Raw genomic sequence first — 115343 nt, 5'->3', positions numbered from 1 at the left:
CCGACGACCGCCAGCTTGCCCGCCCGCACGATCTGCTCGCGCGAGCGGTGCAGCGCCTCGATCATCTCCACGTAGGCGTGATGCAGCTCGCCGACTTCGGAGATCGTGCTCGGTGGCACCGCCGGCAGCGTGCTCTCGCCCTGGCGGAAGCGGCGTGCGAAATCGGTCAGCGCGACAATCGGCTGCGCGATGCGACCGGCCAGCCGCGAGGAGATCCACACGCCGGCCCCCAGGGTCAGCAACAGCACCGCCAGCATCGCCCACAGCAGGCGCCATATCGGACCGAACGAGACCGACGTGGGCTCGACCATCACGATGCGCCAGCCCAGTCCCGGGAACTGCTGGTAACCGCTGGAAGCGGCGACGCCGACCAGCAGCGTGCGATAGCCCAGCGCAGCGCCGCCGTGGATGTACGAGGTCGCGCCGGCATGCGGCAACACCCAGTCTCCCAGGCGCAGGTGCGGCAGGTCGAGCCGGCTGCGCAGGTTGCGCGAGGCGGCGATCGCATGGCCGTCGCGATCCAGCAGCAACAGGCCGCGTGGCCCGTCGCCGACGGCCTGGTCAAGCAGGCTCTGCACGGCGTTCCAGTCGAGCAGCACGTAGAGGTAGCCGATGTCGCCACTGCCGAAGGCGTTCGTGATCGGCGTGCGCAGCATGGCGACGCCGTCCTGCCGACCGTAGATCGGAGCGATCGCCACGTTGCCCAGCGTGGCACCGGGGATGGATCGCCAGACCGAAGCGGTCGGCGCCATGCGACCGATCAATGCGGGGTCGCTGGCGGCGACGATGCGACCGCCGTTGTCGGTACACAGCAGCGTCCGGTAAACCACCCCCTGCCCCACGTGCAGGTCGGACAGGGAATGCGAAAGGCGCTTGTCGACATCGTTGACGCGGATGTCCTGCATCACTTCGAGCCCGCGCCAGACGCGCATGTTCTCCACGTGCGAGAACATGAAGGTGTCGATGCGCTGCATCACCGTGCTGGCGCCGAACTGCAGGTTCGCCGCGATTTCCGACTGCAGCGCGCGCCGGAATTCAAAGAACGACAGCGCGCCGACCACCACCGTGGTGCCGAGCAGCATCCAGAACAGCAGGCGCGACAAGGCAGACCGGATGGTCACTGCACGGATCCATCGCCGGTGGCGGGTAGGTGCTTGGTCATGGAAGGCTCGCGGGCGGCCGCCCTTTCGACGCGCGAGTGTGGTCGAACCGGCACGCCGACGGCAAGCGCGGTTTTGCGCGAGGGCGGCGTCCTGACGCAGAATCCGCCGTGCTGTCGCGACGCATCCGCCCCCGGGCCGCGCCGGCACGACGCCGCATCACCCGCTGCGGCGGCCTTTCTTCACCTGTCCGGCCCGAGGCACTCTGATGAGTTGGCCCATCCCCTTCCCCCTTCCACGTTGCCGTGCGCTCGCGCTGCTGGCCGTCCTGCTCTGCCTGGCGGGAATCCCGCGTCCCGGCGCCGCGCAGGACCTCGGCTGGCAGCCGGTGCCGTACACGCTGGGCGAGGGCCTGTACTTCCCGCAACAGGGACTGCGTGTGGGCGGCTACGCCGACCTTCACTTCTACGACATCGAGAACCGGCGCCCCACCTACAGCTTCCGGGACATCAGCCTGTTCCTGACCAAGGACCTCGGCCCGCGCTGGCAGGCATTCGCCGAGCTGGACCTCGGCAACGCACTGGACATATCGGGGAGGCATGCCAGTTCCAGCAACTCCGAAGTCGACATCGAGCGCCTGTACCTGGATTACCACCTCGACCAGACGATCAACTTCCGCTTCGGCAAGTTCCTCACGCCGGTCGGGGAGTGGAACCTGGTGCACGCCGACCCGCTGACCTGGACCGTGTCGCGGCCGCTGACGACGTCGGCCGCGTTCGCCCGCCACGCCGCGGGCGCGATGATGTACGGCACCACGTCGTTGCACGGCGACGATCTCGATTACTGGCTGTATGTCGACGACAGCGCGCATCTGAATATCGGCCAGGACGAGGACAACGCCTACAATGCCTATGGCGCAGACAGAAGCCTCCGCAACGGTTTTCGTCAGGCCGTGGGTGCCAGGGTCTTCTACCACCTTCTCGGCGACCGCCTGGGCATCGGCCTGTCGCTGCTTGACTACCAATTGCAGCAACCCAGGCAGCAATACCGACTTGCGGGCGTCGACTTCAGCTGGTCGGGCCGTTACCTCGAGATGACCGGCGAGCTCATCCGCCGCCGCGGCGGCCCGCCCGGCCAGGCGGACGAACAAGGCGGCTTCATGGAGGTCGAGGTGCCGCTGTGGCAGCGCCTGTACGCGGTCGGCCGTTTCGAGCGCTACCGCAGCGCGGTGCCGGCGCAGGTCACCACGCTGCGCACGCTGGGTTTCAACTACCGGCCGGTTGCAGGCGTGGTGCTCAAGCTGGAACGCCGCGAAGGCAATCACAACCTGCAGCTCGCCCCCGCCGGCTGGCTGGCTTCGGTTGCGGTGCTGTTTTGAGAGCCTGTTCATGACCTCCACATGGCCCGCGTTGCTTTGCCGTGCCCGCCAGGTGGTGGCGCGTGGCGCAGCGCCTGCCTGGCTGGCAGGTCAAGCCGCGCGCTGCCGCATGGCGGCCACGGCAAGGCAACCCGAAGGGCCGGGTCTGTTTGCCCACATGCCTGCGTTATTACTCAGTCGTGGACGGACGTCCACTCGTCGCTCCTCCACGCGGAAAGAGCACATGGATGTGCTTGGCTTTAGGGAGCGAGGAAGGCCGAGTCCATCCATGGACTCTCCCCGCGTGCCTTCGTTCTTCCTTGGCCTGCGCGCAAACAGCTCCCGGCGCGGGTCATGCGGAGATCATCAACAGGCTCTTACATGACGGGGGTGCGCCGACGCCTGCTGCTCGTGCTGGCCGGGCTGATCGCTGCCGGCCACGGGGCCGCCGCGACGCCGCCGCGCATCGCGGTCATCACCGGCGGGTCCGCTCCTCGGCTTGAGCTGAGCCGGGAAACCTTGCGCAACATCTACCTAAAGAAGATCTTCGTCGACGGCGAAGGCCGCCGGCTGATCCCGGTCAACCTGCCGCCCGATTCGCCATTGCGCGAGGCGTTCACGCGCAGCTTGATCCGGATGCCGGACAGCCGGCTGCAGGACTACTGGAACCGCCAGTACTTCCAGGGTGTGAGCCCGCCCTACGTGCTGGCCTCGCAGCAGGCGGTGGTGCGCTTCGTGGCAACCACGCCGGGGGCGATCGGCTACGTCTCGACCTGCTTCCTCACCCCTGAAGTGCATGTCGCCTTGTGGCTGCCGTGGCCGCCCGGAAGCAATCCGCCGACAGACGCCTGCCCCGAATCGCCTGGGCACTGATACCGGCGAGGCCACGGATTCCTACCATTCGTGCAGACGATTCTTGCGCACTGCAAGGATCGAAGGCCTCCGATGTCGTTGCGGCAATGCTCTTTTTCTTTTGAAATCAGTGATTTTTATCATTGGCACGAATGTCGCTTAGGGAGGCTTGGTTACCAGCCGAGCCATGCGATGTCGTCCCGCTTCCCTGCCGCCGATGCCTCTCCCTGCATCCTCGAAGGTGTGCAGCCGCTGCTGGCCGAGTTGCGCGCGGAGATCCGCGCGCAGGATGCGACCGAGGTCCACCCCGGCTTTCCTGACAACTTGCTTGTGCGGACCATTGCGGCACTGCCTGGCGTGGTGGACCGCTCGCTGCACAAGGTGCTTGCGGAACACGCCCGCCACGCGGGAGACCCGGCATGAGTGCCGGGCCTGTCGACGCCCTGCTCGCGTCGCACGCGCCTGGCTGGCTGCTGGTCGGCGTGATCGGCCAGGTCGTGTTCACCTCGCGCTTCGTGCTGCAGTGGGTGTACAGCGAACGGCGCGGGTACAGCGCGATCCCGCTGGTGTTCTGGTACGCCAGCCTTGTCGGCGCGGCCCTGCTGCTCGGCTACGCGATCCACCTGCGCGACCCGGTGTTCATCGCCGGCCAGGGCGGCGGCCTGCTGATCTATCTGCGCAACCTGCAGTTGCGCCGGCGTGAGGCGCGCGCCGCCGGAGCAAGCCCGTGCTGACCCCGGCCGAAAGCCAGGCCTGCTGGATCGGCGCGGGCTTCCTCGCCCAGGGGCTGTTCGGTGCCCGCTTCCTGGTGCAGTGGCTGTACAGCGAGGCGCACGGACGCAGCCTGGTGCCGACGGTGTTCTGGTACCTCAGCGCGCTCGGCGGGACGATCCTGCTGAGCTACGCCATCCATCGCGGCGAGCCGGTCTTCATCGCCGGCGAAGCGACCACCCTGCTGATCTTCCTGCGCAACCTGCAACTGCTGTCCCGTCGCGGCAGTCGCCGCTGAACATACGGATGCCAAGCATGCCCGACAACAGCCAGCATCCCACGCAAGCCATCCGCCACGGCGTGCGGATCGTGGCGCGACGGTCATTGCTCGCGATCCTGGTGCTCGGCTTGCTGCTGGGTTTCGCCTTCCAGGGGACGCGCGGATTGTGGAGCCCGGACGAGGGCCGCTACGTCGGCGGCGCCGTGCAGATGCTCGACTCGGGCAATTGGCTGGCCCCGGCCTACAGCGCCGACCGGCTGAACTTCTCCAAGCCGCCGCTGACCTACTGGACGATCGCCGCCTCGCTCAAGGCCTTCGGCAGCAACGCCTGGGCCGCACGCGCGCCCTACGCGCTGGCTTTCGCCGCAACCTTGCTGCTGCTGTATGGCATGGGCCTCGTGCTGGTGCCGGAGCGGCCATGGCTGCCCGCGCTGATCTACGCCTGTGCGCCCTTCCCGTTCTTCACCGCGAACATCGTCAGTACCGACGTGTTCCTGGGCCTGTTCGAAGCGCTGGCCATGCTCGGCTTCCTGCGCGCGGCCTTCGGCAGCGGTCCCGCCTACGGGCGTCGCTGGATCCTGCTGATGTGGCTGGGCTTCGGCCTTGCCTTCCTGACCAAGGGACCGCCCGGCCTGATCCCGTTGCTGGCGATTCTGCCGTTCGTGCTGCGCCGTGACGGCTGGCGCGGGCTGGGCCGCCTGTTCCATCCGGCCGGGTTGATCGTCTTCCTGCTCGTCGGCAGCACCTGGTACGTGTTGGCGATGCAGCGCTATCCGTGGCTGCTGCATTACTTCCTGCACCGCGAGGTGTACGACCGCATGTTCACCGCGGTGCAACGGCGGCACCCGGGCCCCTTCGGCTGGTTCGTGGTCTATGCGCCGACACTGTTGCTGGGCTCGCTGCCATGGTGGCCGATGCTGCTGGGCCGCAAGGTGCGCACGGTGCTGGCCGCGGACTGGCGCGAGGCCCGTAACCGGCCTTACGGACCCGAACTTTTCCTGTTGCTGTGGTTGTTGTTGCCCTTGCTGGTGTTCTGCCTGGTGCAGTCGCGGCTGCCCTTGTACGTATTGCCGCTGTTCCAGCCGTTGTCCCTGCTGCTGGCCCTGGCCTTGCGCCGGCACGTCGCCTTGGATAGCACCGGCCAGCGGCTGGCCCTGGGCCTGTGGATCGTCGCTCTGCTGGCGATCAAGGCCGGCGCAGGATGGGTCGCGCATCCCGCCGCGGACAATCGCCTCGCTGCGCGTCAGCTCGCCGCCCAGGCGCAGGGCCGTGCCTACAGCTCAGTCGTGTTTGTCGAGAACACCGCCCTGGACTACGACATCGAGGAAAAGACGCCCTGGGGCCTGCGCCTCTACCTGGACAGGCCCATCTACGGCATGGCATGGAACCGGCCGCAGGCCGCCAGCGCATTGTGCGGCGTGCTGCGCCAGAACAGCCCCGCGCTGCTGGCGCTGGACCCGGCGATACCGCCCGCAGCGATCGAGACCGCGCTCAACCGGTGCGGGCTGCACGGTTCTGCGCGCATGGGCACGTGGCGCCGCGGCGCGCTGATCCTGGCCAGCGGCTGAGCCGCGTCACCGTAACCAAGGAGCACGCCTCATCATGTGTGGGATCTGCGGCATCGTGACCCGGAATGCAGACCAGCCGGCACCCGTGCTGGAAGGGCCGGTTCGCCGCATGCTCCAGCAGATGGCGCATCGTGGCCCGGACGGCAGCGCGCTGGCGACGCGCAACGGCATGGCGATGGCGGCGAACCGGCTGGCGATCCGCGGCGTGGACGAAGCGCAGCCGCCGCTGATCGAATACCCGGACGGCATCGTGGTCGCCTGCAACGGCGAGATCGACAACCATCGCGAATTGCGCCATTTCCTGGTCCAGTGCGGCCACGAGGTGCCGTTCAGCACCGACGTCGCGGTCATCGCGCCGCTGTATCAGGAAAAGGGCCTGGCCTTCGTGGAACACCTGCAGGGCGTGTTCGCGCTGGCGCTGTGGGATGCGCGCCGGCAACGGCTGATCCTGGCCCGTGACCGTGCCGGCGAACGCCACCTGTACTACACCGTGGCCGACCGCGCGGTGCTGTTCGCCTCGGAGCTGGCCGCGCTGGCGCAGGCCGCGGGCGCCGACGCGCAGCTCGACCGCACGGCGCTCGCCCACTTCCTGCAGTCTGGCTACTGCCCCGCGCCGCAGTGCCTGCTGGGCGGCTACCGCAAGCTGCAGCCGGGCGAAATGATCGTGTTCGAACAGGGCGAGACGCGCCACCGACGCTACTGGCGGTTCCCGCAGCGGGCCGCCACGGCCGCAGTGCCCACGCCGCCTTCCTTCGACCACGTGCTGCGCGAGGCGGTGCACCGGCAGAGCGAGATCGAGGTGCCCTTCGGCGTGCTGCTCAGCGGCGGACTGGATTCCGCGCTGATCGCCGCGGTGGCGCGCAGCCTGCGCCCGGCGCGGGAACTGCCGGCGTACTGCATCCGTTTCGCCGAGGCGTCCTTCGACGAAGGGCGCGACGCCGAACGCATCGCCGCCCGACTGGGCTGTCCCTTCGTGCCGGTGACGGTCACCGCGGACGACATCCCGCCGACGCTGCGCGAGCTGGTGGCGACGACCGGCGAACCGCTGGCCGACCCGGCCTGGCTGCCGCTGGCGCAAGTGACGCGCCGCGCCGCCAGGGACGTGCGCGTGCTGCTCGCCGGCGAGGGCGCGGACGAACTGTTCGGTGGTTATCCCACCTACCTCGGTACGCAGTTCGCCGGGCGCTACGCGCGACTGCCCGCGGGCCTGCGCGGCGTGCTGCGCCGCGCGATCGAACGCCTGCCCCCCAGCGACCGCAAGATCACGCTGTCCTATCTGCTCAAGCGCTTTGTCCGTGGCGAGGAACTGGACGGCCTGGCGCGGCACCGCTTGTGGATGTCGCACATCACGCCGGAATGGCTGCACCGGCTGGGCGTCGAGCCGCCGGCATGGGAGGCGGGGGCTGCCGCTGCCTTGCCGCTGCTCGACGCCGTGCAGCAGCACGATTTCGCCCAGGCCCTGCCGGAGGCGCTGCTGGCCAAGGCCGATCGCGGCGGCATGCTGCATGGCGTCGAGATCCGTGCCCCCTACCTGGATTCCACGGTGATCGAATTCGCTGCCGCGCTGCCCGAACAGGCTCGCGTGCACGGGCTGACGACCAAGGTCTTCCTCAAGGAATACGCGCGACTCTACCTGCCGCGCGCAGTGACGCACCGGCGCAAGCGCGGGCTTTCGGTGCCGCTGTCGGCCTGGCTGCGGGGGCCCCTGCACGATTGGGCGCAGTCGTGCCTCGCCGGCGGCGCACTGGCCGAAGCGGGCTTGAGCCAACGCGCGGCGCTGGAGTTGCTGGCCGAGCACCGTGCGCGCAAGGCCGATCACGCCCGCGCGGTATGGCTGCTGCTCGTGCTCAGCGAATGGCTGGAGTGGCGCGCTGCGAAAAACGGCGAATGGATGTCGCAAACCCCGCCGCAACAAGCCGTCGTCGCAGCAGCGGCGGATCGACGGGCGTCCGAAGCGAAAGTGAACCGCAGTGCCTGAAGTCTCTGCGCAGACAGGCAGGCAGCACGCACGAACCTCGTACTCAAGTTACTCACCGGGCATCGCCTCAATGCACCCAATCGCTCTGCCGCAAGCATCCACCCCGGCCCCCGCGCGACGCCGGGACCGGTTGCGCCGTCGCCTGGTGGCGGCCTGCTTCCGTCGACTGCTCGACCTCACCGACCGGCAGCTGTGCAAGCCCGGCCAGTTGCCGGTTCGCGGCATCCACCGCGTGCTGGTATGCCGCCCCAACCACCGCCTCGGCAATACCGTGCTGATCAGCCCGTTGCTGGCGGAGATCGAGGCGCTCTACCCGGGCGCGGAAATCGACGTAGTCAGCGGTGGCGACGTCGGCGAGCAGCTATTCGCCGAGCGCTTCCACGTGCGCCGGGTCTACGGCCTGCCCCGGAAAATCGCCCGCCATCTCTGGACGACGGTGAAACTGCTGCGGCAGCTGCGGCGCGACAGCTACGACCTGGCCATCGATGCCTGCGTCGATTCCCAGTCGGGGCGCTTGCTGCTGGCCATCGCGAAGGCTCGTTTCAAGCTGGGCTATCCGGATGAATCGGGGCCCATGGCCTCCGCATGGCAGGACTTTCCCCGTCCGGAACATCTGGCGGAGCGCAGCGTGTTCCTGCTTCGCACCGCCTACGCGGGGCAAGTGTCGCGGCCATACCCGCTGCTCAATCTGCGACTGCAGAAGGAGGAGAGGGAGCAGGGCCGCGAGGTGCTCGAAGCCGTACTCGGCGACGCCGGGCAGGCGCCCTGCCGACGCATCGTGGTCGGCGTATTCGCCAACGCCACGGGGGCGAAGCGCTATTGCGCCGACTGGTGGGGGCAATTCATCGAAGGTCTGAGGGCACGTCAGCCGGACGTGCGCATTGTCAATCTGCTGGCCGAGCACGGCGAGAGCCAGCTCGACGAGTGCCTTGCCTCGTACTACACGCGCGACCCGCGCCGCCTCGCGGCGATGATCGCCAACCTGGACGCCTTCATCAGCGCCGACTGTGGCGTGATGCACCTGGCCGCGGCCACCGGTACGCCGACCCTGGGGCTGTTTTCGACCTCCAGCTCGGCGAAGTATGGCCCGTACGGGGGGAGCAACGCGGCGATCGATACCCGCGACATGGGTGCGGCGGATGTTGCCGCCATGGCGGCCGACTGGCTGAAGCTGGCGACTGCGGCCGCCTTCCACGGCAACGAAGCCTGCCCGGAAGCTTGATGCCAGGATTTGCCGCAATCACCCGATCGGTTGCCACCGGGTGGGCGTCGTGGCTGGTCGGCCTGGTGCTGTTGCTGCCACCGGTGTTCTTGCTGCATCCGCTTGCTGTCGACGAGACCCGCTATCTCGCGGCGGCCTGGAACATGCATGTCAGCGGGCAATGGCTGGTGCCGCGACTGGACGGGCTGCCGTATCCGGAAAAGGCGCCGTTGCTGTTCTGGCTGATCAACCTGGCGTGGTCGCTTGCCGGAGTGCATGCCTGGGTCGCGCGCCTGCTCGAACTGCTGATTGCGGCGGCCACCCTGCCACTGCTCGCCTCGCTTGGGCGACGGCTCGGACTGGACCGCAGCAGCCTGCAGGCGGCCGCGTGGCTCTGGCTGGGTTGCGCAGCTGTGGCCCTTTACGCCGACGCCGTGATGTTCGACATGCTGCTGGCGTTGTGCACCCTGGCAGCATGGCGGTTCACTGCGATGCTCGCAGGCCGGAACCGGCTGGCCGGCGGCGTGCTGCTGGCCTTGGCGCTAGGCGCCGGCATCCTCGTCAAGGGCCCGGTCGCCCTGCTGGTGGGCGGCCTGCCTGCCCTGCTCGCGCCGCTCTGGGTGCCGGAAGCGCGCACACGGATGCCGGCGTTCTACCTGTACCTGTCCGGCGCGTTCATCCTGGCCATCGCGATGGCGCTTGCATGGGCCATACCCGCCGCACGCGCGGGGGGTCCGGCCTATGCGGACGCCATCTTCCTGCGCCAGACGATGGGACGCGTGGTGCACAGCTTTGCCCACCCTCATCCCTGGTGGTGGTACCTGCCGATCCTGCCGGCGATGCTGCTGCCCTGGTCGCTGGCCATCACGCGGGACGCGAATACGGCATGTGCGACGGCGGCCGACGCCGCCACCATGCGTTTCGCGGCAGTGGCGTTCATCCCCAGCTTCATCGTCCTCAGCCTGGTCAGCGGCAAGCAACCGCATTACCTGCTGCCGATCCTGCCGCCGCTGGCGCTAATCGCGGGGTCCCGGTTCGGTGCAGGACGCTGGCGGGTGGCGGGTTGGCGGCTCGGGCTCGTGCTGATCGCGACGGGCACGACCATGGCTATCGGCATGGACAGACTGGCCCCGGCCACCGGCCTGGAGACCGGCCTGCTTGGAGCGGTGATGGCGATCCTTGGAATGCTGTATCTCCGGCGCCACGGGCAGGCGCCTCCGGTCAGCCTCGCCACCATGGGCGTTCTCGCCACGCTGACCCTGTGCAAGCTGGCTTTCGCGATCAGCCTGGCGCCCAGGTACGACATGCGTACCGTGGCGGCACGCATTGCCACGGCGCAACATGCCGGCATTCCGCTGTTGTACGCCGGCACGCAGTACGGCCTGTTCACCTTTGCCGGCAGGTTGACGCAACCGATCGACCAGACCAGCGATGACGCCGCCGTTGTCGCCTGGGCGCACGTGCACCCCGCGGGATGGATCATCAGCGGTGATGCGAACCACCAGTACCGCGTCGCTCCCCTCTACCGGCAGGCCTACCTTGGCCGCAAGCTCGGCATCTGGCTCGCCGCCGACATCGCGCGCAGTACGCCTGTCGCGTTTGCCCCACGCGGCGAGGACAAGAGATAGCAGCCTGACCGGCCGGTGCAGGCAGGCCATCCGGCGACTCACCGACCGGAATGGAGTACGCCATGGCTTCCCGTCGCGTTGTCCGCATCGCCTTGCCACGCCGGACCACGAACCAGACCGCGGCCGCCCTTGGCGGGCTGCTCGCCCTGCTTGGCCGGCTTGCCTTCCTCCGCCTCGGCCTGCAGTACACCTGTTGAACCTGCCACACCCGCTTCAGCGGCTTGGCCCCCAACGTGGATGGTGCCGGGCGACGGACGTCCGACAACGACCTGCGCTACCTGTACGTGTGGCTCGCTCTGTGGGAATCCGATGCGGATGGGCGGTGCGCGTGCCGCCCCACCCTCTGTACCTGGCACGCCGATGGCCGTTCGGCGGGAGCCCGCTGCCGACCCGCACACGCCCCGGCACCTCTTGCCTGCATGTAGGCCGGGGGCTGGACCGGCGCCGCGGAGCGGATTCTCGTGATGCTGGCCGCGATCACGGAGAGCACGGCACACCCGGGGCTGCCGCAAGAAAATACAGCGTTGCCGATGGCAATGTTATAACGTACTTTTGCCCGTCATGTCGCGCCGAGTACCCGCTGTCGGGACAGCGCGCAGCAACGAGTACGGGCTCCGCATGGTTTCCATTCCGTCTGTCCAGACATCCGCGTCGCGCGCCCTGCGATGGGCCATGCCCATGGTGGCCGCGACACTGCTCGCCGCCTGCGCGGTGGGGCCGGATTTCAAGGCGCCCGCCCCGCCTGCGACCGGCGGCTACACGCCGCATCCGGTTTCGGCCACGGCCGCCACGCCCGAGGTGGCGGCGGGCGCGGCCCAGCACCTCGCATCAGGCGCGGACACGCCCGGCGACTGGTGGACACTGTTCCATTCCGCGCCGCTGAATGCGCTGATCGCGCAGGCGCTGGCGCACAACCACGACCTCAAGGCGGCGCAGGCGGCGTTGCGCGTGGCGCACGAAAACATGCTGGCGCAGCGCGGCGCATTCCTGCCCAGCGTGTCGGCGAGCTTCTCGGCCAGCCACCAGCGCCAGTCGACCATGCTCGCTCCGACGCCGAATTATCCGGCGGTGCCGAGCGAGTTCCAGTACAACCTGTACACGCCGCAGCTCTCGATCTCCTACGCGCCCGACGTATTCGGCGGCAACCGGCGCGCGTCCGAATCGCTCAAGGCACAAGAGCAGGCGGCACGCTTCCAGATGATCGCGACCTGGAACACGCTGGCCTCGAACGTGGCGGTGGCGGCGATCGAACTCGCCGCGCTGCGGGCGCAGGTCGATGCCACCCGGCAGTCCATCGCCGCGGGCACGAAGATGCTCGATATCCTGCGCTACCAGTACGCCAGGGGCTACGCGAGCCGGGTCGACCTTGCCGCGCAGGAATCGCAGTTGGCGCAAACCCGTGCCGCGTTGCCGCCATTGGAGAAACAGCTGGCGCAGCAGCGCGACCAGCTTGCGGTGCTGACCGGGCGTTTCCCGGCGCAGGCGACCGACGGCGGAATCACGCTGGCCGGCCTGCACTTGCCCGGGGAGCTGCCGCTCTCGCTGCCCACCGCACTGGTGGAGCAGCGGCCGGACGTGCGCCAGGCGCAGGCCAACCTGCATGCCGCCAGCGCGGAGATCGGCGTGGCCACGGCGGCGCGGTTGCCGAACATCACGCTCACGGCCGACACTGGCAGCACTGCACTCGAACTTTCCAAGCTGTTTACCGGCGGCACCGGCTTCTGGGACGTGGCGGCGGGCGTCACTGCGCCGATCTTCGACGGCGGCACCCTGCTGCATCAGCAGCGCGCGGCGAAGGCGGCTTACGTCGAAGCTTACGAGCAGTACCGCAGCACCGTGCTCACGGCATTCCAGAACGTCGCCGACACGCTGGTGGCGCTGCAGCAGGATGCGGATGCGCTGCAGGAAGCGGCGAAGGCCGAGCAGGCCGCGAAGCTGACCCTGGATCTCACCGAACGGCAGCTCAGGGACGGCTACGCCGGCAACCTGCAATGGCTGACCGCCGAACAGACCTGGCAGCAGGCACGGATCGCGCTCGTGCAGGCCCAGGCCAACCGCTATGCCGACACCGTCGCGCTGTACCAGGCGCTGGGTGGCGGCTGGTGGCACCACTCCGATCTCTGAGCACGCGGTGACGATGAACAAGCCTGCCCTGCCCCTCCCCGCCCCCTGGCGCCATGGCGTCGCGCTTGCGGCCCTGCTCGCGACCATCGGGCTTTCTGCCTGCTCCTCCGGTACCGGTGCACCGGAAGCCGCGACCACCACGCCGCACAACGTGACGCTGACCGCGGAACAGCAAAAGAGCATCAGGCTCTACACGGTGCAAGCCACGCCGTATCGGGCGGCAGTCGACACCACCGGCGTGGTGGACTACGACCAGGACCGCTCCACCGCGGTGCTCGCGCCGTTTTCCGGCCCGGTGACGAAGGTGCTGGTGAGCCTGGGCGAAACGGTGAAACAGGGCCAGCCGATGGCGGTGGTCGCCTCGCCCGATTTCGCCGCGGCGATGGACGGCTACCGCAAGGCGCTGGCCGCCGCGCGCGCCGCGGCGCAGGTGGCCGCCAACGACAGGGATCTCTACGCGCACCACGCGATCTCGCAGCGCGAGAATGCGCAGGCCCAGTCCGACGCGGTCGGCACCCAGTCCGACAGCGACGCCGCGCGACAGACGCTGCTGGCCCTGCACGTCGATCCGGCGCTGGTGAAGGACATCGAGCAGGGTCGCCCGGTGGCCGACCTGCCCGGCGTGATCCGCGCGCCGGTCGCGGGCACCGTGGTGCAGCGTTCGATCACGCCCGGCCAGCTGCTGCAGACAGGCAGCACGGCCTGCTTCACCGTGGCGGATCTTTCGAAGGTGTGGGTAATGGCGCAGGTGTTCGACAGCGATCTCGGCACGATACGGCCCGGCGACGATGCCGAAGTGGAAACCGGCGCGAATACACTGCCCGGCAAGGTCGCCAACGTGTCGCCGGAAGTCGACCCCGATACCCGCTCGGTGGCGGCGCGGGTGGTGGTGGACAACCGTGGCGGGCTGCTGAAGAAGCAGATGTACGTGCGCGTGCGGATCCGGTCGGCCGACAGGGCACGCGGCCTGCTGTTGCCGGTCGGTGCGGTGCTTCGCGACGACGAGAACCTGCCCTTTGTCTACGTGCAGGAGGCGGACGGCAGCTACGCGCGCCGCCCGGTGACGCTGGGCATGCGCACCGGCAACCGCTACCTGATCGCCGATGGCCTCAAGGCCGGCGACAAGGTGGTGACCGCGGGCGGCATCTTCGTGCGTTTCATCCAGACCCAATGAGCGAGCTGACGCCGCCCCCCGGAGCGCGTCCGGCCTCGCTCATCAACCGCATCGTGGCGTTCGCGCTGGAGCAGCGCCTGATGATCGTGCTGCTCACCGCCCTGGTGGTCGGCGCCGGCATCTGGGCGCTGAAGCGCCTGCCGATGGATGCCTACCCCGATCTCTCGCCGCCGATGGTGGAGATCATCACGCAATGGCCGGGCCATTCCGCCGAGGAGGTGGAGCGGCTGATCACGGTGCCGGTCGAGCTGGGCATGAACGGCATCCCGAAACTCTCGGTGAAGCGCTCGATCTCGCTGTACGGCCTATCCGACGTCACCCTCACCTTCAACGACGGCACCGACAGCTACTGGGCGCGCCAGCGCGTGTTCAACCGGCTGGGCGGCATCACCCTGCCCACCGGCGTCGCGCCCTCGGTGTCGCCGCTGTCCTCTCCGTCGGGGTTGATCTACCGCTACGTGCTGGAGAGCACCGACCGCTCGCCGATGGAGCTGAAGACGTTGGAGGACTGGGTGATCGCGCCGCAGTACCGTTCGGTGCCCGGCGTGGCCGACGACTCCGCGTTCGGCGGCGGCAACATGCAGTACCAGGTGCAGCTCGACCCCACCAAGATCGCCGCGCAAGGGCTGTCGGTGAGCCAGGTGGAGGCGGCGATCGCCGCCAACAACGGCAACGCCGGCGGCGGCTTCTATACCGAGGGCGGCCAGTTCATCTACGTGCGCGGGTTGGGGCTCATCAAGACGACGGAGGACATCGGCAACATCGTGCTGGCCGTGCATAACGGCACGCCGGTGCTGGTGAAGGACGTGGGCAAGGTGGAGATCGGCATTGCGCCGCGCCTGGGCGAGTTCGGCTACATGGGCCAGGACGACGCGGTGGAGGGCGTGATCCTGATGCTCACCGGGCAGAAGACCCAGGACGTGTTGCGGCGCGTCGAGGCCAAGACGCGCGAGCTCAACCAGCACGTGCTGCCGCCGGACGTGAAGATCCACCCGTTCTACGACCTCAGCGACCTGATCGCCGAGACCACCCATGTCGTGCAGCGCAACCTGTTGCTCGGCATGCTGCTGGTGGTGGCGGTGCTGATCTTCTTCCTCTACGACGTCCGCGCAGGCCTGATCGTGGCGGTGACGATACCGCTGGCGCTGCTGTTCGCCTTCGTCTGCATCCAGCTGCAGGGCGCCTCGGCCAACCTGCTCTCCATCGGCGCGGTGGATTTCGGCATCCTGGTGGATGGCGCGATCTTCATGGTGGAGAACATCTTCCGCGAATTGGCCCGGCGCCATGGCACCGGGTATGACATCCGCGAAGTGATCCGCTCCGCGGCGTCGGAAGTGGATCGCCCGCTGGTGTATGCGATGGCGGTGATCGTGGCGAGCTTCCTGCCGATCTACGTGCTCACCGGGCCGTCCGGCACGCTGTTCAAGCCGATGGCCGACACCATGATCTTCGCCCTGGTGGGTTCGCTGCTGGTCACGCTCACCCTGTTGCCGGTGCTGTGCGCGCTGTTCATGCGCAATGGGGTGCGCGAACGGCGCAATGCGATCTTCGAGAAGGTGCAGGCGAGCTACACCCGCTGGCTGGACCGCTGCATGGCCCGTCGCTGGCGCAGCGTGGCCGCGCCGGCCATCCTGCTGGCGCTGTCGATACTGCTGGTGCCGCGCATCGGTGCCGAGTTCATGCCGCATCTGGACGAGGGCGCGCTGTGGGTGCGCGCCACCATGCCCTACACCATCTCGTTCAAGGAATCGGCCGAGATCACGCCGAAGATCCGCGCCATCCTGCGCTCCTTCCCGGTGGTCACCACGGTGACCTCAGAGCTGGGTCGCCCCGACGACGGCACCGACTCCACCGGCTTCTTCAACGTGGAATTCTTCGTCGGCCTCAAGCCGTACTCCGAGTGGGGCGGCAAGTACAAGGACAAGGAGGCGCTGATCGCCGCGATCAACAAGAAGCTGGCGGTGTTCCCGGGCATCGATTTCAATTACACCCAGCCGGCCGAGGACGCGGTGGACGAGGCCGAGACCGGCCTCAAGAGTTCGCTGGCGGTGAAGGTCTACGGCTCCGACCTCAAGACGCTGCAGGACAAGGGCAAGGCCATCAAGGAGGCCATGCAGCAGGTGCCGGGCATCACGGATGTCACCCTGGTGCACGAGCTGGGCCAGCCCAACCTCGCGATCACCATCGACCGCGTCGCCATCGCGCGCTACGGCCTCAACGTGGCCGACGTCAACAACGTGATCGAGGCGGCGATTGGCGGCGACGTGGCTACCCAGGTCGTACAGGGCGAGAAACAGTTCGACCTGGTGGTGCGGCTGCAGCAGCCGTACCGCGACAACCCGCAGGCGATCGGCGACATCCCGGTGCTGACGCCGGGCGGCCAGCAGGTGCCGCTGAAGGAACTGGCCCGGATCAGGGTCGAGAACGGCGCCTCCTTCATCTACCGCGAGGACAACTCGCGCTACATCGGCGTGCAGTTCTCGGTGTCCGGCCGCGATCTTGCCAGTACCGTCGGCGAGGCGATCCGACAGGTGGCGCACAAGGTGAAGCTGCCGCAGGGCTACCGGCTGGACTGGGGCGGCGAGTACAAGGAATACACCGCCTCGCGCGCGCAGATGGGTGTGATCCTTCCGCTCACCGTGCTGGTGATCTTCGGCCTGCTGTTCGTGCTGTACGGAAACTTCAAGTTCCCGTTCATCACCGTGCTGGGCGTGGTGCTGACCTCGCCGGTCGGCGCCATCCTCGCGCTATGGCTCACCGGCATCCCGTTTTCAGTGTCCTCCGGCATCGGCTTCATCGTGCTGTTCGGCGTCTCGGTGCTGACCTCGGTGGTCTACATCTCCTGCGTCAACGAGTTGCGCCTGGGCGGCATGGCGCTGGAGAAGGCCATCCGCGAAGCGGCGATCCTGCGCCTGCGGCCGATCACGATGACCGCGCTGGTCGCCGCGATCGGCCTGCTGCCCGCGGCACTGGCCACCGGCGTGGGCACCGATTCGCAACGACCGTTCGCACTGGTGATCGTCGCAGGCATGGTTTCGCGACTGGTGATCGGCGTGTTCCTGATGCCCGTGCTCTACAGCCTGGTGGCGCGCGGGGACGATCGGTTGCAGGTGTAAGCCTCAGCGGCGTTTTCACGGCAGCAAGCCGGCGATGCCGGCATACAGGCCGAGTCCGGCGGTCAACGCGATCGTGGCGCCGACCAGCACGGCGTAGGCGCCCTTGAGGCGGTACGGCTCGGGCAGCACGCGCCGCGCCAGCAAGAACAGGAAACCCAGCACGATCGGCAGCAGCAGTGCGTTCATCACCTGCACGCCCACGCTCAATTCCACCAGGTCGGCACCCGAGGCAACCAGCACGCCGCCCAGCGCCAGGATCAGCGCGCAGGCGCCATAGAACCATGGCGCCTCCTGCGGCCGGTGGCGCAGCGAGTGTTCGAAGCCCATCACCTCACCCAGCGCGCGCGCCGCGGTCAGCGTCACCACGATGGTGGCCACCAGCGCGGCGCCGACCATGCCCAGCGCGAACATCAGCGTGCCCGCCCAGCGGCCGAGGAAGGGCGTCAGTGCCTCCACGATCCGCTGCACGCTGTCCAGCGGCTTGCCCGGCTCCGCGCGCCCGATGGTGGCCGCCACGGCGATCAGCACCGCGGCCATCACCGCCTGGGTCAGCACCGAGCCGATCGCGGTATCCCAGCGCGCGGTGCGCAGGTCGGCGGCGGTCAATCCTTTCTCGGCCACTGCCGACTGCTGGTAAAACACCATCCATGGCATGATCACCGCGCCGATGTTGGCAGCCACAAGATAGAGATGGCGATGGTCGGCCAGCGGCACCTGCAGGGTTTGCGCCCACGCCACCGACAGATCCGGCTTCGCCCGCCACGCCACGACAAGGAACACGCATTCGAACAGGCCGATGGCCAGCGCGATGCGCTCTAACGTGAGATAGGAGCCGCTGCACACCATCACGGTGAGCGCGCCCACCACGATGAGCATGCTGAGCCAGACCGGAATGCCCAGTAGCGCGCCGGCGCCGGCGATGCCGCTCAGTTCGGTGACCAGTGCGCCCACGCAGGCAAGCAACAAGGTAGCTACCGACACCCAGGCCCAGAAACGGCCGAAGTGCCGGCGGATCGCATGCCCGTGCCCCTGGCCCGTGAAGATGCCCAGGCGCACCGTGAGCTCCTGCACGACGAACAGGATCGGCACCATCGCCGCCTGCAGGAGCAGCAGGCGATAGCCCGATTCCGCGCCGCTCTGCGCTGCCGTGATGAGACTGCCCGCGTCGGTGTCCGCTAGCATCACCACCATGCCGGGGCCGGCCACCGCGAGGAGACGCAGCCAACGCGACCGCCCTCCGCCAGCGACGGCTTCCGAACGCGGCAACACTTCAACGGCTTGTGCATGGGACGGCATGGCTGGCACATTAGCGAGAATGATTCTCGTTTGTACCATGCAGCTGCCGGGATCGCCCTGACGCAGATCAGGGTGGCGCCGCGCGCCGCGTCGCGCTCAACGCCGTGCGCGGAAAAACTCGCGCAGCATGGCGGCCGATTCCCCGGCCAGCAGGCCGCCCTGCACCTGCAGGCGATGGTTGTGGCGGGGATCGACCAGGGTGTCGAATACGCTGCCCGCTGCGCCGGTCTTGGGATCCGTGGCCGCGTACACCACGCGACCTATGCGCGCGTGGATCAGCGCCATCGCGCACATCACGCAAGGCTCCAGGGTCACGTACAAGGTGGCACCCACCACCCGGTGATTGGTGAGTTTTTCTCCCGCGGCACGCAGCGCCATCACCTCGGCATGCGCCGTGGGGTCATGCAAGGTGATGTTGCGGTTCCAGCCCAGCCCGACGATCTCGCCGCGCAGTACCAGCACCGCACCCACCGGCACCTCGTTCTCGGCGTCGCGGGCATGCGCGGCCAGCTGCAGCGCGCGGCGCATGTTGGCCTCGTCTTCGGCGGTGAACGGCTGGCTGGTTTGTTCGGTCATGTCGGCAAACGGTAAACCATCACGAGAAAGCCGGCGCGATGCCGGCTTTCGTTGGCGAGTCGCAGAGTGCCAACCGGATCATTCCCACTCGATGGTCGCCGGCGGCTTGCCGCTGATGTCGTAGACCACGCGGGAGACGCCGCGCAGCTCGTTGATGATGCGGTTGGAGACCTTGCCGAGAAATTCGTACGGCAAGTGCGCCCAGTGCGCCGTCATGAAGTCGATGGTCTCCACCGCGCGCAGCGCGATCACCCACTCGTAGGCGCGCGCGTCGCCGACCACGCCGACCGACTTCACTGGCAGGAACACGGCGAAGGCCTGGCTGGTCTTGTCGTACAGGTCGGCCTTGCGCAGTTCCTCGATGAAGATGGCGTCGGCGCGGGCCAGCAGCTCGGCGTATTCCGGCTTCACTTCGCCCAGGATGCGCACGCCCAGGCCCGGGCCGGGGAATGGATGGCGGTAGACCATTTCACGCGGCAGGCCGAGTTCCACGCCAATGCGGCGCACCTCGTCCTTGAAGAGCTCGCGCAGCGGCTCGACCAGCTTGAGCTTCATGTGCTCCGGCAGACCGCCCACGTTGTGGTGGCTCTTGATCACGTGGGCCTTGCCGGTCTTGCTGCCGGCCGACTCGATCACGTCGGGGTAGATGGTGCCCTGGGCCAGCCACTTCACCTTGCCGCCCGCGGCGATCAGGTTCTCCGACTCTTCGTCGAAGATCTCCACGAACAGGCGGCCGATGATCTTGCGCTTGGCTTCCGGGTCGGCCACGCCTTCCAGCGCCTTGAAGTAGCGCCCGGCGGCATTTACCCGGATCACCTTGACGCCCATGTGCTCGGCCATCGTGGCCATGACCTGGTCGCCTTCCTGCCAGCGCAACAGGCCGGTGTCCACGAACACGCAGGTAAGCCGGTCACCGATGGCCTTGTGCAGCAGCGCGGCCACCACGGAGGAATCCACGCCGCCGGAGAGGCCCAGCAGCACGTGGTCGTCGCCGACCTGGGCACGCACGCGGGCGATCTGGTCCTCGATGATGTTGGCTGCGGTCCACAACGTGGCGCAGCCGCAGATCCCGGTGACGAAACGCTTGAGCAGCGCGCTGCCCTGCCGGGTGTGCGTCACCTCGGGATGGAACTGCACGCCGTACCAGCGCTTGTCCTCGTTCTCCATCACCGCGACCGGGATGCGGTCGGTGGTGCCGGTGACCACGAAGCCCGGGGGCGCCTTGGCGACGTGGTCGCCGTGGCTCATCCACACGTCGAGCCTGTGCGCGCCCGGATGGTCGCTGAAGCCGTCGAACAGGCGGCTGTTCGCCACGATGTCTACCGTGGCGTGGCCAAACTCGCGCGCATCGGCCGCCTCGGTGGCGCCGCCCAACTGCGCAGCCAGCGTCTGCATGCCGTAGCAGATGCCTAGGATGGGCAGGCCCGAATCGAACACCTGCTGCGGCGCCCTGGGTGCACCGGGCAGTGTGGTGGATTCCGGGCCGCCGGAGAGGATGATGCCCTTGGCGCCATACGCCGCGATCTCGGCCGGGTCGTGGTCCCAGGCCCAGATCTCGCAATAGACGCCCAGCTCGCGCACGCGACGCGCGATCAACTGCGTGTACTGCGCGCCGAAGTCGAGGATGAGGATCTTGTCGGAATGGATGTTCTGCATCGGACTCGGGCTTTTCGGAGTGGGTCCGCAATGGATCGTGTCGTTCGCGCCAGCTGCGCGAACAGCGGCACGCAAGGATCATGGGCTGGGCGGGGAGCTCCCCGTCCGGCCCGCTTCAGGAATTCAGCCGGTAGTTCGGCGCTTCCTTGGTGATCTGGATGTCGTGCGGGTGCGCTTCGGTGACGCCGGCGCTGGTCACCTTCACGAACTGCGCCTTGTTGCGCACGTCGTCGATGGTGGCCGCGCCGAGGTAACCCATCGAGGCGCGCAGGCCGCCGATCAGCTGGTGGATGATGTTGCGCAGCGGGCCGCGGTACGGCACGCGGCCCTCGATGCCCTCGGGTACCAGCTTGTCGGCGTCGGCTTCGTTGTCCTGGAAGTAGCGGTCCTTGGAACCGAGCTGCATCGCGCCGATCGAACCCATGCCGCGGTAGCTCTTGTACGAGCGGCCCTGGAACAGCTCGACCTCGCCCGGCGATTCCTCGGTGCCGGCGAACATCGAACCCAGCATCACGGTGGACGCGCCGGCCGCGAGCGCCTTCGGGATGTCGCCGGAATAGCGGATGCCGCCGTCGGCGATCAGCGGGATGGAATCCTTCAGCGCGGTGGCCACCAGGTCGATCGCGGTGATCTGCGGCACGCCCACGCCGGCCACCACGCGGGTAGTGCAGATGGAACCGGGGCCCACGCCCACCTTCACGGCGTCGGCGCCGGCATCGCGCAGCATCAGCGCGGCTTCGCCGGTGACGATATTGCCGGCAACGACCTGCACCTGCGGGAACCGCTTCTTCACCCAGGCCACGCGGTCGATCACGCCCTGCGAATGGCCGTGTGCGGTGTCCACCACCAGCACGTCCACGCCTGCCTCGACCAGCGCCTCGACGCGGCGTTCGGTATCGCCGCCCACGCCCACCGCGGCGCCGACCAGCAGCGCCTCGTTGCGGTCCTTGACCGAGTTGGGGTTGTCGCGCGCCTTCTGGATGTCCTTCACCGTGATCAGGCCACGCAGCTGGAAGTCGTCGTTGACCACCAGCACCTTCTCGATGCGGTGCTTGTGCAGAAGCTGCAGCACCTCGTCCTGGCTGGCGCCTTCCTTCACCGTCACCAGCCGCTCCTGGCGGGTCATGATGTTGCGCACCGGATCGTTGGGCTTGCGCTCGAAGCGCATGTCGCGGCTGGTGACGATGCCTACCAGCTTCTCACCTTCCACCACCGGGACACCGGAGATGTTGTGCGCGCGGGTGAGCCTGAGCACCTCGCTGATCGAGGTGTCAGGGCTCACGCTGAACGGGTTGCGGATGACGCCGGCCTCGAACTTCTTCACCAGGCGCACTTCGGCGGCCTGCTGCTCGAACGTCATGTTCTTGTGGATGATGCCGATGCCGCCCTGCTGCGCCATGGTGATGGCGAGGCGCGCTTCGGTCACGGTGTCCATCGCGGCGGAGACGATGGGGATGTTCAGGCGCAGGCCGCGGGTGAACCGGGTGGAGGTATCGACGTCGCGCGGCAGCACGACGGAGTGGCCCGGAACGAGGTAGACGTCGTCGTAGGTGAGAGCCTCGGCGAGAATTCGCATGGTATGCCCCGCGGCAAAGAGAGGATTATACGCGGCACCGCAACATGCCGCCAGCGCGGGGGCTGGATCGGTTACTTGCCGTTGCGTGCTTCCGCGGCTTCCAGTGTGTTCTCCATCAGCGTCGCCACGGTCATCGGGCCCACGCCACCGGGCACCGGCGTGATCCAGCTGGCACGCTCCGCGGCCGGCGCGAACTCCACGTCACCCACCAGGCGACCGTCGTCGAGCCGATTGATGCCCACATCGACCACCACCGCGCCGGGCTTGATCCATTCACCTCGCACCAGGCCCGCCCGGCCCACCGCGACGATCACGATGTCGGCCTGGCGCACATGGCCCTCCAGGTCGCGGGTGAACTTGTGGCAACACGTGGTGGTGCAGCCAGCGATCAGCAGCTCCAGCGCCAGCGGCCGTCCCACGTGGTTGGAAACGCCGACCACCACCGCATGCTGGCCGCGCACCGGGCGATCGGTGTGGCCGAGCAGGGTCATCACGCCCTTGGGCGTGCACGGGCGCAGGCCGAAGCGGCGCAGCGCGAGGCGGCCCACGTTCACCGCCTGGAAACCGTCCACGTCCTTGCCCGGATCGATGCGGTCGACCAGCGCGTCCTCGTCGATGTGCTCCGGCAGCGGCGACTGCACCAGGATGCCGTGCACCGCCGGATCGGCGTTGAGGCGGTCGATCAGCGCGATCAATTCATCCTGCGTGGTGCCGGCCGGCAAGTCGTAATCGAAGGAACGGAAACCGACCTGGTGGCAGGCCTTGCGCTTGTTGCGCACATACACCGACGAGGCGGCGTCGTCGCCCACCAGCACCACCGCCAGTCCCGGCTCGGGCTGGCCCTGCGCCTTGCGCTCGGCGACGCGCCGGCCGATCCGCTCCAGCAGTTCCTGCGCGATGCGTTTGCCGTCGAGGATGCGTGCGGTCATGTTGATGCCTGGGCGAGAGAAGCGCCATTATCCAAGCTCTGCCGATAGCGCACAAACGCCAAGCGATGACCGAAGCCACCACGCATGCCACGCCTGCGCTCGCCGACGGCCGCCTGCTGTTGCGGCCATGGCGCGAGGCGGATGTCGCCGCGCTGCACGCGGCCGTGCACGAGTCAGTGGCCAGCGTGGGTCGCTGGCTGCCGTGGTGCAACGCGGACTACGGACTGGAACAAGCCCAGGCGTGGGTGGCGCAGTGCCGTGACCACTGGCGCAGCGGCGAACAGTTCGCGTTTGCCGTGTGCGACGCGGCCAGCGGCGAACTGCTGGGCGGCTGCGGGCTCAACCAGGTCAACCCGCTGCATCGCAGCGCCAATCTCGGCTACTGGGTGCGCGCACCACGCCAGGGGCTGGGCATCGCCGTCGCGGCCGCGCGGCTGGTGGCGCGTTTCGGCTTCGCGGAGCTGGGCCTGATCCGGATCGAAATCGTCACCCTGCCCGACAACCGCGCCAGCCGCCGCGTCGCCGCGAAGCTGGGTGCCGCATTCGAAGGCATGGCGCGGCAGCGGCTGTGGGCCTGGGGCCGTGCCCACGACGCAACGGTGTATGCGCTGATTCGCGCCGACCTCGATCAGTCGGCGGCCCCGCACAGTGCGGCGACGTCTTCGTAACCCGTGAAGCGCGCAGCGGCGCCGCAACCCGGGCAGGCCGGGTCGCGCGGCAGGCGCGTCTCGCGGAAGCGCATGGCCAGCGCGTCGAAGGACAGCAACCGACCGACCAGCGGCTCGCCCAGATCCAGGATCAGCTTCAGCGCCTCGGTGGCCTGCAGCAGGCCCACGATGCCGGGCAACACGCCGAGCACGCCCGCCTCGCTGCAGTTCGGCGCCTCGGCGGCCGAGGGCGGCTCGGGGAACAGGCAGCGATAGCACGGCGAGCCGTCGCGGCGCGGGTCGAACACGCTGAGCTGCCCGGTAAAGCGCTCCACCGCACCATAGACCATCGGCAGCTTCAGCCGCTGCGTGGCGGCGGCCAGCAAGTACCTCGCGGGGAAATTGTCGGCGCCGTCGATCACCAGGTCATGGCCGTCGAGCAGGCGTTCCACGTTGTCCGCGCGCAGCCGCTCGTTGCACGACTCGATGCGTACCCGCGGGTTCAGCGCATTCAGGGCGACGCGCGCGGACTCGGTCTTGGCCATGCCCACGCGCGCATCAGCGTGGATCACCTGACGGTGCAGGTTCGAGCGTTCCACGTGGTCGTCGTCGACCAGGGTGAGCTGGCCGACGCCGGCCGCGGCGAGGTACAGCGCCGCCGGTGCGCCGAGGCCGCCGGCGCCGAGCAGCACGATCTTCGCGGCAGCCAGCCTCGTCTGCCCCGCCTCGCCCACCTGCGGCAGGCGCAGTTGGCGCGCATAGCGTTCGGCGGCGTCCGCGTCGAGCGTGCCCGCGACCACCGGCAGGCCTTCGCTTTTCCAGCGCTCGAAACCGCCAGCCACCGAACGCACGTCGCGATAGCCCAGCCGCTGCAAGGCCTCGGCCGCCAGCAGCGAACGCATGCCGCTGCCGCACAGCGCGAGGATGGTCCGCGCGCGGTCCGGCTCCGCCTGTTCGATGCGCAGCTCCAGAAAGCCGCGCGACAGGCCCAGCGCGCCAACCGGCATGCCGGCGGCGCGTTCGCCGTCCTCGCGCACGTCGATCAACAGCGCGCCTTGCGTTTGGCAGTTCAACGCCTCGACGGGAGCGATTTCGGGGATGCGGCCGCGCAGATTGGCGAGCCAGCTGTCGCGATGGGAAGCGTCGTTCATCGCGCCAGTTTAGTCCCCCGGCGGGCGAGGTTCAGCGCTTGCGCTTCTTCATCTCGCGGATCATCCGCTGGCGCTTGCGCAACTGGCCTTCGGTGAGCACGTTCTTCTTGCCGGCGTATGGGTTCTCGCCCTCGCGGAACTCGATGCGGATCGGCGTGCCCTCGAGCTTGTAGCGGCGGCGGAAGAAATTCTCCAGATAACGGCGGTAGGCCGGCGCGATGTGCTTGGTGCGGCTGCCGTGGATCACGACGGTGGGCGGGTTGTTGCCGCCCGGATGGGCGAAGCGCAGCTTCGGCGCATGGCCGCGCACCAGCGGTGGCTGGTAGCCCTCGTAGGCCTTTTCCAGCGTGCGGGTGAGGTCGGAAGAGCCGAGCTCCTTCGTCGCCGCGGCATGCGCGCGCACCACCGCGCGCATCAGCTCGCGCAGGCCTGAGCCGTGCAACGCCGAGATGAACACCGTTTTCGCCCAGTCGACGAACTGCAAGCGGCGATCCAGCGCACGCTCGCACTGTTCGCGCTGGTAAGGGTCCAGGCCGTCCCACTTGTTCACCGCGATCACCAGCGCCCTGCCCTCGTCCACGGCGTGGCCGATCAGGGTGAGGTCCTGGTCGGCGAGGTTCTCGCGCGCGTCGATCATGACCACCACCACCTGGGCGGCGGCGATCGACTGCAGGGTCTTGATGACGCTGAACTTCTCCACTGCCTCCTCGACGCGCGCCTTCCGCCGGACACCGGCCGTGTCGATCAGGGTGTAGCGGCGGCCGTCGCGCTCCAGCGGCACGCGGATCGGGTCACGGGTGGTGCCGGCCACGTCCGAGACGATGAGCCGGTCCTCGCCCAGCAGGCGGTTGATCAGCGTGGACTTGCCCGCGTTTGGCCGGCCCACGATGGCGACGCGGATGGAGCCGTCCTCGCCCTCGGCCAGCTCCTCGTGCGCGTCTTCCGGCAGCACCGGCAGCAACGCGGCGATGAGCTCCTCGGTGCCGCGGTTGTGCGCGGCGGACAACGGCAGCGCAGTCGCGATGCCGAAGCGGGCGAACTCGGCCAGCGCCTCGTGCAGGTCCAGGCCGTCGGTCTTGTTCACCGCCAGCAGCAGCGGCTTGCCGCTGCGGCGCAGCTCGTCGAGGATGTTGCGGTCCTGCGGCAGCAGGCCGTCGCGCGCATCCACCACGAACACCAGCGCCTGCGCCTCCTCGATGGCAAGGCGTACCTGCTGGGCGGTGAGCCCGTCGAGTCCCTCGTCGACACCGGAGAGCCCGCCGGTATCGACCACCACGAACGGGCGCGCACCGGTGCGGCACACGCCGTAATGGCGATCGCGGGTGACGCCCGGCAGGTCGGCCACCAGGGCGTCGCGGCTGCGCGTCAGCGCGTTGAACAGGGTCGATTTACCGACGTTGGGGCGACCGACCAGAGCGACGACGGGCAGCATGACGAAGCATGTTTCCTTGCGGCGGGCGCGGCGTCAGCGCGCGCCGAGACGGTAGGCGCCGATATGGCCCTTCACGTCCTCGACGTACACGGTGTCGCCCACCACCAGCGGCTGGGCCTGGATCGCCTTCTTCGACAGGCGCACGCGCGCGGCCAGCGCACCGTCGCCGGCCTGCAGCCAATGCACGTAGCCGTAGGCGTCGGCCAGCACCACGTAGTTGCCCTGCACGGAGGGGCCGGTGAGCCAGCGGTACTTCAGCTTGTCGTTCTTCCACATGTCGGCGCCGCCGCTGCGGTCGAACGCCCACGCCACGCCCTGGTCGTCCACGCCGTAGATGGCGTTGCCGCCGGCGGCCAGCGAGGTGTAGGTGGAGAACGGGTGCGACCACAGCGGACGGCCGCTGGGGCCGTCGATCGCGCTGAGGTTGCCGTGGTAGGCGGCGCCGTACAGCGTGCTGCCGTCGAGCAGGATCGCACCATCGGCGTCGTCGAGCCGCTCGATGTCGGTGCGGCCCTCGCCGTTGGCGAGCTTCTGCTCCCACAGCTTCTCGCCGTTGTCCTGGCGCAGCGCGACCAGCTTGCCGTCGTCGGTGCCGATGAACACCACGCCGTTGGCGGCCAGCGGCACGCCGTTGCCGCGCAGGCTGAGCGACGGCACGTTGCCCTGGTCGTAGACCCAGCGGCGCTTGCCGGTGGCGGCATCGAGGCCATACACGCGGCCGTCCTGGGTGCGCACGATCACCAGGTCGCCGCTGATCGCCGGTGCGGCGATCACTTCGGAAGCCAGTTCGACATCCCAGCGCGGGCTGCCGTCCTTCGCGCCCATCGCGTAGACGTGGCCATCGAGCGTGCCCACCGCGAGCAGGTCACCCGCCACGGCCGGGCCGCCGGCATAGGCGGCATCAACGCCCTTCGCATGACCCAGGCCGAACCAGCCCTTGCTGCTGCGGGTGGTCTTTTCCCACAGCTTCTTGCCGCTGGCGGCGTCGAATGCGGCGATCTTGCCGTCGGTGCTGTCGGCATACAGCACGCCGTCCGCCACCGTCGGGCGCAGGCGCACGCCGGAGATGCCGGCGCCGTCACCGACGCGCGCGGTCCACACCTTGCTGACCTGCACCGTCGGGGTGAAGTGCTTTTCCAGCGGGGTCGGCGGTTCGAGGTTCTTCTTCTTGAACGAGTTGCAGCCGGCCAACAGCACCAGCGAACCCAGGGCGACCAGCCATACGCTCTTCTTCACCACGACTTTCATGCACCCTGCTTTCCGGCCACGGCCAGATCGTCGATTTTCATCTGCAGGACGGCATGCTGCGGCGCGTCCTCACCCAATGCCGTCATCGCCGCCTGGTAGGCCTTGCGTGCGTCGTCGGCGCGTCCCAGCTTGACCAGCGCATCACCGCGGAGTTCCTGGTTCAGGCCCGTGTACTCTCCGGCCGGCATGGCTTCGAGCGTGGCCAGCGCGGCCTGGCCGTCGCCCTTGGCCAGCTGCACCCGCGCCAGGCGCAGTTCCACCAGCGCCTTCAGCGCGGGAGAGGTTGCGTGCGCCTCCGCCCACTGCAGCGAGGCGATCGCCTTGTCGAGCTGCTTGTCCTGCACCTGCTGCTTCGCGCGATCGCTCACCGCAAACAGCGCGTACGGCGACTTGGCGTAGTCCTTCATGAGCTCGTCGACGAAGGCGGTCGCCGCCGTCGGCTTGCCGCTGGCCAGCGCCACCTGGGCCTGCTGGTACAAGGTGGCGGCCGCGGCCTCGTTGTTCGCCTGGTGCTTGCGCCACTGCTGCAAGCCGAAGATGCCGACCAGGCCGATCGCAATGCCGACGGCGATGGAGAGGCCGTTCTCGCGCAGCCATTTCTGGACACGTTCGCTTTGTTCGTAATCGTCGTATGCGTCAAATGCCATGCTTCACCGTTCGTGGGTACCGCGCGCGGCGCGCGCCGGCCGGCCGGAGGCGAGAAAAAACGGCTCGCCGCCACCCTTCGCCCATGCCCGGGCGAAGAATGGGCAAGCATAACCGAAATGGATCGCCCGCAGGCGCGCCGAGCGCCCGCGACAGTGCGATCAAAGAGTGGCCGCAGCGGCCTTGCCGTCCGCGATCTGCACGCGGAAATGCGCCACGTTGGCGCGGCGGAAACCATCGAGCGCCACCTGCTGGCCGTCGATGCTCACCTGCGCGCCGCCGACATTGCCGATGCGCACGTCCAACGGCTGGTCGCTGCGCCAGGTCTTGCTGGTACCGGCGGGCAGCAGGCCGTATTCCAGTCGCGTGCCATCCTGCCCGGTCACTTCGACCCAACTAGCTGCCGACAGGCTCAGGCTGAGGCTGTGGGCACCGCTGCCGACCGCGACGTTCGCGGCCGCGTCGGTCGTCGGTGGCGGCGGCGCATTGTCGTTGCCGAGGCCCGGAAACGGTGCCATGGAGGCCATCAGCGGCTGCTCCGACGCATCCGGCGCCGACGCCTGGGGCTGCTTTGCCGCCGTGGCCGGCGCCGGCGCAGCGGACACGACCCTGGCGGAGCTCACGGTCGGCGCCGACGCATCCTGCTGAGCGACCGGCGAGGCGTCCAGCGGGGTGAGGTGGCTGAGGTCGCGATCCAGGGTGCTGCGGACGCCGAACCAGATCGTCGGCGCCGCGATCACCAGGGTCAGCACCACGTAGGTGGCGGCGGTGGCGTAGCGGTCGAGCAGGAAGCGCGAATGCGAAATACCCCCGGTGGCCACCAGGGGCGGCTCGACCTGGCGGATGCGCGCCTGTTCGGCCTCGATCTCGGCCGCGTTGATGCCCAGGTAGTGCCCGTACTTGCCGATGTAACTGGAGAGGTAGATCTTCGAGTCGATGCCATCGTGCTCTCCCTGCTCCAGCTTGCGCAGGATTCGCAACGGCAACTTCAGCGCATGCGCGCACGCCTCCAGGTCGGCGCCACGTGCCTCGCGCGCCGCGCGCAGGCGACTGCCGAAGGCGGCATCGTGATGGTCGGGCCCGGGGCTGGCGGCAGGGACTTCCATGATGCCCGGCCGGTCGGCGAACAGATCGTGCGCGGCCGGATCCTGGCCGGGCTGGAAAGGCTGCTTCGTGGTCATTGACTGCTGGCGGTGGATTTCAGGGCGCGGGCCTGCTCCGAGTCCGGGAACTGGCTCTGCAAACGCCTGAGATAGGTCTGGGCTGCGTCCGTATTGCCCAAGCGCGACTCGATATCGTAACCAAGCTTGAGAGCGGCCGCATTGGGTTGGCCCAGCGCATCGAAGCGCTGGATGAAAGCCCGAGCACGAAACGCGTCCCCCTGCTGGTAGAGTACTTCGGCAAGGTGGAAAAGTGCATCGCCGTTGGCGGGATTTCGCGCGATTGCGTCACGAAAACTCGCTTCCGCGCCCGCCGTGTCGTTCGCCCGCAGCTGGCAGATGCCGGCGTTGGTGAGCGCCACGTCGGGGGTGGCGTAGAAGGGATCGGCCACCGCCTTGCGGAAGTAGCCTATCGATTCCTGCAACTTGCCGGTACGGCAAAGGAACTGGCCGAGGTTGTTGTTCGGGGCGCCCTTGGTCGGCTCCAGCGCCACCGCCTTGCGGTAGTGGAGCTCGGCCTCCGGCAGGTTGTTGATCTTTTCGTACACCACCGCGATCACGGTGTGGGCGGGCGCGTAGTCCGGGTCGAACTTCAGCGCCAACTGCAACTTGGCCAGTGCGTCCTGCAGGTCGCCGTCGGCCATGTAATGCTGGGCCAGCTCTGTGTGGATGCGGGCCGCATCCTGGCGCTGGTCGACCTTACTGGTGCCGGAGATGTTGGCCGCGGCCGACTGCCCGCTGCCGTTGTTGTCGCCGCCCCCATTCACCGTGACGCAGCCGGCCAGCGCCAGCGACAGGCCAAACCCCAGCAGCGGCTTACAGCGCATGCGTCACCTCTCGCTCCACACGTTGGCGTATCCCGGCGCTGCGCCGGGTGCGGTCGTTCACCTGCCCGGCCAGCTGGCCGCAGGCCGCGTCGATGTCGTCGCCACGGGTACGGCGCAGCATGGTGAGGATGCCGGCGTTGAGCAACTGGGTCTGGAACGCGCGGATGGTCTCGGCGTCGGAGCGCTCGAAGCGCGTGCCGGGGAAGGGGTTGAACGGGATCAGATTGACCTTGCAGGTCGGCAGCCGGCGCATGAAGCGGATCAGTTGCTTCGCGTGCTCGGGCTGGTCGTTCACGCCCTTCATCAGGGTGTATTCGAAGGTGATCGAGGTGCGCGGCTTGCGGGCGATCCAGCGCTGGCAGGCGGCAGTGAGCTCGGCCAGCGGGTAGCGCTTGTTGAGCGGCACCAGCTCGGTGCGCAGCTCGTCGTTGGCCGCGTGCAGCGATACCGCCAGCGACACGTCGATGACGTCCGACAGCTTGTCGATCATCGGCACCATGCCGGCGGTGGACAGGGTGACGCGCTTGGAGGCAAGGCCGAAACCCAGGTCGTCGCGCATCAGGCTCATCGCCCGCACCACGTTGTCGAAGTTCGCCAGCGGCTCCCCCATGCCCATCATCACCACGTTGGTGATGCGGCGGTTCTGGTGGGTGACGTTGCCAAGGTGCTTCGCCGCCACCCACATCTGGCCAATGATCTCGGCGGTGGCGAGGTTGCGGTTGAAGCCCTGCGCGCCGGTGGAGCAGAACTGGCAGTTCAGGGCGCAACCGATCTGCGAGGACACGCACAGCGTGCCGCGGGTGGGTTCGGGGATGTACACCGCCTCCACCGCGTTGCGGCCATCCATGCCGAGCAGCCACTTGTGCGTGCCGTCGGCGGCGGCCTTGTCCACCAGGGTCTTCGGCGGACCGACATGGCAGCTGGCCTCGAGCTTGCCGCGCAGCGCCTTGCCCACGTCGGTCATGTTGGCGAAGTCGGACTCGAGATGGTGGTAGATCCACTTCATCACCTGCTCGGCCCGGTACGGCTTCTCGCCGAGCTGCGCGAAGAAGTCGCGCAGCCCCTGGCGATCGAAGTCGAGCAGGTTGACCTTGCCGGCGACGCCAGGCTGGTCGGATGAAGTGGCAGCTGCCTCGGTCACGACTGTTTACCGCGGGTGCACTTCGGTAGAGGCGAAGAAGTAGGCGATCTCGACAGCCGCCGTCTCGGCGGCGTCGGAACCGTGCACGGCATTCGCATCGATGGAGTCGGCGAAGTCGGCGCGGATGGTGCCCGGCGCGGCTTCCTTCGGATTGGTGGCGCCCATCAGTTCGCGGTTCTTCTGGATCGCGCCCTCGCCTTCCAGCACCTGGATCATCACCGGGCCGGAAATCATGAAGTCCACCAGCGCCTTGAAGAAGGGCCGCTCCTTGTGTACGGCGTAGAAGCCTTCGGCCTCGGCGCGCGACAGCTGCTTCTGCTTGGCGGCGATCAGCTTGAGGCCGGCCTTCTCGAAACGGCTGTAGATCTCGCCGATCACGTTCTTGGCGACAGCATCGGGCTTGATGATGGAAAGGGTGCGCTCCAGCGCCATGGGTGTGCTCCGGGAAATTCAGGTATGGAGGAAGGTCGGCATCGTGCCGCGAGCAGTCAAAACCGACTCGGAATGAGGGTTTAGCCTGCGAAGTTTGACAGATTCTACCTCATTCGCAAGCCGGTGACGGCCTCGCCGGCCCGGTGGTTTGACGGCGGCAAAGCCGCCCGCGTATGCTCAAACGATCGTTTGAACTCGCCCGTCGGCTGCCTGGGAAGACCCGATCCGTGAATCGCACCGGCTCCACCAAGGAACGCATACTCGGCGCCGCCGAGACCCTGTTCGCCCAGCGCGGTTTCGACGGCGCCTCGCTGCGCCAGCTGACCAGCGCCGCCGGGGTCAACCTCGCCGCGGTCAACTACCACTTCGGCTCCAAGGAAAAACTGGTCGAGCAAGTGTTCCGGCGCCGCCTGGACGCGCTGAATGCCCAGCGCCTGAGCGCCCTGGCCAAGGTGGCCAACCAGCCCGGCACCCGCCTGGAGGACGTGCTGGACGCCTTCATACGCCCTGCCCTGGAGCTTTCGCACGACGACGGCGGCTCGCTGTTCATGCGCGTGCTGGCGCGTGCCTTCGCCGAGCACGACGACGGCCTGCGCAAGTTCCTGTCCGAGAACTACGGCCACGTGATGCGCCAGTTCACCGCCGAGTTCGCCCGGCTGCTGCCGCGGCTGAGCAAGGAAGAGCTGTATTGGCGCATCGACCTGGTGACCGGCGCGCTGACGCTGGCGATGTCCGGTTTCGGAATGATCCAGCGCAAGGGCGACATCAGCGAACACGCGTACCTGGAGCAGACCGTGCAGCACCTGGTCCGCTTTTCCGCCGCAGGCCTCAGCGCCTCCTGACCCCTCACCGCGCAGCCACGGCGGCGCAACCATCTCGAGTGGCTTTCCTTTCGCACTCCCTGCAGTCCCTGACCGGAGAATCCCGATGACCGCTCCATCCACCCCCACCCCGACGCTGCGCATCCGCAAGGCCGCCGTGCTGGGCGCCGGCGTCATGGGCGCGCAGATAGCCGCCCACCTGACCAACGCCGGCGTCGAGACCGTGCTGTTCGACCTGCCGGCGAAGGAAGGCCCGAAAAGCGGCATTGCGCTCAAGGCCATCGCCAACCTCGCCAAGCTCTCGCCCGCGCCGCTGGCCGACAAGGACCTCGCGGGCGCGATCATTCCCGCCAACTACGACGAGGACATGGGCCACCTCGAAGGCGTCGACCTGGTGATCGAGGCAATCGCCGAGCGGATGGACTGGAAGCTGGATCTCTACCGGAAGATCGCCCCGCACGTTTCGCCCACCGCGGTGCTGGCCTCCAACACCTCCGGCCTGTCGATCAACGGCCTGGCCGAAGCGCTGCCGGAAGAGATGCGCCACCGCTTCTGCGGCGTGCATTTCTTCAACCCGCCGCGCTACATGCACCTGGTCGAACTGATCCCGACCCGCCTCACCGACCCGGCCGTGGTCGAGGGCCTGGAAGCCTTCCTCGTCACCACCGTCGGCAAGGGCGTGGTGATCGCCCGCGACACGCCCAACTTCATCGGCAACCGCATCGGCGTGTTCTCGATGCTGGCCACCATGCACCACACCGAGCAGTTCGGCCTGGGCTTCGACGTGGTCGACGCGCTCACCGGTCCGGCCGTGGGCCGCCCCAAGAGCGCCACCTACCGCACCGCCGACGTGGTGGGCCTGGACACCATGGCGCACGTCATCAAGACCATGGCCGACACGCTGCCGAACGATCCCTGGCACGCCTACTTCAAGTCGCCCGCATGGCTCTCCACGCTGATCGAGAAGGGCGCGCTGGGCCAGAAGAACGGTGCCGGCTTCTATCGCAAGGCCGGCAAGGACATCGTGGTGCTCGACGTCGCCAAGCAGGACTACCGCGTCTCCGAGCAGAAGGCCTCGGACGAAGTCGCCGCCATCCTCGCCATCAAGAACCCGGCCGAGAAGTTCGCCAAGCTGCGCGCCTCCGCGGACAAGCAGGCGCAGTTCCTGTGGGCCACGTTCCGCGACCTGTTCCACTACACCGCCTACCACCTGGCCGACATCGCCGACACCGCGCGCGACGTGGACTTCGCGATCCGCTGGGGCTACGGCTGGAAGCTCGGCCCGTTCGAAACCTGGCAGGCCGCCGGCTGGCAGCAGGTCGCGCAGTGGGTTCAGGAAGACATCGCCGCCGGCAAGGCCATGAGCAACGCGGCGCTGCCGGCCTGGGTGCTGGACGGGCGCGACGGCGTGCACGGCAAGGACGGCTCCTGGTCCGCCGCCGACGGCAAGGCCAAGCCGCGCTCAGCACACCCGGTCTATGCCCGCCAGCTGTTCCCCGATCCCATCCTCGGCGAAAAGTTCGACCAGGGCAGCACCGTGTGGGAAAACGACGGCGTGCGCCTGTGGACGCTGGGCGACGACAGCGTCGGCATCCTCTCGTTCAAGACCAAGATGCACACGGTCAACGACCAGGTGCTCGACGGCATCCAGCACGCCATCGGCGTGGCGGAGGAGAAGCTCAAGGCCGTGGTGATCTGGCAGAACGGCGAGCCGTTCTCCGCCGGCGCCGACCTCAAGGGCGCACTGGGCCTGCTGCAGGCCGGCAAGTTCGACGACTTCGAGAAGATGGTCGCCAACTTCCAGCGCACCAGCATGCGCATCAAGCACGCGCTGGTGCCGGTGGTCTCTGCGGTGCGCGGCCTCGCGCTGGGCGGCGGCTGCGAGTTCCAGATGCACTCCGCGCGCACCGTGGCCGCGTTGGAGAGCTATATCGGCCTGGTCGAGGCCGGCGTGGGCCTGTTGCCCGCCGGCGGCGGCCTGCACGAGCTGGCCGTACGCGCGGCCAAGGCCAATCCGGCCGATCCGTTCGAGTCGTTGAAGAAGGTGTTCGAGACGGTGGCGATGGCCAAGGTCTCGCCCAGCGCGATCGAGGCGAAGAACATGGGCTTGCTGCGCGACAGCGACGTGGTGGTGTTCAACGCCTACGAGCTGCTCTACGTGGCGAAGAAAGTGGCGCTGTCGCTGGCCGAATCCGGCTGGCGGCCGCCGCTGTACCTGCGCAACGTGCCGGTCGCCGGCGACGTGGGCACCGCCACCTTCAAGGCCTCGCTGGCCAACCTGCAGGCCGGCTACTTCGCCTCCGAACACGACATCACCATCGCCACCCGCATCGCCGACTGCCTGTGCGGCGGCAACGTGGAACGCGGCTCGCTGGTAGACGAGGAGTGGCTGCTGGAGCTGGAGCGCAAGCACTTCGTCGAGCTGGCCAAGACCGAAAAAACCCAGGCCCGCATCGCGCACACCATGACCACCGGCAAGCCGCTGCGGAATTGACGGAACCCGGATCGCATCCCTTCCCCTTTCCGGATTCCTCACGAGGACACAAGACATGACCAAGCAAGTGCAAGACGCCTACATCGTCGCCGCCACCCGTACCCCGGTCGGCAAGGCGCCGCGCGGCGTGTTCCGCAACACCCGCCCGGACGACATGCTGGCCCACGTCATCAAGGCCGTCCTGGCGCAGGCGCCGGGCATCGACCCCCATCGCATCGGCGACGTCATCATCGGCTGCGCGATGCCCGAGGCCGAGCAAGGCATGAACGTGGCGCGCATCGGCCTGCTGCTGGCCGGCCTGCCGGACACTGTGCCGGGCGTCACCATCAACCGCTTCTGCTCTTCCGGTCTGCAGGCCGTGGCGATGGCGGCTGACCGCATCCGCCTCGGTGAAGACGACCTTATGCTCGCCGGCGGCACCGAGAGCATGAGCATGGTGCCGATGATGGGCCACAAGATCGCGATGAACCCCGCCATCTTCAGCAACGAGCACATCGGCATCGCTTACGGCATGGGTATCACCGCCGAGAACGTGGCCAAGCAATGGAAGGTCAGCCGCGAGGCGCAGGACGCGTTCTCGGTGGAAAGCCACCGTCGCGCGCTGGCCGCCCAAGCCGCCGGCGAGTTCAAGGACGAGATCACCCCGTTCCAGCTCGACGACCGCTACCCCGACCTCGCCACCCGCGGCATCGTCACCGACAGCCGCCTCATCAGCGCCGACGAGGGTCCGCGCGCCGGCACCACTGCCGAGGTGCTGGGCAAGCTCAAGACCGTGTTCCGCAACGGCCAGTTCGGCGGCACCGTCACCGCCGGCAACTCCTCGCAGATGTCCGATGGCGCAGGCGCAGTGCTGCTGGCCAGCGAAAAGGCGGTCAAGGAATACAACCTGCAGCCGCTGGCCCGCTTCGTGGGCTTCTCGGTGGCCGGCGTCAAACCCGAGGTGATGGGCATCGGCCCGAAAGAAGCGATTCCGAAAGCGCTCAGGCAGACCGGCATCACGCAGGACCAGCTCGACTGGATCGAGCTCAACGAAGCCTTCGCCGCGCAGGCGCTGGCGGTGATGGGCGACCTCCAGCTGGACCCCGCCAAGGTCAATCCGCTCGGTGGCGCCATCGCGCTCGGCCACCCGCTCGGCGCCACCGGCGCGGTGCGCATCGCCACGCTCGTGCATGGCCTGCATCGCCGCAAGCAGAAGTACGGCATGGTGACCATGTGCATTGGCACCGGCATGGGCGCTGCCGGCATCTTCGAGGCGATCTGATCACCCGATCTGTCATGCCGCCGGAAACCGGCATGCAGCGATGGTCGCTGGAAACGGCAACGGCGCCGCATGGCTGCGGCGCCGTTGCCGTTTATTGCCGATGCGGGGCTGCCGGAATGTCTCAGGGATGCCCCGGCAAGCTCGGCGGAAGCCACCAGCCTGCCCTTATTGCCTGCGCCTGAAGATCTTCCTCCAGAACGACGGCCTGGCGTGTTCCGACGGCGCCTTCGGCGCCACGTAGCCCGGCTGCAACGCCGCGCAATCCGCCTGGAACGGTTGCGTGAGCTTTTCTGCCGATGACGGCGCGATCCAGAAGCCCAGCCGCACCGGGCTGCCGGTGATCTCGATCCAGGCAGCCAGGGAGCCGGCATGCAGGACGCTCTCGAGTTGCGTGAAAGGCATCCGGCGCTCGAACAGCAATGCGTCGCCGTCGGCCTGCGGGCGCTTCCCCAGGCGAGGTTGCCAGGCCTCTCCGCCCACCTCGAAGTAGGCGTACATCGCGCGCGCAGCCAGGGTGCGGGCACGCTCCTCGCCCACGGCGTAACGGGCGCTCAGGGTGATCTGGCCAGGCCCGCACTGCAGGGTGAGCTGGTTCTCATGGCTGCGCACCGTCTGGGAAAGCACCAGGGTAGGCGCGTCGCCGGGAGTCTTCCGGTAGGACGCCACCAGCGGCAGGCGGCCGTTGTTGGCCACCTGCGCGGGCAACAGCTGTTCCGGCTTCCACCAGGCGACGCCGTTCACCACCAGGGCGCCTACCTTCGCGACCTGCCCGGGCCGCACGTCCATCGCGGCGATGTAGTTGCGCAGCTCGGTCGGCGACGGCACGCCTGGTGCGGCGGTGGCGCGGTTCGGCAGCAGGTTCTCGTGCAGGCCGATACGGTCGGCGCCGCTGGGCGACCAGCGGTACACGCCACCCAGCCAGGCGTAGGCGCAGGCGTCCAGGCAGGTCGCCGGAAGCGCCGGCGCGGAACCCGTGTGCCAGGTACCCAGGTGCGTGCTGGAACGCGCGGCGCGGAACAGCTTGCCGAGCTCCATGCCAGCAGCGGCATCGCCAGCGGAGGAGTCGAGGTAGATGTCGGTGCCTGGGGGTACCTTGCCCGACTGCAGCAGCCGGCGTACCTGCTCCACCGCGGCCACATTGATGGTGCCGGCCAGATAGAGCTGCGGCGCCTTGGCCATGCGCAGCGTGATGCTGTCGCTGCGCAGGTGCACGGTGAGGGGGCCGTCGAAACCGGGAGAAGGTTTCGACTTCGCCGCCGCCGGCATCGCCAGCGCGCAGCCCGCCGCGGCCAGGAGTAGCGTCGCGCCGCGGGAAAGATGGGAATCGGGCAAGATCACGCGCCTCGCGGGGAGCAAAGAGGCGAAGTGTCGCGCAATCGTGCCGGGCCCTGCATGAATGCGCGGAACCGCGAGCGTTCAGCGCAGCTGGCTGTCCTTGCTGCCGCGGCGGTTGTAGAGGTTCGCCGCGCGTTCGGCGTCCTGCGCCTCCTGGCAGGCCACGCACAGGCGTACGCCGGGCACAGCCTTGCGCCGCGCCTCGGGAATCGGCGCGTCGCATTCCTCGCAGCGGGCCAGGCCGGGGCCGCGCTGCAACTGGTTGCGGGCACGCTGCACGGCGTCGGCGACAGTGGCATCGATCTGGTCTTGCACGGCGCCGTCGCCGGCCCATCCGGTAGCCATGGGAATCTCCAAACGCTGCAGTCGGCACTGGATATGCGGCCACCGGAGCAGGATTTCCAGCGCGGGCGGCGTTGACCCACGCCAACGCATCGCGGACGCCGGTGGCCAGGATGAATGCAATATGCATGCGCCGACGCAGCCAACACCGGCCACCGGAAGAGCCTGGCGGAAGCGCGCCTCCTCCCTGCCGGATTGCCCGGGCGCCTGCACGCGGCGTGGCCATTCCCGCCCACGGTCCTGCTGGCATGGCTGACCGCCGGCTCCGCGGGTCGCGCCTGCGTTGGTCGCCACCGGCACGGCGCTGTTCGTGGCTGCGCTGGCGGCCTTCCTGCCCGGCGTGCGTGTACAGGCAGGGAATGGCTGCCGCGTGCTTTCCGCGCGGTGCTGGCGGCGACCCGCACCGGCGCCTGTACGGATCGGGGCCGGCGTTCGGCGGGACCACGCGCCGGGGCTCATGCCGGAAACAATCCGTTCGTTGCACGCCGGTTCTCCCGCGGCGCGTTCGCCTTCATGCTGTACCCATCCATCCATGAGGGCACTCCCATGATCGAACGCAGGCCTTTCGACCGCCTCGGCGGCGCCGACCACGGCTGGCTCAACGCGAAGCACCACTTCTCGTTCGCCGGCTACCACGACCCCGCGCGCATGGGCTGGGGCGCGCTGCGCGTGTGGAACGACGACACCATCGCGCCGCACACCGGCTTTCCGCCGCATCCGCACGCCGATATGGAGATCATCACCTACGTGCGCGAGGGCGCCATCAGCCACCAGGACAACCTCGGCAACAAGGGCCGCACGGTGGCGGGCGACGTGCAAGTGATGAGCGCAGGCAGCGGCATCACCCATGCCGAGTACAACCTGGAGAATGAAACCACCCGCATCTTCCAGATCTGGATCATCCCCGATGCGCACGGCCAGCCGCCGTCCTGGGGGACGCGGCCGTTTCCACGGGGCGAACGTGCCGGGCGTTTCGTGCCATTGGCCAGTGGCATCCCCGGCGATGCCGATGCCCTGCCCCTGCGCGCCGATGCGCGCGTGCTCGGCGCCACGCTGAAGGCCGGCGAGAGCACGGACTACGCGATGGCACCGGGCCGTTGTGGTTATCTGGTGCTCGCGCGCGGCAAGATGGAACTGAACGGCGTTCCGCTGGACGCCCGCGATGGCGCAGCGTTCCGCGACGAACGCATGCTGCGTGTCACCGCGCTGGAAGACGCCGAACTGGTGCTGGTGGACGTGGCTCCCTGAGTCGCGCCCAGTCGCCAGCGCGGACCTGTCGATTCCTGGCTGCTTCGCTCGTCGTCTCCAGGAACCCCCGCCTGGAGACGCACGATGCCGACACTCCCCGCCATTGCCAGCCGCGAGACGTGGCTGGTCGCCCGCAAGGCACTGCTGGAGGCCGAGAAGGCCGCCACCCTCACGCTGGACCGGCTGAACGCCCAACGGCGCGCGCTGCCGATGGTGCCGGTGGAAAAGCCCTACCTTTTCGACACGCCGGACGGCGAGGCCACCCTGCTGGGCCTGTTCGAGGGACGGCGCCAGCTGATCGTCTACCACTTCATGTTCCACCGCGACCGCGGCGAGGGCTGCCCCGGCTGTTCCTTCCTGGTGGACAACCTCGGCCACCTCGCGCACCTGCATGCGCGCGACACCACGCTCGCGCTGGTCTCGCGCGCGCCACTGGCGGAACTGTTGCGCTTCAAGGTCCGCATGGGCTGGACGCTGCCGTGGTATTCGTCCTGGGGCAGCGACTTCAATTACGACTTCCACGTGACCCAGGACGAGGCCGTGGCGCCGGTGGAATACAACTACCGGGACCGGACCGAGATGCTTGCGCGCGGCGAGCACGGCAACCTCGCTGGCGAACTGCCAGGGATCAGTGTGTTCCTGCGCGACGGCGAGCGTGTCTACCACAGCTATTCCAGCTACGCCCGCGGCCTGGACATGCTGCTGACCACCCACCACTATCTCGACCTCACCCCGTTCGGCCGCGGCGAAGGCTGGGACGGCATGCCCGACCTTGATGGCAAGGGCATGCACTGGCAACGCCTGCATGACCGCTACGATGAGGCGCCCGCAGCTGCCCCGGCGACCGTTTCCTGCTGCGGAGACATCCCTTGAACCTCCCTGCCCCTCCACCCGTGCCGCACGACCGCCGCTGGCTCGCGCTCGCCGTGCTGTGCCTCGGCGTACTGATGATCGTGCTGGACACCACGGTGGTGAACGTGGCCCTGCCCTCGATCCGCGCCGACCTGCACTTCAATGAGACCGACCTGGCCTGGGTGGTGAACGCCTACATGCTCACCTTCGGCGGCTTCCTGCTGCTGGGCGGCCGGCTGGGTGACCTGTATGGCCACCGCCGGCTGTTCCTGCTCGGCATCGCGCTGTTCACCCTTGCCTCGCTGGCCTGCGGGCTGTCCGGCACGCGCACGACGCTGGTGGTGGCGCGCGGTGTGCAGGGCCTGGGTGGCGCGGTAGTCACCGCGGTCGCGCTCTCGCTCATCATGAACCTGTTCACCACACCGGGCGACCGCGCCAAGGCAATGGGCGTGTACGGCTTCGTCTGCTCCGGCGGCGGCAGCCTCGGCGCCCTGCTCGGAGGTGCGTTGACCGGCGCGCTGAGCTGGCACTGGGTATTTCTGATCAACCTGCCGATCGGCGTGGCGGTGCTGCTGTGCTCGCTGCGCCTGCTGCCTGTGCTGCGCTTGGAACTGGCGCACCGGCACCTGGATGCGGCGGGAGCGGTCACGGTCACCGTTGCGCTGTTGCTGGCGGTGTACGCAGTGGTGAACGGCAATGCAGTGGGTTGGCTGTCGCCACGCACCCTGGGCCTGCTGGGCGTGGCGGCGGCGATGTTCGCGGCCTTCCTCGCGGTGGAAGCGCGGGTGCGCGCGCCGTTGGTGCCACTGGGACTGTTCCGGCTGCGCAACCTCGCCATCGCCAATGCGGTCGGCGTGCTGTGGGCGGCGGCGATGTTCGCCTGGTTCTTCCTTTCCGCGCTGTACCTGCAGCTCGTGCTGGGCTATGCCCCGCTGCAGGTGGGGCTGGCTTTCGTGCCGGCCAACCTGATCATGGCGGCATTCTCGCTGGGCCTGTCGGCCAGGGTGGTGATGCGCTTCGGCATCCGCCTGCCGCTGGCGGTCGGCCTGCTGCTGGCCGCGCTGGGGCTGGCGCTGTTCGCACGGGCGCCGGTGGACGGCCATTTCGCGATCGACGTGCTGCCCGCCATGCTGCTGCTCGGCCTCGGTGCCGGCATCGCGTTCAATCCAGTGCTGCTGGCGGCGATGGGCGATGTGGCGCCGCAGGAATCCGGGCTCGCCTCGGGCATCGTCAACACCTCCTTCATGATGGGCGGCGCGCTCGGCCTGGCGGTGCTGGCCAGTCTGGCCGCCGCCCGCAGCGGGCAGTTGCTCGCCGCCGGCACCAGCCAGGCCGCGGCGCTGGTGGGCGGCTACCAGTCCGCCTTCCTCGCCGGCGCGCTGTTCGCCGGCGTGGCCGCCCTGCTCGGCGGCGGCCTGCTGCGTCCCCGCCCGCATGCCGAATCGGCGCCGGAATCCCTTCCACCCCAGACTGCGGAGGAGTCATGAACTACGTCGATGGTTTCGTCGTCCCCGTGCCGAAGGCGAATCTCGCCGCCTACCGGCGTTTCGCCCGCAGGATCGGCAGGCTCTGGAAGAAGCACGGCGCGCTCGCCTGCGTCGAGTGCGTCGCCGACGACGTGAAGCCCGGCAAGCTCACCTCGTTTCCGCAAAGCGTGAAGCTGAAGCCCGACGAGGTGGTGGTGTTCTCGTGGGTCAGCTACCGCTCGCGCGCCCACCGTGATCGCGTGGTGGCCAGGGTGCTGGCCGACCCGCGCATGTCCGGCATGTCGCCGGCGTCGATGCCGTTCGACGGCAAGCGGATGATCTTCGGCGGCTTCAAGCCGATGCTGCAGCTTTGAGGGCAGGCGGCCCCCGCCCTTGCTTTCGCCGCCGTGCGCCTTCATCAACGTGGCGTTGACTGCCAGGAAGCAAGCGCATGCCGCAGATGCACGTCGTAGAGATTGTCCAAGCCGGTGGTCCCGAGGTGCTGCAGCCGGCGCTGCGGCCGGTGCCCAAACCCGGCCCTGGCGAGGTGCTGATCAAGGTGGCAGCATCCGGCGTGAACCGGCCGGACGTGCTGCAGCGGCAAGGCAGGTACGCACCGCCGCCCGGCGCCTCCGACCTGCCGGGACTGGAAGTGGCCGGCACCCTGGTCGAGGGCGACTTCGATGCGGACAACCCGTTCGGACTCAGGCCGGGCGACGCCGTGTGCGCCCTGCTCGCAGGCGGCGGTTACGCGGAATACGCGGTGGCGCCGCTGGTCCAGTGCCTGCCGGTGCCCGCTGGATTCTCGATGGTCGATGCAGCCGCGCTGCCCGAGAATTTCTTCACCGTATGGAGCAATGTCTTCGTGCGCGGCCAGCTCGGCCACGGCGAGGGCGGGGCGCGGGAGAGCCTGCTCGTGCAGGGCGGCTCCGGCGGCATCGGCGTCACTGCCATCCAACTGGCGCACGCGCTCGGTCACCGCGTGTTCGCTACCGCCGGGAGCGCGGACAAGTGCGCCGCGTGCGAGCGGCTGGGCGCCGAGCTGGCGATCAACTACCGCACGCAGGATTTCACCGCCGAAGTGAGGCAGGCCACCGGCGGCCGCGGCGTGGACGTGATTCTCGACAACGTGGCCGGCGACTATGTCCCGCGCGAACTGGATGCATTGGCCGAGGGTGGCCGGCTGGTACTGATCGCCACCATGGGCGGCAGTCGCGCCAGCATTGACGTCAGCCAGTTGATGCGGCGCCGGCTTACCATCACCGGCTCGACCCTGCGCAACCGCCCGGTCGCGTTCAAGGCCGAACTGGCCCGACAGCTGTACGGCGAAGTGTGGCCGCTGCTGCAATCCGGCCGGGTACGGCCGGTGATCCACACCGTCCTGCCCGCCCGCGAGGCAGCCCATGCACATACGCTGATGGAAAGCAGTGCGCATATCGGCAAGATCATGCTGGCGTGGGAGACTTGAGCCTTTCCACGGAGCATGGGTGATGCGGGCGGAATTCTGGCTGGAACGCTGGCGCGAGGGCCGCACCGGCTTCCATCGCGACACGCCGATGCCGCTGCTGCTGCGGCACTGGCCGGCGCTGGCGCTGCCGCGGGGCAGCCGCGTGCTGGTGCCGCTGTGCGGCAAGACGCTGGACATGCCCTGGCTCGCCGGACAGGGCCATCGCGTGCTGGGGGTGGAGCTGTCACCGCTGGCGGTGGCGCAGTTCTTCACCGAACAAGGCCTTGAGCTCGTGCGGCACGAGTCGCCGCTGGGCGTGCACCACGTGGCCGGCGACATCGAGGTCATCGAAGGCGACGTGTTCGCGCTGGACGACGCCACCCTGGCCGGATGCAGCGCGGTCTACGATCGCGCCGCCGTGATCGCGCTGCCCGCGCCCCTGCGCGCGCGCTATGCGCGCGAGGTCTACGCGCGCCTGCCCGCCGGTTGCCGCGGCCTGATGATCACCCTGGAATATCCGCAGCACGAGATGGAAGGGCCGCCGTTCTCGGTCGGCGCCGACGAGGTCATGGCACTGTTCGGTGAGCATTGGGACGTGGAACTGCTGGAGCGCAGCGACATCCTCGCTTCCCAGCCGGGGTTCCGGGAGGATGGTGTGACAGCAATGCACACCAGCGTGCATCGTCTGCGGCGCAAGCCGGCGGCGGCGCGGTGCTGACCTCACCGCCTGCGCGCGCTCCCTCGAGTCGGCCTTGCATCGCTTCGCCTGGCGCCGCCTCGGGCGGCGGCCCATGGACACGGCGTCAGCGGAACAAGTAGCGGACGCCGCGATCGCCGCGCTGTCCGCCGCCCCTGCAGCTGCGGCGCAGTTCCTCGTAGGGCGTCAACTGTCTTTGCAGCCACTCCCGCACCTGTGGCCCGAAAATGCTTTCGGCCTTGCGCCGGGCATGGCCAGGCAGGCCGCTCACCGCCTCGCGCTTCCACGGCTCGCTGCCCAGATCGGCGATCAGCTGGTCGCAGCTGGCGTCGAGTTCGGCAGCGGCGTCCAGGTGCAGGAAGGCGCAGAGGCGGCGCCACTCGCAGGACATGTCGCGGATCAGGTCGTCGAGGAAGACGAAGTGGTGATGCGGCCGCCGTGCATGCGCACGATGGATCTGCGCGGCACGATTCCAGCGCCGCGACCAGTGCACGGTGCCGCCGCCGAAGGCGTTGTTGTTCTCGTAGCGCAGGTTTGCGTCCGCGATCGACGCCAGTACGTCCTCGCCGGGGCGGATCACGTGCACGAAGCGCGCGTCCGGCACGTGGCGCTCGATCTCAGGGATGTAAAGCAGGTGGTACGGCGTCTTTTCGATCCAGGCTGCGCGTCCCTCGGCTTGTGCGTGTCCATCGAGCATCTCGACGAAACGGCGCACGCAGGTTCCGGCGCGCAGCGGCCAGGAGCGTCGCGCCGCTTCGCGCGGCAGGCGACGCTGCAGTTTTTCGAGCGCTTCGTATGCCCTTTTGTTCGCAAAGCCCAGTCGCTGCCGCAGGCGCCGGCGTTGTGGCCTGGCGTCGCGATCGCCCCAGCGCCACTTGAGGTCGCCGCACAAGTGCTCGAAGAACGCCGTCTCCGGCAGCGTCAGCACCGCCGGATGCCGCGCCAGCATCGCCTGCACCAGGGTGGTGCCTGAGCGAGGGCAGCCGACAATGAAGATGCGTTGCATGGGCAGTGAGCCTTTGTAGCGGTACTCATGGTGCACGAACCGACCTGCCGTCAACGCACAAATTTGCACGCGGTTGACACCGACCAAGGTTCAACGGAGAGCGGCGGATGTGTTTGCTACGCTGCGTACTCCATCGCGACAGGATCGGACATGGTGACGCAAGGCATTCACACCATCGACACCGGCTTCGTGCGGCCGGGCTTCGACGCCGCTTACCTGGTCGTCGAGCGCGGCCGCGGCGCCTTCATCGATTGCGGCACCAATCACGCGGTGCCGCGCATGCTGGCCGCGCTTGGCGAGGCCGGCCTCGCGCCCGCGGATGTCGACTGGCTGGTCCTCACCCACGTGCACCTGGACCACGCCGGGGGTGCGGGCGAATTGATTGCGCGACTGCCGAACGCGAAGCTGGTGGTGCATCCGCGCGGCGCGCGGCACATGACCGATCCATCGAAGCTGTGGGCCGGCGCCAGCGCGGTGTACGGCGAGGAGGTGATGGAGTCGACCTACGGCCGCCTGCGCCCGGTACCTGCCGGGCGCGTCGTGGAGGCGCCGGACGGCCACGTCGTCGACCTCGCCGGACGCACCCTGCGCTGCCTCGACACGCCAGGTCACGCGAAACACCATCTCTCGGTACACGACGTGCGCAGCAACACCTGCTTCACCGGCGACGTGTTCGGCCTGTCCTACCACGACTTCGACACCACGAACGGCCCCTTCATCCTGCCCACCACCTCGCCGGTGCAGTTCGACCCCGAAGCCTTGCATGCCTCGATCCGTCGCCTCGTCGCGCTGGAGCCCGCGGCGATGCATCTCACCCACTACGGCCGTGTCGAGCACGTGGCGAAGCTGGCCGACGACCTGCATGCGCAGATCGACGCAATGGTGGCGATTGCCCGCGCCGCGCAGGACCAGCCCGATCGCCACGCCGTGCTGACCGGGGCGCTCACCGACCTCTACGCCGGACGTGCCGCCGCGCATGGCTGGACGCAGGGGCGCGAGGCGCTGGTCGCCCTGCTTGGAATGGACATCGAACTGAATGCGCAGGGGCTGGAGGTGTGGCTGGACCAGCAGTGAAGAGGTGTGAACTCCGCTCACTTCACGGGCTTGCGATACGCATGCTGCGTTTTCATCCGCACGTACCCCAGTGCCTGGTAGAAGGGATGCGAGCCTTCGCGCGCCACGTTTGAGCGCACGCCGATCGCGTCGAAGCCCTGTGCACGCGCCCACTGCTCGGCATCCGTCACCAGGGCGCGCCCGACGCCGGTGCCGCGCGCGGCGGCATCCACTACCAATCCCACGATCTCGATGCGCTCGCCCGACTCCAGCGTGAGCCGGCGCTCGATCGCGATCCAGCCGAGCAGGCCGCCATGGTCGCCCTGCGCTACCACCACGCGATGCTGCGGCAGCGGCAGGATCACTCGCAGCCGGGCGGCCATCCCCGCCGTTTCTGCGGGATAACCAAGCTCCCCGGCCAGGCGGGCGATCCCGGCGGCATCTTCGACACGTGCGAGGCGCAGTGCAGGCACGTCAGGCCAGCCGCGTACCGTTGGGTACCGGGCGCTCGATCGCGGTGAGCACCACGCCTTCCGCGGTGGGAAAGCCCGTGAGCAGGAACTGCGAGCGGAACGGGCCGATCTGCTTCTCGGGGAAGTTGATCACTCCGACGATCTGCCGGCCGATGAGATCCTCGGCCTTGTACAGCGCCACGATCTGCGCGCTGGTCTTCTTCTCACCGTAGGGGCCGAAGTCGGCCCATACCTTCCATGCCGGCTTGCGCGCCTCGGGGAAGGCTTCCACCTTGGTCACGGTACCAGCGACGATCAGCACCTTCTCGAAATCGCCCCAGCCTATCTCCCTCACCTGATCCGTCCCGCTCGTTCCGCTCATCCTTCCAGCCTCGTCTTGAATCCGTCGCGGGCCTGTTGCCACCAATAGTTGAGTTGGGCGGCGAGCAGGCCGAAGGGTTTGTGCGTGCCGGCCAGCCCGTAGTCCGCGAATTGCTTCCAGCCCTCCTCGCCATCGGCGATCGCCGCGGCGAGCAGCTCGCCCACGGCGCAGGTGGGCGCGAGTCCGTGGCCGCCGAAGGCTTGCGCCCACCACAGGCCGGCGTCCTCGCCTTCGCCGCGGCCGAGCTGCGGCATCTGGTGCCGTGCATAGCTCATCAGTCCCGACCACGCGTAGTCGATTTTCGCATCCTTGAGCTTCGGGAACACCCGCGCCAAGTCATGCCGGAGCAGGCGTGGCACCGCCTGCGGTGCGCGGTTGCGGACCGAGATGCGGCCGCCCCACAGCAGCCGCGTGTCGGGCAGCGGACGGTAGTAGTCGAAGGCGAAGCGCGTGTCGTAGACCGCCGCGCGCGTGGCAAGGCATTCGGCGAGGCGGTCGCCCAGCGGCTCGGTGGCCATCACGTAGGTGGCGATGGGCAGCACGGCACGGTCGATGCCCTTGCGCAGGCCGGCAAGGTAACCGCCGCAGGCCAGCACCACCTGCTCCGCCAGCACTTCGCCGTGCGGCGTGCTGAGCAGCCAGCGGGTGCCTTCGCGCTGCAGGCGCCACACGTCGCTTTCTTCGTGGATGCGCACGCCCTGCCCGCTCGCCGCGGCCGCAAGGCCGATGGCGTAGTTCAACGGGTGCAGGTGCAATGCATTACGCTCGTACAGACCGTCGTGATAGCGCTCGCTGCGCACGCGCTGGCGCAATTCGTCCCCCGGCAGCCAGTCCCAGTGCACGTCGTAATGTTCGGCGAGCAGGCCCTGGCGCCGGCGCAGCACCTCGGGATCGCGGAACCAGTTGGCCCAGATCACGCCCTCGTCCACGGCATCGCAGGCGATGGCGTACCTTGCCACGCGCTCGCGGATGCGCTGCACCGCCGCCGTGGTCAGGCCGAACAGCGCGCCGGCGCGCGCCGCGCCGAGCTGGTCGAGCAACGCCTGCTCGCCCAGCGAATAGCCCGCGAACACGAAGCCGCCATTGCGGCCCGAGGCGCCGAAGCCGATCTGTTCGCGCTCCAGCAGCACCACGTCGCGCACGCCGCGTTCGGCCAGCCCCAACGCGGCATTGAGCCCAGCGTAGCCGCCCCCGACGATGGCCACGCGCGCTTCGTGCCGTCCTTGCAGCGGCGGATGGGCTTCGTATGGCGTGGCGGTGGCGCGGTAGTACGACGGAACCGGTGCTTGCTTCATGCCTGGCGCCCCTGTGCGACAGTGAAGCGCCCGAGCATAGCCCATTCAATGCACGGGGCTCATTGAACCGCACTCATTGAACCAGGCCCACATCGAGTTCGCGCTCGTCGCTGCGGCCATGGTCGTCCACCACGCGTACGCGGTAGCTGCCGGCGCTGCGCGGCTGCCAGAACAGGCTGTCGCCGGGGGTGCCCTGCCCCACGTAGGCATCGTCGACGAACCAGTAAAGCATGTGCACATCGGCATCGGCGGTGGCGCCGAAGGCGATCGGCGTGGGCCGGTCCTGGCGCAGGCGCATCGCATAGGTGCTGCCGCGCAGGGGCGAAGTGATCTGCGGCGGATCGCCGACGGGGCGACCGGCATTGTGGCAGGCAGTGTTCTGCGGCGGCCTGCGCCGCGGGATGCCGGCTTGCGCGAACACCTGGGCGAGATCGGAGGGCCAGAATTCGAACACCTGCACGTGCGTGCGTCTGCCTGCATACGGCGGGCAGGCCGGCAGGCCCGTGGCATCGTCGATCACCAGCGGACGGTAGATGTTGTCCACCCGGATCGGCGACTTGCCGGGGATGAACCAGGTCCAGCCGCGCTGCGGGCACCACGGGCTGGGCAGCTCGCCGCTGGCGAGGCAGATCTCGACGCGCTTCAGCTCCGCCGGCATGTGGCGGATCGGCGCACGCATGTGCGGACGTTCGGCACGCAGCGCATCGACGATCTGGAAGAACAGTGGCGCGGCCGCTTCCACGCCCACGAAGGCGTTGTTCGGCGTACCGTCGAAATTGCCTATCCACACCACCAGCACGTAGGGACCGAAGCTCCCGGCGGTCCAGGCGTCATGGAAGGACCAGGAAGTACCGGTCTTCCAGGCCACCGGCAGGTGCATGTGCTCGGCGCCGAACGCGGCGTCGGGGCGTGGGTTCTGCCGCAGCATGTCCGTCACCATGAAGCTGGCCGCGTCGCTCAGCAGGCGCGTGCCCTGCGGCTGCGGATCGTCCGCGCGCAGGCGCAGCGGCTGCAGCACGCCGCGGTTGGCGAGCATGGCGTAGAGGTCGGCCAGCTCCTGCATCGTCACCTCGCCGCCCCCCAGCACCAGGGCGAGGCCGTAATGCTGTTCACTGGCCAGCCGGCTGACGCCGGCCTCGCGCAGGAAGTCGTACAGGCTGGGCTGGTGCAGTTGCGAGGCCACCCACACGGCGGGGATGTTGCGGCTGCGGATCAGCGCCTGGGTGGCGGTGATCGGGCCGAGGAAATGCCCGTCGAAATTCTCCGGCGTGTAGGGACCGAACGAGCTGGGCACGTCGCGCAGTACGGTCTGTGGATGCAGCACGCCCTGGTCGAAACCCAGCGCGTAGATGAAGGGCTTGAGCGTGGAGCCCGGCGAACGCTTGGCCAGGGTGCCGTTGACCTGGCCCTGGATGCCGGCGTCGAAGTAGTCGGCCGAGCCGACCATCGCCTTGATGCCCATGTCGCGGGTGTCGACCAGCAGCGCCGCCGCGTTGCGGATGCCGCGCGAAGCGTTGCGCTGCACATAGTTCGCCACCTGCCGTTCCAGCGCATGCTGCAGGCCGAGGTCGATGGTGGTGACCACGCGCGAAGGCAGGCGTTCGCCGCCGAGGTGCTGCATGGCCAGTAGCTGGTCCACCGCGTGCGGTGCCTCGAACGGCAGCCGCGACAAGGGGCGCAGGGTCAGCGGCAAGGCGAACAGCGGCCGCAGTGCCGCGTCGCGCGGATGGCGACGCAGCCAGTGCGTGTAGAGCCGGTTGCGGGCATCGGCCAGCGCCGGGTTGATCAGCACCCCGCCGGCGGCCCTGCCCTGCTGCAGCGGGCGGGCGGGATCCTGCGGAATCACCGCCAGGGTCAAGGCTTCCGGCAGGGTGAGCTCTCCGGCCGGCTTGCCGAAATAGGCCAGGCTCGCCGCCCCCACGCCCTGCACGTTGCCGCCGTAGGGCGCGTCGTTGAGGTAGGCCTCGAGGATCGCGCGCTTGGAATAGAACAGCTCAAGCTGCACTGCACGCCCGATCTGGCGCAGCTTGCCCAGCGGCGTGCGCGTGTCCATTCGCCACAGCAGGCGCGCCAGTTGCATCGTGACGGTGGAGCCGCCCTGCGGATGGCGATGACGCACATAGGTGACCCACGCGCCACGCAGCAGGCCCCAGGGATTGAAGCCCGGGTGCCAGCGGAACCAGCGGTCTTCGTGCAGCAGCACGGCCTCGACCAGCTGGGGCGAAATCTGCTTCAGCGGCACCCACAGGCGGTACTGCTGGTCGCTGGCCAGGGCAAGCCGCAGCAGGTGCCCGTCGTCGTCGTACACCGCCACGGAGGTGGGCAGGCGTTCGCGCAGCGGCGGATGCGGCCATAGCCGGCAACCCGCCAGCAGCGCGGCGAGCAGCACGATCGCGACCAGCCAGTTCTGCCAGCGGACAAGCAGACGCCTCAGGAAATGGGTGGCGAGCATCCGCCCCTCACCCCGACCTCTCCGTCGCCGCGCCATGGCGGCTCACGGTTTCGACACCACGGTAAGCACCGTGCCGCCAGGCGAGCGGGCCTGGATCGCGCGGTCGTACATCGACTCGGCGTAGGCCGGAGGCACCTGGAACCTGCCGGCGTTGGTCGCCTTGATGCGATAGACGAACTCGCGCGCGTCTGGCGTGGCCGTGCCGTAGATCACCACGCGATCCTCCCGGATGTCCGCGTACTCGGGCCGCCAGGTGGAGCTGGACAGGCCGATCGGCGAACGCCAGGACGAGTCAGCAGCCGCGCTGCCATCGGAATCGCCGGCATCGCCATTGTCCGCCGGCGCAGCCGGTGGTGGCGACTGCAGCACCGGATCGAAGCCACCGGGCAGCAGGTCGACAATGGCCACGTTGCCCACGCCCTCGTCACCGGTGGCACGGATCTTCAGGTGCACGTCGATCTCCTCGCCCACCGCGACCTGGCCCAGCGGCTTGCCGTTCGTGTCGGTGTAGTCGCGCACGATCTCGATGCCGTGCTTGATCGCATCGTCGGATGAGCTGCGGTCGTAGCCGCCCTGGGTGGCGATGCGCCAGGCCGGCAGGTCGCCGTGGTTGACGAAGCGCAACGCGGTTGCCGCGCTGCTCCAGCTGCCGCCCTGCAGGATGCCGCCCTGCGGCTGGGCGATGGATTTCGCACTGCCGTCGGCCAGTACCTCGTCGATGCCGAGCCTGTCGAGGTTGCTTGCGGTCTGTTTCGCGTAGCTGTCCAGCGCCAGCACGGTCATCGCCGACGACAAGGTGTTGTAGTCCCCGTGCGCCAGCGGCCAGGCGATGTTCTCGAACACCCGCGGCGGCAGCGCCTTCGCCTCCAGCGGGAAGTGCCTGGCCACCAGGTAAAGCACGCTGGCGTCGCGGGTCAGCGGGTCGTAGTAGTAGCCGTAGCTGAAGCCCTCCGCCGCCTTCTGCCGGGTCAGCGCCTTGAGCGGCCCCGCCATCAGCCGGTTCGCCTCGTCGTCCTGCTTGAGCAGCTTGTAGGAGGCGGCAAGCCATGCCGCGGCAAGGTCGTCCTGCCACGCCTTGGGGTACAGATCCTGCAGCCGTTTCTGTACTGCAGCGAGGTCGTTGGTGGTGACGTTGCCCTGGCGGGTCAGCAGGTACACCGCATACGCGCGCTGGCGCAACTGGTCCAGCGTATCCATGCTGTCGTCGGCCGCCAGCTGCTTCAGGTACTGGTTGCCCGCGTCGAGCATGTCCTGCGGCACGGCCACGCCGCGTTCCCGCGCCTCGATCAGGAAGTTCATCGCGTAGTCGGAGACGAAGGGTTCGGCGTCCGGCGTGGCCGACCACAGACCGAAACCGCCCGCGCCGTTCTGCCGCGAATGCAGCACGTCGAGGAACTTCGCCAGCGCCTGGTCGTTGCCGACGGTCTTGTCAGCGAAGGCCGGCTGCAGCGCGTGCGCGAACACCGGCACCATCGGCCATTTCGCCACTACGATCAGCGGCATCGCCGAGCTGACGATCTGCTCGCTGCAGTAGTGCTGGTAGTTCACCAGGTAGCTGGTGATGCCCTGCGCCAGCACCACCGGCAGCGAGGAGATCGCCGCATCGCGCGAGGCGTAGGCGTCGTACAGCGGCCGCAAGGGCTTCAGTTCGGCCTGGCTGTTCGACTCCACCCTGCCCATGTCGACCTGGGTGCGGTAGGCCGCGGCCGGACGCACCGACAAGTCGATGCCTTGCCGTGCCGCCTTGCTGCCGTAGCTGGCAGCAAAGGCGAGATGGCCGGAGCCGAGCCGGTCGGTGGCCTTGACGCGGAAACGCACCACCCCTTCGCGCATCGAGGCCAGGCTCACCTCCTGCGTGGCCGGGCCCAGCACCTGCAATTGCGGGCCGGTCTGCAGCGTCACCGCCACCGGCACCGCCTTGCTGCCGATGCCGGTGAGGTTGTTCGCCACGCCCACGCTGACCTCGGCCTCGTCGCCAGGCGCCAGCGTGGTGGGCACGTTGGGCGAGAGCACGAAGTCGCCACGCACGGTGGTGGCGCCTTCCCAGGTGCCGATGCGATCGGCCGACACCGCCACCGCCATCACCCGCAGGCGGCCGTTGAAGTAATCCGGCACGGTGTAGCTGAAGTCCTTTTCGCCATCGACATCGACGATGCCCGACCAGTACGCCACCGGCTTGTCCCGCTTGCGCTTGAACGGATTGAGCTGACGGCCGATCGCCGCGTCGGCATCGCCGCCGGGCGCGGCGTTCATCGCCATCAGCTTCTCGAAGTCAGGCAGGATCAGGTCGAGGATCTGCGAAGTGCGCACCTCGAGCATCTTCTTGCGGAAGAAGTACTTCAGCGGATCGCCCAGCTTGTAGCGCGCGACCTGCAGGATGCCCTCGTCCACCGCGAACAGGACGACCTTCGCCGGCTGCGCCGCGTGCAGCTTGAAGGTCACCGTGTCGCCCGGCTTCACCAGTGCAGGGGTGTCCACCGTGAGCGTGTCGCGGCGCGTGCCGAGGTTTACCGAGAACGGCACCACGCCATAGGAGAGCGGGCTCATGAAGATCTCGTCGGAGGACGGATCGCGCACGAACTGCACGTTGACGTAGCCGTTGCCCTCGAAGTCCCTGGGCAAGGTGATGCTCTGCACCGAGCTGGTGGTGTCGGCGTGGAACCAGGCGTGCGCGTAGACCTTGTCGCGCTCGATGGTGATCAGGCCGCTGCCGGCATACGGCGCGTGGATCGCGACGTGGATGGTGTCGCCAGGCTGGTAGTCGCGCTTGTCAAGGCTGAGCTGCAGCTCGGCGTTGCGTTCCAGCGAGCGCGACAGGTTGGCGTTGCCGGCCACCGAGTAGCTGATCCGGTTGACCTCCTTGCGGTCGCTGCCGCGCAGGATCAGCAGCGCGTAGTCGCCGGGCTTGTCGGTGGGCAGTGCGTAGTCCATGCCGCCGGCGGGGATCGCCAACGGCTTTTCGTCGACCGGTATCTCCTTGAGCTTGGATTCGTACTTGTAGACACCCGAGCCCTGCCTGGTGAGCACCGAAACGTAGCGGCGCTCGACCAGCTGCGCCTTGAGGTCGTCCAGCGCGATCGACTTGGCGTCCGGCCCTATCGCCACCAGGCGCACCTTGCGCGCCGCGTTGCGGCTGACGTAGTCGAGGTCGTCGTCGCTCTTGTAGCCCACCAGCCAGTCGTTGGCCGATACCAGGGTCTGCGTGGCGGCGGCCACGCTGCGCCCGCCGTCGGCCTCGTGCACCTTGGCCAGGAAATAGAGCTGGTAGGTGGCGTCGGCGTACTTCCTGAGGTCCAGGTCGAACTCGGCATGCCCCTTGTCGTCGGTCTTGCCGTCGGCGAGGTTCTCCTCGTAGCCCTCCTTGGCGCGGCGGACGTCGTAGAAGTGGTAGTCCGGCCAGCCGTGGAAGGCCGGCCAGGCCGGACGCAGGGTAAGCGAGGCCTCCACCCGGCGATTCGCCGCCGGCGTGCCGAACAGGTTCTGCGCGTCGACCAGGCCCTTGAGCCGGTCGGGCTTCACCCAGCCCTCGGCGACCTGCTGCGAGAACTTGGCGCTCACCTTCAGACGGTCGGGCAGGAATTCCTTCACCTGCACCGTGGTGCCGCCGATCTGGGTATCGGCCTTGCCGCCGCGCACGATGTACAGGTTCACCGCCCAAGTGCCGGTGGGTGCGGTCTCGGCCGGCGTGTAGGCGAGTTCGCCGAAACCGGACGCATCCATGGCCAGCGGCACCTGCTTCACCGTGACGCCGCGCGGATCGACGATGTCGGCTTCCAGCGGGATGCCCGTCACGTTGCGCGCCCAGTCCGCGGCGCGCACGATCAGGCCGATGTGGAAGGCGTCCCCAGGGCGGTAGATGCCGCGGTCGGAGAACAGGTAGCCGCTGAGCTGGCCGAGGTTCGCCGCGTTCGCCTCGCCGCCCACGTCGAAGCGCGAATAGTCGAGCTGGCGGTCGTAGCTGCCGATCGGCAGGAAGGACAGGTCGCCGTCCTTGCTCACCACGTACAGCGCGGGCTTCTTCTCGCGCTCCAGCCCCTTGAAGCTGGGGAAGTGCACCACGCCATCGGCGCCGGTGGCCTGGGTGTACAGCGTCTGCCCGTTCACCGCGAGTACCGACACGCTGGCCCCGCCCACCGGCTGGCCGGTGTGGATGGACTGCACGAACACGTCCTGGCTGCCGTCCAGCGCGCGCTTCACCAGCATGCCGAGGTCGGTGACCACGATCAGGCGGTTGTCGCGAGGCGAATCGTCGCCGTCATCGCCGACGTCGTCGGCCGGTGCCGCGCTCGCGGCGGCTGGTGCGCCTGCGGACCGTCCCGGAGCCGGCGCCAGCCCCTGCTGCGCCAGCGCGCGCGCCTTCGCGGCGGCGGCGGCGCGCCTGGCGGCGGCCGCCGGGTCGTAGCCGGCGAGGTGCAGCCAGAACACCCCGCGCCTGCCCGGCTTGAGGTACTGACCCAGATCCACGCCCTCGTAGTGCGCTTGGCCCGGATCGCCCTTCGGGAACGCGCGCTTGATCTCGTAGCGCTCGACGATGTGGCTCTCGTCGAAGTCGTAGGGCAGCTCGGGATGGCTGTAGCTGCCCTGGTTCAGGCTGACCAGGTGCTGCAGTTGGTCGGGCAGCACGCGGCCGATCTCCACGCGCATGCCCGGCATGTTGCGCGAGACCACCGAGATGCGCTTGCTGCCGCTGAGCGAAAGCAGCGAACCGTCCGCCACGAAGCGCAGCAGCTTCGGATAGTCCGGCACCGTGAACACCTGCGCCACCGGCTTGCCCAGCACGTAGCCGCCGAAGGACTTCAATCCCTTGCCGATGCGCACGTAGATGCGCTGCCCCGGCACGGCGTGGTACTTGAAGCTCTGCAGTTCCTGGAAGTCGTTCTCGGTGGGCACCACCTGCAGCGGCAACGGCTGCGACTGGCGCAGCACATCCTCGCCCACTTCGGAGACGCCCCAGCCGTAGGGAGTGCCGGTGTCTGCTGTCCGCTCACCCGCCTTGCGCGCCGGCAGCACCCAGGCATGGATCAGGCCGGCCACGTCGCCGCCGCGCACGGCGCCGCTGAAGTTCGCCACCAGCACCTGCTCGGGCTCGTACTTGTCGTTGTCGACCAGGGTGGGCTTGAGTTCGTCCACGCCCAGGCTGTAGAGCCCAGGAATGCGCACGCTGGTCTTCAGCGCGTCCCTGGTGCCCTCGCCGCCGCGCGCACTGCGCACGCCGCTGTCCACCGCGACCGCCACGGCGCCGTCGTCGTGCGGCAGGGTCAGCGGCTGCGAGTGGATCCACGCATGCAGCCGGGTCGGGTCGTAGGTCACCGTGTACTTCAGCGCCGCACCGAGCCTACCTTCCCGGTCGGCCAGCGCCAGCGCGATGCGGCGTTCGAACTGCGCGGCGTCGATCGGGTAGTCGAAATCCACCGGCACGATCACCTGCTTGGCGGTGGCGTCCTGCGGATCCTGGTAGAACTCGCCCCTGCCCAGCGTGGCGGTGAACGGCGCAGTGTCGAACGCGAACTCGTCATCCGCCATCCGCACCTGCGGCGCGAATACCCGGCGCACGTCGAAGCGCACCTTGTAGTGCTGGCCCACCGGCCAATCGGCGGCCGGCGTGAAACGCAGGGTGCGGTCGTCCACCCAGGTCCATTGGCCTTTGGTCGCCGGGCGCATGTCGATGCCCTCGGTGACCGGCTTGCCGACCCGCTCGATCGGTGCGGCCGAGCCGGAGAACGCCAGCTCCAGCGGGTGCACCACGATCGGCTGCTTGCTGTAGTCGGTGACCGCCGGCGCCGCCACTTGCCAGGTGATCTGCTGCGGTTCCGGCGGACGCGGTCGCTGCTGCCACCAGCGCCAGCCGTACCAGCCGCCACCGGCCAGCACCACCGCGGCGAACAGGATGCCGGCCGAGCGCAGGGGACGCCGCTTTACGGCGCGCATCCAGCCCGGTGCCGACCAGGTCAGGTCACCCAGCAGCGGCCGCAGTGCCCAACCGAGTGCGCGCCCTGTGACGCGCAGCAGGCGCGCCGGCAGCAGGAGCAGGAATCGCAGCAGATCCATGGTGCTTCCCCTGGTCTCGTCCGTTGAAGGGCACCGGCATTGCTGTCGGTGTCGGGGTTCCCATGTACGTCTCGGCGCTGCAGCGAGGTGCAGGATCCGCGGATTCCCCCGTGCGCATCCTGCACCGCGAACGTGGCAGGACGCGGTCGCGATTCTGGCACGGCAGGGCCGCGCCGGTCAGCGGCCTCAAAGCGCGGCGGCGATCTCCCTCACCACCGGCGCCAGGCTCGGGTCCTGCAGCGCCATGTGCATGGTGGCGCGCACCAGGCCGGCCTTGTTGCCGCAATCGAAACGGGTGCCCTCGAAGCGGTAAGCCAGCACCTTGCCCTGCTCCTTGAGCAATGCCTCGATCGCATCGGTGAGCTGAATCTCGCCGCCGGCACCGGGCGTGGTGCGCTCCAGCAGCTCGAAGATGCGCCCCGGCAATACGTAGCGGCCGACCACGGCAAGATCGGACGGCGCGTCGGCTGGCTTCGGCTTTTCCACCATGTGGCGGATGCGCGCACTGCGTTCGTCAATGCGCACGGCATCGACGACGCCGTACTTGTCGGTCTGCTCGTGCGGTACTTCCTCCACCGCGATCACGCCGGCGCTCTCGCGTTCGCCCACCTCGGCCATCTGGCGCAGCGCGCCCTTGCCGGTGCCGTTCCAGATCAGGTCGTCCGGCAGCATCACGCCGAACGGCTCGTCGCCCACCACCGGCCTGGCACACAGCACGGCGTGGCCCAGGCCCAGCGCCTCGGGCTGGGTAACGAAAATCGCGCGCACATGTTTGGGCAGCGTGCCCTGCACCAGCGCCAGCAGCGCATCCTTGCCCTTCTCGTGCAGCTTCGCTTCCAGTTCGTAGGCCTTGTCGAAGTAGTCAGCGATGGCATGCTTGTAGCGATTGGTGACGAAAATGAGCGTGTCGGCGCCAGCATCGACGGCCTCGTCCACCGCGTACTGGATCAGCGGCTTGTCCAGTACCGGCAGCATCTCCTTGGCGACCACCTTGGTGGCAGGCAGGAAACGCGTGCCGAGGCCGGCCACCGGGAACACCACCTTGCGCAACGGCTTGCTCACTCACTGCTCTCCTGATTCATGGCGGCGGATCGAGACCACGTTGTCCGGCTGCGCCGTTTCGCTCCAGCGGAACGACGGCAGCAGGCTGGACACGCATCGCCGCAGCTCCTCGTCGTTATCCGTCGCGACCATCTCGGCCGCTTTATGCATCATCGCCTGCAGCAGTTCCCACGACACCTGGCGGTGCTGGGCCAGGAAGATCTTGGCGTGCGTGGTGGCGCTGTACTGCTCCAGCGGGTGGAACAGCTCCTCGAACAGCTTCTCGCCCGGGCGCAGGCCGGTGTAGACGATCGGTATCTCGCTGCCGGGCTTCTTGCCGGCGAGGCGGATCATCTGTTCGGCGAGATCGCGGATCTTCATCGGCTCGCCCATGTCCAGCGCGAAGATCTCGCCGCCCTTGCCGAGGCTGGCTGCCTGCAGGATCAGCTGGCAGGCCTCGGGGATGGTCATGAAGTAGCGCGAGATCTCCGGGTGGGTCACGGTGACCGGCCCGCCCGCGCGGATCTGCTGGCGGAACAGCGGCACCACCGAACCGGCCGAGTCCAGCACGTTGCCAAAGCGCACCGTGATGTAGCGGGTATCGGCGTGCGCGTCGAGGTTCTGGCACCAGATCTCCGCGATGCGCTTGCAGGCACCCATCACGCTGGTGGGATTGACCGCCTTGTCGGTGGAAATCAGCACGAAACACTCGACCCCGGCGTCACGCGCGAGGTCGGCCATGGTGCGCGTGCCCAGGACGTTGTTGAGGAAGGCCGCGCGCAGCTGACCCTGCAGCATCGGCACGTGCTTGTAGGCGGCCGCATGGAATACCACCTGCGGCCGCGTCTCGGCCAGCACCTTGCGCATCAGCACGCTGTCGCCGCAGCTGGCCAGCACGCCTTCGAGCAACAGCTCCGGGTAGTTCGCCCGCAGTTCGCGGGTGATCAGGTAAAGGTTGTATTCGCTGTGGTCGACCACCACCAGCGACTGCGCGCCAAGCCGCGCGACCTGGCGGCACAGCTCCGAACCGATCGAGCCGCCGCCGCCGGTGACCAGCACGCGACGGCCGCCGATCGTCTCCCGGATCGCGGTCCAGTCCAGTTCCACCGCGTCGCGACCGAGCAGGTCCTCAATCGCCACTTCCTTGATTTCGTTGAACTGCGCGCGACCGGCGACCACGTCGTCCAGCCGCGGAATCGTGCGGTACGGCAGGTCGCTGGCGTCGCACAACCCCACCACCCGGCGCATCTCGCTGACCGAGGCGTTCGGCAAGGCGATCAGCAGCATTTCCACCGCTGCTTCGCGGGCGATCTCCGGCAACTGCTCGAACTGGCCGAGCACCGGGTGGCCGTTGATGCTGGCGCCGCGCAACGCAGGGCGGTCATCGAGGAAGCCGACCACCGTGTACCCGCCGTCGCGATGGAGGTCGCGCGACAGCACCTCGCCGGCGCGGTCCGCGCCAAGGATCAGCACCCGTCGCAACGGGCGTTGACCGGTCACGCCGAGGCGGCTGTCTTTCCAGTAGCGGTAGGCAAGCCGCGGCACGCCCAGCACCACCGCCAGCATCACCGGGTAAAGCAGCAGCATCGAACGCGGCACGCCCTGCAGCCTGTTGAACATCGAAAGCAGCAACCAGACCGCCGCCGATCCGAGCACGGCGGCGCGCAGGATGTTCCACAGGTCCGGCAGGCTGGCGAAACGCCAGACTCCCTTGTACAGGCCGGTCCAGCGGAAGATCAGCCCCTGCGCCAGCAGCACCACCGGGAACTCGAACCAGCGGAACTGCATGACGTCTTCCGGCCGCACGGCGTAGCGCAGCAGCTTGGCGACCCACCAGGCCAGCGCGGCCATGGCCAGGTCGTGCAGCATCACCGCCACACGGGGATGGATGATGCCGACTAGCCTACGCAGCGACATGGCGGTCCTTGGGCGAATGACGGTGCAGACAACGGCGCTTGAGCAGCAGCCACAGCGCGGCTGCGGCCAGATAGGTGCCCATGGTAGTCGGCAGCCCCAGCTCTGGATGACTGGAGGCCAACCAGGCCAATGGCGCGGCTAGCAGCAGGTTCCATGTCATGTAGACCGCGCCTCCCCCGGCATGCGTGAAGCCGCACCGGACCAGCCACTGGTACAGGTGCTCGCGGTGCGCAGTGTACCAGCGGCGACCACGACAGAACCGTGACAGCAAGGTCAGGCTGGCATCGGTGACGAAGGCCGAGGACAGGATCAGCGCCGGCCACAGCAGCTGCGTCTCGACCCGCCAGAGCATCGCCGTGAACGCGAAGATCAACAGGCCCACGCTGCCGCTGCCCACGTCGCCCATGAAGATGCGCGCGGGCGAGCGATTCAGGCACCAGAAGCCGAGGCAGGCCGTGGCCAGGCAGCCCGTGGCCAGCGCCAGCGCCCCTTGGCCGGCGCCCAGGGCCAGCAGTGCCATTCCGGCGCCCACGAACATCCCCTGCTGGGCCAGCAAGCCGTCGATGCCGTCCATGAAATTGTGCAGGTTGACACTCCAGACGCCGGTCAGCAGCAGCACGGGCAACCAACACCACGACAGCCCATCCACCGCCAGTGCCCCGGCCAACAGCAGCACCGCCAGCAGCTGCGCCCCGAAACGCGGCAGGATCGGCAGCGAGCGATGGTCATCCCACCAGCCGGCCAGCGCTACCAGCAGCAGCGCCGCCGAGAGGCCGGCTACCACCAGTGGCGACCACGATGCCGTTGTGCCGGACAGCAACCCGGGCAGGCTGACCAGCGCCGCGATGACAATGCCGACGCCGCCACCGCGCGGCGTCGGGATGCTGTGCGAACGCCGCTGGCCGGGACGGTCGAGCATGCCGCGACGGTGCGCATAGGCAATCGCCGCGCGCGCCGACAACCACGCGATGAGGAAGGACAGCAGCAACCATCCGATGGCCATGACCGGAGCCGTCACTCGTTGGCGACGCCGTGGATGGGCCGGATCGTGCTCCAGCTCTTGCAGCTGGGGCACTGCCAGTGGTGCGCCTTGGCGCCGAAGCCGCAGCGGCTACAGCGATACATCGCCTGTCCTTCCAGCAGCTTCCGGGTGAGGTCGCGCAGGATCAGGAAGTTCTCGCGCGCCTCGCCTTCGACCCGGTCCATGGTGGCGTCGATCAGCGCCATCAGCCCGCGCACCGAAGGGCGCCGCCGCAGCTGGGCGGTAAGGAAATCCACCCCCGCCCGTTGGCCGTCGCGCTGCTGGTAAAGGTGTGTCAACGCCAGCACCGGCGAAATGCCGTGGTAACGCCCGAGCAAGTCGCGCAGGAAACGCTCGGCGCGATCCATCTGCTGCGAGCAAGCATAGCTGTTAAGCAGCGGCGGCAGGATCTCGGGCACGAAGGCGATGTCCGCACCGACCGCAGCCTCGTAGGCCTGCACGGCCTCGGCATGCTGACCCTCCTCGGCCTGCAGCCGTCCGGTCAACATCCAGGCCCGCACGCAATCGGGCTGGCAGCGGAAGGCCTGTTCGAGATAGCCGCGCGCCTCGACCCGCGCGCCGTGCTGGCGCGAACGGTCGGCCAGCTCGCAATAGAACTGCGCGATCATCGGCGCCTCGTCCTCTCCGGTCATCACCTCCAGCCGGCGCGCGTGCTCGATCGCCTTGTTCCAGTCGCGCTCGTGCTGGTAGATCGCGATCAGGTGACGCAGCGCCGAAGGCGCATGAGCATTCATCGCCACCAGGTCGCAGAACAGCGCCTCGGCGCGGTCGAGCAGACCCGCACGCATGTAGTCCTCGCCCAGCTCGAGCAGGGCCACGGTCTTCATCGGCTCGGACAGGTTCGGCCGCGATACCAGATGCTGGTGCAGGCGGATCGCCCGGTCCACCTCGCCGCGGCGACGGAACAGGTTGCCCAGGGCGAGGTGCGTCTCTACCGTGTCGCGGTTGTACTCGGCCAGCCGCAGGAATACTTCGATCGCCTTGTCCTGTTCTTCGTTGAGCAGGTAATTCAGGCCGCGGAAGTAGTCCGAGGAGAGTTCGTTGACTGCCGCGCCGGAACGCCGTGCGCTGGCACGGCGGGATGCCCACCAGCCCAGCACGAAGGCTACGGCCGCCAGCGGCAGCAAGGCATACCAGGACATCATGCGCCGGCCGTCTTCTTGCTGGCTTCCTTGCGGCGCTGCCGCCGCAGGCGCTGTTGCCGCAAACTCACGCCCAGCCAGGCGCTGAGCCCGCCCAGCAGCCAGCCAAGCATCAGCGCGGCCAGCAGGGCCGCCCCCTTGGGCAACTGCACGCGCGCGAAGGCAAAGTCGTAGCCGACCAGGTCGGCATTGAGCGCACCCACCACCACGCCGGCGGCGGCAAAGAACACGAGGACGAGGATCACGGTCAGGCGCATCCGGCGACTTTACCCGATCGTCCGCGCATGGCGCAGCTGGCAGGCCCGTCCATGCTGCCGCGATTCAGTCGTGAGGACGGAACCGATGGGCGCGGCCAGAGACGGTGGCCATTTGAGGCGGCCGATCACGGGCAATCGCAAAAGCATCGAAGCGGGTGGCCATGGACGGCCGCCCATTTGACCTACGCGACCATGGACGATCGCAAAGACAAAAAAGGCAGGATCGGCTTGCGCCGCCTGCCTCGATGTCCACCTTCGCGTACGCGCCGTCAGCCGGCCGTGGCCTCTTCCAGCCGCTGGTTGACGCGTTCACGCAGCTCCTTGCCGGGCTTGAAGTGCGGCACGTGCTTGCCGGGCAGCGCCACCGATTCGCCGGTCTTGGGGTTGCGCCCCATGCGCGGCGGCCGGTAATGCAGGGCGAAACTGCCGAAGCCGCGCACCTCGATGCGCTCGCCCTGCGACAGCGCCTGGCTCATCTGCTCGACCACGCTCTTGACCGCAAGCTCTACATCGGCAAACGCAAGATGGGTCTGACGCCTGGCCAGCGCCTCGATCAATTCGGATTTGGTCATGGTCCCCGTGTCCGCGACGTGTGACTCCGCGCTGCATGGCGCGGGGCGGCGTGCCGCCCCGCGCCGGTGTCGCAACGCTTACTCGGCCTTGTTGAGCTGCTCCTTTAGCAGCGCGCCGAGCTTGGTGGTGCCGCCGGCAGCCGAGGAATACTCGGCCAGCGCCTCCTGCACGTCTTCCTCGTCCTTGGCGCGGATCGACAGCGACAGCTGGCGGCCCTTGCGGTCCATGCCGGTGAACTTGGCCTCGACCTTGTCGCCTACCTTGAGGTGCTGGGTGGCATCGTCGATGCGCTCCTTGGCGATGTCGTTGGCGCGGATGTAACCCTCCACGCCCTCGCCCAGGTCGATCACCGCACCCTTGGCGTCCACTTCCTTCACCGTGCCGGTGACGATGCTGCCGCGCGCATGGTTGGCCATGAACTGGCCGAACGGATCCTGCTCCATCTGCTTGATGCCGAGCGAGATGCGCTCGCGCTCCGGATCGACCGCCAACACCACGGCCTCGATCTCGTCACCCTTCTTGAAGTTGCGCACGAGATCCTCGCCGGACATCTGCCAGGAGATGTCGGACAGGTGCACCAGGCCGTCGATGCCGCCTTCCAGGCCGATGAACACGCCGAAATCGGTGATCGACTTGATCTGGCCGGAGACCTTGTCGCCCTTCTTGTGCATGGCGGCGAAGGCTTCCCACGGATTGGAGCGGGTCTGCTTGATGCCCAGCGAGATGCGGCGACGCTCTTCATCCACGTCCAGCACCATCACCTCGGTCTCGTCGCCAACCTGCACCACCTTGGCCGGGTTGACGTTCTTGTTGGTCCAGTCCATCTCGGACACGTGGACCAGGCCCTCGACGCCCGGCTCGATCTCGACGAAGCAGCCGTAGTCGGTGACGTTGGAGACCTTGCCGAACAGGCGCGAACCCACCGGGTAGCGGCGCGAGATGTTCACCCACGGATCGTCGCCCAGCTGCTTCAGGCCCAGCGAGACGCGGTTGCGCTCCTTGTCGAACTTCAGCACGCGCACTTCCAGCTCGTCGCCGACGTTGACGACCTCGCTCGGGTGACGCACGCGCTTCCACGCCATGTCAGTGATGTGCAGCAGGCCGTCGATGCCGCCCAGGTCCACGAACGCGCCGTAGTCGGTGAGGTTCTTCACCACGCCCTTGATAACGGCGCCCTCGACCAGGCGCTCAAGCAGCTGTTCGCGCTCGGCGGAGAACTCGGTCTCGACGACGGCGCGGCGGCTGACCACCACGTTGTTGCGCTTGCGGTCCAGCTTGATGATCTTGAACTCGAGTTCCTTGCCCTCGAGGTAGGTCGGCTCGCGCACCGGGCGCACATCGACCAGGGAACCCGGCAGGAAGGCGCGCACGTCCTTGATGTCGACGGTGAAGCCGCCCTTGACCTTGCCGGAGATCATGCCCTTGATGGTCTCCTCCTTGTCGAACGCCTCCTCGAGGTCGTCCCACACCATCGAGCGCTTGGCCTTCTCGCGCGACAGCTTGGTTTCGCCGAAACCGTCTTCGAGGGCCTCGAGGGCCACCTTCACGGGATCGCCGACGCTCACCTCGAGGGTGCCGTCCTCGCCCTTGAACTGCTCGATCGGGACGATGCCTTCGCTCTTCAGGCCCGCATTGATCACGACGACGTCGTTGCGGATTTCCACCACGATGCCGGTGACGATGGCGCCGGGCTTCAGCTTGGCGATGGCCTGCTGGCTCTGTTCAAACAGTTCGGCAAAACTTTCGGTCATGTTGATTCCAGAATGGGAAAGGACGGCTGCGATGCTCCGTGCGGGACTTGCATCGGCAACGATCCACCGGTTGGGGTGTCTCCGGGACGGCCTCGCGGCACGCCCGTCGCCACCATGGTTGAATCCCCGGCCACCATGGCCGGGGAACGGAAACCGCCGCGCCGCCCGGTCAGGGCTGCACGACGGCGAGAACCTTTGCGACTACCTGATCGATGTCCATGCCGGTGGTATCCACCAGCACGGCCTCCGGCGCGGGCTTCAGGGGCGCGACCGTCCGCGACGCATCGCGATGGTCGCGCGCTTCGATCTCGCGCTGCAGACTCGCTAGTGTAACGTTGAGTCCCTTTTCCTTCAACTGCTTATAGCGCCTTTTCGCCCGCTCGGCGGCGCTGGCGGTGAGGAACACCTTGAACGGCGCATCCGGGAAGATCACCGTGCCCATGTCGCGCCCGTCGGCCACCAGGCCTGGCGCCTTGCGGAAGCCCAGCTGCAGCTCCACCAAGGCTTGCCGTACCGGGGCTATCGAGGCAATCGCCGAAGCCGCCGCGCCGGCGGTCTCGGTGCGCAGCTCGTCGGTGGCGTCGTGGCCGTTGACCAGGATGCGGGTGTCGCCGCCGTCGGCGCTGGGCTGGAAGCGGATCTTCGTGGCCTGCGCACAGCGGGTGACCGCCTCGGCGTCGGAAAGGTCCAGCCCCGCCGCTCCGGCGGCATAGCCCACCGCCCGGTACAGTGCGCCGGAGTCCAGCAACCGCCAGCCCAGGTGCTCGGCCACCCGTCGGCTGATCGTGCCCTTGCCCGAGCCCGAGGGGCCGTCGATGGTCAATACGGGGACGGCAGCGGTTCGGCTCATGACGGATCCTGGTCAGGCGTGGGGCCGCATGGTATCGCGCCGACCCGTGCGGCATCGCGTACCATGCCGGGATCCCGCGCCACTAGCTGCGTTGCCACGCCATGAACGAACTCCGCCATGCATTCGATCAGGCCGCCGAGGACGTGAAACGGCTGGATTACCGTCCCGACAACGACACCTTGCTCAAGCTCTACGCGCTCTACAAACAGGGTTCGGAAGGCGACGCCCGCGGCGAACAGCCCGGCTTCTTCGATTTCGTGGGCACGGCCAAGCACGCGGCGTGGCTGCAATTGCGCGGCCTGCCGCAGGACGAGGCGATGCGCCGCTACATCGCCCTAGTGGGGCAATTGCGGAGCTGAGCCGCGGGTGGCGCTTGCGTCCGGGCCTCGCAACGGGCACATTCATACGATCGTTTGAACACGGTCGCGCCATGGACTACCCCCACCTGTTCACCCCGCTGGATCTGGGTCACGTCACCCTGCCCAACCGCATCCTGATGGGCTCGATGCACACCGGGCTGGAGGACAAGGCCGCCGACTACGACAAGCTGGCCGCCTACTTCGCCGAACGTGCCCGGGGTGGTGTGGGGCTGATGGTGACCGGCGGTATCGCGCCCAGCATCGAGGGCTGGCTGAAGCCGTTCGGCGGGCGCCTGAGCCTGCCTTGGCACAAGCCCCGGCACCGCAAGCTCACCGCTGCAGTGCATGCCGAAGGCGGCCGCATCTGCATGCAGATCCTGCACGCCGGCCGCTACGGCTACCACCCGCTGTCGGTGGCGCCCTCGCGGATCAAGTCGCCGATCACTCCGTTCACGCCACGGGCACTCTCCGCCGGCGGCGTGGAGCGCACCATCCGCGACTTCGTGCACTGCGCCCGGCTGGCCCGTGAAGCGGGCTACGACGGCATCGAGGTGATGGGCTCGGAGGGCTACCTGATCAACCAGTTCATCGCCGCGCGCACCAACCATCGCCACGACGCCTGGGGCGGCGAAGCATCGCGACGCATGCGCTTCCCGGTGGAAATAGTGCACCGCACCCGGGAGGCAGTGGGCCGCGACTTCATCATCATCTACCGGTTGTCGATGCTGGACCTGGTCGAGGACGGCCAGAACTGGGGAGAGATCGTCGCGCTGGCCAAGGCCATCGAGGCCGCCGGCGCCAGCATCATCAATACCGGCATTGGCTGGCACGAGGCACGCGTTCCCACCATCGTCACCAGCGTGCCGCGCGCCGGCTTCGCGTGGGTGACGCGCAAACTCACGGGCGAAGTGGCCATTCCGCTGGTCGCCACCAACCGCATCAACATGCCCGAGGTGGCCGAGCGCGTGCTGGCTGACGGCGACGCCGACATGGTCTCGATGGCGCGCCCGCTGCTGGCCGATCCCGCATGGGCGAACAAAGCGAAAGCCGGCCACAGCGAGCGCATCAACACCTGCATCGCCTGCAACCAGGCCTGCCTCGACCACGTATTCCAGAACAGGCGCGCCAGTTGCCTGGTCAACCCGCGCGCCTGCCACGAGACCGAGCTGAGGATCGAGCCGGCGACGCAACGCAAGCGCATCGCCGTGGTAGGCGCAGGCCCGGCCGGCATGGCCTGCGCCGCCACGCTGGGCGAGCGCGGCCATGCGGTGACCCTGATCGACCGCACCAACGAAATCGGCGGCCAGTTCAACTATGCGAAGCGGATTCCGGGCAAGGAGGAGTTTCACGAAACCTTGCGCTATTTCCGGCACCGCCTCGTCGACGCCGGCGTCGAAGTGAAGCTGGGCGTCGAGGCCGATGCCGCCTCGCTCAAGGCCGCCGGGTATGACGAAGTCGTGGTGGCCACCGGCGTGGTGCCGCGTCGCGTGAGTTTTCCTGGCAGCGACGACCCACGCGTGCTCAGCTACCTCGACGTGCTTGCCCGCGGCCGGCCGGTGGGCGCACGGGTGGCGGTCATCGGCGCCGGCGGCATTGGCTTCGACGTGGCCGAATTCCTGGTCGAACACCAGCCCTCGCCATCCACGGATGTGGCGCGTTGGGCCAGGGAGTGGGGCGTGGATACGCAGCTCGCAGGACGCAGCGGCTTGCTGCCACCGCAGCCCGAGGCTCCGCTGCGCCAAGTCTGGCTGCTCCAGCGCAGCGAGGGCCGTCCCGGCGCCCGCTTGAACAAGACCACCGGCTGGGTACACCGCGCCACGCTCAAGGCCAAGCGCGTGACCATGCTGGGCAGCGTCAACTACGAATGCTTCGACGACAGTGGCCTGCACGTCACTGTTGACGGCAAGTCACAGATCCTTCCGGTCGAGAACGTGGTGGTATGCGCCGGCCAGGAGCCGGATCGCCGCCTGGCAGGAGAATTGGCAATCGCGGGAATCACCGCACACCTGGTCGGCGGCGCCGACGTGGCGGCCGAACTCGACGCGAAACGCGCCATCGATCAGGGAACGCGGCTGGCCTGCAGGCTCTGAGGCCGCCCGGCACATTGCCGGCGGAAGCCGCCAGTCGCGGCAAGGCACCAAAGAAAACGCCTCGCAAGGCAACGCATCGATAGGGCCCGGGGGGGGGGTGGCCAGTATCGTGTCTAGCGTCGCTGCGAGGCGAGGGTCACCACCATCGGGGGAGGGGGGTGATGGTGGGACGGCGCCATTTTATGAGCGACGCGTTTAAGTATCTAATATATATTTAGATCGTTCCTTATATGTGTTTCGACTATGTTTGACTTCCGCCAATTGCGCTACTTCATCGCGGTCGCCGAGGAGTTGAGCTTCACGCGCGCCGCGATCCGCCTCCACATCTCCCAGCCACCGCTTTCCCAGCAGATCCAGGCGCTGGAGCGGGACCTCGGAGTGTTGCTGCTTGAACGCAGCAAGCGCCGGGTCGCCCTGACCGAGCCGGGGCGGGTCTTCCTGGAACAGGCGCGGCAGATCCTGGCCCAGGCCGAACTGGCGCGCAGTCGCGCCGCGGCCGCCGCGGCCGGCCACAGCGGCCAGCTGCGGCTGGCCTATACGGTCTCGGTATCGTTCCACCCCGCCCTGCCGCGCACCCTGCTGCGCCATCGGCACGTGGCGCCCGAGGTGAACGTCCAGCTGTGCGAGATGTACACCGAGCCGCAATTCGCGGCCTTGCTGGCCAATGAGATCGACGTGGGCTTCGTGCGGGACCAGCCAAGCCACATCCAGGCTGCGCGCCAGTTGCAGTTGCGTGTGCTCGACCGCGAACCCCTGATGCTCGCCCTGCCCTCCCGCCATACGCTGGCAGCGCGCGAAGAACTGCACATGGGCGAGGTGGCCGGCGAAGCCTTCGTCACCCAGCCACGCGAGCTGGCTGCCACCCTGCACGACCGCCTGCGCACGCTGGCGGCCGAAGCCGGCTTCACGCCGCGCATCGTGCAGCAGGCCCAGCAGATCAACGGCCTGCTGGCGCTGGTGGCCGCTGGCCTGGGGATGGCACTGGTCCCAGCGACGATGCGCGCGGTGCACCTCGCCGGCGTCAGCTATGTCCCGTTGGCCGACCGCGAGGCCCACTTGTTGCTGGCCGTGGCCAGCCGTATCGGCGACCCGTCGCCGGCGTTGGCGCAATTCCTCGCCACCGTGGAGGAGTCCGCAGGCGGTACTGGCAACTGACCATGGCGACTTGTGGCTGGCGATTCAGCAGTTTATACTTGCGCGCTTGATTTTCTGTTTGGTATCAGGAGCTCGCCGTGAAGGTGCTTAATTCGTTGAAGTCCGCCAAGGCGCGGCACCGCGACTGCAAGATCGTGCGCCGTCGCGGCAAGGTGTTCGTGATCTGCAAGAGCAACCCGCGTTTCAAGGCCCGCCAGCGCTGATTCCGGCGCGACGTGTCAATAAGAAAGGCCGCATCGATGCGGCCTTTTTTGTTTTCCGGCGTACCTCAGGATCAGGGTAAAGCGCATCACGTTTCCGTTGGACTTGCGGCACGCGGGCGGCGGCACGACAGCCAGAACAGCACCAGGGATGCGGACAAGAAAACCCAGTAGTCGCTGGGCACCGGCCCCCACCAGTGGATGTGCCAGGGTATGTCGCGTGGCACGAAACGCGACAGGCCGTACCCCGGGTTCAGCACGAACCACAGGAAGTCTTCGGTGATCCAGAACAGCATGATGCAGGCCAGCACGCGCGCCTCGGCGCGCCAGCTCCAGCGGCCAGTGAAGATCATCGGGAAATGGAAAAACAGGCCTATGCACGGGAACAGCCACGCGTGGTAGCCAGTCATCGGTCGCCCGCCCCAGAAAACGTCCAGCAGCCAGCCGTGCTCGATGCGCCAGGTCGGCAGGTTTGCCGCCCAGCCGGCGGCGCCTTCGATCTGGATCTCCACGTTCGCGAAGAAGAAGGCCAGCAGGATGGTCCAGCCGAGAGTCAGCGCCAGCACCAGCGGACGCATGGAAACGAGATCTTCCCCGGCACGGGCGGGTCGCTGGTCCCGCTGACGCACGTTCAACGGTCCGCCCGTGCAGTTGCCGACGACGCGCCTTCAAGCCGGGTATGCACGATCCGCAGTACGCGCTGCGCGGCCTGCGGTTGGCCCAGGCGACGCGCCTGCTCGCGCATCCGCGTCAATCGCTGCGGTTCGGCCAGCAATTCGCGCACCCGGTATTCGAGCGAGACCAGGTCGATCGCTTTCAATGCGGCACCCTGCTCCAGCACGTAGTCCGCATTGCGCTCTTCCTGGCCGGGAACCGGCGCATACACCACCATCGGGACGCCCATCGCAAGGCATTCGGACGTGGTCAGCCCGCCGGGCTTGGTGATTACCAGGTCGGAACAGGCCATCAGCTGCGCCACTTCGTTGGTGAAGCCGAAAGGGAACAGCCGCCCCGGATGTTCCGCCGCGTGAACCTTCAGCCTGGCCAGCGCGGCCTCGTTGCGTCCGGCCAGCACGACGAGCTGGAAGTCGTATTCGAGCCGCATCAGAGCGGCGGCCACCTCGTCGAGCTTGCCGACGCCTGCGCCGCCGCCCATCAACATGATGGTGCGCCGCGCCGGATCCAGGCCGAAGCGCCCGGCGCAAGCCTGGCGATCCTGTGGCTCGGTGAAGGCCGGCATCACCGGAATGCCGGTGGTATGGATGCGTTCCGCCTCGATGCGATTGGCCTTCATGCGGAAGGCGATTTCCTCGCTGGCAGCGAAGAAGCCCGTCATGTGCGGGATCACCCACATGCCGTGCAGGTCGAAATCGGTCACCTGCACCCATACCGGCACCGCGAAACGCTCGCTCCGGATCTCGTGCATCAGCATTTCGGCGGGCAGGAAGTGGGTGCAGACGATGGCGTCGGGTGCGAACGCGTTGATCGCCTTGCGCAGATCGCCGGTACCCAGCCGCTCGATGGCCCGCCGCAGCTTTTGCATCGGGCCGTTCGGATCCGCCTCCGAGCTGCGCTGGTACAGCATTCCCCACAGGGTCGGGTAGCTGCTGATCAGCGTGATGTAGAAGTCGGTGTACAGCTTGCGGAACGCGAACGGCACGTATCCCATCGCATCCAGGTGCTTCGTCTCGACATCCGGCAGGCTTGTCTCTGCGGTCAGTCGCAGCGCTTCGGCGGCGCGCATGTGGCCGGCGCCGGCGGAGACACTGAGGAACAGGATTTTCTGCTGCGGCATAGGGCTGACCGTTGTCAGATGACGTCCGCAGGAGCGGCCATGCCCCCGGTTGGCTTGCCAGACTGGCCACCTGGGCAGTCAGCCGTCCCGCACGTACCTTCAAGCCTGCACTCAGGAATAGCGCACACCCGTGATTTCGTAATGCTTGACGCCGTTCGGCGCGTTGAACTCGAAGCTGTCGCCCTCGAGCTTGCCGATCAGCGCGCGCGCGATCGGCGAAGAGACCGCGATCAGCCCTTGCTTGATGTCGGCCTCGAGATCGCCAACGATCTGGTAGGTGACCTCGGCCCCGCTGTCTTCGTCCGCCAGGTCCACGATCGCACCGAACACCACCTTGCTGCCGGGGTTGAGCCGCGAGACGTCGATTACCTCGGCGGTGGAGAGCAGCGCCTCCAGCTGGGCGATGCGCCCCTCGATGAAGCTCTGCAGCTCGCGCGCGGCGTGGTACTCGGCGTTCTCCTTGAGGTCGCCATGCGCGCGGGCCTCGGCGATCGCAGCGATGATGCGCGGACGCTCCGTCGACTTCAGCCGCTCCAGCTCGGCGCGCAGCCGCTCCGAGCCGGCCTTGGTGATGGGGGCACGGGCACTCATGCATTCAGCTCCTGGTGCAGTTCCTGCAGGCTGTGCACGTCCTCGCTGCCGTGGAAATCCAGCGAATGGACCAGCGCGCGAGCACCCGCGACGGTGGTGGAATAAGTGACGCGCTGCTGCAGCGCCTCGCGCCGGATCGAGAACGAATCGGCGATCGCCTGCTTGCCCTCGGTGGTGTTGACGATATAGACGATCTCGCCGTTCTTGATGAGGTCGACGATGTGCGGCCGCCCCTCGAGCACCTTGTTGACGCGTTCGCAGGCCACGCCCCGGCCGTTGAGGTAGGCCGCCGTGCCGGCAGTGGCGACCAGGCTGAAGCCGCGGCGCAGCACCTCCTGCGCCACCGGCAGCAGGCGGTCCTTGTCGGCATCGCGCACCGACACGAACACCTTGCCCTTCGGCGGCGTGCGGATGCCGGCGGCATCGTGACCCCGTGCGAAGGCGGCGCCGAAGCTGCGGCCCACGCCCATCACCTCGCCGGTGGAGCGCATCTCGGGTCCGAGGATGGGATCGACGTTCTGGAACTTCAGGAAGGGGAAGATCGCTTCCTTAACCGAGTAGTACGAGGGAATCACTTCCTTCGTGGCGCCCTGCTCCGGCAGCGACCTGCCGGCCATCGCGCGCGCGGCGATCTTCGCCAGCGGCACACCGGTGGCCTTGGACACGAACGGCACCGTGCGCGAGGCGCGCGGGTTCACTTCGAGGATGAACACGGTATCGCCCTGGATCGCGAACTGGGTGTTCATCAGGCCTACCACCTTCAGTTCCTTTGCCATCGCTGCGACCTGGCGGCGCAATTCGTCCTGGATCACTGGCGTCAGCGAGTACGGGGGCAGCGAGCAGGATGAGTCGCCGGAATGCACGCCGGCCTCCTCGATATGCTCCATGATGCCGCCGATCAGCACGTTGCCCGCGCTGTCCGCAATGATGTCCACGTCCACCTCGACGGCGTGGTCGAGGAAGCGGTCCAGCAGCACCGGGGAGTCATTGGAAACCTGCACCGCCTCGCGGATGTAGCGCGCGAGGTCGGCGTCATCGTAGACCACTTCCATCGCGCGTCCGCCCAGCACGTAGCTGGGGCGCACCACCAGCGGGTAGCCGATCTCGCGCGCCAGCGCCAGCGCCTCGTCAGCGTTTCGCGCGGTGCGGTTCGGCGGCTGGCGCAGGCCGAGCTTCACGATCATCTGCTGGAAGCGCTCGCGGTCCTCGGCGAGGTCGATCGAGTCGGGCGAGGTGCCGATGATCGGCGTGCCCGCCGCTTCCAGCGCACGCGCCAGCTTCAGCGGGGTCTGGCCGCCGTACTGCACGATCACGCCCTTCGGCTTCTCGAGGTCGACGATCTCCAGCACGTCTTCCAGCGTCAGCGGCTCGAAGTACAGGCGGTCGGAGGTGTCGTAGTCGGTGGAGACGGTTTCCGGGTTGCAGTTGACCATGATGGTCTCGAACCCGTCCTCGCGCAGCGCGAGCGCGGCGTGCACGCAGCAGTAGTCGAACTCGATGCCCTGGCCGATGCGATTCGGGCCGCCGCCGAGCACGATGATCTTGTCGCGGTCAGTCGGGTTGGCCTCGCACTCTTCCTCGTAGGTCGAGTACATGTACGCAGTGGTGGTGGCGAATTCGGCGGCGCAGGAGTCCACGCGCTTGTATACCGGGCGCACGCCCAGGGTGCGGCGCAGGTGGCGCATGGCGGCCTCGTCGGAGCCGGTCAGCTCGGCGAGGCGTGCATCGGAGAAGCCCATGCGTTTCAGCTCGCGCATGCGCGGCGCATCCAGCACGGTGATGCCCCGTGCCTTCACCTCGCCTTCGGCCCGCACGATGTCCTCGAATGCGGCGAGGAACCACGGATCGACGCGGCTGAGTTCGTGCACCTCGTCCAGCGTGAGGCCGGCGCGGAACGCGTCGGCGAGATGGAACACGCGGTCGGGTCGCGGCTCGCGCAGTTCGCGTTTCAGCGTGGCCAGGCCGTCTTCCGTGCCGATGTCCAGCCCGGTGGGGTTGAGCCCGGTCTTGCCGATCTCCAGCCCGCGCAGCGCCTTCTGCAGCGACTCGGTGAAGCTGCGGCCGATCGCCATCACCTCGCCCACCGACTTCATCTGGGTGGTGAGGCGGGCATCGGCACGCGGAAACTTCTCGAACGCGAAGCGCGGAATCTTGGTGACCACGTAATCGATGGTCGGCTCAAACGAGGCCGGGGTGAGGCCGCCGGTGATGTCGTTCTTCAGCTCGTCCAGCGTGTAGCCCACGGCGAGCTTGGCGGCGACCTTGGCGATCGGGAAGCCGGTGGCCTTGGAGGCCAGCGCCGAGGAGCGCGATACGCGCGGGTTCATCTCGATCACCACCACGCGGCCGTCCGCGGGATTGATGCCGAACTGCACGTTGGAACCGCCGGTATCCACGCCGATCTTGCGCAGCACCGCGATGCTGGCATCGCGCAGGCGCTGGTATTCCTTGTCGGTGAGCGTCTGTGCCGGCGCCACCGTGATCGAATCGCCGGTGTGCACGCCCATCGGGTCGAGGTTCTCGATGGCGCAGATGATGATGCAGTTGTCCGCGGTGTCGCGGACCACCTCCATCTCGAACTCCTTCCAGCCCAGTACCGATTCGTCGATCAGCACTTCATGCGTGGGCGAAAGCTCCAGGCCACGTTTCACGATGGCCTCGAACTCCTCCTTGTTGTAGGCGATGCCGCCGCCGGAACCGCCCAGCGTGAAGCTGGGGCGGATGATGATCGGGAAACCCAGTTCCGCCTGGATCTCCACCGCATGCTCATAGCTCTTGGCCACGCCGGACTTGGGGCTCTCCAGCCCGATCTCGGTCATCGCCTGCTTGAACAGCTCGCGGTCCTCGGCCATGCGGATCGCATCGCGCTTCGCACCGATCAGCTCGACTCCGTACTTGTCCAGCACACCGTGGTCGGCAAGGTCGAGCGCGCAGTTCAGCGCGGTCTGGCCGCCCATGGTGGGCAACACCGCATCGGGCCTCTCTTTGGCGATGATGCGCTCCACCGTCTGCCAGTTGATTGGCTCGATGTAGACAGCGTCCGCCATCTCCGGATCGGTCATGATGGTGGCGGGGTTGGAGTTCACCAGGATCACCCGGTAACCCTCCTCCTTCAGCGCCTTGCAAGCCTGCGCGCCGGAGTAGTCGAACTCGCAAGCCTGGCCGATCACGATCGGGCCGGCGCCAATGATCAGGATGCTCTTGATATCACTACGCTTGGCCATCTCAGCGGGCCTCCTGCATCAGCTTGGCAAACCGGTCGAACAGATAACCGATATCGTGGGGGCCCGGGCTCGCTTCCGGGTGGCCCTGGAAGCAAAACGCCGGGCGGTCGGTGAGCACAAACCCCTGCAGCGTGCCGTCGAACAGCGAGCTGTGGGTGATGCGCACGTTCGCCGGCAGCGTGGAGGGGTCCACCGCGAAGCCGTGGTTCTGGCTGGTGATCAGCACGCGTCCGTCGTCGTGGTCCTTCACCGGATGGTTCGCACCGTGATGGCCGAACTTCATCTTCAATGTCTTCGCGCCCAACGCCAGGCCCATGATCTGGTGACCGAGGCAGATGCCGAACAACGGGATCTTCGCGTCGAGGAAGGCCCTGGTGGCGACGATCGCATAGTCGCAGGCCGCCGGGTCGCCGGGTCCGTTGGAGAGGAACACGCCGTCGGGCCTCATCGCCAGCACTTCGGCGGCGGGGGTCTGCGCCGGCACCACGGTGATGTCGCAACCCCTCTCGGCAAGGAGGCGCAGGATGTTGTGCTTCACGCCGAAGTCGTAGGCGACGACCTTGAAGCGTTTCGCCGGCAGGTTGAAGGCCTGGCGGTCGAGGTCGTAGACGCCTTCCTTCCAGGCGTGCGCCTCCCTGGTGGACACCACCTTGGCCAGGTCCATGCCATTCAGGCCCGGGAAGGCCCGCGCCTTCGCCAGCGCGACCTCGGCGTCGACGCCTTCGCCAGCCACGATGCAGCCGGCCAGCGCGCCTTTGTCGCGCAGGATGCGCGTCAGGCGGCGGGTGTCGATGCCGGCGATGGCGACGATGCCGTGGCGCTTGAGGTAATCGGGCAGGCTCTCGGTACTGCGCCAGTTGCTCGCCCGGCGCGGCACATCGCGCACGATCAGGCCGGCAGCGTGCACCATGCCGGATTCGACGTCCTCGGCATTGCAGCCGGTATTGCCGATGTGCGGATACGTCAAGGTGACGATCTGCCGGCTGTACGAGGGATCGGTGAGGATCTCCTGGTAGCCGGTCATGGCGGTGTTGAAGACCACCTCGCCGACGGTTTCACCAGTCGCGCCCACGGCATGGCCGTGGAACACGCTGCCGTCTTCAAGGGCAAGCAGAGCAGGAAGGGTCATGGGAACCGCCTTTCGGGTGCAGCAAAGTCCGCAAGCCGCGCGAGGCAGGCTTGAGAACCTTGGAAGGGAGGGCATTCGGGCGGGTCACAATGATAAGCGCGACGACCCTCCCTGTCCACTTCGATCGAGGCAAAGGCGTTACTGACGTCAGTCAGCTTATCGCCGCGCGGCGCTACACTGGCGCATCGCTTCCAGCGGAGTGAAACCTTTACATGAGTCCGGACGCCTTGCTCGATCCTGCCCGTCTCGAACGCCCGGACACCTTGGTGCGGCAGGCACCGTTCCCGTTCATGATTGCCCACGGCCAGTTGCCGGACGAGGCGCGCGGCGACCTGGACCGCGACTTCCCGCGCTACCCCAGCGCCGGTTTCTTTCCCTGGGACCCGGCCGACTGCGGTCCCTCGGTGAACGCGCTCATCGAACAACTCACCGCGCCGGCTTTCGCCGGTCTGATCGGCCAGCGGCTGGGCATCGCCGACCTCGGCCAGTATCCCACCCTGGTGACGCTGTGCCGGCTGCTGAACAAGCGTCACGGCACCATCCATACCGACAGCAAGTCCAAGGTGGCCACCGCCCTGCTCTACCTCAACCCGCAATGGCCCGGCACCAGCGAGGGCTGCCTGCGCTTCCTCGACAGGATCGACGACATCGACGCCACCGTGGTGCCCGAACTGCCACCGCTGTACGGCGAGTTCGCGGTGTTCAAGCGTTGCGACAACTCCTTCCATGGCCATCTCCCCTACGAGGGCGAGCGCCGGGTAATCCAGGTCGCCTGGCTCACCAGCGAGGAAGAGAAGCTGCGCAAGACCCGCCGCGGCAAGTTTTCCCGCCTGTTCAAGAAGCTGCTGGGCAGGCTGGACACCCGCTACGGCGCCGACCGCGACCGCAACGCCGCGCACCGCGACTGACCGCGTTTCTCAGCGGGCGAAGTACCCGCCCACGCAGGCGACGAACACCCCGTACAGCAGGCCGACCGGCAGCAGCCAGCGCGCATCCGCCCGGCCCCGGTGGAACAGCCACCACAGGTAGGCGATGGCAGCCGCGGTGACTGCACCGGACACGATCAGCGGTTCGTCGAACAGCCATGGCGTGGCGAAGATCGCCAGCGCGCTGGGGATGGTGGCCTGGATCATCATCGCTCCGGAGATATTGGCCAGCGCCAGCCGCTCCTTGCCCTGGCGCACCCAGATCAGGGCATTGAGCGTCTCCGGCAGTTCGGTCGCCACCGGGCTCAGTGCGAGCGCCACCAGGTGCGGCGGCAGCGCGAAAGCCTCGCCGATCGCCTCCAGCTGCCCCACGAACACCCGCGAAGCCACCGCGATCACCGCCAGTGCCGCCACGGTCTGCGCCGCCACCCAGCGCATCGCCGGTACCGCCTGCCGCGGACTGAGCTTCAGCGGCTCCAGTTCTTCGTCTTCCGGCGCGCTGTCCTCGCTGCGCATCTCCCTCCATACGTAAAGCGCATAGGCGAGCAGGAACAGCACGCCCAACCACGGCTTGAGCGCGAACGCGACCAGGCCGAGACCTACCTTCACCGCGAAAATCGCCAGGAACCACGATTGGTCGCGGGCCAGCCGTCGATGATCGACCCGGACCAGCCGGTCGGCGCGCCGCAAGCGATGACGGTTGCCCCACAAGGCCATGCCGACCACCGCGTAGGCGATCGTGGCCAGCACCAGCGGTCCTCCCATGGCGGCGCCCACGCCGATGTCGCGCGCCGCCGGGGTCTTGCCGAAGATCACCGCCACGAACGTCACGGCGCTTTCCGGCAGCGCGGTGCCGAAGGCAGCCAGCACGGAGCCGGTAGCGGTCGCGCCCAGGTGGAGCTTGCGGCCCAGCCATTCGATACCGTTGACGAAGTATTCGCAGGCGAGATAGATCGCGCCAGCCGAGACGAGGAACAGGCAAAGGGTGAGCAGCATGGGATCCACAGGGCCGGGCGAACAGGACGACCGATGGCACAACGACGCTGCTCGCCCGGCCGGGTGAGGCATCGCTGGCCAAAGGTCTCGCCGGGCAAGGCGTCCGCGGATGACGCCCGCTGTCCGCACCATGGCGCCATGGAGATGGCGGCCAAGTCTGTTGATGCGAACGCCTCGGGGAATGAGGCTGGCTACTCCCCAATGACAGGCCGCGGATGCTAGCGGCGGCGGCCGCGCATGGCAAGCCGATGCAAGGTTGGGCCGGCCGGGTTCAACCCGGCGACGCGAGCACGTCTTCCAGCCGCCAGTGACCGGCCGCGCGGCCGGCGAGCCAGTGCGACGCCTGCAGCGCCCCGCGCGCGAAGACCGCGCGGTCGGTGGCGCGGTGCCCCAGTTCCAGCCGCTCGCCCGGCCCGATCAGCAGGGCGTGGTGCTCGCCCACGATGTCGCCGCCACGCACCACGGCGAAACCGATGCTGCCGGGAACCCGTTCCCCGGTGCGGCCTTCGCGGCTGTAGACCGCGGCAGCGGCCAGCGTGGTATCACGCGCCACGGCGGCGGCCTGCCCCAGCGCCAATGCCGTGCCCGAAGGCGCATCCTGCTTGCGGCCATGGTGGGCCTCGACAATTTCCAGGTCCCAGTCCGGCAGGGCCGCGCTGGCCTCGCGCAGCAAGCGCGTCAGCAGCGCCACGCCCAGGCTGAAATTCGCCGCGCGCAGCAAGGCGATGCGCGAACCGGCTGCTTCCAGCCGCGCCTGCAACGCTGCGTCGAGGCCGGTGGTGCCGGTCACCAGGGGGGTGCCGTGCGCGAGACAATGATCCAGCGCCGCCGCCAGCCCAGCCGGGCCGCTGAAGTCGATCACCACGTCGAGCGCTGGCGCCCGCGTCCAGTCATGCGCATACCGCGGCCCGCGCCCCGGCCAGACCGGCTCGCCGTCATGCGCCGAGCCCGGCGACACGAGTGCGTGCGCCAGTTCGAAGCGGCCGTCCGCGCGCAACAGCGAGAGCAGGGCCTGCCCCATGCGGCCGGAAGCACCGTTGATGGCGAGGCGGATCGGGGCTGCGGCCATGACCGGCCTCCTGCGGTGACGGGGGAAAGCCGGATTATGAAGTAACCCGCGACCAGAACTGCTTCACGCCGTCAACCCAGTTCTTCGCCCGCGGCGTATGCTCTTCGCCCTTGCCGCCGCTGAAGCTGGCCTCGAGCTGCTCGAGCAGTTCGCGCTGCTGCTTGGTGAGGCGCACCGGGGTTTCCACCACCACATGGCAGATCAGGTCGCCGGCGCGACCGCTGCGCACCGACTTCACGCCGCGTCCGCGCAGGCGGAAGCTCTGCCCGGTCTGCGTCTCCGGCGGAATCGTGATCGGCACCTCGCCCTCCAGGGTGGGCACCGGCAATTCGGCGCCCAGCGCTGCCTGCGAGAAGCGGATCGGCACCTCGCAATGCAGGTCGTTGCCTTCGCGCTGGAAGATGCGGTGCTCGCGCACATGCACTTCCACGTAGAGGTCCCCGGCGGGCGCGCCGGACGGACCGGCCTCGCCCTGCCCGTTGAGGCGGATGCGGTCGCCGTTGTCCACGCCGGCGGGGATCTTCACCGACAGGGTGCGGGTCTCCTCCAGCCGCCCTTCGCCGTGGCACTGCTTGCAGGGTTTCTCGATCGTCTGGCCGCTGCCGCCGCAATGCGGGCAGGCCTGCTGGATCGAAAAGATGCCGTTCTGCATGCGTACGCGGCCGTGGCCGTGGCAGGTCCTGCACTGCGCGGTCTTGCCGTCGGCCGAACCGCTGCCGTTGCAATGGTGGCAGTTGACCTGGGTGGGGATCTCGATCTTCTTCTCGACGCCGAACACGGCCTCCTCGAGGTCGAGTTCCATCAGGTAGCGCAGGTCGGCGCCGCGGCGTGGCTGGCGGCTGCGACCGCCGCCGAAGATGTCGCCGAAGATGTCGCCGAAAATGTCCCCCATGTCGCCGAATCCGCCACCGCCGCCGCGCCCGCCCATGCCGCCCTCGAGGGCGGCGTGGCCATACTGGTCGTACATGCTGCGCTTTTGCGCGTCGGAGAGCACCTCGTAGGCCTCCTTGGCCTCCTTGAACTTCTCCTGTGCATGAGGATCGTCCGGACACCGGTCCGGGTGGTACTTCATCGCCAGGCGGCGGAAGGACTTTTTCAGTTCGACCTCGGTGACCGTGCGTTCGACACCCAGGATTTCGTAGTAATCACGCTTGCTCATTGCTTGATCCGCGATTCGATGCGCCGATCAGGAATGAACCAGATCGCTGCCACCGTGGCATAGAAAACACAGGACAGCCAGGGCGCCACGAACGCCACCAGGATGCCCGACAGATACATGGCGGCGGCCAGCCAGCCTTTCCAGTCCGCGCCCACCGCCTGCGCCAGCAACGAAGCCTTGCCGCCGTTCGTGGCGATCAGGCTGCGCTGGAACGGCTGCCAGGCCAGTGCACACATCAGCAGCACGAAGCCGTAGGCCGCCACCGGCAACGGGGCGAACGCATTCTCGCCCATCCAGCCGGTGGCTACCGGCATCAGCGAGAGCCAGAACAGCAGGTGCAGGTTAGCCCACAGCACCCTGCCGCTGACCCGTGCGGCCGCATGCAGGAAGTGATGGTGGTTGTTCCAGTAGATGCCCACATAGATGAAGCTCAGCACATAGCTGAGGAACACCGGCCACTGCGCGGCCAGCACGCTCCAGTCGGCACCATGCGGCACCTTCAGCTCCAGCACCATGATGGTGATGATGATGGCCAGCACGCCGTCGCTGAAGGCTTCCAACCGCCCCTTGTCCATCGCTTCCCCCACAAACAGGAAAACGAGCGCCGCTTTCGCGGCGCCCGTTCCGGATCGAGACGGCCTTACTTCTTGTCGTCCTTCACTTCGGTGAACTCGGCGTCCACCACGTCGTCCGGCTGCGCGGAACCGTGCGGGCCGGCCTGCGCCCCGGCATCGGCCGCCGGGCCACCCTGACCCTGCGCGGCGGCGTAGAGGGCCTGCGCGGCCTGCTCCAGCTTGGCGATCCTGGTCTCGATCAGCGCCTTGTCGTCGCCGTCCTTGACCTTTTCCAGGTCCGACAGCGCTTCCTCGATGCCGCCGATCTGCGCACCGACCTTGTCGCCGTGTTCCTTCAGCGCACTGCGGGTGGCGTGCACGAGCTGGTCCGCCTTGTTGCGGGTGCCGACCAGTTCGTGGAACTTCTTGTCTTCTTCCTTGTTTGCCTCGGCGTCGGCCACCATGCGGGCGATCTCGTCCTCGGACAGGCCCGAACCTGCCTTGATCTCGATCTTCTGCTCCTTGCCGGTCTTCTTGTCCTTGGCCGAGACATGCAGGATGCCGTTCGCGTCGATGTCGAAGGTCACCTCGATCTGCGGCATGCCGCGCGGCGCCGGCTCGATGCCGCTGAGGTCGAATTTGCCCAGCGACTTGTTCGCGCTGGCGCGCTCGCGCTCGCCCTGCAGCACGTGCACGGTCACCGCGGTCTGGTTGTCGTCGGCGGTGGAGAACGTCTGCGCCGCCTTGGTCGGCACCGTGGTGTTCTTCTCGATCAGCTTGGTCATCACGCCGCCCATGGTCTCGATGCCCAGCGACAGCGGGGTGACGTCGAGCAGCAGCACGTCCTTGACCGAGCCGCCCAGCACGCCGCCCTGGATCGCCGCGCCCACGGCCACCGCCTCATCGGGGTTGACGTCCTTGCGCGGCTCCTTGCCGAAGAAGTCCTTCACCGATTCCTGCACCTTGGGCATGCGGGTCTGGCCGCCGACCAGGATCACCTCGTCGATGTCGGACACGCGCAGGCCGGCATCATTGAGCGCGGTACGGCACGGCTCGATGGTGCGCTTGACCAGGTCCTCCACCAGCGCTTCCAGCTTGGCGCGGGTCAGTTTGATGTTGAGGTGCTTGGGGCCGGAGGCATCGGCCGTCACATAGGGCAGGTTCACCTCGGTCTGGTGCGAGGAGGACAGTTCGATCTTGGCGCGCTCGGCCGCGTCCTTCAGGCGCTGCAGGGCCAACGGGTCCTTGCGCAGGTCGATGCCCTGGTCCTTCTGGAATTCCTCGACCAGGTAGTCGATCACGCGCATGTCGAAGTCTTCGCCGCCGAGGAAGGTGTCGCCGTTGGTGGCCAGCACTTCGAACTGCTTCTCGCCGTCGACCTCCGCGATCTCGATGATCGAGACGTCGAAGGTGCCGCCGCCAAGGTCGTACACCGCGATCTTGCGGTCGCCGCCCTTCTTGTCGAGGCCATAGGCCAGCGCAGCCGCGGTCGGCTCGTTGATGATGCGCTTCACTTCCAGGCCGGCAATGCGACCGGCGTCCTTGGTCGCCTGGCGCTGGCTGTCGTTGAAGTAGGCAGGCACCGTGATCACGGCCTCGGTGACCGGCTCGCCGAGGTAGTCCTCGGCGGTCTTCTTCATCTTCATCAGCACCTTCGCGGAGATCTCCGGCGGCGCCATCTTCTTGCCGTCGGCGGTCTGCACCCAGGCGTCGCCATTGTCGTTCGCGACGATGCCGTAGGGCACGATGTGGAGATCCTTCTGCACCTCGGCATCGGTGAACTTGCGGCCGATCAGGCGCTTGACCGCGTAGAACGTGTTCTTGGGGTTGGTCACGCCCTGGCGCTTGGCCGGCGCACCCACCAGTACCTCGCCGTCCTTGCTGAAGGCCACGATGGAGGGCGTGGTGCGATCGCCCTCCGAGTTCTCGATGACCTTGGTGGCGCTGCCGTCCATCACGGACACGCAGGAATTGGTGGTACCCAGGTCGATGCCGATGATCTTGCCCATGTGCTTAGCTCCCGAATTTCGTATGCGGCCCCACGACCGCGCAATGGTTTTCCAGATGGGGCCCGCGCGCGGCGAATCAATGCCGACGGAGCTCCGGATGCGTCGCGTTCAGCGCCGCGGGGTTCAGTCCCTGGCCACCGCGACCAGCGCGGGGCGCAGCAGGCGGTCGTTCAGCACATAGCCCTTCTGCAGCACGCTGACCACGGTGCCTGCCGCCGCGCCGGGCGCCTCGACCATGCTCACCGCGTGGTGGCGCTCCGGATCCAGCGGCTGGCCCAGCGGATCGACCTGGGTCAGGCCATGGCTCTCGCCCACCTTGAGCAGCGACTTCAGGGTGAGGCCCAGGCCTTCGCGCATGGCCGCCACGTCGGCGGTTTCCACCGCCAGCCCGCTTTCCAGGCCGTCGAACACCGGCAGCAGCTCGTTCAACAGCTTTTCATTGGCGAAGCGGCGGGCCTGTTCCAGGTCGCGGTGCAGGCGGCGGCGCTGGTTCTCGATCTCGGCCTTCTCGCGCAACACGGTCTCACGCAACTCGGTGTTGCTGGCCTCCAGCTCGGCGACACGGCCCTTGAGCGCCTCCAGGTCGGCGTTCGACGCCGCCGCGGCGGCGTCGATGTCAGACGCCTGCTGCGGCGCGTGCTGATCGTTGTTCTGCATGAATGACTCCAAGCCTCGTCCGTGGCCGACACCGTGGCCGACCGATTCAATGTCGCGGGCGATCCCCGCCTCCCGCGGCGGTTATGAGGCCGTCGCGGCGCGATTCAAGGCGTCGCTGAGCAGGCCGGCGGTGGCCTGCACCACCGGGATCACCCGCTCGTAGGCCATGCGCGTGGGGCCGATCACCCCCACCGCCCCAAGCACGCGACCCTGCACACCGTAGCTGGCAGTGACCACGCTGCAGCCGTCGAGCGCGGCGAAGCCCGATTCCTCACCGATGAACAGCCGCACGCCAGGGGCGCGTGCGCACACCTCCATCAGCTGCAGCAGCTCGTTCTTCTGCTGGAACGCCTCGAACAGTTCGCGCAGGCGCTGCAGGTCGGCCAGTTCGGCATACCCCATCAGGTTGGTCTGGCCACTGACCAGCACCTCATCACCGCCGGCCTGCGGCGCGAACGAGGCCGTGGCCAGTTCGGTCGCGGAAGCCACCAGCCGGTTCAGCTCGCTACCCGCCGCACGAAGCTCGGCGAGCAGGTGCGCGCGGATGTCATCCACGCGCAGCCCCACGAAATGCGTGTTGATGTAGTTCGCCGCCTGCTCCAGCTCGCGGCCGTCCAGCGGTTTGGCCAGCTGCACCACCCGGTTCTGCACCTGGTTGTCGGAAAACACCAGGATCACCAGCACGCGGGCGTCGGGCAGCGGCACGAAGTCAATGTGGCGCAGCGGGAAATCCGCCTGCCGCGGCACCGTCACGACGCCTGCGAAATGGGTCATCGCCGACAGCAGGGTCGAGGCGTTGCCCAGAAGGTCGCGCGTGCTGGCCTGGCCTGGCGGCAGCTCGCGCTGCAGGCGGGCCAGCTCCTCGTGCGGCAGCGGCTGCAGTTCGATCAGGCTGTCCACGAACAGGCGCAGGCCGCGCGGGGTCGGGATGCGTCCGGCCGACGTGTGCGGCGAGGCCACCAGGCCGGCCTCTTCCAGATCGGCCATGATGTTGCGGATCGTCGCCGGACTCACGTCCAGCCCCGACGACCGCGACAGCGTCCGCGAACCCACCGGTTCGCCGTCGACCAGATACTGCGCGATCAGGCTGCGCAGCAGGCGCCGCGTGCGGGCATCGAGTTCGTGGCCGTGGAGACGGGACATGGGCTGTAGCAAGGAATGAGACGGGAAAGAGATAAGGTCTTCCGACCGGTCATGCAAGCGGAAGGCATCGACCGGGCCCGCCGATTGTAGCGGCAGGCCTGCCGCTACAATCACCCGACCGTTCCCGGACTGCCACCAGCCCGCCATGCTCACTGCGCTCCACGTCCGCCAATTCGCCGTCGTCGAACATGCCGAAGTCGATCTCGGCGCCGGCCTCACCGTGGTCAGCGGCGAAACCGGCGCCGGCAAGTCGCTGCTGGTCGATGCCCTGCTGCTGCTTGCCGGTGCCCGCGCAGACAGCAGCATGGTGCGCGCTGGCAGCGACCGCGCCGAGCTGTCGGCGGAATTCGACCTGGCCGCGCTGCCCGAGGCCCGCGCGTGGCTGGCACAGGAAGAACTGGACGATGGCGAAGCCTGCCAGTTGCGCCGCGTGATCCGCGCCGAGGGCAGCTCGCGCGCCTGGATCAACGGCCGTCCGGCCAGCGCAGGCCAACTCGCCGAACTGGCTGCGCTGCTGGTGGAAATCCACGGCCAGCACGAGCACCAGGCCCTGCTCTCCCGCACCCACCAGCTCGGCCTGCTCGATGCCTTTGCGGGCCACGAGGCGCTGGCCGCGCAGGTACGCGAACTGGCCACGCAGTGGCGCGAACTCGGTGCCCGCGTCCGCCGCCTGGCCGGCGGTGACGATCGCGAGCAACGACTGGAGCTGCTTCGCCACGAGATCGGGGAACTCGAACAATGGGCGCTCCCGCCTACCGGACTGGCTGAACTGGAGGCCAGCCACAAGCGCCTGGCAAATGCCGGCCGCCTCGCCGAGGGCGCCGCCGGCGTGGTCGAGCTGCTCGACGGCGACAGCGAGTTCGCGCTGCGCCGCGCGCTCGGCCGCGCCCATGCCGAACTGGGCAAGTTGGCCACGCTGGACGAAACGCTGCATCCCGCACTGGAGCTGCTGGACAATGCCGCGATCCAGCTCGGCGAAGCCGCTGACGCGCTGGGCCGCTACGCGCAGGACGTCGACCTCGACCCCGAGCGTTTCACCGAAGTCGACACCCACCTCGGCCGCCTGCACGAACTCGGCCGCCGCCACCGCCTGCCGGTCACCGAACTGCACGACAGGCTTGCCGCGCTGCGCGACGAACTGGGCGAACTGGAAGGCGCCGGCGCGGCATTGGAGAAACTCACAGCCCAGCGCGAGCTGGCACGGGCCGACTACGACAAGGCCGCTGCCGCACTGGGCAAGTCGCGACGCAGCGCCGCGGGAAAGCTCGGCAAGGAAGTCAGCGCGCTGATGACCGAGCTGGGGATGGCCGGTGGCGTGCTGCAGGTGGAGCTGGAGGCGGTCGCGGGCGAGGAGCCCGATCCGCAGGGAGGCGAACGCTGCGAGCTGCTGGTCAGCGCAAATCCCGGCCAGCCGCCGCGCCCCCTGCGCAAGGTGGCCTCCGGCGGCGAGCTGGCGCGCATCAGCCTGGCCATCGAGGTCGCCACCCTGGGCAAGGACAGCGTGGGCACCATGGTGTTCGACGAGGTGGACAGCGGCATCGGTGGCGCCGTGGCCGAAGTGGTTGGCCAGAAACTGCGCGCGCTGGGTGGCCAACGCCAGGTGCTGTGCGTCACTCATCTGCCCCAGGTGGCTGCGCAGGGCCACGCGCACCTGTACGTGAGCAAGCACAGCGACGGCGGCCACACCCGCACACGGATCCAGTCGCTGGACGCCGAAGGCCGCCGCGACGAACTCGCACGCATGCTGGGTGGCCTGGAGATCACCCGGGAGACGCGTGCCCATGCGAGGCAGATGCTGGAACGGGCACAGGCCTAGCCGGAAGCCGGCAAAAGACCTCTCTCGCTGGCCATGCGGTACAGCTCCAGTTCCGAGCCTGCGTTGAGCTTGCCCATCACGCTGGCGCGGTGGATGTAGACGGTCTTCTGGCCGATGCCGAGTTCGGCCGCCACCTGCTTCGGCGTGCGGCCGCAGGCCAGCAGCAGGAACACCTCGTGTTCGCGCGCGGTGAGCCTATGCAGCGGATCGAGCGCGGATTCCGGCTGCTCGGCGCGGCGCTGGCGCAGGTCGGAACTCAGAAACTGCTCGCCCTGCATCACCGCGCGCAGGCCCGCCACCAGTTCCTCCGGAGCCACGCCCTTGGTCACGTAGCCGCTGGCGCCGCGACGCAGCGCCTCGGACACGTAGGGTTCGCCGTCATGCATGCTCAACACGACGATGTGCGTGTCCGGCGCCACGCTGCGCAGGTGTTCGATCAGTGGCAGGCCGCTGCCATCGGGCAACGACAGGTCCAGTGCCACCAGGTCTGGCCGCTGCTGGGTCACAGCCTCCACCGCATCGTCGGCGCTGCGGCACTCGGCCACCACCTTGAGATCGGGTTCCAGCCCGATGAGCCGCTTGAAGCCTTCGCGCACGATGGCGTGGTCGTCGACCAGGACAATGCTGTACATGGGCCTACTGTATACGGAGCGGGGTCGGTCTGCGCCAGCGCTGCCGCATGCCCATGTACCATCCGCGGATGCGCCTGAAACCGTTCCGCCTGCCGCACTCCGGCCCGCTGCTGGGGGGGCTCTACCTGTTGTTCTGGCTGCTGCTGTGGCCCACCGCGCAACCGTACTGGATGCTTCCCTACGGCATGCGTTTCGGCGCGCTGCTGCTGTTGCCCATGCGCAGCTGGGGCTGGCTGATCGGGGCGGAGTTGATCGCTTCCGCCGGCATGAGTCTCCATGACGGCCTGTCGATGGGTTGGGGCGGCTACCTCCTCGGCGAGCTGCCCGAGCCACTGGTGACCGCAGCGGGCCTGTGGCTGCTGCGCCGGCTCAACCCGCATGCGGGCGCGAACCTGCACAACCCACAGGAGACGGCCCGCCTGCTGCTGGCCGCGATCCTGGTGGTGCTCTCCACCACGACCGTGGATGTGGGCCTGCTCACCGTGATCCACACCCCTGCAGCCGAAGGCGCGCTGATCCGCATGCTCGGCAACGAGCTCCTTGGCGGCTACTTGGGTGTCCTGCTGGTGGTGCCGGTGATGGTGCTGCTGATGCGCGCGCCGCCCGACCGCGACGCGACGGCCGGCCTGACGCTGGACGGCCTGCAGGTAATGCTGCCGGCGATGGCCATCCTGCTGCTGCTGTCCGAGCAGGCCACGTCGGAGCCGCAGTTCGCGCGTGCGCTGTCGCTAGCACCGGTGCTGTTCTTCGCGTTCCGCCACGGCTGGCGGGGGGCGAGCCTGGCGATGATCGTCTCCAGCTTGGGCATGACACTACTCGACCAGCGGCTCGGCCACGTGCCCTCGGCGGCCGGCTACCTGTTCCTGGCCGTGGCCGGCACCGGCACGCTGATGCTGGGTTCGGCCACCGATGCCCTGCGCCGCAGCAAGCTGCGTGTGGCCGAGCAGAACACCCATCTGGCCGCGGTCAACCGCCGGCTGGACCAGTTGGCGCGGCAATTGCGCGCCGCCGCCCGCGGCAACCTGCAGGCCGACGAGAATCAGCGCCGCCACCTGGCCGCCGAACTGCACGACGAGCTGGGCCAGAACATCACCGCGATCCAGACTCATGTGAAGCTCGCGCAGTCGCGCCTGCAGCAGGCCGGACTGGAGGACATCGGCACCTCGATCAACGGCATCCTCGCCCACATGCGGCGCGCCCTGCACCGCCTGCTGGACGACTTGCGCCCCGCCGTGCTGGACGAGTTCGGCTTGCTGCGCGCGCTCGACGAGGGCCCGATCCGCGACCTGCTGAACGCCGCGGGCATCAGCTACCACACCGAACTGCGCGGCGACCCGCGTCTGCTGGACGACGACACCCGCACCACGATCTACCGCCTGGCGCAGGAAAGCGCCACCAATGCCGTCAAACATGCCAGGGCCAGCGAATTCCGCGTACGCCTGCGCATCGGCCAGCGCCACGGCACCGCACTGGCACTGCTCGACCTGCGCGACAACGGCATCGGCCTGCCCGAGCGCCTGCCGCGCGGCGGCCGCGGCCTGCAGGGTATGCGCGACCGGGTCACCTCGCTGGGTGGGCTGTTCCGCCTGCGGCCGGTGCGCCGCGGCGTGCACTTGCGTGTATTGCTGCGCAGCAACATCGAATCGCCGGCCGTAAACCGGATCATCTAGGAAATTTTCCGATACACAGACCGTAAAGGCTTCGTTACGATCAATTCATCGATGTGGGGGAGCCGCCATCGTGAGATGGCGTACCGGAGTCCTCGTGGGGACGGCGGCTCCGGAGAGATGGCAGGACGCCATCTGGTCGTTACCTTGGACACGCACGGCCTGAGCGAGCAACTCGCCCCCGCCGGATGTCCAGTCAGGTATCGAGGCAATCGCGAGGTGGACAGGAGTCCTTCCTCGCGATTTTTTTGTGCCCTGCATTCCCGGCTGCCACCCGGATCCGCGCCGTCGCAGCACCGGAAGGCGCCCTGGAGGGCTCCTAGCAACAGTGGACCGGCTCCGGCAGCCGGGAATGCCCTGTATCGCCGGATTCAGCCCTTGCGTGAGCGATGCTTGGGGCGCACGTACAGCACCAGGCTGTGGTCCTCTATCACGTAGCCGTGACGCGCCGCGATCTCATGCTGCAGGCGCTCGATCTCCTCGCTGACGAACTCGATCACCTTTCCGCTGTCCACATCGATCATGTGGTCGTGGTGGCGGCCACGGTCGAGTTCATAGACGGCCTGACCACCCTCGAAGTTGTGCTTGATGACAATGCCAGCGGCCTCGAACTGGGTCAGCACGCGGTACACCGTCGCCAGGCCGATGTCTTCCTGATGGGCGAGCAGGTTCTTGTAGACGTCCTCGGCGGTGAGGTGGTTGCCCTCCTCCTCGTCGAAGATCTGCAGGATGCGCATGCGCGGGTGGGTCACCTTGAGGCCGACCCGGCGCAGCTCCTGGGTTTCCTGTTCCATCGCAGCTACCTCACACCGGCGCGGTGATGCCGAACCGGTAGTGTATCATCCGACACCTTCACGATCTGGACGCAACACGCATGCAAAAGCTGATCACCCTGCCGGTTGTCGCCCTGCTGGCGCTTGCCGTTTCCGGCTGCCATCTGGTCTATACGCCGGACGTGCGCCAGGGCAACCTGCTCGACAAGACCATCGACCAGAAGGCGGTGGATCAGCTCAAGCCCGGCCTGACCAAGCGCCAGGTACTGCTGCTGGTGGGCACGCCGTCGGTGGCCACCCCGTTCGACCAGAGCCGCTGGGACTACGTCTCCACCTACTCGCACCGCGGCGGCCCGATGCAGGTCGGCACGATGAGCCTGTATTTCGACAACGACACGCTGGCGCGCGTCGAGGGCAGCCCGTTCCTGGAAAACAACAAGAACCTGCTCAAGGAGAGCAAGAAATACCACGTCGACTACCCGGTCAATGAGGCGAAGGGGGACAAGGACATCAAGGGCAAGGACGACAAGGATTCCGGCGGCGATTCCGGCGCCAGCGGCAGCCACTGATCGCCGATCGCAGCAGCGGTCAGCCGCCGCCGGCCCGGCGTCGGCGCGAGGCCATCGGGTCCAGCGCGAGTGGCCGGTAGATTTCCACCCGGTCGCCATCACGCAGCACCTGCTGGGCTTCCACCCGGCGCGAATGGATGCCCAGCCGTAGCGGCTCCGACACCTCCCTTGGCAGCTCCGCCAGCCATCCGGTGGCTTGGACTGCCTGCATCGCGGTACTGCCGGCCGGCAGCGAAACGCGACGACGCCACAGGCGATGGGCGCCGGCATGCACCACGTCGACAGCGATCACCGGCTCAGCCATAGACCTGGTCCGCGACGCGGCAGAAATCGTCCACCATGCGATTGGCCAGGCCCTGGAAACCCAGCCTGAGCACGCTGCCGCCGATGCCGGCGTAGTCGAAATCCAGCGCCAGTGCCACCTTGCAGCCATCCTCGCCCAACGCGGTAAAGCTCCACAGGCCGTCGAGCGAGCGGAACGGGCCATCGACCAGGCGGATGTCGATGCGCTGCGGCCGCTCGGCGGTATTGCGCGTGGTGAAGCTGTGCCGCAACCCGGCGAAGTGCAGATCGAGCCGTGCCACCAGCACGTTGTCCGCGCGCTCGATCACGGTAACCGAGGAACACCATGGGAAGCGCTTCGGGTAGGCTTCCACACCGTCGACCAGATCGAACATCTGCTCCGGCGAATGGCGCACCAGTGCGCTGCGGCGTATTTCGATCACGGTAGTCCCTTTACTAGTGCATTCGTCCATGAATGCGAAAATCAAACGGGCGCCCATCCATGGGCGCACTTCTAATAAATGCGTCGCTCCGATGAGGGCGACGGGCAGCACGGCCGCCCTGAGGCCCGAAGTTTAGCGGACATGGCCAAGAGCAAGGACAAGGACACCACCAAGGGCACCGGCACCATCGCCCTGAACAAGCGCGCCCGTTTCGAGTACCACATCGACCAGCGCTACGAGGCTGGCATCGCGCTGCAAGGCTGGGAGCTGAAGGCGCTGCGCGCAGGCCGGATCAACTTCGGCGATGGCTACGCGATCGTGATCAAGGGCGAGATCTTCCTGGTCGGCGCCTCGATCCCGCCGCTGATCAGCGCCTCCACCCATGTGATCGCCGAGGACAGGCGTACGCGCAAGCTGCTGCTGCATCGCAAGGAGATCGACACGCTGATCGGCGCGGTGGAGCGCAAGGGCTACACCCTGGTGCCCACCGCGATGTACTGGAAGAACGGCAAGGTCAAGGTGGAGATCGGCCTGGCGCGCGGCAAGCAGGAACACGACAAGCGCGACACCGAGAAGCAGCGCGACTGGCAGATCGAGAAGCAGCGCACCATGCGCTCGCACAACCGCCAGGCGTGAACCCGGCCGCCTGAAAGCGGGCACCGCCTCCGGGATTTGGCGTTCCGGCCTGACTGCGCCGGCGGGACGCAAGCCCCGCCGGCGCATTTCGTCAGTGCATGCCGCCGGACTTCGTCCCCGCCTTCTGCAGGCTGGCGTCCAGTGCCGCCAGCTCGCCCGTCTGCAAGGCCCGCCACTCGGCCAGCGTGGCGTCCAGCGTCTTCGACAGCAGCGCATAGGAGGCCCGCGCATCCGCGCCGGGATCGGCATCCGCGCCGTCCACCGCCTGCTCAAGCTTCGTCAGGCTCATCGACAGCGCGCGCAGGCTGTCGACGCGCCTCGGCGGCGCGCCCATCGAGTTGCGCGGATCGGGATGGGCGACCACCCCGGACACGTCGGCAATCTTGCCGGCCACCGACTCGATGCGGGCGCGGGTGGCCGCATCGGCATGCGCCTCGTGCGCTTCCAGCGACTTCAACCGGGCTGTGGCAGCCTGAGTCGCCTCCAGCGCCTGCGTGCCGGCATCCTCCACCTGGCGCGCCAGTGCAAACTGGCGCTGGTAGGCGGCGGGCGGCAATTGCACGCGCGGATCAGGCTGCACGCTCAGCGGTTGCCGCAGGCTGCGGCCGTCCACGCCGAGCTCCACGCTGTACTGCCCCGGCGGCGCCCACACGCCATCCTTCTGCGGCTGGTCGGCCTTGGGGGTGCCGGGCCGCGGATAGCGCAGGTTCCACACGAAGCGATGCATGCCGGGCGCGGTGGACAGCCGCACCGGCACCGGCACCCATTCCGGCGCGATCGGCAGCTTGGCCGGATCGGGCGTGGCGAACTTTTCGGCGCTGCTGTAGCTGCGCACCACGTTGCCCTGCGCATCGCGTACGGTCAACGTCACCGGGCCGTGCACGCCGGCGGGCAGCAGGTAGTCGATGATCGCGCCGTCGGGCGGGTTCGCCGCCATCGGCTCGTCCTTCGGGAACGGCGTGCCGGTGAAGCCGGCCGGCCGCACGCGCAACGCCACCGCAGGCTTGAACAGGGTGGCGGCGTCGGTGCGCACGTCGGCCAGCTGCCGCAGCGCGGTGACGTCGTCCATGATCCAGAAGCCGCGGCCGTGGGTGGCGATCACCAGGTCATCGCCGTGCACGTCGATGTCGCGCACCGAGGTCATCGGCAGGTTCTGCTGCAACGGCTGCCAGCGCGCGCCGTCGTCGAAGGAGACGTACACGCCGCGCTCCGTGCCCGCATACAGCAGGCCGCGGCGCTGCGGGTCCTCGCGCACCACGTTGACGAAGCTGTCGCGGGGGATGCCGCTGTCGATACGCGTCCAGCTCTTGCCGCCGTTGGCGGTGCGGTAGATGTAGGGCGCATCGTCGTCGAGGCGGTGGCGATCGACCGCCAGGTAAGCCACGTCCTGGTCGAAGTGCGAGGGTTCGATGCCGGCCACCTTGGACCACGGCGTGAGCGCCTTCGGCGTGATCGGTTGCCAGTGCGCGCCGTCGTCGGTGCTGCGCCAGACCAGGCCGTCGTCGGTACCCACCCAGAGCGTCTCCGCGTCCAGCGGCGAGGGGGCGATGCTGTAGATCACGCCGCGGCGCTTGCTGACGTGGCTGTCGTCGGCCGCGGTGGCTGTATCGAGGTTGGGCGGGATGCCGGCGTCCTCACGGGTAAGGTCGGGGCTGATCGGCGCCCAGTGGTCGCCGCCGTCGGCAGTGCGGAACAGGCGCTGGTTGGCGAAATACAGGGTCCGCGTGCCGCGCTTGGAGAACGTCAACGGCAGCGTCCATGCGCCGCGGTAGTGTGCGAGCGGATAGGCCAGCGTGGGATCGACGCTGCGCACCTGGTCGGTGCGCGTGTCCAGCTTGTCCACGGTGCCGCCGTAGACGATGTGTGGATCGTCCGGATCGGGTGCGATCATGCCGCTCTCGCCGCCGGGGGTGATCTCATGGAACTGTTCCATGGTGATGCCGTCGCCGCCGCCGCGGCTCGGGAGCGCCACCGCGCCGGAGTCCTGCTGCGCGCCGTAGACCCAGTACGGGAAGCGGTTGTCGGTGCTGACGTGGTAGATCTGCGCGGTGGGCTGGTTGTACCAGCTACTCCAGGTCTTGCCGCCATTGAGCGTTACCAAGGTGCCCTGGTCCACGCCGAGGATCTGCCGGTCGGAATCGGTGGGGTCGATCCACAGCGTGTGGAAATCGTCGCCGGTGGGGTCGCCCTTCAGGGCGATGAAATGTGCGCCGCCGTCGTCCGAACGCAGCACGATGGTGTTCATCACGTAGACGCGGTCGGCGTCCTTGGGGTCCGCGGTGACGCCGCCGAAGTACCAGCCGCGCTGCCACAGGCGCTGGTCGCCCGTGGCGTGCTTCCAGTGCGCGCCCGCATCGTCGGAACGGTAAAGGCCGCCTTCGCCGTCACCGGCGTCCACCAGCGCGTAGACGCGATCCGGCTGTGCCGCCGAGGTCGCCAGGCCGATGCGGCCCGGGTGCGCGGGGAACCCGTCGCCTTGTATCTGGCTCCAGTGCGCACCGCCGTCGTGCGACACGTAGAGGCCGCTGCCCGGGCCGTTGGAAGGCGGGTAGACGCTCCATGGCGGCCGGCGTGTCTGCCACAGCGCGGCATAGATCGTGCCCGGATCGCCGGGCTTGAATGCAAGGTCGATCGCGCCGGTGTCGTCGTTCTTGAACAGCACCTTGGCCCAGGTCTTGCCGCCGTCGCTGCTGCGGAACACGCCGCGCTCGGCGTTCGGGCCGTAGGCATGGCCGAGCGCGGCGACGTAGACCCGGTCCGGATTGCGCGGATCGACCAGGATCTTGCCGATCTGGTAGCTGTCGGCCAGCCCGATGTGCGTCCAGTGGCTTCCTCCGTCCACGCTCTTGTACATGCCGTTGCCATGGGCGATGTCCGAGCGCATGTCGGCCTCGCCACTGCCCACGTAGATGACCTTGGGGTTCGAAGGTGCCACGGCCAGCGCGCCGATCGAGCCCACCGGCTCGCTGTCGAAGATCGGCTGCCAGGTGCGTCCCGCATCCTGCGTGGCCCACACGCCGCCATCCACCGCGCCGAAATAGAAATGCCGCGCATCGCCTGGGATGCCGGACACCGCCAGCACCCGGCCGCCACGGAACGGTCCGATCATCCGCCACTGCAGCGCCTGGTACGACGAAGGCGCCACCGCAGCCTGCGCGGCCCAGGTGACCACGGCTCCAAGGACAAGCACAGCAAGGCGGCGCGGCAGACGCATGATCGATGTCCCCTGGGGATGGGCAAGGCCAAAAGAAAACTGTGGGCGCGATGTTGCGCGAGGCTCAAGGGCCAGAAGTCATGGAGGACTCGTCATGGCGCTCTCGGATTGCCGGCGCGCCCCGAGGCCCCCTCAGGCAGGCTCCAGATATCCAGCACGCCGTTGGTGGCGTGCTCGTTGGCATTGCCTTCGGGAAGGATGATCTCGCCTTGCAGAACAATGGGGCTGTTCCAGTGTCCCGGACCGCAGGGCAGCGTGGCGACACGCTTGCCCGAAGCAGCCTCGTAGACGTTCAGGCCACCCTCACGGGCGTAGACGAACAACAGGTCATCCGCCTCGAACGGACTGGTGCCGCTGGTGCCGTTCTTCCACTTTTCCCGCAGCTGGCCGTTTTCCAGCTCCCAGGCCGCCGTGCCTCTGTTGTCGGCGGCGAACATCCAAGTCTGGCCACCGTGCTGCCATACCGCTGGCTGGGTGAACAGGTCGGTGCCGCTGGGCGTGCTGACGATCTGCAACTCGTGGCCCTTGTGGGGAGTCGTGCCGGCCATGGCCTTGCGGCTCAGCAGGCGGATCTTGCCGTCCTTGCCACCCTGGGCGACCAGGTCGCCGCCGAGCAGCACGGGCGACGTCGAACCCAGATCGAGATCCTTGTCGTTCAACTCGTCGGTATTGGCCGGAGCGTAATTGCCCCGCATCTTCGTGGCGCCGGCGTCGAGCTCGATCACCGCGTCGCCCCAGTCGGTCGTGCCGTTCCAGTCGGCATTGCCGGTGGCGACGAAGATGTCGCCGTCGCGGGGATCGATCACCGCGCCGGCGCGTCCCCAGATGGCCGAATCGCTTTGCGGACAGGTGTCCGGCCGGAGCAGGCCGGAGCGCTGGCTGCACAGCGAGTTCCATACCGCGAGTAGCTTGCCCGAGCTGGCGTCGAGGGAGGCGACATGGCCCTGATACGGTGGCCGATCACCGATGTAGCCCGCCGTCACGGCAATCACGTGCCCCCGGAAGAACTTCAGGGGAGAATCCATCTTTTCGCGCAACGGCAAGCGGGTGATCGCGGTACGCCAGACGATGTGGCCGTCACCGACGGCGAGTTTCTGGATATAGCCGTCGGGTGAGGCCGCGTAAATGGATTGCCGGGAGGGATCGGCGACGGGGGTGGCGTTGGTGATCTGCCGCGTGCCCGCCAGCGCCTGGTAGCCGGGCGGCGTGTATTCCCACAGGACCGCACCGCTGTGGGCATCGAGTGCCAGCGTCTTGCCGTACGTAGTGGTGACGAAGATGGTGTCGTGACGGCCACCGCGAACGGTCACGCCATGCAGGTAAATGGGACTGGCATCCACGGTGCCGTCCAGTTTGACCTGCCGGCGCACGAGGCCGGCGACATTGGCCGCGGTAATGCCGGCGGGCTGTGGATTGGCACTGGCGCTCTCCACGTTGCCACCGAACATCGGCCAGTCCTGCGCCGGCAGGCCCCTGGCGACCGCTGCCGTGGCCGGGCCCATGCCTAGCAGCAGGGACAGCACCATCCGGCATCCCATGCTCGACGGACCGGCGATCGAGCGGCGCGCGACCCTCTTCATGGCTTCACGAACCGCAGCGTCATCCGGTCCGATTCGCCGATCGCCTGCATCGCCGCATGCTCGCTCGCCGGGCCGGCGAGATCGGGTGGCAGGCGGTGCACGTTCACGTCCTCGGGGTCCTTCGGGTTCGCGTTGACCTCCGAAACGCCGTCGAGGCGGAAGCCGGCGTGGAGGCCCAACGTGATCAGGTAATCCTCCGGCAGGCGATGCAAGGCCTTGCTGCTTTCCGGTGCGTCGGCGAACGGCTTCGCACGATGCTCGGTGATGCCGAACACGCCACCCGGCTTGAGCACGTCGTAGGCCGCCTTGAACACCGCGGCCAGGGCATCGGGACTGCGGTTGAGCCAGTCGTGGGTGTTGCGGAAGGTGAGCACCATGTCGGCCGACCCCGGCGCGCCGAGCGCGACCTGCGCTGGCGGCTTGAACGGCAACACCTGTGCAAAGTGGCCGAACACCGCCGGATCGGCCTGCATCCGCGCCATGAACGCGGGCGACGGCGACGGCGCCTCGACCAGATGGCCGTGCTCACGCAGGAACGGTGCGAGGATCTCAGTGTACCAGCCGCCGCCCGGTGCCAGTTCCACGACGGTCATGTCCGGCCGGATGCCGAAGAACTGCAGCGTCTCGAGCGGATGGCGATAGCGGTCGCGCGCCTTGTTCGCGGAGGATCGCCAGCTGCCGTCCACGGCCTTCTGCAAGGCAGCCGTGCTCGCCGACGACGTGGGAGCAGGCGAGGCAACCGCAATGCCGGGCAACAGCACCGAGGCCAGCACGATCAGCAGCTTGCGGATTCGACGCGACATGACGCAACCCTCCCGATGCGGAGCGCCCAGCGTACTCCCGCACACGCAGCTTCGTGTCGAGAGCACGTCATGGCCCAGCGTCTGGCCTATGGCGATACGGCCTGGAATGCGCGATAACGCTGCGCTCTCCCCCCACGGCAAATCCTCGATGCCGCGTCGCGCCGCCCTGCCCTTCGCCCTTGCCTGCGCCCTCGCACTGCCCGCTTTCGCGGCTGCCGCGCGACAGGCCGACACGACACCGGACCACGCCACTCCCACGCCGCAGTCCGTCACCAACCTGCCGCGCATCGACGTGCACGGCTACGACTGGCGGCGCTACGTGGCGGCCAAGCTTGAGCACCAGATGGCGGAAGTGGCCGGCACGAAGATCACCGTGACGAAAAAGACCACGGTCACCCATCTCGACCTGCAACCCACCGTGATCGGCAACAACCTCGAGCAACTGCTGGCGCGCTCGCCGGGCGTGCTGGTCTCGCAGCAACCCACACCCACCCAGTTCAACCTGAGCTACCGCGGCCTCGGCAATCCGCAGGAATCTGAGTACGTGCTGGTGATGCAGGACGGCATCCCGCTGGAAAGCGACTGGATCGGTTTTCCCACGCTGTACGCGATGCCGCTGGCGCAAAGTCTTGCCGAGGTGCAACTGATACGCGGCGGCTCCAGCCTGCTGTACGGACCGGAGCCCGCACCCGTGATCAACCTAGTCACGAAACGCCCAAGGCCCGGCGCGCCGTTCTCGGCCAGAACCACACAGGTGGTGGGCAACCATGGCCTCTACTCGACCTACAACAGCGTCGAAGGCAGCGGCGGTGGGTGGACGTTCCGCGCCGACGCGGCCTACGTGCGCAGTGACGGCACGCGGCCGAACGCGCAATCGCAGACGCGCCAGGGCGACTTCTATCTGGAATACCGCCCCGGCGACAAGAACGTCTGGTGGCTGGACCTGCACGCGATCGCCGCCGATTCCGGCGACCCAGGCCGGCTGAGCTATCCGCAATGGCGGGCAGACCCGCGCACCACGCCCACACCCTGGAACCGCGACTGGGTGGATCGTGACCAGCTGGTGCTGGGCCATACGCGGGAGTTCGGCGACGGCTGGCGGTTCACCGGCAAGCTGTGGTTCGCGTACCAGGATCTGGCCAGCCGCGCGGCGAGTGGTGCGCTGGCACCGCAACCGCCACCCACCAGCACCACGCTGCAGGACGAGCAGTTCCATACCCGGGGACTGGATCTGCGTGTGCGCAAGGCCTGGGGACACGGCAACGCGTTCACCGCGGGCACGGTGCTGTTCCACGGCAACGACCCGTTCCGCCAGTGGAGCAGCTCCGACCTCTACGTCGGCCGGTTCGACCGCAGCGGCACGCCGCGCCTGCGCCAGGCGCGCAGTTCGGACTACACCGCAGTGTTCGCCGAGAACGTGTTCCGCCTGCCGCACGAGATCCACGTCGTGCCCTCGGTGCGGCTGGAACGCGAGCGCGTGGCGGTGGACGAGACGGTGCGACCGCCCTTCCTCAACCGTCCGCTGATCCACGAGGCCGACGCACGTACCGTGCCGCTGTTCGGGCTCGGCATCGGCAACGATTTCGGTCATGGCAACGAAACCTATTTCAACGTGTCGCAGGGTTGGCGGCCGTTGCGCTATTTCGACATGGCCTCGCCGTTCGCCAACATCGTGCCCGGCCATGCGCCCGATCCGTCGAAATCGCTGTCGTGGGAGGCCGGCGTGCACGGCGTGCCCGCCACCGGCCTCTACTACGACGCCAGTCTGTTCTGGATCGACTTCAGGAACCGCATCGAGGCGCGGCACATCAACGCCACCGACGTGATCGAGGTGAACACCGGCGACACGCGCAGCCGCGGGTTCGAAGGCCAGCTCGACTACGACTTCCTTGCGCCAACCGCGCTAGCCGCACGCGGCGAACACCTGGAAGCATTCGCCAGCGTGAGCCTGCTCGACGCGAGGTTCACCGCCAGCGCGATCCCCGGCCAGGTTGGCAAGGTGCCGGCCTACGCGCCGCGCTACCTCGCCAAAACGGGTATCACCTGGCGCGTGGAGCAGCGGGTGAAGCTAAGCCTCACCGCGGTCTCGTCGGCGGCGCAGTACTGGCAGGATTCCGATCAGTCGCTGGGCAGCGGCGCCAGCTACCTGCCCGCGCGCATCCCCGCCTACACGGTGCTCGACCTGGCCGGCGACTGGCAGCTCAACCGGCACCTGAAGCTGCTGGCCGGCATCAGCAATCTTGCCGACCGCCGCTACTACGACCGCGTGTGGCAGACCGGTCTGGAACCCGCCTACGGGCGCTCATGGTACACCGGCGTGCAGCTGAAGCTTTGAGCACGGGGAAGATCGCCGTAGGCGGAGCAACACCGTGGCTGCGATGGCCCCGGGGCGACCGGCCGCGGTTGGCGGCAAGAGTAGCGCGGCCGGTGTCGATTCCGCGGGCCGCCGTTCGTCGTGCCTGTGAGAGCGCCAAATGGGGCAAGCTCGATTCACCGGAGAGACGACGATGCGCTGCATGGTGATCGTGAAGGCGGACCGGGACACCGAAGCCGGCGTGCTGCCGGACACCGCACTGTTCGAGGCGATGGGCAAGTACAACGAGGAACTGGTGAAGGCCGGCGTGATGCTGGCCGGCGACGGGCTGAAGCCCAGCTCCCACGGCGCGCGCGTTCGCTTCGACGGCAGGCAGCGCACCGTGACTGACGGCCCGTTCGCCGAGAGTAAGGAACTGGTGGCGGGCTTCTGGCTGTGGCAGGTGAAGTCGCTGGCAGAGGCGGTCGAGTGGCTGAAGCGCGCGCCGTTCGATGGCGGTACCGAGGTGGAGATCCGCCCGCTGTACGAGGCCGAGGACTTCGGCGACACGCTCACCCCTGAACTGCGCGAGAGGGAGGAGCGCCTGCGCGCGCAGATCGACAACCACCATTGATTTCTTGCCCCAGCAGATATGCGGAGACACGCCATGCAACTGGTCGCCTACCTTCTCCTCGACGGCAACGCCGAAGAAGCCTTCGATTTCTACGCCCGCTGCCTCGATGGCAAGGTCACCCGGCTCTCGCGCTATGGCGAGGCCCCGCCGGATATGCCGATGCCGCCCGCAATGCGCGATAAGGTGATGCACATCCGGCTGGAAGTCGGCGACCAGGTCCTGATGGGTTCGGACGCGATGGCGTCGATGGGTCCCTACGAGCCGATCAAGAGCTGCTCGGTCGCGATCCAGGTCGACACGCCGGCCGAGGCCGAGCGCGTCTTCCAGGCGCTGGTCGAGGGCGGCACGGTGCAGATGCCGATTGGCGAGACATTCTGGTCCGCGCGCTTCGGCATGCTGGTGGACCGCTATGGCGTGCCGTGGATGGTCAACTGCCAGCCCGCGCCATGACGCCGCCCTTTCCCGGAACACGGAGACTGAAATGAGAAAGCTCACGATCATGGAGCACACCTCGCTGGACGGCGTGATCCAGGCCTCCGGCGAGGACGGCTTCCCCTATGCCGACTGGACCATGCCCTATCGGACACCCGCGGGCCGGGATGAACTCTTCGCCGCGCACGGCGGCCGCTTCGACCTGCTGCTCGGCCGTCGAACCTACGACCTGTGGTCGGGCTTCTGGCCAACGGCGCCCAGCAGTCCGATGGCGGCCGCCCTCAACGCGGCAACCAAGCACGTCGTCACCCACCGGCCGGAAAGCCTTGCGTGGGGGCCGTTCGAGGGCCTTGGTCCGGACCTCGCCACGGACGTGCGCCGCATCAAGTCGCAGGACGGCCCGAACCTGGTCCTCTGGGGCAGTTCCACACTGACCTCGGCGCTGCTCGAACACGGGCTTGCGGACGAAATGCTGCTGGTCGTCTATCCGGTGTTGCTGGGCACGGGAAAGCGCTTCTTCGCGAACGGCACCCCGCCACGCTCGTTCGATCTCGTCGGCACGAAAGCCCTGCCGTCGGGGGTCATCCTCAGTACCTACAAGGCCACCGGGTCCCTGAAGACCGGCTAGGCCGGCGCCGGGACAAACTCCGTGAACAGCCGCCCCTGGCCGCTCCCCTTGCCGCCACGGATCGATGATGGTCTGATCGGTCGCCATGACGGCGACCGACACCCATCGCAGCATCGAGGCCATCTGGCGGATCGAATCGGCAAGGATCATCGCCGGGCTGGCGCGCATGCTGCGCGACGTGGGCCTGGCCGAGGAACTGGCGCAGGACGCGCTGGTGACCGCGCTGGAGCAGTGGCCGCAGACCGGCGTGCCGGACAACCCCGGCGCCTGGCTGATGACCACGGCCAAGCACCGCGCGATCGACCGCCTGCGCCGCCACCAGCTGATGGAGCGCAAGCACGAGGAAATCGCCCGCGAGCTGGAGGCCGAGCAAGCCGATGCCATGCCACGTTTCGACGCCATGCTTGACGACGACATCGGCGACGATCTGCTGCGGCTGATCTTCACCGCCTGCCATCCCGCCCTGCCCGCCGAATCGCGGGTGGCGCTCACCCTGCGCCTGCTCGGCGGACTCAGCACCGTCGAGATCGCCCGCGCCTTCCTGCAGCCGGAACCGACCGTCGCCCAGCGCATCGTGCGCGCCAAGCGCACGCTGGCCGAGAAACAGGTGCCGTTCGAGGTGCCGCGCGGCGAGGAACTGGCCGAGCGGCTGGACGCCGTGCTGGGCGTGATCTACCTGGTCTTCAACGAGGGCTACACCGCCACCGCCGGCGACGATTGGATGCGCCCGGCACTGTGCGAGGAAGCGCTGCGGCTGGGCCGCATCCTCGCCGGACTGATGCCGCGGCAGGCGCCGGTGCTCGGCCTGCTCGCGCTGATGGAGCTGCAGGCCTCGCGCACACCCGCGCGCAGCGGCCCGGACGGCGAGCCGATCCGGCTGCTGGAACAGAACCGCGCGCGCTGGGACCGGCTGCTGATCCAGCGCGGCCTCGCGGCGCTGGAACGCGCACGCCAGCTGGGCGGTGAATCGGAGCCTTACACCTTGCAGGCCGCGATCGCTGCCTGCCACGCCCGTGCCCTCGCCGCGGAGCAGACCGACTGGCCGCGCATCGCCGCCCTGTACGGCATGCTCGCCGCCGTCGCACCTTCACCGGTGGTGGAACTCAATCGCGCGGTGGCGGTGGCGATGGCCAGCGGACCGGCCGACGGCCTCGCCATGGTCGATGCATTGCGCGACGAACCGGTGCTGGCGAGCTACCACCTGTTGCCCGCCGTACGGGGGGACCTGCTGGAAAAGCTCGCACGCCACGACGAAGCCAGGGCGGAGTTCGAGCGGGCCGCGGCGCTCACCCGCAACGCACGCGAACGGGAACTCCTGCGCACGCGTGCCGCGACCTGCGCGCAACACGCGGCAGCCGGCTGAGCTGACCGCCTCGCGCGACGCAAGATTTCACGCGCGCGGCACATGCCCCCTGGCACCTGCAATCGCGCCGCGCCGGCGTTATCTTCGGCGCCTGCCTTCCATCGGGGTCTTGCCATGTCGCTGCGTCGTGCCGTGGGTCCGCTGCTCGTGTTCGCCTGCCTGCTGTCGCCTGCCGTTCCCTCGTTCGCGGCAGCCGGCACGCCACCGCCGGCGGCGGAGGCGGCCGGCGCGCTGGAATGGCGGCTGGTGGGGCCGTTCCGCGGCGGCTGGGCCACCATGGCTGAAGGCGTCCCTTCGCAGCCGGACACGTTCTACATCGGCACCGCGGGCGGCGGCGTGTGGAAGACCATCGACGCGGGCCGTACCTGGCAACCGCTGATGGACCATGTGCCGGCCGCCCCGATCGGTGCACTCGCCGTGGCGCCGTCGAACCCGGACGTGATCTACGCCGGCAGTGGCCAGGTCGCCGCGCGCTATGACGTCGCCGCGGGCAATGGCGTGTACCGCTCGGACGACGCCGGCAAGACCTGGAAGCACCTGGGCCTCGACGACAGCAAACACATCGGCAGGATCCTGGTTGACCCGCAACACTCGGATACCGTGCTGGTCGGCGCGCTGGGCCACTACTTCGGGCCCAACCACGAGCGCGGCGTGTTCCGCTCCACCGACGGCGGCAAGACCTGGAAGCAGACGCTGTTCGTGGACGAGAACACCGGCGTAGTGGACATGGCCGCCGACCCGGCCCATCCGAACGTGGTCTACGCGGCGGCGTGGCAGGTGCGCAACTGGCCATGGCTGTCCTATTACCAGCCCAACGCCGGACCGGGCAGCGGCCTGTACAAGTCCACCGACGGCGGCGTGACCTGGCAGCGCCTCGCCGGCCATGGCTGGCCCACCGGCGAGCTCGCGCGCATCGGACTCGCCACCGCGCGCGGAGGTCGCGTCTACGCCGTGGTGAACGATGCGACGCATCCGGACCAGAGCGGGCTCTACCGCTCCGACGACGGCGGTGCGACGTGGCAGGCGCAGAGCCACGCCGGCTGGCTGCCGAACGACTACTTCAGCCGCATCACCGTTGATCCCACCGATCCGGACCGCGTGTACTCGGCCGGCCAGTCGATCCGCCGCTCCGACGACGGCGGCAAGACCTGGCATGTGTTCAAGGGTGCGCCCGGCGGCGACGACTACCACTACCTGTGGATCGACCCGACCGACACGCAGCGCATGATCACCGCCAGCGACCAGGGCGCGGTGGTCACCGTCAACGGCGGCAAGAGCTGGAGCAGCTGGTACAACCAGCCCACCGCCCAGCTCTACCACCTGGGGGCGGACAACCAGTTCCCGTACTGGATCTACGCCGGCCAGCAGGATTCCGGCACCGTGGGCATCGCCAGCCGCAGCGACTACGGCTCGATCTCCTTCCGCGACTGGAATCCGGTGGGCGGCGACGAACGCGACTACGACCTGCCCTACCCGGGCGACCCTGGCATCGTGTTCGGTTCCGGCCTCGGCGGCCGCGTGTCGCGCTGGAACCGCAGCACCGGCGTGGTGCAGAACGTCGCGCCGTGGCCGGTGAGCAGCTACGGCCAGCGCGCCACCGACTTCAAGTACCACTACACCTGGATCACCCCGATCGCGTTCTCGGCCAAGCCGCCCTACGCGCTGTACATGGGCGCGCAGGTGCTGTTCCGCAGCACCGACCAGGGCCAGCACTGGAGCGTGATCAGTCCCGAGCTCAACGGCAAGACGACTGGCGCACAAAACTGCAAGGGCAAGCCCACGTCCGAGCAGGCGCGCGACTGCGGCTACGGCGTGATCTTCACCATCGCGCCCTCGCCGCGCGACAACGACGAGATCTGGATCGGCACCGACGACGGACTGGTGCAGCTCACCCGCGACGGCGGCAAGAGCTGGCACAACGTCACGCCCAAGGGTCTGCCGATGTGGGGCAAGGTCAGCTCCATCGATGTCTCCGCATTGCGGCCCGGCACTGCCTACATCGCGGTGGACAACCGCCGCCAGGACGACGACACGCCGCATGCCTGGCGCACCAGCGACTACGGCGCGCACTGGACGAGCATCGCCGCCGGCCTGCCTGCGCACGACTTCGTCGACGTGGTGCGCGCCGACCCGCAGAAGGCCGGCCTGCTCTACGCCGGCACCGACCGCGGCGTATACGTCTCCAGCGACGACGGTGCGCACTGGTCCTCGCTGCAGCGCAACCTGCCCACCGCCTGGGTGCGCGACCTGCTGGTGCACGGCGACGACCTCGTGGCCGCCACCCAGGGCCGCGCGATCTGGATCCTCGACGACGTGAGTCCGCTGCGCCAGGCCAGCGACACGGCCGCCGCGCAGCTGTACGCCCCGGCGCCGGCGATCCGCGTGCGCGCGAACGAGAACAAGGACACGCCGTTGCCGCCCGGCACGCCGCTGGGCACCAACCCGCCCACTGGCGCGATCATCGACTACCGCCTCGCACACGCCACGCACGGCCCGATCACGCTCAGCATCTACGACGACAAGGGCCAGCTGGTGCGCCGCTACGCCAGCGACGAGAAACCTGAGCAACGCGATGCGGATCGCTACTTCGACAAGGGCTGGCTGGGCTCGCCGCAGCGGCTCTCGACCGCCGCCGGTATGCACCGCTTCGTGTGGGACCTGCGCTATCCGCGCCCGCGCGCCATCGAATACGGCTACAGCATCGCCGCCACCTGGGACAGCGACACTCCGCTCACCCCGGAGGGGCCGCTGGTGCTGCCCGGCAACTACCAGGTGGTGCTGCATGCGGACGGCAAGGATTACCGTGCCCCGCTCACCGTGACGATGGATCCGCGCGAACACGTGGCCACCGCCGACCTTGCCGCCGGCCTCGCCTTCTCGGGCCGCATCGGCGACACCTTGCGTCAGGTCTGGAGCCGCTATGGCGAGGTGCAGTCGCTGCGCAAGCAGCTGGGAGTCCTGCACGCGAAGCTGGCCGGCGACGCCGCGCGCAAGCCTCTGCTCGATGCCGTCGACGCGCTGGATGCCAAGACCAAGCCGCTGGTCAGCGGCAGCGGCGAGTATGCCGCGAACCTGCACGCGATGAGCGACGCGCTCACCGCCATCGCCACCGACGTGGAAGGCGCCGACCGCGCGCCCACCGACGGCCAGCAACAGGCGCTGGCCGAATACCGCGACAATCTGGGCAAGGCGCTGGCGCTGTGGCAGTCGATCCGCGGCACCGACCTGCCTCGGCTCGACCGCCAGCTGCAGGCGGCGCACCTGCCCGCGGTGACGTTGGCGGCGGCAAAGCCGGAACAACCGGAAGGCGACGGCGACGCCGACATGCCGTAGCGTGTCCGTACCGCGACGGCTCGCAAGCAACAAGGGCCGCCCGGTGGGCGGCCCTTGTGCGCGGCGACGGCGAGACTCAGGACTGGCCGTCGTCGGCCGGCGCGGCATCCGCGCCGTTGGTCTTCGCCTCGTCCTCCCTCTTTTTGCCCAGCGCCGATTCCAGCGCCTCCGCGCCCTTGAAGCCGGCGACCGCCGCGAGGCCCTTGGTCAACAGGCCCGCATTCGGATCGAGCTTCTCGGCACCTTCGACCGCGGCCACGGCACCAGCGACTTCACCTAGGGTATCCAGGATTCCCATGACGACCTCCCGCGTTGGTTGGAGCGCCCAGCATGCGTCGGGGCCTGTTACGGGCGAATGAACCCAGCCGCAAGTTCAGCCGTGCCTTTCGCAACCGCACCGGCCAGCCATGCCGGGACCTGAGGCAGGCCTGCGGCAGCCATCGCAGGCCTGCGATTGCATGCGCGGCGAACCGCGCATGCCGGCCTTCATCGTTCCTTCCCGTTTGTGTCACAGTTTGACGCATCCGCTCTCTGCCAGGCCGCTCCGCAGCCGCATACTTGGGCGGGACGGCGATCCGATCCGGATATCCCTCCCGGGTCCGCCCGGCACATACATGCCGACCCAGCTTTCGATGCGCCACGAGCCGCGATACCCCCAGGCCCGGTCGCACAGCATGGCAGCCCTCGAACCAACGGACAGGCTGGAGCGCTCCCACTCGCCCAGTCACGAGAAGGCCACGACCATGAAAGCATGCCGCCTGGCACAGTCCCTGCTCAGCGCGTTGTTCGCCATCGTCGCCACCGGCACCGCCTGCTACCCCAGCCGATCCGCGGCAAGACCGATCGGGCAACAGGAAACGACCAGCTCACACGGGACGGCCCGCTCACCCGTGCAGGCCGTCGCCAAGGCACCGAACAACAAGGGGAAATTCGGCTCGCTGTCGGCAGCAGCGGCGAGCAGCGGCGTGATCCCCCGCTATGACCATGTCGTGGTCGTCGTCATGGAGAACGCCAGCGTCGACAGCATCGTGGGCAATACCACGGACGCGCCCTACATCAACTCGCTTCTCTCCGCCGGCGCGTACTTCACGCAGTCCCACGCGGTGGCCCACCCGAGCCAGCCGAACTACCTGGCCCTGTTTTCCGGCTCCACCCAGGGCGTCACGGACGACAGCTGTCCGCACACGTTCAACACGGACAACCTCGGCCATCAGCTGATCGCCGCAGGCTACGGCTTCGCCAGCTACTCGGAAACGATGCCCTCAGTCGGATACACCGGCTGCGCGTACGGGACCTCGGGCTATGCGCGGCGACACGACCCGTGGGTGAACTTCAGCGACCTTTCTCCTTCGACGAACCTGCCCTTCACCTTGTTCCCTGGCGACTTCACCCAGTTGCCGACGGTGTCGTTCGTGATCCCCAACCTGTGCGACGACATGCACGACTGCCCCGTCGCGATCGGCGACAGCTGGCTGAGCACGCCCATCGGCAACTATGTCACCTGGGCGAAGACCCACAACAGCCTGTTGATCCTGACCTGGGACGAAGACGACGATCCCAGCCTGGCGAACCGCATCGTCACCCTGTTTGCCGGCGCGAACGTCGAGCCCGGGAGTTATGCGGAGCCGATCGATCACTACAGCGTGCTGCGGACGCTGGAAGACATGTACGGCCTCGCCGCACTCGGCAACGCCTCAGCCGCCACACCGATCACCGATGTCTGGAGCCCGGCCGCGCTCGATTTCGGCATCACCGCAGCGCCGGCGTCGCTAGGCATGAGCCAAGGCTCGCAAGCCGGCATCGCGGTCACGGCCACCAGCTTCAATGGCTTCGACGCGACGGTCGACCTGTCCATCAGCGGGCTGCCCAGTGGCGTGACGGCAACGTTCTCTCCCGCGCGGCTGGCGCTCGCGAACGATGGCAGCGCCAGCTCCACGCTCACCCTGTCAGCGGCGCCGACCGCGGCCATCGGCAGCGCTGCCGTCACCGTGACCGGTATCGCCGGCGCGCTCAGCCACAACACCTCCATCAACTTCACAGTCAATCCGCCCATCGGCCTGGCGTATTGGCTCAGCAGCGTCAATTCCGGCCTGGTCATGGACGATCCGGAAAGCTCCACCACCAGCGACACGCAGCTGATCCAGTACCCCAGGACCGGCCACGACAACCAGAAATGGATGCTTGCGCCGAACGCCGACGGCTCGTGGACAGTCACGAACGTGTTGAGCGGACTTTGCGTGGCCGCCGAGCACGCGTCGACATCGGCTCGCGTAGCCGTGGTCCAGGCAAGCTGCACGGGCGGAACCGAACAGCATTGGCAACTGCAACCCGCGGGCAACGGCAACGAACTGATCAACCGGAACAGCGGCCTCTGCCTCGACGTCGCCCATGCATCAACCACGCGGCGCGCCCCGCTCATCCAGTATCCATGCTACGGGGGCACCAACCAGCAATGGACCTTGCTGCAGGCGAACTGAGGACAATACGCCGGGACCCACACAGGCGCGCGCGCCGACGATGAGTCGTGATCGACCTCGTCCTGCACACGTGCGAAAGCGTGCGATGCGATCGGGCGACGTAGCCGAGTCACGCCGCGCTGCGCCGAGGCACATCCGGCGCAGGCATCAGACATGCGTTGGCGGCGCCGACGGCCACATGCACGCGCGATCGACAGCTCGTGCCATGCATACACACAGGAGCTGAACAAGATCTCTTCGTCCGTGACCGCACGCCGTGAAATTTCACGTTGCGTCCACTGCTGATACGAGAGGCGCGGCAAATACGGGAGCATTTGGCTGTTGTTCACTGACAAGCAATCCGGACGTGCAATCATCGGGGCTCATTTCGATCAGTCGATCGACAAACCATCCGCGGCTTGCATGCGAAACATCGATATCTCCGTGCAATGCCGCAAGTGAAATAGTCGGCAGGTATAACGCCTGTCAGCCGATCACCATTGAGCCTCTTTGTGAGGCATGCGTTCCATATCTCAAAACAGGGCCACGAAACTCGCCGACCGCGGGTTTTCCTGATCGTGACAGGAGGCCATGACCGCCATTTCTAGCATCCCGGGATCGACGCCGATTTGGGATTCGGGAGTATGACGTCGCTGTGTTCGAGCGGATACTGATTGTCTGCATGGGTAATGTCTGCCGCAGCCCCACGGCCGAGTACCTGTTTCGACAGCGCTCGAAATCGCATCGCGTTTCTTTCAGCAGTGCAGGATTGTGCGCGCCGGCCGGAAGGCCCATGGATGCGACCGCCCTGCAGTTGCTTGCGGAGAGCGGTATTGACGGCACGACGCACCGCGCCCGCCAGCTGACTCCGCTGATGCTGCGCGAAGCCGACCTGGTGCTTGGCATGGAAAAGAGCCAGGTCGACGCGATGATGCAGCTTGCGCCCGAAACCCGTGGCAAGGTCTATCTGCTCGACAAATGGCTGAATGGAAATGACATTCCCGATCCTTATCGCCAGCAAAGGAGTGCCTTTGAATACGTGCACGAAATGATCGTGAAAGGAGTCGATAGCTGGCAGCTTTATCTGTGATTCATGTTTTCACGTCATGAGACGGTAATCCATATGACCGGCACCCTGGCCCCATTGCAACGCGACAATGAGATAGACCTTGGCGAACTGCTAGGCACGCTTCGCGACCACAAGTGGTTTATCGCCCGCATTACCCTGCTTTTCGTCGTGCTTGGCGTCATCTATGCCATAGCGGCCACGCCTGTTTATCAGGCCAATTCAACGGCACAGGTGGAACAGAAGGTCCCGGACCTGCCTGGCTTGAGCGCGCTCAGCCAGACACTGGGGGCGTCGGATCCCGAGGCATCCACCCAGTCTGCGTTGATCACTTCGCGCATGGTGGTGGGCGCGGTGGTCGACAAGCTCAAGCTCACGATCGAGAGCAGCCCCGAGCGCTTTCCTGTGTTCGGCAATTTCATCGCCCATCTCTACGCGTCGCACAATCGCGGCCAGGTGGCCGCTCCCTGGTTCGGGATGATCGGCTACGACTGGGGCGGCGCGAAGCTGGATATCTTTCAGCTGGACGTGCCCGACAGCCTGCTGGACAAGCCGCTGACCCTGATCGCAGGCGAGCACGGCGGCTATGTGCTGGTGGACGGGGACGACAATATCCTGGTCACCGGCAAGGCCGGGCAATCCGACAGTGGCCACGGCGTGACCATGCAGGTCCAGACGCTGATCGCCAATCCGGGTACCCGCTTCCACGTCGTCCGCCATCGCCGGCTGACCGTTACCAACCGGTTGCGCAAGGCCATCAAGGTCAACGAGCAGGCCAAGGATTCCGGCATTCTCGACATGACCTACGACAACACCAATCCGGCGCTGGCGGCGGCGGTGCTGGGAGAGGTCGGCCAGCTCTACGTTCGCCAGGACGTTGAGCGCAATTCCGCGGAAGCGGCGAACAGCCTGCAATTTGTCCGCGAACAGCTGCCCAAGGTGCGCAGCCAGCTGGAACAGGCCACGGCGGCGCTCAATGCCTACCAGCTCAAGGCGCATTCGGTCGACATCAGCATGCAGACCCAGGCCTTGCTGAACCAGGAAGTCGCCATCCAGACCAACATCCAGCAATTGCGCCTGCAGCAGGCCGACATGCAGCGCCAGTACACGCCGGCGCACCCGGCCTACAAGGCGCTGATGCAACAGATCGGCCAGCTGGAGGCGAAGAAGAATTCGATCGACAGGCAGGTCGGCAACCTGCCGAATACCCAGCAGGAATTGCTGAAGCTGACCCGTGACGTGCAGGTCAGCAACGACACCTACACTGGCCTGCTCAACCAGGCACAGCAGCTGGACATCGCGCGCGCGGGCACCGTGGGCAACGTGCGGATCATCGACAAGGCGGCAGTGGACATCACGCAGCCGATCTGGCCGAAGAAGACCATCGTGGTGCTTGGCAGCGCGTTCCTCGGCGGCTTCGTCGCCCTGCTGTGCGTCTTCATCCGCCAGGCGCTCAACCGCGGCATCGAGGATCCCGCCGTCATCGAGAATCTCGGCCTGCCCGTGTATGCCTCCATTCCGGTCAGCCTGCGCGAACAGGCGCTGCACGACAAGCGCGTCCGCGGCTACGGCAAGCAGCGCCTGCTGGTCATGGATGCACCGGCGGACATGGCCACCGAGGCGTTGCGGAGCCTGCGCACCAGCCTGCATTTCGCCCGCCTGGAGGCGAAGAACAACGTGCTGATGATCACCGGTTCCAGTCCGGATGTCGGCAAGACCTTCGTCTCCGCCAACCTCGCCACGCTGGTCGCGCAGGGCAGCCAGCGCGTGCTGCTGATCGACGGCGACATGCGCATGGGCACGCTGCACAAGATCATGGGTTGCCCGGCCGAGACCGGCCTGTCCGAGCTGATCGCGGGCCAGGCCGACCTGGATGCGGTGGTTCGCCCGATCGCCTCGTCCGGGAATCTGCACTTCATCAGCCGCGGCAAGATCCCGCCGAACCCCTCCGAACTGCTGATGAACTCGCGTTTCTCGACGCTGATCGACCACGTGCGGAAGGCGTTTGATCTCGTGATCATCGACACCCCGCCCATTCTTGCGGTGACCGACGCCGCCATTATCGGCCACCACGCCGGCACTGCCTTGATGGTGGTGCGCTTCGGCCTCAACCAGGCGCGCGAGATCGCGCTGGCCAGGCAACGCTTCGAGCAGAACAACATTCCCCTCAGGGGAGCGATCTTCAACGCCGTGGAGAAGCGCAGCAGCGGTTACTACTCCTATGCCTACTACGGCGTCGGCAAGGCTGCCGGGTGAGCGAACGCCCCGGGCAACGACAGGAACGCCCAGGCCACGGCTCGCCGCACGCGCGGCGGGACGCGGCCGCAAGCGCCACAGGACGAACGGAACGGGCCGCAGCGCGGTGCGCGCAGATGGAAACCGAAACCACACGACAGTCGGCAGAAGCCGCGCAGGAGCAGGAATCGCTTCCATGACCACCTTGTCGAAGAACTTCGCCCTCATCGGCGCCGCCGGCTACATCGCGCCCCGCCACATGCAGGCCATCAAGGCAGGCGGCAACCGGCTGCTGGCGGCCTTCGATCCGAACGACTCGGTCGGCATCATCGACAGCCATTTCCCCGACGCCGACTTCTTCACTGAGTTCGAGCGCTTCGACCGGCACGTCGACCTGCGCCGCCGCGCCGGCGATGGCGGCCAGATCGACTATGTCTCCATCTGCTCGCCGAACTACCTGCACGACTCGCACATGCGCTTCGCCTTGCGTTCCGGCGCACACGCGATCTGCGAGAAACCGCTGGTACTCAACCCCTGGAACATCGACGGCCTGCGGGAGATCGAGCGCGAGACCGGCAAGCGCATCAACACCATCCTGCAACTGCGCCTGCATCCGGCGATCGTCGCCCTGCGCGAACGGGTCCGGCGCGGGCAGCACCGCACCAAGCACGAAGTGGACCTGGCCTACGTCACCTCGCGCGGCCACTGGTACCTGCAGAGCTGGAAGGGCGACCCGAAGAAATCGGGCGGCATCGCCACCAACATCGGCGTGCATTTCTTCGACATGCTGCATTACATCTTCGGCGCGCTGCAGATCAACCGAGTGCACCTGCACAGCGAAACCAAGGCGGCCGGCTACCTGGAATACGAGCACGCCCGCGTACGCTGGTTCCTGTCAGTGGACATCGAGGACGTACCCCTCCCCTTGCGCGAAGGCGGCCAACGCACCTATCGCTCGATCACCGTGGACGGCGAGGAGATCGAGTTCTCCGGCGGCTTCGCCGACCTGCACAACCGCAGCTACGAGGAGATCCTCGCGGGCCGGGGTTTCGGCCTGGAGGAGAACCGCATCGCGATCGAGACCGTGGCCGCGATCCGCACCGGCAGCGTCGCACCGGCCGCGGTCGACAGCCACCCTTTCATGAAACGCACGGCCTGAAGAGCGAACAGCATGGACATGGACCACTACCGGCACCCTTCCGCCATCGTCGATGAAGGCGCCCGCATCGGCGCCGGCTCCCGCATCTGGCATTTCGTGCACGTCTGCGGCGGCGCCCGCATCGGCAAGGAAGTCTCGCTGGGCCAGAACGTGTACGTGGGCAACCGGGTCGTCATCGGCGACCGCTGCAAAATCCAGAACAACGTGTCGGTGTACGACAACGTGACGCTGGAGGAAGGCGTCTTCTGCGGCCCCAGCATGGTGTTCACCAATGTCTACAACCCCCGCGCGCTGGTCGAGCGCAAGGACGAATACCGTGACACGTTGGTCAGGCGGGGTGCGACGCTGGGGGCGAACTGCACCATCGTCTGCGGCGTGACCATCGGCGAGTTCGCCTTCGTGGGCGCCGGCGCGGTTGTGAACCGCGACGTGCCGGACCATGCCTTGATGGTGGGCGTGCCGGCGCGCCAGATCGGCTGGATGAGCGAGCTCGGCGAACGGCTGAACCTGCCTCCCGAAGGCCACGGCGAGGCCGTCTGCGCGCACACCGGCACCCGTTATGTGCTGGATGGCCGCGTGCTGCGCCGGAAGGAGGCAGCCGGATGATCGATTTCGTCGATCTCAAGGCGCAGCAGGCGCGTATCAAGGACCGCCTCGACGCGGCGATCGCGCGCGTACTGGCGCATGGCCGGTACATCCTCGGTCCGGAAGTGGCCGAGCTGGAAGCGAAGCTCGCCGCGTTCGCCGGCGCCAGGCACTGCATCAGTTGCGCGAACGGCACGGATGCGCTGCAGATCGCCCAGATGGCGCTGGGCATCGGCGCCGGCGATGAAGTCATCATGCCCGGCTTCACCTACATCGCCACCGCGGAGACGGTGGCGCTGCTGGGTGCCAGGCCGGTATACGTGGACATCGACCCGCGCACCTACAACCTTGATCCGGCCGGGCTAGAGGCGGCGATCACTCCGCGGACACGCGCGATTATCCCGGTTTCGCTGTATGGACAGTGCGCGGACTTCGACGCCATCAACGCGATCGCCGACCGGCGCGGCATCCCGGTGATCGAGGACGCCGCGCAGAGTTTCGGCGCACTCTACAAGGGGCGGCGTTCGTGCAACCTGAGCACGGTCGCCTGCACCAGCTTCTTCCCCAGCAAACCGCTGGGCTGCTACGGCGACGGCGGGGCGATCTTCACCGACGACGACCGGCTCGCCCTGGTGATGCGGCAGATCGCGCGGCACGGCCAGGATCGCCGCTACCACCACATCCGGGTCGGCGTGAACAGCCGGCTTGATACCTTGCAGGCGGCCATCCTGCTGGCCAAGCTGGAAATATTCGAGGACGAGGTCGAGCTGCGGCAGCGCGTCGCGACCCGCTACGGTGCACTGCTCTCGCAGGCCGGCATCGCCGTCCCGCCCTACGTGGAGCCGCACAACACCAGCGTCTACGCCCAATACACCATCCGTGTCGACGATCGCGAATCTCTGCAGGCGCGACTGCAGGAAGCGGGCATCCCCACCGTGGTGCACTACCCGATCCCGATCAACCGGCAACCGGCAGTCGCGGATGCCGGTGCACACCTGCCGGTGGGCGACGACGTGGCCGGGCGCGTACTCAGCCTGCCCATGCACCCGTACCTGACCGAACCGCAGATCCGCCTGATCGTGGAAGAACTCGTCTCGGCATCCGTGCAGCAGGCCAGACCATGCTCGATCTCCTTGCCAGGCTGATAAGCGGCGCCGTCAATTGGGCCCAACGCAGGAGCCACGCCCGCCGCATGCGGGGGTACGTCGGCATATCGCCGCGCGCCACGATCGGCCTCGGCTCGAAGCTGATCGGCCCCAAGCAGCATTTCCTGGTCGGCGACCAGAGCTATCTCAACCAAGCCCACCTGTCCTGCGGCGAGCATTCCAGGGTCGTCATCGGCCGCAGCTGCGCCATCGGCTACAACGTGTCGATCAAGGCGATCACGCACTCGCTGGACAAGCCGACCCACAACGAAGCGGGCCCGATCATCCATGTGGAGCGCGACATCGTCATCGGCGACGACTGCTGGATCGGCGACAACGTCTATATCCGGGAAGGCGTCACGCTGGGCAACAGGGTGATCGTCGGCGCCAATTCCGTGGTTACCCGGTCGATACCGGACAACCAGGTGGTCGCCGGCGCCCCGGCGAGACTCATCAAGGAGCTGTGACATGCAGGCACCGCCCATCCTGACCATGCTTCCGCACGGGCCCGCCGACATCGAAGGCGATTTCCCCGTGGGACACGTGCTCGTGCCGTACCGGCATGCACGCGCAACCGGCGCAGGCCGCCCGGGGCCGCGCGGCATGAGGGACCTGTACGCATGAAGAAGATCATCTTCGGCAAGTGCTACGCGTTTTCCGGCGACGAAGGCCTGGATCAGATGCTCGCGGAAAGCCTGCAGCTGTACGCGGACGCCGGCGACCGCGAGCCCGAGGTGAACGTCCGCGTCGGCCACGCCGCGACCGCGCATATGCCGTCCTCGATCAACCCCAAGGTGCACAAGACCTTCGAGCGCGGCATGCTGACTTCGTTCCCGCGGATCGACGTGTACTGGGAGCGTGCCGGCGACGGCCGCCTGGAAGTGGAGGCCGTCATCAAGCCGCGGCGCGGCATCCGGCGCACCGTGCACAAGCTGATGTCGATGGAGTATCCGCGCGGAACCGAGATCTTCGAGCAGATGCTGCATGAGTTCGTGCTCGTTCCCTCGGTCTACTTCTTCAAGGACGTGGTGCCGATCCATGCCGCATCCGTGACCATAGCCGGCAGCGCCTGCCTGCTCGCCGGCACCGGCGGCGCGGGCAAGTCGTCCGCGATGCTGGCGTTGCGGCGCAACGAGGATGTCGGGTTCGTCAGCGACGACATCGTCATCATGTCCGACACCGCCCGGGTCAACGGCAACATGGCGTGGCCGAAGATCTACGGCTACAACTGCATCGGCAACGCGATGAAAAGCGAGATCCTCGCCGGCCGCGGATGGATCGACCGCGCCCATTTCAATATCAAGAACCATCTGAATTCCGCCAACGTGCGGCGCAAGATGTCGCCCGACCGGCTATATCGCCGCGTGGAGCCCGCGTCGGTGCCGCTGACCCGGGTGTACTACGTAGTGCGCGAGGACGTACCCGAGATCCGCGTGTCGGCGCTTGGACTGAGCGACGCCGTCGACATGACGATCGCCGTGATCAGCGCCGAATACAGCGTCTTCCACGACCAT

General features: G+C 67.9%; 97 protein-coding genes and 1 riboswitch (2 of these 98 cut by a window edge). Of the genes, 47 read left to right on the top strand and 50 right to left on the bottom strand.

All coding sequences use genetic code 11. The features are described from left to right. Positions 1-1121: the 5' portion of an ATP-binding protein gene (locus AC2EWF_RS04845; RefSeq protein WP_483638205.1), read on the bottom strand. It extends 652 nt beyond the left edge of the window; the window shows 1121 of its 1773 coding nt (coding positions 1-1121); it begins with the start codon at positions 1119-1121; the stop codon falls past the left edge of the window. Positions 1122-1368: 247 nt separating this feature from the next. On the opposite strand from AC2EWF_RS04845, the gene AC2EWF_RS04840 reads away from it, so the two are divergent. From AC2EWF_RS04840 to AC2EWF_RS04780, 13 genes are all read left to right on the top strand, one after another. After that, positions 1369-2478 (top strand): porin, encoded by a 1110-nt coding sequence (locus AC2EWF_RS04840; RefSeq protein ID WP_483638204.1) that lies wholly within the window; start codon positions 1369-1371, stop codon positions 2476-2478. Between the two features lie 360 nt (positions 2479-2838). Beyond that, entirely contained in the window at positions 2839-3330 is a 492-nt protein-coding gene (locus AC2EWF_RS04835; RefSeq protein ID WP_483638203.1) for a type 2 periplasmic-binding domain-containing protein, read from the top strand. Between the two features lie 30 nt (positions 3331-3360). Then, positions 3361-3732: a hypothetical protein gene (locus AC2EWF_RS04830; protein ID WP_483638202.1), complete on the top strand. Its 372-nt coding sequence runs from the start codon at positions 3361-3363 to the stop codon at positions 3730-3732. Continuing rightward, complete coding sequence (locus AC2EWF_RS04825; RefSeq protein ID WP_483638201.1) at positions 3729-4043, top strand: lipid-A-disaccharide synthase N-terminal domain-containing protein; 315 nt, start codon at positions 3729-3731, stop codon at positions 4041-4043. Before AC2EWF_RS04830 ends, AC2EWF_RS04825 begins: the two co-directional genes overlap by 4 nt. Then, positions 4037-4318 (top strand): lipid-A-disaccharide synthase N-terminal domain-containing protein, encoded by a 282-nt coding sequence (locus AC2EWF_RS04820; RefSeq protein ID WP_483638200.1) that lies wholly within the window; start codon positions 4037-4039, stop codon positions 4316-4318. Before AC2EWF_RS04825 ends, AC2EWF_RS04820 begins: the two co-directional genes overlap by 7 nt. 17 nt (positions 4319-4335) lie before the next feature. Next, positions 4336-5868 (top strand): ArnT family glycosyltransferase, encoded by a 1533-nt coding sequence (locus AC2EWF_RS04815; RefSeq protein WP_483638199.1) that lies wholly within the window; start codon positions 4336-4338, stop codon positions 5866-5868. Positions 5869-5902: 34 nt separating this feature from the next. Continuing rightward, positions 5903-7846, top strand: a complete 1944-nt coding sequence (gene asnB, locus AC2EWF_RS04810; RefSeq protein WP_483638198.1) for an asparagine synthase (glutamine-hydrolyzing) — start codon at positions 5903-5905, stop codon at positions 7844-7846. 130 nt (positions 7847-7976) lie between these two features. Continuing rightward, positions 7977-9068, top strand: a complete 1092-nt coding sequence (locus AC2EWF_RS04805) for a glycosyltransferase family 9 protein (RefSeq protein ID WP_483638197.1) — start codon at positions 7977-7979, stop codon at positions 9066-9068. Beyond that, the gene (locus AC2EWF_RS04800) at positions 9068-10675 is read left to right on the top strand and encodes an ArnT family glycosyltransferase (protein WP_483638196.1); all 1608 of its coding nucleotides are present in this window, start codon (positions 9068-9070) and stop codon (positions 10673-10675) included. The genes AC2EWF_RS04805 and AC2EWF_RS04800 overlap by 1 nt, the downstream gene beginning before the upstream one ends. Before the next feature lie 62 nt (positions 10676-10737). Beyond that, positions 10738-10872 (top strand): hypothetical protein, encoded by a 135-nt coding sequence (locus AC2EWF_RS04795; RefSeq protein WP_483638195.1) that lies wholly within the window; start codon positions 10738-10740, stop codon positions 10870-10872. 475 nt (positions 10873-11347) lie between these two features. Further along, the gene (locus AC2EWF_RS04790; RefSeq protein ID WP_483638194.1) at positions 11348-12799 is read left to right on the top strand and encodes an efflux transporter outer membrane subunit; all 1452 of its coding nucleotides are present in this window, start codon (positions 11348-11350) and stop codon (positions 12797-12799) included. A 13-nt stretch (positions 12800-12812) separates the two neighbouring features. After that, entirely contained in the window at positions 12813-13973 is a 1161-nt protein-coding gene (locus AC2EWF_RS04785) for an efflux RND transporter periplasmic adaptor subunit (protein WP_483638193.1), read from the top strand. After that, entirely contained in the window at positions 13970-17089 is a 3120-nt protein-coding gene (locus tag AC2EWF_RS04780) for an efflux RND transporter permease subunit (RefSeq protein WP_483638192.1), read from the top strand. The genes AC2EWF_RS04785 and AC2EWF_RS04780 overlap by 4 nt, the downstream gene beginning before the upstream one ends. 15 nt (positions 17090-17104) lie before the next feature. Here the strand turns inward: AC2EWF_RS04780 and AC2EWF_RS04775 are convergent, their stop codons facing one another. The 5 genes from AC2EWF_RS04775 to folD form a co-directional block, all read right to left on the bottom strand. After that, positions 17105-18271: an NRAMP family divalent metal transporter gene (locus tag AC2EWF_RS04775; protein WP_483638191.1), complete on the bottom strand. Its 1167-nt coding sequence runs from the start codon at positions 18269-18271 to the stop codon at positions 17105-17107. A gap of 210 nt (positions 18272-18481) precedes the next feature. Continuing rightward, positions 18482-18961, bottom strand: a complete 480-nt coding sequence (gene tadA, locus AC2EWF_RS04770) for a tRNA adenosine(34) deaminase TadA (protein ID WP_483638190.1) — start codon at positions 18959-18961, stop codon at positions 18482-18484. Between the two features lie 78 nt (positions 18962-19039). Continuing rightward, positions 19040-20617, bottom strand: coding sequence for a glutamine-hydrolyzing GMP synthase (gene guaA, locus AC2EWF_RS04765; protein WP_483638189.1), 1578 nt, complete (start codon positions 20615-20617; stop codon positions 19040-19042). 115 nt (positions 20618-20732) lie between these two features. After that, positions 20733-22193, bottom strand: a complete 1461-nt coding sequence (gene guaB / locus AC2EWF_RS04760) for an IMP dehydrogenase (protein WP_483638188.1) — start codon at positions 22191-22193, stop codon at positions 20733-20735. Between the two features lie 71 nt (positions 22194-22264). Next, positions 22265-23122, bottom strand: a complete 858-nt coding sequence (gene folD, locus AC2EWF_RS04755) for a bifunctional methylenetetrahydrofolate dehydrogenase/methenyltetrahydrofolate cyclohydrolase FolD (RefSeq protein ID WP_483638187.1) — start codon at positions 23120-23122, stop codon at positions 22265-22267. Positions 23123-23187: 65 nt separating this feature from the next. Between folD and AC2EWF_RS04750 the strand changes: the two genes are divergently transcribed. After that, complete coding sequence (locus tag AC2EWF_RS04750; RefSeq protein WP_483638186.1) at positions 23188-23790, top strand: GNAT family N-acetyltransferase; 603 nt, start codon at positions 23188-23190, stop codon at positions 23788-23790. Here the strand turns inward: AC2EWF_RS04750 and moeB are convergent. The 8 genes from moeB to ndk form a co-directional block, all read right to left on the bottom strand. Continuing rightward, positions 23751-24920 carry a molybdopterin-synthase adenylyltransferase MoeB gene (moeB, locus tag AC2EWF_RS04745; RefSeq protein ID WP_483638185.1) on the bottom strand — a complete coding sequence of 390 codons (1170 nt, stop codon included), beginning with the start codon at positions 24918-24920 and terminating at the stop codon, positions 23751-23753. The two genes, AC2EWF_RS04750 and moeB, sit on opposite strands and share 40 nt — an antisense overlap. A gap of 31 nt (positions 24921-24951) precedes the next feature. Further along, the gene (gene der / locus AC2EWF_RS04740; protein ID WP_483638184.1) at positions 24952-26352 is read right to left on the bottom strand and encodes a ribosome biogenesis GTPase Der; all 1401 of its coding nucleotides are present in this window, start codon (positions 26350-26352) and stop codon (positions 24952-24954) included. 33 nt (positions 26353-26385) lie between these two features. Further along, positions 26386-27600 carry an outer membrane protein assembly factor BamB gene (gene bamB, locus AC2EWF_RS04735; protein ID WP_483638183.1) on the bottom strand — a complete coding sequence of 405 codons (1215 nt, stop codon included), beginning with the start codon at positions 27598-27600 and terminating at the stop codon, positions 26386-26388. Continuing rightward, entirely contained in the window at positions 27597-28247 is a 651-nt protein-coding gene (locus AC2EWF_RS04730) for a YfgM family protein (RefSeq protein WP_483638182.1), read from the bottom strand. Before AC2EWF_RS04730 ends, bamB begins: the two co-directional genes overlap by 4 nt. A gap of 159 nt (positions 28248-28406) precedes the next feature. After that, complete coding sequence (locus tag AC2EWF_RS04725) at positions 28407-29426, bottom strand: helix-turn-helix domain-containing protein (protein WP_483638181.1); 1020 nt, start codon at positions 29424-29426, stop codon at positions 28407-28409. Next, positions 29423-30232, bottom strand: coding sequence for a type IV pilus biogenesis/stability protein PilW (gene pilW / locus AC2EWF_RS04720; RefSeq protein WP_483638180.1), 810 nt, complete (start codon positions 30230-30232; stop codon positions 29423-29425). The genes AC2EWF_RS04725 and pilW overlap by 4 nt, the downstream gene beginning before the upstream one ends. Then, a complete protein-coding gene (rlmN, locus tag AC2EWF_RS04715) occupies positions 30222-31373 on the bottom strand; it encodes a dual-specificity RNA methyltransferase RlmN (RefSeq protein WP_483638179.1) in 1152 nt (383 codons plus the stop codon). The genes pilW and rlmN overlap by 11 nt, the downstream gene beginning before the upstream one ends. Before the next feature lie 6 nt (positions 31374-31379). Next, a complete protein-coding gene (gene ndk / locus AC2EWF_RS04710) occupies positions 31380-31805 on the bottom strand; it encodes a nucleoside-diphosphate kinase (protein WP_483638178.1) in 426 nt (141 codons plus the stop codon). A 173-nt stretch (positions 31806-31978) separates the two neighbouring features. Here ndk and AC2EWF_RS04705 point away from each other — a divergent pair, with 173 nt between their 5' ends. The 3 genes from AC2EWF_RS04705 (at position 31979) to AC2EWF_RS04695 (ending at position 36381) form a co-directional block, all read left to right on the top strand. Next, positions 31979-32647 (top strand): TetR/AcrR family transcriptional regulator, encoded by a 669-nt coding sequence (locus tag AC2EWF_RS04705; RefSeq protein ID WP_483638177.1) that lies wholly within the window; start codon positions 31979-31981, stop codon positions 32645-32647. An 85-nt stretch (positions 32648-32732) separates the two neighbouring features. Continuing rightward, on the top strand, positions 32733-35120 hold the full coding sequence (locus tag AC2EWF_RS04700) for a 3-hydroxyacyl-CoA dehydrogenase/enoyl-CoA hydratase family protein (RefSeq protein WP_483638176.1): 2388 nt from the start codon (positions 32733-32735) through the stop codon (positions 35118-35120). Between the two features lie 55 nt (positions 35121-35175). Then, a complete protein-coding gene (locus tag AC2EWF_RS04695) occupies positions 35176-36381 on the top strand; it encodes an acetyl-CoA C-acyltransferase (RefSeq protein WP_483638175.1) in 1206 nt (401 codons plus the stop codon). Between the two features lie 165 nt (positions 36382-36546). Here the strand turns inward: AC2EWF_RS04695 and AC2EWF_RS04690 are convergent, their stop codons facing one another. Next, a complete protein-coding gene (locus AC2EWF_RS04690) occupies positions 36547-37713 on the bottom strand; it encodes a hypothetical protein (protein WP_483638174.1) in 1167 nt (388 codons plus the stop codon). An 84-nt stretch (positions 37714-37797) separates the two neighbouring features. Continuing rightward, positions 37798-38061 (bottom strand): DksA/TraR family C4-type zinc finger protein, encoded by a 264-nt coding sequence (locus AC2EWF_RS04685; protein ID WP_483638173.1) that lies wholly within the window; start codon positions 38059-38061, stop codon positions 37798-37800. Positions 38062-38604: 543 nt separating this feature from the next. On the opposite strand from AC2EWF_RS04685, the gene AC2EWF_RS04680 reads away from it, so the two are divergent. The 6 genes from AC2EWF_RS04680 (at position 38605) to AC2EWF_RS04655 (ending at position 43789) form a co-directional block, all read left to right on the top strand. After that, the gene (locus AC2EWF_RS04680; RefSeq protein WP_483638172.1) at positions 38605-39306 is read left to right on the top strand and encodes a pirin family protein; all 702 of its coding nucleotides are present in this window, start codon (positions 38605-38607) and stop codon (positions 39304-39306) included. Between the two features lie 84 nt (positions 39307-39390). Next, positions 39391-40179 (top strand): DUF899 domain-containing protein, encoded by a 789-nt coding sequence (locus tag AC2EWF_RS04675; RefSeq protein ID WP_483638171.1) that lies wholly within the window; start codon positions 39391-39393, stop codon positions 40177-40179. After that, positions 40176-41645: a DHA2 family efflux MFS transporter permease subunit gene (locus tag AC2EWF_RS04670; RefSeq protein WP_483638170.1), complete on the top strand. Its 1470-nt coding sequence runs from the start codon at positions 40176-40178 to the stop codon at positions 41643-41645. The genes AC2EWF_RS04675 and AC2EWF_RS04670 overlap by 4 nt, the downstream gene beginning before the upstream one ends. After that, positions 41642-41998, top strand: coding sequence for a DUF1428 domain-containing protein (locus tag AC2EWF_RS04665; RefSeq protein WP_483638169.1), 357 nt, complete (start codon positions 41642-41644; stop codon positions 41996-41998). The genes AC2EWF_RS04670 and AC2EWF_RS04665 overlap by 4 nt, the downstream gene beginning before the upstream one ends. A gap of 86 nt (positions 41999-42084) precedes the next feature. Further along, positions 42085-43092, top strand: a complete 1008-nt coding sequence (locus AC2EWF_RS04660) for an NAD(P)H-quinone oxidoreductase (protein ID WP_483638262.1) — start codon at positions 42085-42087, stop codon at positions 43090-43092. Positions 43093-43114: 22 nt separating this feature from the next. Next, entirely contained in the window at positions 43115-43789 is a 675-nt protein-coding gene (locus AC2EWF_RS04655) for a thiopurine S-methyltransferase (RefSeq protein ID WP_483638168.1), read from the top strand. 85 nt (positions 43790-43874) lie between these two features. Here the strand turns inward: AC2EWF_RS04655 and AC2EWF_RS04650 are convergent, their stop codons facing one another. Further along, entirely contained in the window at positions 43875-44774 is a 900-nt protein-coding gene (locus tag AC2EWF_RS04650) for a sulfotransferase family protein (protein ID WP_483638167.1), read from the bottom strand. Between the two features lie 150 nt (positions 44775-44924). Here AC2EWF_RS04650 and AC2EWF_RS04645 point away from each other — a divergent pair, with 150 nt between their 5' ends. Further along, complete coding sequence (locus AC2EWF_RS04645; RefSeq protein WP_483638166.1) at positions 44925-45848, top strand: MBL fold metallo-hydrolase; 924 nt, start codon at positions 44925-44927, stop codon at positions 45846-45848. A 17-nt stretch (positions 45849-45865) separates the two neighbouring features. Here AC2EWF_RS04645 and AC2EWF_RS04640 read toward each other — a convergent pair whose 3' ends face one another. The 13 genes from AC2EWF_RS04640 to cmk form a co-directional block, all read right to left on the bottom strand. Next, on the bottom strand, positions 45866-46300 hold the full coding sequence (locus AC2EWF_RS04640; protein WP_483638165.1) for a GNAT family N-acetyltransferase: 435 nt from the start codon (positions 46298-46300) through the stop codon (positions 45866-45868). A 1-nt stretch (position 46301) separates the two neighbouring features. Then, entirely contained in the window at positions 46302-46661 is a 360-nt protein-coding gene (locus tag AC2EWF_RS04635; RefSeq protein ID WP_483638164.1) for a tRNA-binding protein, read from the bottom strand. Beyond that, positions 46658-47956: an NAD(P)/FAD-dependent oxidoreductase gene (locus AC2EWF_RS04630; RefSeq protein WP_483638163.1), complete on the bottom strand. Its 1299-nt coding sequence runs from the start codon at positions 47954-47956 to the stop codon at positions 46658-46660. The genes AC2EWF_RS04635 and AC2EWF_RS04630 overlap by 4 nt, the downstream gene beginning before the upstream one ends. Before the next feature lie 73 nt (positions 47957-48029). Next, entirely contained in the window at positions 48030-50408 is a 2379-nt protein-coding gene (pbpC, locus tag AC2EWF_RS04625; protein WP_483638162.1) for a penicillin-binding protein 1C, read from the bottom strand. 42 nt (positions 50409-50450) lie between these two features. Further along, positions 50451-56456 (bottom strand): alpha-2-macroglobulin family protein, encoded by a 6006-nt coding sequence (locus AC2EWF_RS04620; RefSeq protein WP_483638161.1) that lies wholly within the window; start codon positions 56454-56456, stop codon positions 50451-50453. Positions 56457-56642: 186 nt separating this feature from the next. Continuing rightward, on the bottom strand, positions 56643-57518 hold the full coding sequence (gene galU, locus AC2EWF_RS04615) for a UTP--glucose-1-phosphate uridylyltransferase GalU (protein ID WP_483638160.1): 876 nt from the start codon (positions 57516-57518) through the stop codon (positions 56643-56645). Continuing rightward, positions 57519-59414: a polysaccharide biosynthesis protein gene (locus AC2EWF_RS04610; RefSeq protein ID WP_483638159.1), complete on the bottom strand. Its 1896-nt coding sequence runs from the start codon at positions 59412-59414 to the stop codon at positions 57519-57521. It abuts the gene before it with no gap. Then, the gene (locus tag AC2EWF_RS04605; RefSeq protein ID WP_483638158.1) at positions 59401-60417 is read right to left on the bottom strand and encodes an MraY family glycosyltransferase; all 1017 of its coding nucleotides are present in this window, start codon (positions 60415-60417) and stop codon (positions 59401-59403) included. Before AC2EWF_RS04605 ends, AC2EWF_RS04610 begins: the two co-directional genes overlap by 14 nt. An 11-nt stretch (positions 60418-60428) precedes the next feature. Further along, on the bottom strand, positions 60429-61598 hold the full coding sequence (gene lapB / locus AC2EWF_RS04600; protein WP_483638261.1) for a lipopolysaccharide assembly protein LapB: 1170 nt from the start codon (positions 61596-61598) through the stop codon (positions 60429-60431). Then, the gene (locus tag AC2EWF_RS04595) at positions 61598-61855 is read right to left on the bottom strand and encodes a DUF1049 domain-containing protein (protein ID WP_483638157.1); all 258 of its coding nucleotides are present in this window, start codon (positions 61853-61855) and stop codon (positions 61598-61600) included. Before AC2EWF_RS04595 ends, lapB begins: the two co-directional genes overlap by 1 nt. Before the next feature lie 269 nt (positions 61856-62124). After that, complete coding sequence (locus AC2EWF_RS04590) at positions 62125-62502, bottom strand: integration host factor subunit beta (protein ID WP_483638156.1); 378 nt, start codon at positions 62500-62502, stop codon at positions 62125-62127. Positions 62503-62505: 3 nt separating this feature from the next. After that, on the bottom strand, positions 62506-64179 hold the full coding sequence (gene rpsA / locus AC2EWF_RS04585) for a 30S ribosomal protein S1 (protein WP_483638155.1): 1674 nt from the start codon (positions 64177-64179) through the stop codon (positions 62506-62508). 169 nt (positions 64180-64348) lie between these two features. Continuing rightward, positions 64349-65029 carry a (d)CMP kinase gene (cmk, locus tag AC2EWF_RS04580; RefSeq protein WP_483638154.1) on the bottom strand — a complete coding sequence of 227 codons (681 nt, stop codon included), beginning with the start codon at positions 65027-65029 and terminating at the stop codon, positions 64349-64351. A gap of 101 nt (positions 65030-65130) precedes the next feature. Here cmk and AC2EWF_RS04575 point away from each other — a divergent pair, with 101 nt between their 5' ends. The 4 genes from AC2EWF_RS04575 (at position 65131) to ykgO (ending at position 68836) form a co-directional block, all read left to right on the top strand. Then, the gene (locus tag AC2EWF_RS04575) at positions 65131-65388 is read left to right on the top strand and encodes an acyl-CoA-binding protein (protein ID WP_483638153.1); all 258 of its coding nucleotides are present in this window, start codon (positions 65131-65133) and stop codon (positions 65386-65388) included. 71 nt (positions 65389-65459) lie between these two features. After that, positions 65460-67478: an oxidoreductase gene (locus AC2EWF_RS04570; protein WP_483638152.1), complete on the top strand. Its 2019-nt coding sequence runs from the start codon at positions 65460-65462 to the stop codon at positions 67476-67478. Between the two features lie 243 nt (positions 67479-67721). Continuing rightward, positions 67722-68633, top strand: a complete 912-nt coding sequence (locus tag AC2EWF_RS04565; protein ID WP_483638151.1) for a LysR substrate-binding domain-containing protein — start codon at positions 67722-67724, stop codon at positions 68631-68633. A 77-nt stretch (positions 68634-68710) separates the two neighbouring features. Continuing rightward, a complete protein-coding gene (gene ykgO / locus AC2EWF_RS04560; protein WP_007080705.1) occupies positions 68711-68836 on the top strand; it encodes a type B 50S ribosomal protein L36 in 126 nt (41 codons plus the stop codon). A gap of 86 nt (positions 68837-68922) precedes the next feature. Here ykgO and AC2EWF_RS04555 read toward each other — a convergent pair whose 3' ends face one another. The 5 genes from AC2EWF_RS04555 to carA all read right to left on the bottom strand — a co-directional run bounded on the left by AC2EWF_RS04555 (position 68923) and on the right by carA (position 75572). After that, on the bottom strand, positions 68923-69411 hold the full coding sequence (locus tag AC2EWF_RS04555) for a hypothetical protein (RefSeq protein WP_483638150.1): 489 nt from the start codon (positions 69409-69411) through the stop codon (positions 68923-68925). 53 nt (positions 69412-69464) lie between these two features. Further along, complete coding sequence (locus tag AC2EWF_RS04550) at positions 69465-70628, bottom strand: MGDG synthase family glycosyltransferase (RefSeq protein ID WP_483638149.1); 1164 nt, start codon at positions 70626-70628, stop codon at positions 69465-69467. Between the two features lie 111 nt (positions 70629-70739). Then, the gene (greA, locus tag AC2EWF_RS04545; protein ID WP_483638148.1) at positions 70740-71219 is read right to left on the bottom strand and encodes a transcription elongation factor GreA; all 480 of its coding nucleotides are present in this window, start codon (positions 71217-71219) and stop codon (positions 70740-70742) included. Next, positions 71216-74443 carry a carbamoyl-phosphate synthase large subunit gene (carB, locus tag AC2EWF_RS04540; RefSeq protein ID WP_483638147.1) on the bottom strand — a complete coding sequence of 1076 codons (3228 nt, stop codon included), beginning with the start codon at positions 74441-74443 and terminating at the stop codon, positions 71216-71218. The genes greA and carB overlap by 4 nt, the downstream gene beginning before the upstream one ends. Before the next feature lies 1 nt (position 74444). Next, a complete protein-coding gene (gene carA / locus AC2EWF_RS04535) occupies positions 74445-75572 on the bottom strand; it encodes a glutamine-hydrolyzing carbamoyl-phosphate synthase small subunit (protein ID WP_483638146.1) in 1128 nt (375 codons plus the stop codon). A gap of 212 nt (positions 75573-75784) precedes the next feature. Between carA and AC2EWF_RS04530 the strand changes: the two genes are divergently transcribed. Further along, complete coding sequence (locus AC2EWF_RS04530) at positions 75785-76480, top strand: 2OG-Fe(II) oxygenase (RefSeq protein WP_483638145.1); 696 nt, start codon at positions 75785-75787, stop codon at positions 76478-76480. Between the two features lie 9 nt (positions 76481-76489). Here AC2EWF_RS04530 and AC2EWF_RS04525 read toward each other — a convergent pair whose 3' ends face one another. The 7 genes from AC2EWF_RS04525 to hrcA form a co-directional block, all read right to left on the bottom strand. Next, complete coding sequence (locus AC2EWF_RS04525; RefSeq protein ID WP_483638144.1) at positions 76490-77494, bottom strand: sodium:calcium antiporter; 1005 nt, start codon at positions 77492-77494, stop codon at positions 76490-76492. Positions 77495-77513: 19 nt separating this feature from the next. Then, a riboswitch (yybP-ykoY riboswitch) is annotated at positions 77514-77706 on the bottom strand. A 59-nt stretch (positions 77707-77765) separates the two neighbouring features. After that, positions 77766-78563 carry a 4-hydroxy-tetrahydrodipicolinate reductase gene (gene dapB / locus AC2EWF_RS04520; RefSeq protein WP_483638143.1) on the bottom strand — a complete coding sequence of 266 codons (798 nt, stop codon included), beginning with the start codon at positions 78561-78563 and terminating at the stop codon, positions 77766-77768. A 34-nt stretch (positions 78564-78597) separates the two neighbouring features. Continuing rightward, positions 78598-79722: a molecular chaperone DnaJ gene (gene dnaJ, locus AC2EWF_RS04515; protein WP_483638142.1), complete on the bottom strand. Its 1125-nt coding sequence runs from the start codon at positions 79720-79722 to the stop codon at positions 78598-78600. Further along, entirely contained in the window at positions 79719-80297 is a 579-nt protein-coding gene (locus AC2EWF_RS04510; protein WP_483638141.1) for a TMEM175 family protein, read from the bottom strand. The genes dnaJ and AC2EWF_RS04510 overlap by 4 nt, the downstream gene beginning before the upstream one ends. Before the next feature lie 65 nt (positions 80298-80362). Continuing rightward, positions 80363-82285: a molecular chaperone DnaK gene (dnaK, locus tag AC2EWF_RS04505; protein ID WP_483638140.1), complete on the bottom strand. Its 1923-nt coding sequence runs from the start codon at positions 82283-82285 to the stop codon at positions 80363-80365. Positions 82286-82408: 123 nt separating this feature from the next. After that, positions 82409-82942 carry a nucleotide exchange factor GrpE gene (gene grpE / locus AC2EWF_RS04500; RefSeq protein WP_483638139.1) on the bottom strand — a complete coding sequence of 178 codons (534 nt, stop codon included), beginning with the start codon at positions 82940-82942 and terminating at the stop codon, positions 82409-82411. A gap of 81 nt (positions 82943-83023) precedes the next feature. After that, positions 83024-84085 carry a heat-inducible transcriptional repressor HrcA gene (hrcA, locus tag AC2EWF_RS04495; protein WP_483638138.1) on the bottom strand — a complete coding sequence of 354 codons (1062 nt, stop codon included), beginning with the start codon at positions 84083-84085 and terminating at the stop codon, positions 83024-83026. Between the two features lie 145 nt (positions 84086-84230). Here hrcA and recN point away from each other — a divergent pair, with 145 nt between their 5' ends. Beyond that, complete coding sequence (gene recN / locus AC2EWF_RS04490) at positions 84231-85901, top strand: DNA repair protein RecN (RefSeq protein ID WP_483638137.1); 1671 nt, start codon at positions 84231-84233, stop codon at positions 85899-85901. On the opposite strand, the gene AC2EWF_RS04485 is transcribed toward recN, so the two are convergent. Further along, positions 85898-86533, bottom strand: a complete 636-nt coding sequence (locus tag AC2EWF_RS04485; protein ID WP_483638136.1) for a response regulator transcription factor — start codon at positions 86531-86533, stop codon at positions 85898-85900. The two genes, recN and AC2EWF_RS04485, sit on opposite strands and share 4 nt — an antisense overlap. A 68-nt stretch (positions 86534-86601) precedes the next feature. Here AC2EWF_RS04485 and AC2EWF_RS04480 point away from each other — a divergent pair, with 68 nt between their 5' ends. After that, positions 86602-88203: an MASE1 domain-containing sensor histidine kinase gene (locus AC2EWF_RS04480; RefSeq protein WP_483638260.1), complete on the top strand. Its 1602-nt coding sequence runs from the start codon at positions 86602-86604 to the stop codon at positions 88201-88203. A 368-nt stretch (positions 88204-88571) separates the two neighbouring features. Here the strand turns inward: AC2EWF_RS04480 and fur are convergent, their stop codons facing one another. Further along, positions 88572-88994 carry a ferric iron uptake transcriptional regulator gene (fur, locus tag AC2EWF_RS04475; RefSeq protein ID WP_483638135.1) on the bottom strand — a complete coding sequence of 141 codons (423 nt, stop codon included), beginning with the start codon at positions 88992-88994 and terminating at the stop codon, positions 88572-88574. Positions 88995-89074: 80 nt separating this feature from the next. On the opposite strand from fur, the gene AC2EWF_RS04470 reads away from it, so the two are divergent. Continuing rightward, a complete protein-coding gene (locus AC2EWF_RS04470) occupies positions 89075-89542 on the top strand; it encodes an outer membrane protein assembly factor BamE (protein WP_483638134.1) in 468 nt (155 codons plus the stop codon). Positions 89543-89561: 19 nt separating this feature from the next. On the opposite strand, the gene AC2EWF_RS04465 is transcribed toward AC2EWF_RS04470, so the two are convergent. Both AC2EWF_RS04465 and AC2EWF_RS04460 read right to left on the bottom strand, forming a co-directional pair. Next, positions 89562-89846 (bottom strand): RnfH family protein, encoded by a 285-nt coding sequence (locus AC2EWF_RS04465; protein WP_483638133.1) that lies wholly within the window; start codon positions 89844-89846, stop codon positions 89562-89564. Beyond that, positions 89839-90267, bottom strand: a complete 429-nt coding sequence (locus AC2EWF_RS04460) for a type II toxin-antitoxin system RatA family toxin (RefSeq protein WP_483638132.1) — start codon at positions 90265-90267, stop codon at positions 89839-89841. The genes AC2EWF_RS04465 and AC2EWF_RS04460 overlap by 8 nt, the downstream gene beginning before the upstream one ends. A 141-nt stretch (positions 90268-90408) precedes the next feature. Between AC2EWF_RS04460 and smpB the strand changes: the two genes are divergently transcribed. Continuing rightward, entirely contained in the window at positions 90409-90903 is a 495-nt protein-coding gene (gene smpB / locus AC2EWF_RS04455; RefSeq protein WP_483638131.1) for an SsrA-binding protein SmpB, read from the top strand. A 91-nt stretch (positions 90904-90994) separates the two neighbouring features. On the opposite strand, the gene AC2EWF_RS04450 is transcribed toward smpB, so the two are convergent. The 3 genes from AC2EWF_RS04450 to AC2EWF_RS04440 all read right to left on the bottom strand — a co-directional run bounded on the left by AC2EWF_RS04450 (position 90995) and on the right by AC2EWF_RS04440 (position 96500). Next, a complete protein-coding gene (locus tag AC2EWF_RS04450; protein ID WP_483638130.1) occupies positions 90995-94117 on the bottom strand; it encodes a WD40/YVTN/BNR-like repeat-containing protein in 3123 nt (1040 codons plus the stop codon). Positions 94118-94209: 92 nt separating this feature from the next. Continuing rightward, positions 94210-95640, bottom strand: a complete 1431-nt coding sequence (locus tag AC2EWF_RS04445) for an outer membrane protein assembly factor BamB family protein (RefSeq protein WP_483638129.1) — start codon at positions 95638-95640, stop codon at positions 94210-94212. A 53-nt stretch (positions 95641-95693) separates the two neighbouring features. Continuing rightward, positions 95694-96500 carry a class I SAM-dependent methyltransferase gene (locus AC2EWF_RS04440; RefSeq protein ID WP_483638128.1) on the bottom strand — a complete coding sequence of 269 codons (807 nt, stop codon included), beginning with the start codon at positions 96498-96500 and terminating at the stop codon, positions 95694-95696. A 148-nt stretch (positions 96501-96648) separates the two neighbouring features. Between AC2EWF_RS04440 and AC2EWF_RS04435 the strand changes: the two genes are divergently transcribed. The 6 genes from AC2EWF_RS04435 to AC2EWF_RS04410 all read left to right on the top strand — a co-directional run bounded on the left by AC2EWF_RS04435 (position 96649) and on the right by AC2EWF_RS04410 (position 105183). Continuing rightward, positions 96649-98835 carry a TonB-dependent receptor family protein gene (locus AC2EWF_RS04435; RefSeq protein ID WP_483638127.1) on the top strand — a complete coding sequence of 729 codons (2187 nt, stop codon included), beginning with the start codon at positions 96649-96651 and terminating at the stop codon, positions 98833-98835. Positions 98836-99007: 172 nt separating this feature from the next. After that, the gene (locus AC2EWF_RS04430) at positions 99008-99427 is read left to right on the top strand and encodes a YciI family protein (protein WP_483638126.1); all 420 of its coding nucleotides are present in this window, start codon (positions 99008-99010) and stop codon (positions 99425-99427) included. A 33-nt stretch (positions 99428-99460) separates the two neighbouring features. Continuing rightward, positions 99461-99877, top strand: coding sequence for a VOC family protein (locus AC2EWF_RS04425; RefSeq protein ID WP_483638125.1), 417 nt, complete (start codon positions 99461-99463; stop codon positions 99875-99877). Between the two features lie 31 nt (positions 99878-99908). Beyond that, the gene (locus tag AC2EWF_RS04420) at positions 99909-100487 is read left to right on the top strand and encodes a dihydrofolate reductase family protein (protein ID WP_483638124.1); all 579 of its coding nucleotides are present in this window, start codon (positions 99909-99911) and stop codon (positions 100485-100487) included. Positions 100488-100572: 85 nt separating this feature from the next. Then, positions 100573-101850 carry an RNA polymerase sigma factor gene (locus tag AC2EWF_RS04415; RefSeq protein ID WP_483638123.1) on the top strand — a complete coding sequence of 426 codons (1278 nt, stop codon included), beginning with the start codon at positions 100573-100575 and terminating at the stop codon, positions 101848-101850. A gap of 114 nt (positions 101851-101964) precedes the next feature. After that, entirely contained in the window at positions 101965-105183 is a 3219-nt protein-coding gene (locus tag AC2EWF_RS04410; protein WP_483638122.1) for a WD40/YVTN/BNR-like repeat-containing protein, read from the top strand. Between the two features lie 76 nt (positions 105184-105259). Here AC2EWF_RS04410 and AC2EWF_RS04405 read toward each other — a convergent pair whose 3' ends face one another. Next, complete coding sequence (locus tag AC2EWF_RS04405; RefSeq protein ID WP_483638121.1) at positions 105260-105481, bottom strand: hypothetical protein; 222 nt, start codon at positions 105479-105481, stop codon at positions 105260-105262. A 316-nt stretch (positions 105482-105797) separates the two neighbouring features. Here AC2EWF_RS04405 and AC2EWF_RS04400 point away from each other — a divergent pair, with 316 nt between their 5' ends. From AC2EWF_RS04400 to AC2EWF_RS04365, 8 genes are all read left to right on the top strand, one after another. Further along, complete coding sequence (locus AC2EWF_RS04400; protein WP_483638120.1) at positions 105798-107660, top strand: alkaline phosphatase family protein; 1863 nt, start codon at positions 105798-105800, stop codon at positions 107658-107660. A 634-nt stretch (positions 107661-108294) separates the two neighbouring features. Next, positions 108295-108729 carry a low molecular weight protein-tyrosine-phosphatase gene (locus AC2EWF_RS04395; RefSeq protein WP_483638119.1) on the top strand — a complete coding sequence of 145 codons (435 nt, stop codon included), beginning with the start codon at positions 108295-108297 and terminating at the stop codon, positions 108727-108729. Positions 108730-108762: 33 nt separating this feature from the next. Beyond that, a complete protein-coding gene (locus AC2EWF_RS04390) occupies positions 108763-110961 on the top strand; it encodes a polysaccharide biosynthesis tyrosine autokinase (RefSeq protein ID WP_483638118.1) in 2199 nt (732 codons plus the stop codon). Positions 110962-111136: 175 nt separating this feature from the next. After that, positions 111137-112099 carry a Gfo/Idh/MocA family oxidoreductase gene (locus tag AC2EWF_RS04385; protein ID WP_483638117.1) on the top strand — a complete coding sequence of 321 codons (963 nt, stop codon included), beginning with the start codon at positions 111137-111139 and terminating at the stop codon, positions 112097-112099. A gap of 18 nt (positions 112100-112117) precedes the next feature. Beyond that, positions 112118-112705 carry an acyltransferase gene (locus tag AC2EWF_RS04380; RefSeq protein WP_483638259.1) on the top strand — a complete coding sequence of 196 codons (588 nt, stop codon included), beginning with the start codon at positions 112118-112120 and terminating at the stop codon, positions 112703-112705. Beyond that, positions 112702-113829: a DegT/DnrJ/EryC1/StrS family aminotransferase gene (locus AC2EWF_RS04375; protein WP_483638116.1), complete on the top strand. Its 1128-nt coding sequence runs from the start codon at positions 112702-112704 to the stop codon at positions 113827-113829. The genes AC2EWF_RS04380 and AC2EWF_RS04375 overlap by 4 nt, the downstream gene beginning before the upstream one ends. Further along, positions 113805-114296 (top strand): acyltransferase, encoded by a 492-nt coding sequence (locus AC2EWF_RS04370; protein ID WP_483638115.1) that lies wholly within the window; start codon positions 113805-113807, stop codon positions 114294-114296. Before AC2EWF_RS04375 ends, AC2EWF_RS04370 begins: the two co-directional genes overlap by 25 nt. Before the next feature lie 153 nt (positions 114297-114449). Then, positions 114450-115343, top strand: the 5' portion of a protein-coding gene (locus AC2EWF_RS04365; protein ID WP_483638114.1) for a hypothetical protein. The gene runs 204 nt beyond the window's last position; the window shows 894 of its 1098 coding nt (coding positions 1-894); it begins with the start codon at positions 114450-114452; its stop codon lies off the right edge, out of view.

This window comes from Rhodanobacter sp. sgz306013 (genome assembly GCF_057031145.1).
Note: the sequence above shows the minus strand (reverse complement) of the source record. Positions and strands in the feature narration are given on the sequence as shown.

What these genes read in the sequence shown, in the direction of transcription:
- AC2EWF_RS04840 (WP_483638204.1), top strand. Translation starts at nt 1,369, where the DNA reads ATGAGTTGGCCCATCCCCTTCCCCCTTCCACGTTGCCGTGCGCTCGCG.
- AC2EWF_RS04835 (WP_483638203.1), top strand. Translation starts at nt 2,839, where the DNA reads ATGACGGGGGTGCGCCGACGCCTGCTGCTCGTGCTGGCCGGGCTGATC.
- AC2EWF_RS04825 (WP_483638201.1), top strand. Translation starts at nt 3,729, where the DNA reads ATGAGTGCCGGGCCTGTCGACGCCCTGCTCGCGTCGCACGCGCCTGGC.
- AC2EWF_RS04815 (WP_483638199.1), top strand. Translation starts at nt 4,336, where the DNA reads ATGCCCGACAACAGCCAGCATCCCACGCAAGCCATCCGCCACGGCGTG.
- asnB (WP_483638198.1), top strand. Translation starts at nt 5,903, where the DNA reads ATGTGTGGGATCTGCGGCATCGTGACCCGGAATGCAGACCAGCCGGCA.
- AC2EWF_RS04800 (WP_483638196.1), top strand. Translation starts at nt 9,068, where the DNA reads ATGCCAGGATTTGCCGCAATCACCCGATCGGTTGCCACCGGGTGGGCG.
- AC2EWF_RS04795 (WP_483638195.1), top strand. Translation starts at nt 10,738, where the DNA reads ATGGCTTCCCGTCGCGTTGTCCGCATCGCCTTGCCACGCCGGACCACG.
- AC2EWF_RS04790 (WP_483638194.1), top strand. Translation starts at nt 11,348, where the DNA reads ATGCCCATGGTGGCCGCGACACTGCTCGCCGCCTGCGCGGTGGGGCCG.
- AC2EWF_RS04785 (WP_483638193.1), top strand. Translation starts at nt 12,813, where the DNA reads ATGAACAAGCCTGCCCTGCCCCTCCCCGCCCCCTGGCGCCATGGCGTC.
- AC2EWF_RS04780 (WP_483638192.1), top strand. Translation starts at nt 13,970, where the DNA reads ATGAGCGAGCTGACGCCGCCCCCCGGAGCGCGTCCGGCCTCGCTCATC.
- AC2EWF_RS04775 (WP_483638191.1), bottom strand. Translation starts at nt 18,271, where the DNA reads ATGCTAGCGGACACCGACGCGGGCAGTCTCATCACGGCAGCGCAGAGC.
- tadA (WP_483638190.1), bottom strand. Translation starts at nt 18,961, where the DNA reads ATGACCGAACAAACCAGCCAGCCGTTCACCGCCGAAGACGAGGCCAAC.
- guaA (WP_483638189.1), bottom strand. Translation starts at nt 20,617, where the DNA reads ATGCAGAACATCCATTCCGACAAGATCCTCATCCTCGACTTCGGCGCG.
- guaB (WP_483638188.1), bottom strand. Translation starts at nt 22,193, where the DNA reads ATGCGAATTCTCGCCGAGGCTCTCACCTACGACGACGTCTACCTCGTT.
- folD (WP_483638187.1), bottom strand. Translation starts at nt 23,122, where the DNA reads ATGACCGCACGCATCCTCGACGGCAAACGCATCGCGCAGGAACTGCTG.
- AC2EWF_RS04750 (WP_483638186.1), top strand. Translation starts at nt 23,188, where the DNA reads ATGACCGAAGCCACCACGCATGCCACGCCTGCGCTCGCCGACGGCCGC.
- moeB (WP_483638185.1), bottom strand. Translation starts at nt 24,920, where the DNA reads ATGAACGACGCTTCCCATCGCGACAGCTGGCTCGCCAATCTGCGCGGC.
- der (WP_483638184.1), bottom strand. Translation starts at nt 26,352, where the DNA reads ATGCTGCCCGTCGTCGCTCTGGTCGGTCGCCCCAACGTCGGTAAATCG.
- bamB (WP_483638183.1), bottom strand. Translation starts at nt 27,600, where the DNA reads ATGAAAGTCGTGGTGAAGAAGAGCGTATGGCTGGTCGCCCTGGGTTCG.
- AC2EWF_RS04730 (WP_483638182.1), bottom strand. Translation starts at nt 28,247, where the DNA reads ATGGCATTTGACGCATACGACGATTACGAACAAAGCGAACGTGTCCAG.
- AC2EWF_RS04725 (WP_483638181.1), bottom strand. Translation starts at nt 29,426, where the DNA reads ATGACCACGAAGCAGCCTTTCCAGCCCGGCCAGGATCCGGCCGCGCAC.
- pilW (WP_483638180.1), bottom strand. Translation starts at nt 30,232, where the DNA reads ATGCGCTGTAAGCCGCTGCTGGGGTTTGGCCTGTCGCTGGCGCTGGCC.
- ndk (WP_483638178.1), bottom strand. Translation starts at nt 31,805, where the DNA reads ATGGCGCTGGAGCGCACCCTTTCCATCATCAAGCCCGATGCTGTCGCC.
- AC2EWF_RS04705 (WP_483638177.1), top strand. Translation starts at nt 31,979, where the DNA reads ATGCTCAAACGATCGTTTGAACTCGCCCGTCGGCTGCCTGGGAAGACC.
- AC2EWF_RS04700 (WP_483638176.1), top strand. Translation starts at nt 32,733, where the DNA reads ATGACCGCTCCATCCACCCCCACCCCGACGCTGCGCATCCGCAAGGCC.
- AC2EWF_RS04695 (WP_483638175.1), top strand. Translation starts at nt 35,176, where the DNA reads ATGACCAAGCAAGTGCAAGACGCCTACATCGTCGCCGCCACCCGTACC.
- AC2EWF_RS04685 (WP_483638173.1), bottom strand. Translation starts at nt 38,061, where the DNA reads ATGGCTACCGGATGGGCCGGCGACGGCGCCGTGCAAGACCAGATCGAT.
- AC2EWF_RS04680 (WP_483638172.1), top strand. Translation starts at nt 38,605, where the DNA reads ATGATCGAACGCAGGCCTTTCGACCGCCTCGGCGGCGCCGACCACGGC.
- AC2EWF_RS04675 (WP_483638171.1), top strand. Translation starts at nt 39,391, where the DNA reads ATGCCGACACTCCCCGCCATTGCCAGCCGCGAGACGTGGCTGGTCGCC.
- AC2EWF_RS04665 (WP_483638169.1), top strand. Translation starts at nt 41,642, where the DNA reads ATGAACTACGTCGATGGTTTCGTCGTCCCCGTGCCGAAGGCGAATCTC.
- AC2EWF_RS04660 (WP_483638262.1), top strand. Translation starts at nt 42,085, where the DNA reads ATGCACGTCGTAGAGATTGTCCAAGCCGGTGGTCCCGAGGTGCTGCAG.
- AC2EWF_RS04655 (WP_483638168.1), top strand. Translation starts at nt 43,115, where the DNA reads ATGCGGGCGGAATTCTGGCTGGAACGCTGGCGCGAGGGCCGCACCGGC.
- AC2EWF_RS04650 (WP_483638167.1), bottom strand. Translation starts at nt 44,774, where the DNA reads ATGCAACGCATCTTCATTGTCGGCTGCCCTCGCTCAGGCACCACCCTG.
- AC2EWF_RS04645 (WP_483638166.1), top strand. Translation starts at nt 44,925, where the DNA reads ATGGTGACGCAAGGCATTCACACCATCGACACCGGCTTCGTGCGGCCG.
- AC2EWF_RS04635 (WP_483638164.1), bottom strand. Translation starts at nt 46,661, where the DNA reads ATGAGCGGAACGAGCGGGACGGATCAGGTGAGGGAGATAGGCTGGGGC.
- AC2EWF_RS04630 (WP_483638163.1), bottom strand. Translation starts at nt 47,956, where the DNA reads ATGAAGCAAGCACCGGTTCCGTCGTACTACCGCGCCACCGCCACGCCA.
- pbpC (WP_483638162.1), bottom strand. Translation starts at nt 50,408, where the DNA reads ATGCTCGCCACCCATTTCCTGAGGCGTCTGCTTGTCCGCTGGCAGAAC.
- AC2EWF_RS04620 (WP_483638161.1), bottom strand. Translation starts at nt 56,456, where the DNA reads ATGGATCTGCTGCGATTCCTGCTCCTGCTGCCGGCGCGCCTGCTGCGC.
- AC2EWF_RS04610 (WP_483638159.1), bottom strand. Translation starts at nt 59,414, where the DNA reads ATGTCGCTGCGTAGGCTAGTCGGCATCATCCATCCCCGTGTGGCGGTG.
- AC2EWF_RS04605 (WP_483638158.1), bottom strand. Translation starts at nt 60,417, where the DNA reads ATGGCCATCGGATGGTTGCTGCTGTCCTTCCTCATCGCGTGGTTGTCG.
- lapB (WP_483638261.1), bottom strand. Translation starts at nt 61,598, where the DNA reads ATGTCCTGGTATGCCTTGCTGCCGCTGGCGGCCGTAGCCTTCGTGCTG.
- AC2EWF_RS04595 (WP_483638157.1), bottom strand. Translation starts at nt 61,855, where the DNA reads ATGCGCCTGACCGTGATCCTCGTCCTCGTGTTCTTTGCCGCCGCCGGC.
- rpsA (WP_483638155.1), bottom strand. Translation starts at nt 64,179, where the DNA reads ATGACCGAAAGTTTTGCCGAACTGTTTGAACAGAGCCAGCAGGCCATC.
- cmk (WP_483638154.1), bottom strand. Translation starts at nt 65,029, where the DNA reads ATGAGCCGAACCGCTGCCGTCCCCGTATTGACCATCGACGGCCCCTCG.
- AC2EWF_RS04575 (WP_483638153.1), top strand. Translation starts at nt 65,131, where the DNA reads ATGAACGAACTCCGCCATGCATTCGATCAGGCCGCCGAGGACGTGAAA.
- AC2EWF_RS04570 (WP_483638152.1), top strand. Translation starts at nt 65,460, where the DNA reads ATGGACTACCCCCACCTGTTCACCCCGCTGGATCTGGGTCACGTCACC.
- AC2EWF_RS04565 (WP_483638151.1), top strand. Translation starts at nt 67,722, where the DNA reads ATGTTTGACTTCCGCCAATTGCGCTACTTCATCGCGGTCGCCGAGGAG.
- AC2EWF_RS04555 (WP_483638150.1), bottom strand. Translation starts at nt 69,411, where the DNA reads ATGCGTCCGCTGGTGCTGGCGCTGACTCTCGGCTGGACCATCCTGCTG.
- AC2EWF_RS04550 (WP_483638149.1), bottom strand. Translation starts at nt 70,628, where the DNA reads ATGCCGCAGCAGAAAATCCTGTTCCTCAGTGTCTCCGCCGGCGCCGGC.
- greA (WP_483638148.1), bottom strand. Translation starts at nt 71,219, where the DNA reads ATGAGTGCCCGTGCCCCCATCACCAAGGCCGGCTCGGAGCGGCTGCGC.
- carB (WP_483638147.1), bottom strand. Translation starts at nt 74,443, where the DNA reads ATGGCCAAGCGTAGTGATATCAAGAGCATCCTGATCATTGGCGCCGGC.
- carA (WP_483638146.1), bottom strand. Translation starts at nt 75,572, where the DNA reads ATGACCCTTCCTGCTCTGCTTGCCCTTGAAGACGGCAGCGTGTTCCAC.
- AC2EWF_RS04530 (WP_483638145.1), top strand. Translation starts at nt 75,785, where the DNA reads ATGAGTCCGGACGCCTTGCTCGATCCTGCCCGTCTCGAACGCCCGGAC.
- AC2EWF_RS04525 (WP_483638144.1), bottom strand. Translation starts at nt 77,494, where the DNA reads ATGCTGCTCACCCTTTGCCTGTTCCTCGTCTCGGCTGGCGCGATCTAT.
- dapB (WP_483638143.1), bottom strand. Translation starts at nt 78,563, where the DNA reads ATGGCCGCAGCCCCGATCCGCCTCGCCATCAACGGTGCTTCCGGCCGC.
- dnaJ (WP_483638142.1), bottom strand. Translation starts at nt 79,722, where the DNA reads ATGAGCAAGCGTGATTACTACGAAATCCTGGGTGTCGAACGCACGGTC.
- AC2EWF_RS04510 (WP_483638141.1), bottom strand. Translation starts at nt 80,297, where the DNA reads ATGGACAAGGGGCGGTTGGAAGCCTTCAGCGACGGCGTGCTGGCCATC.
- dnaK (WP_483638140.1), bottom strand. Translation starts at nt 82,285, where the DNA reads ATGGGCAAGATCATCGGCATCGACCTGGGTACCACCAATTCCTGCGTG.
- grpE (WP_483638139.1), bottom strand. Translation starts at nt 82,942, where the DNA reads ATGCAGAACAACGATCAGCACGCGCCGCAGCAGGCGTCTGACATCGAC.
- hrcA (WP_483638138.1), bottom strand. Translation starts at nt 84,085, where the DNA reads ATGTCCCGTCTCCACGGCCACGAACTCGATGCCCGCACGCGGCGCCTG.
- recN (WP_483638137.1), top strand. Translation starts at nt 84,231, where the DNA reads ATGCTCACTGCGCTCCACGTCCGCCAATTCGCCGTCGTCGAACATGCC.
- AC2EWF_RS04485 (WP_483638136.1), bottom strand. Translation starts at nt 86,533, where the DNA reads ATGTACAGCATTGTCCTGGTCGACGACCACGCCATCGTGCGCGAAGGC.
- AC2EWF_RS04480 (WP_483638260.1), top strand. Translation starts at nt 86,602, where the DNA reads ATGCGCCTGAAACCGTTCCGCCTGCCGCACTCCGGCCCGCTGCTGGGG.
- fur (WP_483638135.1), bottom strand. Translation starts at nt 88,994, where the DNA reads ATGGAACAGGAAACCCAGGAGCTGCGCCGGGTCGGCCTCAAGGTGACC.
- AC2EWF_RS04470 (WP_483638134.1), top strand. Translation starts at nt 89,075, where the DNA reads ATGCAAAAGCTGATCACCCTGCCGGTTGTCGCCCTGCTGGCGCTTGCC.
- AC2EWF_RS04465 (WP_483638133.1), bottom strand. Translation starts at nt 89,846, where the DNA reads ATGGCTGAGCCGGTGATCGCTGTCGACGTGGTGCATGCCGGCGCCCAT.
- smpB (WP_483638131.1), top strand. Translation starts at nt 90,409, where the DNA reads ATGGCCAAGAGCAAGGACAAGGACACCACCAAGGGCACCGGCACCATC.
- AC2EWF_RS04450 (WP_483638130.1), bottom strand. Translation starts at nt 94,117, where the DNA reads ATGCGTCTGCCGCGCCGCCTTGCTGTGCTTGTCCTTGGAGCCGTGGTC.
- AC2EWF_RS04440 (WP_483638128.1), bottom strand. Translation starts at nt 96,500, where the DNA reads ATGTCGCGTCGAATCCGCAAGCTGCTGATCGTGCTGGCCTCGGTGCTG.
- AC2EWF_RS04435 (WP_483638127.1), top strand. Translation starts at nt 96,649, where the DNA reads ATGCCGCGTCGCGCCGCCCTGCCCTTCGCCCTTGCCTGCGCCCTCGCA.
- AC2EWF_RS04430 (WP_483638126.1), top strand. Translation starts at nt 99,008, where the DNA reads ATGCGCTGCATGGTGATCGTGAAGGCGGACCGGGACACCGAAGCCGGC.
- AC2EWF_RS04425 (WP_483638125.1), top strand. Translation starts at nt 99,461, where the DNA reads ATGCAACTGGTCGCCTACCTTCTCCTCGACGGCAACGCCGAAGAAGCC.
- AC2EWF_RS04420 (WP_483638124.1), top strand. Translation starts at nt 99,909, where the DNA reads ATGAGAAAGCTCACGATCATGGAGCACACCTCGCTGGACGGCGTGATC.
- AC2EWF_RS04415 (WP_483638123.1), top strand. Translation starts at nt 100,573, where the DNA reads ATGACGGCGACCGACACCCATCGCAGCATCGAGGCCATCTGGCGGATC.
- AC2EWF_RS04410 (WP_483638122.1), top strand. Translation starts at nt 101,965, where the DNA reads ATGTCGCTGCGTCGTGCCGTGGGTCCGCTGCTCGTGTTCGCCTGCCTG.
- AC2EWF_RS04405 (WP_483638121.1), bottom strand. Translation starts at nt 105,481, where the DNA reads ATGGGAATCCTGGATACCCTAGGTGAAGTCGCTGGTGCCGTGGCCGCG.
- AC2EWF_RS04400 (WP_483638120.1), top strand. Translation starts at nt 105,798, where the DNA reads ATGCCGACCCAGCTTTCGATGCGCCACGAGCCGCGATACCCCCAGGCC.
- AC2EWF_RS04390 (WP_483638118.1), top strand. Translation starts at nt 108,763, where the DNA reads ATGACCGGCACCCTGGCCCCATTGCAACGCGACAATGAGATAGACCTT.
- AC2EWF_RS04385 (WP_483638117.1), top strand. Translation starts at nt 111,137, where the DNA reads ATGACCACCTTGTCGAAGAACTTCGCCCTCATCGGCGCCGCCGGCTAC.
- AC2EWF_RS04380 (WP_483638259.1), top strand. Translation starts at nt 112,118, where the DNA reads ATGGACCACTACCGGCACCCTTCCGCCATCGTCGATGAAGGCGCCCGC.
- AC2EWF_RS04375 (WP_483638116.1), top strand. Translation starts at nt 112,702, where the DNA reads ATGATCGATTTCGTCGATCTCAAGGCGCAGCAGGCGCGTATCAAGGAC.
- AC2EWF_RS04370 (WP_483638115.1), top strand. Translation starts at nt 113,805, where the DNA reads ATGCTCGATCTCCTTGCCAGGCTGATAAGCGGCGCCGTCAATTGGGCC.